The organism is Paractinoplanes polyasparticus (assembly GCF_019710575.1).
GTDB lineage: Bacteria > Actinomycetota > Actinomycetes > Mycobacteriales > Micromonosporaceae > Actinoplanes > Actinoplanes polyasparticus.
The window spans coordinates 57,298-169,529 of sequence record NZ_JAHWFK010000031.1; the positions used below are offsets into that span (position 1 = coordinate 57,298).

Annotated in this window: 105 protein-coding genes and 4 pseudogenes (1 of these 109 running past the window's edge); 55 read left to right on the forward strand and 54 right to left on the reverse strand. The window is 70.1% G+C overall.

Annotated features, from left to right (window positions below; translation table 11 throughout):
* Positions 1 to 6 precede the first annotated feature (6 nt).
* The gene (locus KXC43_RS27255) at positions 7 to 2,835 is read right to left on the reverse strand and encodes a PQQ-dependent sugar dehydrogenase (RefSeq protein WP_221379006.1); all 2,829 of its coding nucleotides are present in this window, start codon (positions 2,833 to 2,835) and stop codon (positions 7 to 9) included.
* A gap of 312 nt (positions 2,836 to 3,147) precedes the next feature.
* Between KXC43_RS27255 and KXC43_RS27260 the strand changes: the two genes are divergently transcribed.
* Positions 3,148 to 4,665 carry a ricin-type beta-trefoil lectin domain protein gene (locus KXC43_RS27260; RefSeq protein WP_221379007.1) on the forward strand — a complete coding sequence of 506 codons (1,518 nt, stop codon included), beginning with the start codon at positions 3,148 to 3,150 and terminating at the stop codon, positions 4,663 to 4,665.
* A gap of 224 nt (positions 4,666 to 4,889) precedes the next feature.
* Here the strand turns inward: KXC43_RS27260 and KXC43_RS27265 are convergent, their stop codons facing one another.
* Positions 4,890 to 5,753, reverse strand: coding sequence for a helix-turn-helix transcriptional regulator (locus tag KXC43_RS27265; RefSeq protein WP_221379008.1), 864 nt, complete (start codon positions 5,751 to 5,753; stop codon positions 4,890 to 4,892).
* A 134-nt stretch (positions 5,754 to 5,887) separates the two neighbouring features.
* Between KXC43_RS27265 and KXC43_RS27270 the strand changes: the two genes are divergently transcribed.
* On the forward strand, positions 5,888 to 6,727 hold the full coding sequence (locus KXC43_RS27270; RefSeq protein ID WP_221379009.1) for an SDR family oxidoreductase: 840 nt from the start codon (positions 5,888 to 5,890) through the stop codon (positions 6,725 to 6,727).
* A gap of 120 nt (positions 6,728 to 6,847) precedes the next feature.
* Positions 6,848 to 7,183 carry an aromatic-ring hydroxylase C-terminal domain-containing protein gene (locus KXC43_RS27275; protein WP_369076960.1) on the forward strand — a complete coding sequence of 112 codons (336 nt, stop codon included), beginning with the start codon at positions 6,848 to 6,850 and terminating at the stop codon, positions 7,181 to 7,183.
* Between the two features lie 33 nt (positions 7,184 to 7,216).
* Here KXC43_RS27275 and KXC43_RS27280 read toward each other — a convergent pair whose 3' ends face one another.
* Positions 7,217 to 8,695, reverse strand: a complete 1,479-nt coding sequence (locus KXC43_RS27280) for an ABC transporter permease (protein WP_221379011.1) — start codon at positions 8,693 to 8,695, stop codon at positions 7,217 to 7,219.
* The gene (locus KXC43_RS27285; protein WP_221379012.1) at positions 8,692 to 9,039 is read right to left on the reverse strand and encodes a PadR family transcriptional regulator; all 348 of its coding nucleotides are present in this window, start codon (positions 9,037 to 9,039) and stop codon (positions 8,692 to 8,694) included. The genes KXC43_RS27280 and KXC43_RS27285 overlap by 4 nt, the downstream gene beginning before the upstream one ends.
* A 339-nt stretch (positions 9,040 to 9,378) precedes the next feature.
* Between KXC43_RS27285 and KXC43_RS27290 the strand changes: the two genes are divergently transcribed.
* Entirely contained in the window at positions 9,379 to 10,104 is a 726-nt protein-coding gene (locus KXC43_RS27290; RefSeq protein WP_221379013.1) for an SDR family oxidoreductase, read from the forward strand.
* Positions 10,105 to 10,161: 57 nt separating this feature from the next.
* Positions 10,162 to 11,226, forward strand: coding sequence for an aldo/keto reductase (locus KXC43_RS27295; protein WP_221379014.1), 1,065 nt, complete (start codon positions 10,162 to 10,164; stop codon positions 11,224 to 11,226).
* 45 nt (positions 11,227 to 11,271) lie between these two features.
* Here the strand turns inward: KXC43_RS27295 and KXC43_RS27300 are convergent, their stop codons facing one another.
* A complete protein-coding gene (locus KXC43_RS27300) occupies positions 11,272 to 12,129 on the reverse strand; it encodes a helix-turn-helix transcriptional regulator (RefSeq protein WP_221379015.1) in 858 nt (285 codons plus the stop codon).
* A 120-nt stretch (positions 12,130 to 12,249) separates the two neighbouring features.
* On the opposite strand from KXC43_RS27300, the gene KXC43_RS27305 reads away from it, so the two are divergent.
* From KXC43_RS27305 to KXC43_RS27315, 3 genes are all read left to right on the forward strand, one after another.
* Entirely contained in the window at positions 12,250 to 13,155 is a 906-nt protein-coding gene (locus KXC43_RS27305) for an oxidoreductase (protein ID WP_221379016.1), read from the forward strand.
* 87 nt (positions 13,156 to 13,242) lie between these two features.
* Positions 13,243 to 13,782: a cupin domain-containing protein gene (locus KXC43_RS27310; RefSeq protein WP_221379017.1), complete on the forward strand. Its 540-nt coding sequence runs from the start codon at positions 13,243 to 13,245 to the stop codon at positions 13,780 to 13,782.
* Between the two features lie 62 nt (positions 13,783 to 13,844).
* Positions 13,845 to 14,435 (forward strand): TetR/AcrR family transcriptional regulator, encoded by a 591-nt coding sequence (locus KXC43_RS27315; RefSeq protein ID WP_221379018.1) that lies wholly within the window; start codon positions 13,845 to 13,847, stop codon positions 14,433 to 14,435.
* Here KXC43_RS27315 and KXC43_RS27320 read toward each other — a convergent pair.
* The 5 genes from KXC43_RS27320 to KXC43_RS27340 form a co-directional block, all read right to left on the reverse strand.
* Positions 14,373 to 14,810, reverse strand: coding sequence for an acyl-CoA dehydrogenase family protein (locus KXC43_RS27320; protein ID WP_221379019.1), 438 nt, complete (start codon positions 14,808 to 14,810; stop codon positions 14,373 to 14,375). The genes KXC43_RS27315 and KXC43_RS27320 overlap by 63 nt on opposite strands.
* A gap of 248 nt (positions 14,811 to 15,058) precedes the next feature.
* Positions 15,059 to 15,847 carry an alpha/beta fold hydrolase gene (locus KXC43_RS27325; protein ID WP_221379020.1) on the reverse strand — a complete coding sequence of 263 codons (789 nt, stop codon included), beginning with the start codon at positions 15,845 to 15,847 and terminating at the stop codon, positions 15,059 to 15,061.
* Positions 15,848 to 16,064: 217 nt separating this feature from the next.
* Positions 16,065 to 16,271, reverse strand: coding sequence for a 4-oxalocrotonate tautomerase family protein (locus KXC43_RS27330; protein ID WP_221379021.1), 207 nt, complete (start codon positions 16,269 to 16,271; stop codon positions 16,065 to 16,067).
* Between the two features lie 40 nt (positions 16,272 to 16,311).
* Positions 16,312 to 17,226 carry an SDR family oxidoreductase gene (locus KXC43_RS27335; RefSeq protein WP_221379022.1) on the reverse strand — a complete coding sequence of 305 codons (915 nt, stop codon included), beginning with the start codon at positions 17,224 to 17,226 and terminating at the stop codon, positions 16,312 to 16,314.
* The gene (locus tag KXC43_RS27340) at positions 17,226 to 17,960 is read right to left on the reverse strand and encodes an SDR family oxidoreductase (RefSeq protein WP_221379023.1); all 735 of its coding nucleotides are present in this window, start codon (positions 17,958 to 17,960) and stop codon (positions 17,226 to 17,228) included. Before KXC43_RS27340 ends, KXC43_RS27335 begins: the two co-directional genes overlap by 1 nt.
* 108 nt (positions 17,961 to 18,068) lie before the next feature.
* Between KXC43_RS27340 and KXC43_RS27345 the strand changes: the two genes are divergently transcribed.
* Positions 18,069 to 18,833, forward strand: a complete 765-nt coding sequence (locus tag KXC43_RS27345; protein WP_255644915.1) for a TetR/AcrR family transcriptional regulator — start codon at positions 18,069 to 18,071, stop codon at positions 18,831 to 18,833.
* Positions 18,834 to 18,913: 80 nt separating this feature from the next.
* Here the strand turns inward: KXC43_RS27345 and KXC43_RS27350 are convergent, their stop codons facing one another.
* On the reverse strand, positions 18,914 to 19,507 hold the full coding sequence (locus tag KXC43_RS27350; RefSeq protein WP_221379024.1) for a TetR/AcrR family transcriptional regulator: 594 nt from the start codon (positions 19,505 to 19,507) through the stop codon (positions 18,914 to 18,916).
* A gap of 81 nt (positions 19,508 to 19,588) precedes the next feature.
* Between KXC43_RS27350 and KXC43_RS27355 the strand changes: the two are divergent.
* Positions 19,589 to 20,077 (forward strand): annotated as a pseudogene (locus KXC43_RS27355) (MmyB family transcriptional regulator); the annotation flags it as partial.
* Positions 20,078 to 20,083: 6 nt separating this feature from the next.
* On the opposite strand, the gene KXC43_RS27360 reads toward KXC43_RS27355, so the two are convergent.
* From KXC43_RS27360 to KXC43_RS27380, 5 genes are all read right to left on the reverse strand, one after another.
* Positions 20,084 to 20,605 (reverse strand): 2'-5' RNA ligase family protein, encoded by a 522-nt coding sequence (locus tag KXC43_RS27360; protein WP_221379026.1) that lies wholly within the window; start codon positions 20,603 to 20,605, stop codon positions 20,084 to 20,086.
* Positions 20,606 to 20,644: 39 nt separating this feature from the next.
* Positions 20,645 to 21,253 carry a TetR/AcrR family transcriptional regulator gene (locus tag KXC43_RS27365; RefSeq protein WP_221379027.1) on the reverse strand — a complete coding sequence of 203 codons (609 nt, stop codon included), beginning with the start codon at positions 21,251 to 21,253 and terminating at the stop codon, positions 20,645 to 20,647.
* 42 nt (positions 21,254 to 21,295) lie between these two features.
* Positions 21,296 to 21,865 carry a TetR/AcrR family transcriptional regulator gene (locus KXC43_RS27370; protein ID WP_221379028.1) on the reverse strand — a complete coding sequence of 190 codons (570 nt, stop codon included), beginning with the start codon at positions 21,863 to 21,865 and terminating at the stop codon, positions 21,296 to 21,298.
* Between the two features lie 187 nt (positions 21,866 to 22,052).
* Entirely contained in the window at positions 22,053 to 23,507 is a 1,455-nt protein-coding gene (locus KXC43_RS27375) for an alkaline phosphatase PhoX (RefSeq protein ID WP_221379029.1), read from the reverse strand.
* Between the two features lie 176 nt (positions 23,508 to 23,683).
* Positions 23,684 to 24,109, reverse strand: coding sequence for a MarR family winged helix-turn-helix transcriptional regulator (locus tag KXC43_RS27380; RefSeq protein ID WP_221379030.1), 426 nt, complete (start codon positions 24,107 to 24,109; stop codon positions 23,684 to 23,686).
* 79 nt (positions 24,110 to 24,188) lie between these two features.
* Here KXC43_RS27380 and KXC43_RS27385 point away from each other — a divergent pair, with 79 nt between their 5' ends.
* From KXC43_RS27385 to KXC43_RS27395, 3 genes are all read left to right on the forward strand, one after another.
* Positions 24,189 to 25,031, forward strand: coding sequence for an SDR family NAD(P)-dependent oxidoreductase (locus tag KXC43_RS27385; RefSeq protein WP_221379031.1), 843 nt, complete (start codon positions 24,189 to 24,191; stop codon positions 25,029 to 25,031).
* Between the two features lie 412 nt (positions 25,032 to 25,443).
* The gene (locus tag KXC43_RS27390) at positions 25,444 to 26,007 is read left to right on the forward strand and encodes a hypothetical protein (RefSeq protein ID WP_221379032.1); all 564 of its coding nucleotides are present in this window, start codon (positions 25,444 to 25,446) and stop codon (positions 26,005 to 26,007) included.
* Between the two features lies 1 nt (position 26,008).
* The gene (locus tag KXC43_RS27395) at positions 26,009 to 27,448 is read left to right on the forward strand and encodes a dihydrolipoyl dehydrogenase family protein (RefSeq protein ID WP_221379033.1); all 1,440 of its coding nucleotides are present in this window, start codon (positions 26,009 to 26,011) and stop codon (positions 27,446 to 27,448) included.
* Between the two features lie 168 nt (positions 27,449 to 27,616).
* Here the strand turns inward: KXC43_RS27395 and KXC43_RS27400 are convergent, their stop codons facing one another.
* Positions 27,617 to 29,995 carry a glycoside hydrolase family 65 protein gene (locus KXC43_RS27400; RefSeq protein WP_221379034.1) on the reverse strand — a complete coding sequence of 793 codons (2,379 nt, stop codon included), beginning with the start codon at positions 29,993 to 29,995 and terminating at the stop codon, positions 27,617 to 27,619.
* Between the two features lie 208 nt (positions 29,996 to 30,203).
* Here KXC43_RS27400 and KXC43_RS27405 point away from each other — a divergent pair, with 208 nt between their 5' ends.
* Positions 30,204 to 30,503, forward strand: coding sequence for an EthD domain-containing protein (locus tag KXC43_RS27405; RefSeq protein WP_221379035.1), 300 nt, complete (start codon positions 30,204 to 30,206; stop codon positions 30,501 to 30,503).
* 81 nt (positions 30,504 to 30,584) lie between these two features.
* Here the strand turns inward: KXC43_RS27405 and KXC43_RS27410 are convergent, their stop codons facing one another.
* From KXC43_RS27410 to KXC43_RS27425, 4 genes and pseudogenes are all read right to left on the reverse strand, one after another.
* A complete protein-coding gene (locus KXC43_RS27410; RefSeq protein ID WP_221379036.1) occupies positions 30,585 to 31,187 on the reverse strand; it encodes a TetR/AcrR family transcriptional regulator in 603 nt (200 codons plus the stop codon).
* Positions 31,188 to 31,265: 78 nt separating this feature from the next.
* Positions 31,266 to 32,153 (reverse strand): helix-turn-helix transcriptional regulator, encoded by an 888-nt coding sequence (locus KXC43_RS27415; protein WP_221379037.1) that lies wholly within the window; start codon positions 32,151 to 32,153, stop codon positions 31,266 to 31,268.
* A gap of 32 nt (positions 32,154 to 32,185) precedes the next feature.
* Positions 32,186 to 32,527, reverse strand: a pseudogene (locus tag KXC43_RS51325) (alpha/beta hydrolase family protein); the annotation flags it as partial.
* Between the two features lie 129 nt (positions 32,528 to 32,656).
* Positions 32,657 to 35,011 carry an RICIN domain-containing protein gene (locus KXC43_RS27425; protein WP_255644916.1) on the reverse strand — a complete coding sequence of 785 codons (2,355 nt, stop codon included), beginning with the start codon at positions 35,009 to 35,011 and terminating at the stop codon, positions 32,657 to 32,659.
* Between the two features lie 399 nt (positions 35,012 to 35,410).
* Here KXC43_RS27425 and KXC43_RS27430 point away from each other — a divergent pair, with 399 nt between their 5' ends.
* Both KXC43_RS27430 and KXC43_RS27435 read left to right on the forward strand, forming a co-directional pair.
* Complete coding sequence (locus KXC43_RS27430) at positions 35,411 to 36,229, forward strand: MBL fold metallo-hydrolase (RefSeq protein ID WP_308129279.1); 819 nt, start codon at positions 35,411 to 35,413, stop codon at positions 36,227 to 36,229.
* A 36-nt stretch (positions 36,230 to 36,265) separates the two neighbouring features.
* The gene (locus tag KXC43_RS27435; RefSeq protein ID WP_221379041.1) at positions 36,266 to 36,655 is read left to right on the forward strand and encodes a carboxymuconolactone decarboxylase family protein; all 390 of its coding nucleotides are present in this window, start codon (positions 36,266 to 36,268) and stop codon (positions 36,653 to 36,655) included.
* A gap of 131 nt (positions 36,656 to 36,786) precedes the next feature.
* Here the strand turns inward: KXC43_RS27435 and KXC43_RS27440 are convergent.
* The 3 genes and pseudogenes from KXC43_RS27440 to KXC43_RS27450 all read right to left on the reverse strand — a co-directional run.
* A pseudogene (locus KXC43_RS27440) lies at positions 36,787 to 37,252 on the reverse strand (prolipoprotein diacylglyceryl transferase family protein); the annotation flags it as partial.
* A gap of 34 nt (positions 37,253 to 37,286) precedes the next feature.
* A complete protein-coding gene (locus tag KXC43_RS27445; protein ID WP_221379042.1) occupies positions 37,287 to 37,673 on the reverse strand; it encodes a MarR family winged helix-turn-helix transcriptional regulator in 387 nt (128 codons plus the stop codon).
* A gap of 165 nt (positions 37,674 to 37,838) precedes the next feature.
* Positions 37,839 to 38,120 (reverse strand): helix-turn-helix domain-containing protein, encoded by a 282-nt coding sequence (locus KXC43_RS27450; protein WP_221379281.1) that lies wholly within the window; start codon positions 38,118 to 38,120, stop codon positions 37,839 to 37,841.
* A 517-nt stretch (positions 38,121 to 38,637) separates the two neighbouring features.
* On the opposite strand from KXC43_RS27450, the gene KXC43_RS27455 reads away from it, so the two are divergent.
* The 3 genes and pseudogenes from KXC43_RS27455 to KXC43_RS27470 all read left to right on the forward strand — a co-directional run.
* Positions 38,638 to 39,750, forward strand: a complete 1,113-nt coding sequence (locus KXC43_RS27455) for an FAD-dependent monooxygenase (RefSeq protein WP_221379043.1) — start codon at positions 38,638 to 38,640, stop codon at positions 39,748 to 39,750.
* A gap of 122 nt (positions 39,751 to 39,872) precedes the next feature.
* On the forward strand, positions 39,873 to 41,480 hold the full coding sequence (locus tag KXC43_RS27460; protein WP_221379044.1) for a methyl-accepting chemotaxis protein: 1,608 nt from the start codon (positions 39,873 to 39,875) through the stop codon (positions 41,478 to 41,480).
* 37 nt (positions 41,481 to 41,517) lie between these two features.
* Positions 41,518 to 42,148 (forward strand): annotated as a pseudogene (locus KXC43_RS27470) (methyl-accepting chemotaxis protein); the annotation flags it as partial.
* A 71-nt stretch (positions 42,149 to 42,219) separates the two neighbouring features.
* Here KXC43_RS27470 and KXC43_RS27475 read toward each other — a convergent pair.
* The 5 genes from KXC43_RS27475 to KXC43_RS27495 form a co-directional block, all read right to left on the reverse strand.
* Complete coding sequence (locus KXC43_RS27475) at positions 42,220 to 42,531, reverse strand: hypothetical protein (RefSeq protein ID WP_221379046.1); 312 nt, start codon at positions 42,529 to 42,531, stop codon at positions 42,220 to 42,222.
* A 36-nt stretch (positions 42,532 to 42,567) separates the two neighbouring features.
* Positions 42,568 to 42,840 (reverse strand): DUF4235 domain-containing protein, encoded by a 273-nt coding sequence (locus KXC43_RS27480; RefSeq protein WP_221379047.1) that lies wholly within the window; start codon positions 42,838 to 42,840, stop codon positions 42,568 to 42,570.
* Positions 42,837 to 43,196 (reverse strand): DUF3618 domain-containing protein, encoded by a 360-nt coding sequence (locus KXC43_RS27485; protein WP_221379048.1) that lies wholly within the window; start codon positions 43,194 to 43,196, stop codon positions 42,837 to 42,839. Before KXC43_RS27485 ends, KXC43_RS27480 begins: the two co-directional genes overlap by 4 nt.
* The gene (locus KXC43_RS27490; RefSeq protein WP_221379049.1) at positions 43,193 to 43,621 is read right to left on the reverse strand and encodes a phage holin family protein; all 429 of its coding nucleotides are present in this window, start codon (positions 43,619 to 43,621) and stop codon (positions 43,193 to 43,195) included. Before KXC43_RS27490 ends, KXC43_RS27485 begins: the two co-directional genes overlap by 4 nt.
* A gap of 198 nt (positions 43,622 to 43,819) precedes the next feature.
* Positions 43,820 to 44,884, reverse strand: coding sequence for a YihY/virulence factor BrkB family protein (locus tag KXC43_RS27495; protein WP_221379050.1), 1,065 nt, complete (start codon positions 44,882 to 44,884; stop codon positions 43,820 to 43,822).
* Between the two features lie 360 nt (positions 44,885 to 45,244).
* Here KXC43_RS27495 and KXC43_RS27500 point away from each other — a divergent pair, with 360 nt between their 5' ends.
* The 4 genes from KXC43_RS27500 to KXC43_RS27515 all read left to right on the forward strand — a co-directional run bounded on the left by KXC43_RS27500 (position 45,245) and on the right by KXC43_RS27515 (position 50,760).
* On the forward strand, positions 45,245 to 45,994 hold the full coding sequence (locus KXC43_RS27500) for a TetR/AcrR family transcriptional regulator C-terminal domain-containing protein (protein ID WP_308129280.1): 750 nt from the start codon (positions 45,245 to 45,247) through the stop codon (positions 45,992 to 45,994).
* 176 nt (positions 45,995 to 46,170) lie between these two features.
* Positions 46,171 to 46,986, forward strand: coding sequence for a PRC and DUF2382 domain-containing protein (locus KXC43_RS27505; protein ID WP_221379051.1), 816 nt, complete (start codon positions 46,171 to 46,173; stop codon positions 46,984 to 46,986).
* Between the two features lie 185 nt (positions 46,987 to 47,171).
* Positions 47,172 to 47,912, forward strand: coding sequence for a PP2C family protein-serine/threonine phosphatase (locus tag KXC43_RS27510; protein ID WP_221379052.1), 741 nt, complete (start codon positions 47,172 to 47,174; stop codon positions 47,910 to 47,912).
* 91 nt (positions 47,913 to 48,003) lie between these two features.
* Complete coding sequence (locus KXC43_RS27515) at positions 48,004 to 50,760, forward strand: helix-turn-helix transcriptional regulator (protein WP_221379053.1); 2,757 nt, start codon at positions 48,004 to 48,006, stop codon at positions 50,758 to 50,760.
* A 15-nt stretch (positions 50,761 to 50,775) separates the two neighbouring features.
* Here the strand turns inward: KXC43_RS27515 and KXC43_RS27520 are convergent, their stop codons facing one another.
* The gene (locus tag KXC43_RS27520) at positions 50,776 to 51,222 is read right to left on the reverse strand and encodes an isocitrate lyase/phosphoenolpyruvate mutase family protein (protein WP_221379054.1); all 447 of its coding nucleotides are present in this window, start codon (positions 51,220 to 51,222) and stop codon (positions 50,776 to 50,778) included.
* A gap of 170 nt (positions 51,223 to 51,392) precedes the next feature.
* Between KXC43_RS27520 and KXC43_RS27525 the strand changes: the two genes are divergently transcribed.
* Together KXC43_RS27525 and KXC43_RS27530 are read left to right on the forward strand one after the other, a co-directional pair.
* Positions 51,393 to 52,052: a sigma-70 family RNA polymerase sigma factor gene (locus KXC43_RS27525; RefSeq protein ID WP_221379055.1), complete on the forward strand. Its 660-nt coding sequence runs from the start codon at positions 51,393 to 51,395 to the stop codon at positions 52,050 to 52,052.
* 33 nt (positions 52,053 to 52,085) lie between these two features.
* Entirely contained in the window at positions 52,086 to 52,610 is a 525-nt protein-coding gene (locus KXC43_RS27530; RefSeq protein WP_221379056.1) for a CGNR zinc finger domain-containing protein, read from the forward strand.
* 3 nt (positions 52,611 to 52,613) lie between these two features.
* On the opposite strand, the gene KXC43_RS27535 is transcribed toward KXC43_RS27530, so the two are convergent.
* Positions 52,614 to 53,933 (reverse strand): MFS transporter, encoded by a 1,320-nt coding sequence (locus KXC43_RS27535; RefSeq protein WP_221379057.1) that lies wholly within the window; start codon positions 53,931 to 53,933, stop codon positions 52,614 to 52,616.
* Positions 53,930 to 54,877, reverse strand: coding sequence for an SDR family oxidoreductase (locus KXC43_RS27540; protein WP_221379058.1), 948 nt, complete (start codon positions 54,875 to 54,877; stop codon positions 53,930 to 53,932). Before KXC43_RS27540 ends, KXC43_RS27535 begins: the two co-directional genes overlap by 4 nt.
* A gap of 159 nt (positions 54,878 to 55,036) precedes the next feature.
* Between KXC43_RS27540 and KXC43_RS27545 the strand changes: the two genes are divergently transcribed.
* Together KXC43_RS27545 and KXC43_RS27550 are read left to right on the forward strand one after the other, a co-directional pair.
* On the forward strand, positions 55,037 to 55,888 hold the full coding sequence (locus tag KXC43_RS27545; protein ID WP_221379059.1) for a helix-turn-helix transcriptional regulator: 852 nt from the start codon (positions 55,037 to 55,039) through the stop codon (positions 55,886 to 55,888).
* Between the two features lie 44 nt (positions 55,889 to 55,932).
* Entirely contained in the window at positions 55,933 to 57,105 is a 1,173-nt protein-coding gene (locus tag KXC43_RS27550) for a monooxygenase (protein ID WP_308129281.1), read from the forward strand.
* Between the two features lie 126 nt (positions 57,106 to 57,231).
* Here KXC43_RS27550 and KXC43_RS27555 read toward each other — a convergent pair whose 3' ends face one another.
* Positions 57,232 to 57,591, reverse strand: coding sequence for a hypothetical protein (locus KXC43_RS27555; protein ID WP_221379060.1), 360 nt, complete (start codon positions 57,589 to 57,591; stop codon positions 57,232 to 57,234).
* 332 nt (positions 57,592 to 57,923) lie between these two features.
* The gene (locus tag KXC43_RS27560) at positions 57,924 to 58,502 is read right to left on the reverse strand and encodes a TetR/AcrR family transcriptional regulator (RefSeq protein ID WP_221379061.1); all 579 of its coding nucleotides are present in this window, start codon (positions 58,500 to 58,502) and stop codon (positions 57,924 to 57,926) included.
* A gap of 85 nt (positions 58,503 to 58,587) precedes the next feature.
* On the opposite strand from KXC43_RS27560, the gene KXC43_RS27565 reads away from it, so the two are divergent.
* Positions 58,588 to 59,469 carry an SDR family oxidoreductase gene (locus tag KXC43_RS27565; protein ID WP_221379062.1) on the forward strand — a complete coding sequence of 294 codons (882 nt, stop codon included), beginning with the start codon at positions 58,588 to 58,590 and terminating at the stop codon, positions 59,467 to 59,469.
* A gap of 118 nt (positions 59,470 to 59,587) precedes the next feature.
* Here the strand turns inward: KXC43_RS27565 and KXC43_RS27570 are convergent, their stop codons facing one another.
* Positions 59,588 to 61,168, reverse strand: a complete 1,581-nt coding sequence (locus KXC43_RS27570; RefSeq protein ID WP_221379063.1) for a tannase/feruloyl esterase family alpha/beta hydrolase — start codon at positions 61,166 to 61,168, stop codon at positions 59,588 to 59,590.
* Between the two features lie 257 nt (positions 61,169 to 61,425).
* Here KXC43_RS27570 and KXC43_RS27575 point away from each other — a divergent pair, with 257 nt between their 5' ends.
* Positions 61,426 to 64,245, forward strand: coding sequence for an AAA family ATPase (locus tag KXC43_RS27575; protein WP_221379064.1), 2,820 nt, complete (start codon positions 61,426 to 61,428; stop codon positions 64,243 to 64,245).
* A 61-nt stretch (positions 64,246 to 64,306) separates the two neighbouring features.
* On the forward strand, positions 64,307 to 65,917 hold the full coding sequence (locus KXC43_RS27580) for an alpha/beta hydrolase (protein ID WP_221379065.1): 1,611 nt from the start codon (positions 64,307 to 64,309) through the stop codon (positions 65,915 to 65,917).
* A 95-nt stretch (positions 65,918 to 66,012) separates the two neighbouring features.
* Here KXC43_RS27580 and KXC43_RS27585 read toward each other — a convergent pair whose 3' ends face one another.
* The gene (locus tag KXC43_RS27585; protein ID WP_221379066.1) at positions 66,013 to 66,606 is read right to left on the reverse strand and encodes a class I SAM-dependent methyltransferase; all 594 of its coding nucleotides are present in this window, start codon (positions 66,604 to 66,606) and stop codon (positions 66,013 to 66,015) included.
* Between the two features lie 81 nt (positions 66,607 to 66,687).
* Entirely contained in the window at positions 66,688 to 67,323 is a 636-nt protein-coding gene (locus KXC43_RS27590) for a TetR/AcrR family transcriptional regulator (protein ID WP_221379067.1), read from the reverse strand.
* Between KXC43_RS27590 and KXC43_RS27595 the strand changes: the two genes are divergently transcribed.
* A complete protein-coding gene (locus KXC43_RS27595) occupies positions 67,298 to 67,894 on the forward strand; it encodes a DUF998 domain-containing protein (RefSeq protein WP_221379068.1) in 597 nt (198 codons plus the stop codon). The two genes, KXC43_RS27590 and KXC43_RS27595, sit on opposite strands and share 26 nt — an antisense overlap.
* On the opposite strand, the gene KXC43_RS27600 is transcribed toward KXC43_RS27595, so the two are convergent.
* Positions 67,885 to 69,858, reverse strand: a complete 1,974-nt coding sequence (locus tag KXC43_RS27600) for an ABC1 kinase family protein (RefSeq protein WP_308129282.1) — start codon at positions 69,856 to 69,858, stop codon at positions 67,885 to 67,887. The genes KXC43_RS27595 and KXC43_RS27600 overlap by 10 nt on opposite strands.
* Positions 69,859 to 69,955: 97 nt before the next feature.
* Between KXC43_RS27600 and KXC43_RS27605 the strand changes: the two genes are divergently transcribed.
* A complete protein-coding gene (locus KXC43_RS27605; protein ID WP_221379069.1) occupies positions 69,956 to 70,336 on the forward strand; it encodes a hypothetical protein in 381 nt (126 codons plus the stop codon).
* A gap of 96 nt (positions 70,337 to 70,432) precedes the next feature.
* Positions 70,433 to 71,251: an SAM-dependent methyltransferase gene (locus tag KXC43_RS27610; RefSeq protein WP_308129283.1), complete on the forward strand. Its 819-nt coding sequence runs from the start codon at positions 70,433 to 70,435 to the stop codon at positions 71,249 to 71,251.
* On the opposite strand, the gene KXC43_RS52830 is transcribed toward KXC43_RS27610, so the two are convergent.
* From KXC43_RS52830 to KXC43_RS27625, 3 genes are read right to left on the reverse strand one after another with little or no spacing between them, the layout of a single operon-like run.
* On the reverse strand, positions 71,217 to 72,953 hold the full coding sequence (locus KXC43_RS52830; protein WP_221379071.1) for an amylo-alpha-1,6-glucosidase: 1,737 nt from the start codon (positions 72,951 to 72,953) through the stop codon (positions 71,217 to 71,219). The genes KXC43_RS27610 and KXC43_RS52830 overlap by 35 nt on opposite strands.
* 14 nt (positions 72,954 to 72,967) lie before the next feature.
* Positions 72,968 to 73,288, reverse strand: coding sequence for an STAS domain-containing protein (locus KXC43_RS27620; protein ID WP_221379072.1), 321 nt, complete (start codon positions 73,286 to 73,288; stop codon positions 72,968 to 72,970).
* A gap of 36 nt (positions 73,289 to 73,324) precedes the next feature.
* Positions 73,325 to 73,756, reverse strand: coding sequence for an ATP-binding protein (locus KXC43_RS27625; protein WP_221379073.1), 432 nt, complete (start codon positions 73,754 to 73,756; stop codon positions 73,325 to 73,327).
* Between the two features lie 147 nt (positions 73,757 to 73,903).
* Here KXC43_RS27625 and KXC43_RS27630 point away from each other — a divergent pair, with 147 nt between their 5' ends.
* The 3 genes from KXC43_RS27630 to KXC43_RS27640 are packed head-to-tail and all read left to right on the forward strand — an operon-like array spanning position 73,904 to position 75,749.
* On the forward strand, positions 73,904 to 74,623 hold the full coding sequence (locus KXC43_RS27630; RefSeq protein ID WP_221379074.1) for a class I SAM-dependent methyltransferase: 720 nt from the start codon (positions 73,904 to 73,906) through the stop codon (positions 74,621 to 74,623).
* Positions 74,620 to 74,946: a hypothetical protein gene (locus KXC43_RS27635; RefSeq protein WP_221379075.1), complete on the forward strand. Its 327-nt coding sequence runs from the start codon at positions 74,620 to 74,622 to the stop codon at positions 74,944 to 74,946. The genes KXC43_RS27630 and KXC43_RS27635 overlap by 4 nt, the downstream gene beginning before the upstream one ends.
* Positions 74,946 to 75,749 carry a nitroreductase family protein gene (locus KXC43_RS27640; protein WP_221379076.1) on the forward strand — a complete coding sequence of 268 codons (804 nt, stop codon included), beginning with the start codon at positions 74,946 to 74,948 and terminating at the stop codon, positions 75,747 to 75,749. Before KXC43_RS27635 ends, KXC43_RS27640 begins: the two co-directional genes overlap by 1 nt.
* A gap of 16 nt (positions 75,750 to 75,765) precedes the next feature.
* On the opposite strand, the gene KXC43_RS27645 is transcribed toward KXC43_RS27640, so the two are convergent.
* The 4 genes from KXC43_RS27645 to KXC43_RS27660 form a co-directional block, all read right to left on the reverse strand.
* Positions 75,766 to 76,788: a PaaX family transcriptional regulator gene (locus tag KXC43_RS27645; RefSeq protein WP_255644920.1), complete on the reverse strand. Its 1,023-nt coding sequence runs from the start codon at positions 76,786 to 76,788 to the stop codon at positions 75,766 to 75,768.
* 74 nt (positions 76,789 to 76,862) lie between these two features.
* Positions 76,863 to 78,191, reverse strand: a complete 1,329-nt coding sequence (locus tag KXC43_RS27650; RefSeq protein ID WP_221379077.1) for an extracellular catalytic domain type 1 short-chain-length polyhydroxyalkanoate depolymerase — start codon at positions 78,189 to 78,191, stop codon at positions 76,863 to 76,865.
* Between the two features lie 271 nt (positions 78,192 to 78,462).
* Positions 78,463 to 79,218: an SDR family oxidoreductase gene (locus tag KXC43_RS27655; RefSeq protein ID WP_221379078.1), complete on the reverse strand. Its 756-nt coding sequence runs from the start codon at positions 79,216 to 79,218 to the stop codon at positions 78,463 to 78,465.
* Entirely contained in the window at positions 79,215 to 80,243 is a 1,029-nt protein-coding gene (locus tag KXC43_RS27660; protein WP_255644921.1) for a zinc-dependent alcohol dehydrogenase, read from the reverse strand. Before KXC43_RS27660 ends, KXC43_RS27655 begins: the two co-directional genes overlap by 4 nt.
* 139 nt (positions 80,244 to 80,382) lie before the next feature.
* On the opposite strand from KXC43_RS27660, the gene KXC43_RS27665 reads away from it, so the two are divergent.
* From KXC43_RS27665 to KXC43_RS27690, 6 genes are read left to right on the forward strand one after another with little or no spacing between them, the layout of a single operon-like run.
* Positions 80,383 to 81,708 (forward strand): ABC transporter substrate-binding protein, encoded by a 1,326-nt coding sequence (locus KXC43_RS27665; RefSeq protein WP_255644922.1) that lies wholly within the window; start codon positions 80,383 to 80,385, stop codon positions 81,706 to 81,708.
* The gene (locus KXC43_RS27670) at positions 81,705 to 82,634 is read left to right on the forward strand and encodes a carbohydrate ABC transporter permease (protein ID WP_221379080.1); all 930 of its coding nucleotides are present in this window, start codon (positions 81,705 to 81,707) and stop codon (positions 82,632 to 82,634) included. Before KXC43_RS27665 ends, KXC43_RS27670 begins: the two co-directional genes overlap by 4 nt.
* Positions 82,635 to 82,638: 4 nt before the next feature.
* Entirely contained in the window at positions 82,639 to 83,532 is an 894-nt protein-coding gene (locus tag KXC43_RS27675) for a carbohydrate ABC transporter permease (RefSeq protein WP_221379081.1), read from the forward strand.
* A 28-nt stretch (positions 83,533 to 83,560) separates the two neighbouring features.
* Positions 83,561 to 84,715: a mandelate racemase/muconate lactonizing enzyme family protein gene (locus KXC43_RS27680; protein WP_221379082.1), complete on the forward strand. Its 1,155-nt coding sequence runs from the start codon at positions 83,561 to 83,563 to the stop codon at positions 84,713 to 84,715.
* On the forward strand, positions 84,712 to 85,536 hold the full coding sequence (locus KXC43_RS27685; RefSeq protein ID WP_221379083.1) for an amidohydrolase family protein: 825 nt from the start codon (positions 84,712 to 84,714) through the stop codon (positions 85,534 to 85,536). The genes KXC43_RS27680 and KXC43_RS27685 overlap by 4 nt, the downstream gene beginning before the upstream one ends.
* Positions 85,533 to 86,525 (forward strand): aldo/keto reductase, encoded by a 993-nt coding sequence (locus tag KXC43_RS27690; RefSeq protein WP_221379084.1) that lies wholly within the window; start codon positions 85,533 to 85,535, stop codon positions 86,523 to 86,525. The genes KXC43_RS27685 and KXC43_RS27690 overlap by 4 nt, the downstream gene beginning before the upstream one ends.
* Here KXC43_RS27690 and KXC43_RS27695 read toward each other — a convergent pair.
* On the reverse strand, positions 86,522 to 87,271 hold the full coding sequence (locus tag KXC43_RS27695) for a FadR/GntR family transcriptional regulator (protein ID WP_221379085.1): 750 nt from the start codon (positions 87,269 to 87,271) through the stop codon (positions 86,522 to 86,524). The two genes, KXC43_RS27690 and KXC43_RS27695, sit on opposite strands and share 4 nt — an antisense overlap.
* 35 nt (positions 87,272 to 87,306) lie before the next feature.
* Complete coding sequence (locus tag KXC43_RS27700; RefSeq protein WP_308129284.1) at positions 87,307 to 88,074, reverse strand: FadR/GntR family transcriptional regulator; 768 nt, start codon at positions 88,072 to 88,074, stop codon at positions 87,307 to 87,309.
* Positions 88,075 to 88,263: 189 nt separating this feature from the next.
* On the opposite strand from KXC43_RS27700, the gene KXC43_RS27705 reads away from it, so the two are divergent.
* The 5 genes from KXC43_RS27705 to KXC43_RS27725 all read left to right on the forward strand — a co-directional run bounded on the left by KXC43_RS27705 (position 88,264) and on the right by KXC43_RS27725 (position 93,446).
* On the forward strand, positions 88,264 to 89,256 hold the full coding sequence (locus tag KXC43_RS27705; protein WP_221379087.1) for a LacI family DNA-binding transcriptional regulator: 993 nt from the start codon (positions 88,264 to 88,266) through the stop codon (positions 89,254 to 89,256).
* Between the two features lie 180 nt (positions 89,257 to 89,436).
* A complete protein-coding gene (locus KXC43_RS27710) occupies positions 89,437 to 90,795 on the forward strand; it encodes an ABC transporter substrate-binding protein (protein ID WP_221379088.1) in 1,359 nt (452 codons plus the stop codon).
* Between the two features lie 26 nt (positions 90,796 to 90,821).
* A complete protein-coding gene (locus KXC43_RS27715; protein ID WP_308129285.1) occupies positions 90,822 to 91,703 on the forward strand; it encodes a carbohydrate ABC transporter permease in 882 nt (293 codons plus the stop codon).
* Positions 91,700 to 92,524 carry a carbohydrate ABC transporter permease gene (locus tag KXC43_RS27720; protein ID WP_221379090.1) on the forward strand — a complete coding sequence of 275 codons (825 nt, stop codon included), beginning with the start codon at positions 91,700 to 91,702 and terminating at the stop codon, positions 92,522 to 92,524. Before KXC43_RS27715 ends, KXC43_RS27720 begins: the two co-directional genes overlap by 4 nt.
* Before the next feature lie 67 nt (positions 92,525 to 92,591).
* Positions 92,592 to 93,446, forward strand: coding sequence for an SGNH/GDSL hydrolase family protein (locus KXC43_RS27725; RefSeq protein WP_221379091.1), 855 nt, complete (start codon positions 92,592 to 92,594; stop codon positions 93,444 to 93,446).
* A gap of 237 nt (positions 93,447 to 93,683) precedes the next feature.
* On the opposite strand, the gene KXC43_RS27730 is transcribed toward KXC43_RS27725, so the two are convergent.
* A complete protein-coding gene (locus KXC43_RS27730) occupies positions 93,684 to 94,877 on the reverse strand; it encodes a cellulose binding domain-containing protein (RefSeq protein WP_221379092.1) in 1,194 nt (397 codons plus the stop codon).
* 163 nt (positions 94,878 to 95,040) lie between these two features.
* Here KXC43_RS27730 and KXC43_RS27735 point away from each other — a divergent pair, with 163 nt between their 5' ends.
* The 3 genes from KXC43_RS27735 to KXC43_RS27745 are packed head-to-tail and all read left to right on the forward strand — an operon-like array spanning position 95,041 to position 98,566.
* A complete protein-coding gene (locus tag KXC43_RS27735) occupies positions 95,041 to 96,069 on the forward strand; it encodes an SMP-30/gluconolactonase/LRE family protein (protein WP_221379093.1) in 1,029 nt (342 codons plus the stop codon).
* A gap of 38 nt (positions 96,070 to 96,107) precedes the next feature.
* Entirely contained in the window at positions 96,108 to 97,733 is a 1,626-nt protein-coding gene (locus tag KXC43_RS27740; protein WP_221379094.1) for a PQQ-dependent sugar dehydrogenase, read from the forward strand.
* Between the two features lie 47 nt (positions 97,734 to 97,780).
* Positions 97,781 to 98,566 carry an SAM-dependent methyltransferase gene (locus KXC43_RS27745; protein WP_221379095.1) on the forward strand — a complete coding sequence of 262 codons (786 nt, stop codon included), beginning with the start codon at positions 97,781 to 97,783 and terminating at the stop codon, positions 98,564 to 98,566.
* A gap of 63 nt (positions 98,567 to 98,629) precedes the next feature.
* Here KXC43_RS27745 and KXC43_RS27750 read toward each other — a convergent pair whose 3' ends face one another.
* The 5 genes from KXC43_RS27750 to KXC43_RS27770 all read right to left on the reverse strand — a co-directional run bounded on the left by KXC43_RS27750 (position 98,630) and on the right by KXC43_RS27770 (position 106,430).
* On the reverse strand, positions 98,630 to 100,453 hold the full coding sequence (locus KXC43_RS27750; protein WP_221379096.1) for a family 43 glycosylhydrolase: 1,824 nt from the start codon (positions 100,451 to 100,453) through the stop codon (positions 98,630 to 98,632).
* Positions 100,450 to 102,063, reverse strand: coding sequence for a glycoside hydrolase family 27 protein (locus KXC43_RS27755; RefSeq protein ID WP_221379287.1), 1,614 nt, complete (start codon positions 102,061 to 102,063; stop codon positions 100,450 to 100,452). Before KXC43_RS27755 ends, KXC43_RS27750 begins: the two co-directional genes overlap by 4 nt.
* A gap of 21 nt (positions 102,064 to 102,084) precedes the next feature.
* Complete coding sequence (locus tag KXC43_RS27760; protein WP_221379097.1) at positions 102,085 to 103,191, reverse strand: ricin-type beta-trefoil lectin domain protein; 1,107 nt, start codon at positions 103,189 to 103,191, stop codon at positions 102,085 to 102,087.
* A gap of 29 nt (positions 103,192 to 103,220) precedes the next feature.
* On the reverse strand, positions 103,221 to 105,548 hold the full coding sequence (locus tag KXC43_RS27765) for a beta-L-arabinofuranosidase domain-containing protein (RefSeq protein ID WP_221379098.1): 2,328 nt from the start codon (positions 105,546 to 105,548) through the stop codon (positions 103,221 to 103,223).
* Between the two features lie 267 nt (positions 105,549 to 105,815).
* Complete coding sequence (locus tag KXC43_RS27770) at positions 105,816 to 106,430, reverse strand: TetR/AcrR family transcriptional regulator (protein ID WP_221379099.1); 615 nt, start codon at positions 106,428 to 106,430, stop codon at positions 105,816 to 105,818.
* Positions 106,431 to 106,492: 62 nt separating this feature from the next.
* Here KXC43_RS27770 and KXC43_RS27775 point away from each other — a divergent pair, with 62 nt between their 5' ends.
* Positions 106,493 to 107,650 (forward strand): FAD-dependent monooxygenase, encoded by a 1,158-nt coding sequence (locus KXC43_RS27775; protein WP_308129286.1) that lies wholly within the window; start codon positions 106,493 to 106,495, stop codon positions 107,648 to 107,650.
* On the forward strand, positions 107,640 to 108,221 hold the full coding sequence (locus KXC43_RS27780; RefSeq protein WP_221379100.1) for a histidine phosphatase family protein: 582 nt from the start codon (positions 107,640 to 107,642) through the stop codon (positions 108,219 to 108,221). The genes KXC43_RS27775 and KXC43_RS27780 overlap by 11 nt, the downstream gene beginning before the upstream one ends.
* A gap of 243 nt (positions 108,222 to 108,464) precedes the next feature.
* On the opposite strand, the gene KXC43_RS27785 is transcribed toward KXC43_RS27780, so the two are convergent.
* Positions 108,465 to 109,646 (reverse strand): ROK family transcriptional regulator, encoded by a 1,182-nt coding sequence (locus tag KXC43_RS27785; RefSeq protein ID WP_221379101.1) that lies wholly within the window; start codon positions 109,644 to 109,646, stop codon positions 108,465 to 108,467.
* A 132-nt stretch (positions 109,647 to 109,778) separates the two neighbouring features.
* Between KXC43_RS27785 and KXC43_RS27790 the strand changes: the two genes are divergently transcribed.
* The 3 genes in view from KXC43_RS27790 to KXC43_RS27800 are tightly spaced (each overlapping or abutting the next) and all read left to right on the forward strand, a layout consistent with a single transcriptional unit that may run on beyond the window.
* Positions 109,779 to 111,014, forward strand: a complete 1,236-nt coding sequence (locus KXC43_RS27790; protein WP_221379102.1) for an ABC transporter substrate-binding protein — start codon at positions 109,779 to 109,781, stop codon at positions 111,012 to 111,014.
* A complete protein-coding gene (locus tag KXC43_RS27795) occupies positions 111,011 to 111,940 on the forward strand; it encodes a carbohydrate ABC transporter permease (protein WP_221379103.1) in 930 nt (309 codons plus the stop codon). Before KXC43_RS27790 ends, KXC43_RS27795 begins: the two co-directional genes overlap by 4 nt.
* A protein-coding gene (locus KXC43_RS27800; protein WP_221379104.1) for a carbohydrate ABC transporter permease crosses the window boundary here: on the forward strand, positions 111,940 to 112,232 show its beginning. The gene runs 601 nt beyond the window's last position; 293 of the gene's 894 nt are visible here — the first part of the coding sequence; its start codon is at positions 111,940 to 111,942; its stop codon lies beyond the right edge, outside the window. Before KXC43_RS27795 ends, KXC43_RS27800 begins: the two co-directional genes overlap by 1 nt.

Consider the following 112,232-nt stretch of genomic DNA (forward strand, 5'->3'; position numbering starts at 1 on the left):
GGCCTCTCATGGCAGGGTCCAGCGCTGGTTGGTGCCGCCGTGGCAGGTCCAGATGATCAGCTGGGTGCCGTTGGCGGAGCTGGCGCCGTTGGCGTCCAGACATTTGCCGGAGCCGGTGTTGACCACCGATCCGTTGGCCCCCGCCGTCCAGTTCTGTGCGGCGGAACCGTTGCAGGTCGACAGTTGCACCAGGCTGCCGTCGGCGGTCGCGCCGCCGGCCACGCCCATGCACTTGCCCAGTGACCGCCAGGTGCTGCCGTTGCGGGTCCACTGCTGGTTGGCGCCGGCGCCGCAGGTCCAGAGCTGAATCTTGGTGCCGTCGGTGGAGCTGGCGCCGTTGACGTCGACGCACGAGCCGTTCGCGCCGACGATCCGGCCGGTGCCACCGCTGCTCGGTGCCGTGCCGATCGTGAACGCGTCCACGTCGAACAGCGTCCCGGAGCCGCCGCTGAACGTCAGGTACAGGGTGGTGGTGCCGGACGGCGCTGCGGACAGCGTCGTCGACACGTCGGTGAAGGTCTCCCAGCTGCCGGTGGTCGGCACCGTGACGGATCCGAGGACCGTACCGGTGGCCGATCCGGCGCGCACCGAGAGCGTGCCCCCGCTGCCGCCCGACGAGACCCGGGCCGTGAAACGGTTCTCGCCCGCGAGCGCGTACCGCTGGAACGCGATCCAGTCGCCGTTCTGGATGTCGCCGACCGTCTGCCCGCCCTCGGCGGTCGTCTTGCTGAACAGGGAGGTGCCCGACTGGGTGTTCCGGTGCTCGGCCTGCCGGTGGCGGGGCTGGAGGATCTTCTGCGCCCGGGTGGTCAGCGCGGGCTGGCCGTTGGCGCCCTGGTCGGTGTATTCCGCGTCGAGCACCGCGAACAGGTTGGCCGCCGTGTCGTGCTCGCCGTCCACCGGGATCTGCAGCGTTCCCGAGCATCCGGTGCTCGAGCTGATCGGATGCGCGTGGTCGTCGTGGCCGAGCAGGTAGCTCAGCTTCACCCGGCTGCAGTCGACGGAGCCGTCCTCGGGATCCGACACCGTGATCGTGTACGGCACGCTGTCGCCGAAGGAGAAGAGCGCCCCGTCGGTCGGTGTGTTCAGCACGACCGTGGGGGCGGTGTTGCCGACCGAGATCGTGGTCGAGGCGCTGGCGGTGAGACCGGCGGAATCCGTCACGGTGAGCGTCACGGTGCGCTGGCCGGTAGTGGCGTAGGTGTGGCTGGGATTGGCCGCCGACGAGGTGCTGCCGTCACCGAAGTTCCAGGAGTAGGTCAGCGCCCCGCCTTCGGGATCGGACGAGCCGCTCGAGGAGAAGGCGACGGTGAGCGGTGCGGCGCCGGACGACGGGTTGGCCGCGACGCGGGCAATCGGCGACTGGTTGTTGCCGGCGCCGTTGTACTCGATGCGGTACAGGGCGGAACTCGCGTCGCCGTTGCCCCAGCCGGTGCCGTAGTCCAGCACGTACAGGGCTCCGTCGGGGCCGAAGGCGCTGTCCATGATCTGCGTGCCGCGCCACGGGAAGTCGCTGATCAGCCCGGCCGACCCGTCGGCGTTGACGTCGACGCTCTTGATCCAGCGCCGGCCGAACTCCATCGCGAAGTAGTGCCCGTTCAGGGCCGACGGGAACTTCACCGTGGACGGGTTGGCGGCGTCGTAGCGGTACACCGCGCCACCCATCGGCGACTCCGAGCCGCAGCCGAACGCGGCCAGCGAACAGTTGTCGTACTTGATCCACGCCGGGCGCGCGGCCGGCAGGTTGGTCAGCCCCGTGTTGCGCGGGGAGTTGTTGACCGGCGCGGCGCAGTTGAACCGGCTCCCCGACGGCCCGGACGGAAACGTGTAGTCCACATAGGTCTCGTTCGTCGTGTTCGAGCCGGTGCAGTAGGGCCAGCCGTAGTTGCCGGCGGAGGTGATCCGGTTGAACTCCACCTGACCCGCCGGTCCGCGTGTCGAGCTGGTCGTGCCGGCGTCGGGTCCGTAGTCGGCGACGTACACCGCGCCGGTCGGCTTGTCGACGCTGAGCCGGAACGGGTTGCGCAAGCCCATCGCGTAGATCTCCGGACGGGTCCGCGCGGTGCCGGGCGCGAACAGGTTGCCCGAGGGGATCGAGTACGTCGCGTCCGCGTTCACCTTGATCCGCAGCACCTTGCCGCGGAGGTCGTTGGTGTTGCCCGCGCTGCGCTGGGCGTCGTAGACCGGGTTGCGGTTGGTGCGCTCGTCGATCGGGGTGTAGCCACCCGAGTCGAACGGGTTCGAGTCGTCCCCCGTGGACAGGTAGAGGTTGCCGGCCGCGTCGAAATCGATGTCGCCGCCGACGTGGCAGCACATGCCGCGATTCGTCGGCACCTCCAGGACGGTCACCTGGCTGCCGGTGTTGAGGGTGTAATCGGCGTTGAGCGTGAACCTGGACAGCCGGTTCACCCCGTTCCAAGCGGAGAAGTCCGTGCCGGTTGCCGGCGCGTCACCTCCGGGCGTGGACAACGGCGGCGCGTAGAAGAGGTAGATGAACCGGTTGCCGGCGAAGCCCGGGTCCACGCCCACGCCCTGCAGGCCCTCCTCGTCGTGCGTGTAGACCGGCAGGGTGCCGATTACGGTGGTGACCCCGGCGGCGGTGGTTCGGCGCAGCACGCCGTTGCGGGCCGTGTGCAACACCGAGCGGTCGGGCAGCACCGCCATCGACATCGGCTCGCCCAGTTCTCCCACCCCTCGGGCGAGCTCGACCTGCTGGAAGTCAGCCGCGTTGACCGGGTGGGCGGCGGCCGGCGAATCGGGGCCGATGACTGTCGCCACCAGCCCGGCGGCCGTCAGAACGGCGGTCGCTGCCGCCGCCATCGCGCGTCTTCTCATGGATGGTCACACCTTCGCGCCGGAGGATAGTTAACGTTAACAAGGTGTTGGCGTACCGCTGCTCAGAGATTCATATGACGTCACACGTTAGACATGTGATAGAAACAAGTCAATGAATTGTGGTCGCTGGAGCATCCAAAGCGGAGAGTCCCGTAAGGCCTGCGCCGACGGCTACCTGATCCTCACGGTTCTGCGGATCGTGCGATTTGGTGCAGCCAGCCGTAGTTATTCGTATGACGTGTGTTGTATAGATGGACCGCAATGTCTACGTTCACACCGTCCCAGAGGGGGATCGCCATGATCCGACGGCGGATGACGCGTGCCCGCGCAGCCATCGTGTCGGCCGCAGTCCGGCTCGCGGCGCATCCTCCGTCGTGGCGCCACAGGGCCGGATGGCCCGCGGCAGGCCGCGTCGTCGCGGCCCTGGCCACCGCCGTGACAGCGCTGGCGGCGATCCCGCTGGCAGTGGTAGCCACCGCACCGAGCGCATCGGCCGCGACGAGCCAGTTCCGGGGCGTCAACTGGGCCCGTGCCGGCGACAACTTCACCGGCGAGCCGCTGGTTCTGTACGGGTTGAGCAGCAGCGACAGCTACACCACCGTCCGCGCCAAGGCGGACGCCGTCCTCGCCGGTTTCGAGCGCAACCTCGGCGCGAACACCGTCCGGCTGCCGATCAACACCGTTTCCGTCGGAACGGCGTGGTGGAACTCCTACGCCGGCGTCATGGACTCGGCGACCGGCCGCGGCATGAAGGTCATCCTGTCCTTCTGGGACGACGGCCGGGCGTCGTCCGGTGGCCGGGTCACCGACACCGCCGCCTTCAACGCGATGTGGAACACCGTCGTGGCCAAGTACGGCGCCAACCCGCTGGTCTACTTCGAGCCGATGAACGAGCCGGGCGGCTACAGCGCGGCCGACTGGAAGAATGTGGCCGCCGCGTGGCTCGCCGCGCGACCGTCGGTGCCCCGCAACCGCGTGTTCATCAGCGGTTCCGGCCTGAACCAGGACATCAAGACGATGTGCGCCGACAGCCGCTTCGACGGGACGTACCTGTCGCTGCATCACTACACGTTCTTCAGCGGCGCGAAGACGTACGACGGGTGGGTGAACTTCCTGCGTGATGCGGTGGGCAGCTGCGCCGACCGGACCGTCATCGACGAGTTCGGCGCCCCCATGGACACGGGCCTCAACTACGACGACGCCAACAGCGCCGACAACTTCGTCCGCTACTTCCGCGCCACCACCCAGGTGCTCCGCGAGCTCGGCATGGGCTCCGTCTACTGGCCCGGCATCGGCGGCAAGATCACCGCGGGGCAGAACGACGACTGGTACGCCATGCAGAAGCTGCAGGGCAGTGGCACCAACCTGACCCTGACCACTCCGAACGCCACGGGAGCCGGGCGGCTGCAGTACAGCTGGGGCCTCACCGGCACCGACCCGGTGCCCGGCAACCGGCTACGCAACGGCGGATCGGGCCGGTGTCTCGACGTTCCCGGCGCCGTCACCGCCAACAACACCCAGGTCGCCATCTACGACTGCGGAACGGGTACGAACCAGCAGTGGACCGGCACTTCCGCCCGGGAACTGCGGGTGTACGGCACCAAGTGCCTCGACGCCCGAGGCAGAGGAACCGCCAACGGCACACCGGTCGTCATCTACGACTGCAACGGCGGCGCCAATCAGCAGTGGAACGTCAACAGCAACGGCACCATCACCGGAGTGGCCTCCGGACGCTGCCTCGACGTGACCCGGAACGGCACAGCGAACGGCGCCCGCATCCAGTTGTGGGACTGTACGGGCGGATCCAACCAGTCGTGGTCCCGCGCGTGACACCGCAACCTGCCTGTCGGCGCGCGGCTTCAGATCGCGTGTTGCTGGATGTGGTCGATGATCGTGTCGAGACCGGCTTCCAGCGCTGCCGTGTTGTTCTGTGCCTGCGCGAGCAGCTGGCCGCCTTGCAGCGCGGCGAGCAGGGCGAGTGAGAGCCGCTCGGGGTCGGTGTCCGAGGGCAGGACGCCGCTGTCGAGAAGCCGGCCACCCTCGATACCGCGAACTCAGTCAGCGGTCGAGGCTTCCTCGGCAGCTGCGAGGTCCTGGCTGCCGATGACCCGGAGCAGTTCGAGTTGCCCGACGGCGTCGGTGCCGGGCCGCGCGGTGAACACGAGCAGGCGCTGGTCCTGCCGGGCGGTGGTGAGCACCTCGCAGTCGACGTCGATGACGCCGAGGGCGGGGTGCACGACGCGTTTGCGGTCGCTGCGGCGTACGGCGACGTCGTGGCGGTCCCACAGCGCGGTGAACTCGGTGCCGGTGGCGTGCAGGGCCTGGACGAGTTTGCCGGCCAGCGGGTCGTGCGGGCGCAGGGCGACAGCAGCCCGCAGATCGGCCACCAGGACCCGGCTCTGGTGCTCGTGGTCCTCCGGCGGGTAGAGGTTCCGGGCGCCGGGGTCGGTGAACCAGCGGTAGGTGAAGCTGCGCGCGAGTCCCGTGAAGACGGTCTGCTCGCCGAGCAGCGCGACGGCCATCTGATTCTGTACCAGGACGGCGCCCAGGTCGGAGATGATCTGGGCCGGCAGCGTGGTGAACGCGTCGAGCAGGCGGAGCAGGCCGGGGCTGACGTGGTCGTCGGCGCCGAAAGCGGGTGGGGCCGGGTGCCCGGCGAGATGGAACAGGTGGTCGCGTTCGTCGCGGTTGAGCCGCAGCGCCCGGGCCAGCGCGGTGAGCATCTGCGGTGACGGCTGCGGGCTGCGGGCCTGTTCGAGCCGGATGTAGTAGTCCGGCGACATTCCGGCGAGCTGGGCGACCTCGTGCCGGCGCAGGCCCGGCGTGCGCCGGCGGGCGCCGGGCGGGAGGCCGACGTCGGTCGGCTGCAGCAGTTCCCGGCGGCGTCGCAGGAAGTCGGCGAGCTCCTTCTGGTCCATGCTCCCCATCATGGGCGGGAGCAGCTGCGGGAGGGAGGGACCGGCGATACCAGTGTCAGGAAGTCTCTCCCGGCCGTGCGATCAGGCGGGCACCTTGGTGAGGCAACCCCATCCCATCGAGCTAGGGAACCCGCATGAAGATCCTCGTCACCGGCGCCACCGGCACCGTCGGCGGTCACGTGGCCCGCCGGCTGTCCGGCCGCGGCCACGACCTCGTCGCACTGGTACGCGATCCCGCCCGGGCCGATCTGCCGGCCGACGTCACCCTCGTCCAGGGCGACCTCACCGATCCGGACGCCGTGCGCCGGGCACTGGACGGTGTGGACCGTGTCTTCCTCAACATGGCCGACGACAACGGCGCTGTCTTCGCGAAGGCCGCCGCGGATGCCGGCCCGGGACACGTGGTGTTGCTGTCGTCGTTCACCGCGGTCATCGACCTGCCGTCGGGGGCCGGCAACATCATCACTGCCCGGCACCGGGCCGGTGAACAGGCCCTGACCGACGCCGGGGTGCCGGCGACGTTCCTGCGGGCAGCCGGTTTCGACTACAATATTCTGATGTGGGCCGCCGGTGCGGCCGACGGCGTCGTCCGGGCGCCCAACGTCGACGTGAAACTGCCGGTGGTCGACCCGGCCGACATTGCCGCCGCAGCCGTGGCGGTGCTGACCGCGGCCGACCCGCGACCCGGTGCCTACTCGATCACCGGTCCGCACAGCCTGTCGGTGCGCGACCAGGTCGCTGTCATCAACGAGACGCTCGGCCGGGCGTACACCGTGCAGGAGATCAGCGAGGCCGACGCGGCCGCTGCCGCGTTCCGCCCGGGGACGCCGGACTTCGTCACCACCTCGGTGCTGGAGACCATGGGCTCAGGTGCTGCGGTCCTCACCCCGGCGGACGGGGTGAAGACCCTCACCGGCAACCCGCCGCGCCCGTTCTCGGCGTGGGTGGCCGACAACGCGCAGGCGTTCGCGTAACTCGCAGTCGAGCTCCTCACCGGCGCCATCCCGACCCTCCGCGACTCCAGCACGACGCAGCTCGGCCCCGGCTACCGCGGCTCCGCGCCGGCCTGCGACGACCGCGACGACACGGCCTCACTGCGCGCCGGTGACCGCGCCCCCGACGCGACCGGATTGACGACTGCGCACGGCGAACTCGGGCTCTTCGACCTGACTCGCGGCACGCACTTCACCTTGCTCAGCTTCGGAACCGCCCCGGCGGTCGACGTCGCACCGTACGACGTACGGATACTGCATGTCGGCGCGCGACCGACCGGACCCGACGACATCGCCGACACCGGCGACCGCCTGGCCGACGCCTATGGCGCGACCGGAACCACCCTGGTGCTCATCCGCCCCGACGGCTACATCGCGATGATCTCCGACGCCGGTGACGTCCCGGCGGTGAGGCGTTATCTCAGCGCGATCGGCTGAGCCACTCGTCCCGCTCCAGCGGAGGCGGGCGTGCTACGCGGACTTCACCGCGACCACGCCGGGCAGGCTGCCGACCTCGGCGGCGAGGCCCGGCAGCACTCCCGGGCTGCTCAGTTCCACATCCCAGAAGTACGGCAGGTCCTTCCCGGCTCCGGGCGGGAGCGGCGCACCGTCGCAATAGGCGTCCCGGTAGGCCACGGACGTCGGGTCGAAGGAGAAGTTGAAGCCTCGCATCCCGGGATTGCGGGCGATTGCCGCGTCGACGAGATTGCGTTGTTCCGCCGTCGTCCTCGGAAGGACGAAGATCCGGGCGTGGTAGCTGAGCGGGCCGCCGTTCGTCGCGTCCCAGACCGGTGTGGCGAGCACACAGGTCCGATCGGCGGCTGCGGCGGAACGTGCGCTCTCGACGAGCCGCGGCGCCCGGCCGGCGAATCCCACCGAGACCAGGGCCAGTACGGCTGCGCCGAACGCCACGATGCGGGCCGGCCGCGACCGCTCGCTCCGACTCGGCGTCGCTGCCAGGAGCAGCATCACACACGCGAACAACAGAGCAGGCTGCCACAGCCCGATCAGCACCCCTCGCAGGCCGAGGAAGAACTTCTCATCGATGAGCCGAGGGGCGTCGTCGGGAATCGAGTAGAGCATCACGAATGCCAACAGCGGCAGCAGAATCACCAAGCCGGCCACTGTGGACAGGACGGCGCTTGCTCGTAGCAGCCGGCGCCCCTGGACCCTGCGCGCGACCCATCCCGTCACCAGCCAGCCGATGAGCGCGCCGGCCAGCCCGCCGATCAGCGCGATCACCCACAGCACCACCGGCGCCGAGTGCGAAACGGTGAATCCGGCGTAGCGTCCGGAGTCGCGCAAGGCCGCACTGTCCTCGAAGCGCAGGACCAGACCGTCCCGGGTCGCCCAGAACGACGCGGACGCCGAGGTGGGCGGCTCCTCGTCCGGCAGGGGCCGGGCCAGTTCGACGTCGCCGCGGATCCTCCAGCCCTGCGCCACGAGCCGGTCGCGAACCTGCTCGGTGTAGGCGGCCACATCCTGCGGCTCGTCGGTGTGCTGCGCCCAGTACTCCGCGAAGCCGTACTGCCAGCCCTCCCCGTCGCCGGTCCGCACCCACCGGGCCGCGTCACCGCCGCCCCAGACGGTCAGGCCGGGAAGGACTTCCCGCTTGAGCTCGTCCGACGCGGCGCCCTCGGGCAGCGAAGGCGCCACTGCCCAGCCCAGTGGTGCTGCGGCTGCTGCGCCGAAGACTCCGGCCAGCAATGTCACCAGCGTCGCGAGCACCACGACGGCGCGACTCCGGGGATGCCCGAGACGGGCCCGCATGCCATGGCGCAGCAGGTTCAGCGCCTGTCGCGCCGACGGACGAAGTCGCCCGCCCTCCTGCTCACCCTCGATGATCGTTTCCAGCAGCTCCTCCCGCCTGGGGCCGGGCGGGTAGGCCATCAGCAGCCATCGAAGCTGCCGTTCCAGGCGACTCGGCCCCGCCGACTCGGTTGTCGTCACGCGATCACCAGACCCGCGGTGGCCTGACCCAGCCCGAACCGCCGAGCGGACAGCTGGGCGTTCGCCGTGTTCACGCCGGCCTGCAGTCGTGCCACCTCGGCGTCCAGGGCGGTCGCGCCGTCGTCGGTGAGGCGGTAGTACCGCCGGGCGCGCCCGCGGACGATCTCCTCGCGGTCCGGCTGGACCAGGCCCTCGTCGACCAGCCGGTCGAGCGCGGCATAGAGGGTGCCGGCCTGGAGCTTGACCCGGCCGTCGGACAGGCGGTCGGCCTCCTGGATCAACGCGTAGCCGTGGCGGGGTTCCGTGGCCAGGGCAGTGAGGATCCAGAACGTAGGTTCCCGCATAAGGTTCGCACCTCCATATAAAGAAGATCTGAATATAGACGGCGTACGTCAGCTTTTGAAGTCTCCAGCCGACGCCTGCTGACCGGGATACGAGTCATGCCCGGCTGACCCCGACGGCGCGTCCGGCTGGCACGCCATCGGGTGAACGTCGGTTGAGCCGACATCACACGCGCCCCTTCTTCGCATAGCTCCACGCCCGTCGGCGCCCGTCGATGGAGCCCTCGAGAGGTCGATCACAGGGAAACGGGGACTTCCCCGTTTGGTGTACGGTGGCTCAAGCGGGGATGTCCCCGCTTCGGGCGTGACGCCTCGCGCCATCCGATCGACAAAGGAGCCGCCGTGCCCACAGCACTCATCACCGGGGGTACATCCGGGATCGGCCGAGCTACCGCCGAGCTGTTGCACGCTCGCGGATACCAGGTCGTCGTCACCGGCCAGAACCCTGACTCGATCGCGAAGGCCAAGGCCGAGCTCCCCGGCGACGTCCTTGTGGCCCGGGCCGATGCACGCCGGCCGGCCGACACCGATTCCCTCCTGCGGACGGTGTCCGAACGGTTCGGCTCACTGGATCTGCTGTTCCTCAACGCGGGCGTCTTCCGTCCGGCGCCGGTCGCCGACGTGACGGAGGAAGCGTTCGACGAGCAGGTCGACATCAACTTCAAGGGCCAGTACTTCACCCTTCAGAAGGTGCTGCCGCTGATCGCTGACGGCGGCGCGGTGGTCATGACCGTGGGGATCGGCGTCCGGCGAGGCAGCCCGGGCGCCACGCTGGGAGCGGCCACGCGCGGGGCGTTGCTCGCGATGCTGCCCTCACTCGCGCTCGAACTGGCCCCGCGCCGGATCCGGGTCAACGCTGTGAGCCCCGGAGCTGTCGAGACCCCGCTGTTCGACAAGCTCGGCGTACCCGAGGCCGGACGGAACGCCATGCGCGCGAACATCCCGTTCGAGCGCTTCGGCTCCAGCCAGGAGGTCGCGGAAGTCGTCGCCTTCCTCGCCTCGGACGCCGCCGGCTACGTCACCGGGCAGGACGTGGTCGTGGCCGGCGGCTACGGGCTCGGCGCCTGAAACGCCGGCCGCCCCCAACTCTCGAACGTCATGCGACAACAACCACAGGAGAACACGATGTCACTCACCCTCGACACCTACCGCCAACTGGGGCGCTCCGGCCTGCGGGTCTCGCCGCTCGCGCTGGGGGCGGCCACCTTCGGCAACGAATGGGGTTGGGGCGCGGAGCAGGACGAAGCGCGGAAGTTGTTCAACCTCTACGTCGAGCGCGGCGGGAACTTCATCGACACGGCGGTCACCTACACCAACGGCACGTCGGAGCGCATGCTCGGTGAGTTCGCCCGTGACCGGCGCGACAGCCTGGTCCTGGCCACGAAGTACACGACGTTGCGCCGGCCGGACGACCCCAACTCCGGCGGCGCGAGCCGCAAGAGCCTGTTCGGTGCGGTGGAGACCAGTCTGCGCCGGCTGAACACCGACTACATCGACCTGCTCTACCTGCACGTGTGGGACCCGACCACCGGTGTCGAGGAGATCCTCCGCGGTCTGGACGACCTCGTCCGGCAGGGCAAGGTCCTGTACGTGGCCATCTCCAACACCCCGGCCTGGCAGATCTCCCGCATGCAGGCGATCGCCGACCTGCGGGGCTGGTCGCCGCTGGTGGCCCTGCAACTGGAGTACAACCTGGTGGAGCGCACCGGCGAGCGTGACCTCATCCCGATGGCGCAGGAGCTGGGTCTGGGCACCGTCTTGTGGTCGCCGCTGGCGGGCGGAGTGCTCACCGGCAAGTACAGCCGGGAGGATGTGACGACCCCGCAGAGCGACGGCAGCGGAAGCGTCCGCAAGAGTTTCAACGTGGCCCTCGGGGGAGTGACCGAGCGGAATCTCGCCATCGTGGCCGTGGTCAAGGAGATCGCCGATGAGCTGGGCCGCACGCCGGCTCAGGTCGGGCTCGCCTGGACCCTGCGGAACCCGGCGGTGACAGCGCCGATCATCGGGGCCCGGACCACCGGGCAACTGCAGGAGAACCTGGGTGCCCTGGAAGTCGATCTGAGCCCGTCGCATCTGGCCCGGTTGGACGAGATCAGCGCCATCGACCTGGGCTTCCCGCACGCCATGCTCGCCAGCGACCACATCCGCGTCCAGACCCGCGGCGCCCTGAAGATCGAGGCCCGTCGCTGACCGACGAGCCGCGCTCGTCATCGGCGCGTCCCGTGAGCCGGGCGGCTACCGCTGCCGGCGGCTCGCGTGGAGCGTCCCCAGCAGCCGCAGGCGGTCCGCGTCGGCGCTGCCGGGCTCGGCGGTGAAGACCAGCATGACGGGCCCGGGGCTGCCCGGCAGCGGATAGGTGTCCCAATGCAGGTCGATGTCGCCGACCTCGGCCGCCCGGAAGGTCTTGGTGCCGCTGACCGACTCGCGGACGTCGTGGCGCGCCCACAGCCGGCGGAACTCGGCGCTGCGGATGCTGAGCTCGCCGACGATCGCGGTGGCGCGCGGATGGGTGGGATCGGTGGCGACCGCGGTGCGCATCATGCCGATGTATTCGAGGGCCTGCCGTTCCCAGTCCGGACAGCTGCGCTCGGCGGTGCGCGTGTCGTCGAACATCAGCAGCAGCATGTTGAGCCGGTCGGGCGGATAGTCGCCGGGGTCGCCGAGCAGCGCCTCCGCCATCGGGTTCCAGTCGAGCAGGTCGAGGTGGCGGCCGAGGACGACCGCCGGGGTGTCCATCACCCGCAGCAACCGCCGCGTGCTCTCGGGCACCAGCTCGGGGCCGCGGTGGACCTCGGCCCGCGCCGGCCGGCGAGCGGCGCGAGCCAGGGCGAACAGGTGCCGGCGTTCCTCGTCGTCCAGGGCGAGCGCGCCGGCCAGCGCGTCGAGCACGTCGTCGGACGGGCGGACCTCACGGCCCTGTTCCATGCGCTGGTAATAGTCGGTGCTGAGCCCGGCCAGCAGGGCCAGCTCCTCCCGTCGCAGGCCGGTGACCTTGCGCCGGCCGCCCGGCTCGAGGCCCACGTCGTGCGGGCTCAGCCGGTTGCGCCGGGCGCGCAGGAAGCTGCCGAGCTCACGAGCGTGCGGATGGGTCATGCCGCCAGTGTGCCCCAGCCCGGACCACCGAGGGTAGGTCTCGCAGACCTAGGCAACCGAGTACGACGGAGCCGGTCCGGACCGCTCGTAGCGTCGCTGGTCTACCCGAAGGAGAATCCGATGACCGGATGGACCGCCGACCGCATGCCCGATCAGCACGGGCGGGTCGCCGTCGTGACCGGCGCGAACTCGGGCCTCGGCCTGGTCACCGCGACCGAGTTGGCGCGCCGCGGCGCCCATGTGGTGCTGGCGGTGCGCGACACTGCCGCCGGGGCCTCGGCCGCCCGCCGGATCGGCGGTGACGTCGAGGTGCGCGAGCTCGACCTGGCTTCGCTCGAGTCCGTACGGGCCTTCGCGGCCGGGCTGTCGGCCGCCCATCCCGCTGTCGACCTGCTGATCAACAACGCCGGCGTGGTCCTGCTCGGCCCGCGCCGCACCACCGCCGACGGCTTCGAGTTGCACATCGGGACCAACATGCTCGGCCACTTCGCGCTGACCGGGCTGCTGCTCGGCAACCTGGCCGCCGGGCGCGAGCCCCGGGTGGTCAACCTGAGCTCGATCACCCACAAGCGGGCCCACCTCGACTTCGACGACCTGATGTCCGAGCACGGCTACAGCGCCTCCCCGGCGTACGGCCGCTCCAAGCTCGCCACCACGGTGTTCGGCCTGGAGCTGGACCGCCGGCTGCGCGCCGCCGGGTCCCCGATCCGCAGCGTGCTGGCTCACCCGGGACTCACCCGGACCAACCTGACGCCCCGGGCCTGGGAGCACCGAGGCCGGCTCGGGCGCGTGCTCGCGACGATCGGGCTGCTCGCCACGCAGCCGGTGGAACAGGGCACCCTCCCGCAGCTGCGCGCGGCCACCGACCCCGGGGTGCGGGGCGGCCAGTTCTTCGGACCGGCCGGGCTGGCTGAGACGCGGGGCCGGGTCACCGAGGCGCGCCTGAGCCGTGAGGCCGCCGACCCGGCCGTCGGCGCGCGGCTCTGGACCGCGGCGGAGAAGCTGACTGGTGTCAGCTACCTGTGAGGGATAGCGCCGACTTCTGTCGCCGGGCTTGCGGGGGCGCATTTGTAAGTGTGTACTCACTTACATAATCACCGTAGAGGAGGACGGATGAGCTTCGGATACGTTGCCCCGCACGGCGGAACTCCGATCCCGGGCGCCAACCCGAAGGGCTACATGCTCGGCCCCGACGACGGCACGCACACGTGGTTCGAGCAGGCGCTGATCACGTTCAAGGCCAAGGCCGCCGACACCGGGGGCGTGCTGTCGTTCTTCCGGTGCGACGTCCCGCAGGGCTGGCAGGCGCCCGTGCATCGCCACGCCGGCGAGAGCGAGCTGTTCTTCATCACCGAGGGCCGGTGGGAGATCTTCGTCAACGACACCGTGCACGAGGCGCGGGCGGGCAGCACCGTCTGGATTCCGGCGAACACCAAGCATTCGATCTACGTCACGTCCCGGACTGGGCAGGGGCACTGCGTCATCACCCCGGGCGGCTTCGAGAAGTTCTTCGAGGACACCGGGGAACCGGCAACCGTGCCGAGCATGCCGACCCACCAGACCCGGCAGCCCACGGTCGACGAACTGCTCGAGGTGGGCCGGCAGATGGGCTGGATCCTGGAGGAGCCGGAACCACGCCGCCTGGGCCGGTAGGGTTCGCCGCCGCCGCGTTGCCTGATTGGGTGCCCGCTGACCGGGCATGGTCGAATGCAGCCATGCCAGCGAAATCGGTGCGCCGCCCGGCACGGGTCCGGTCGACCGCGGAGGAACGGCGCGAAGCCGTGCTCTCCGCGGCCGTCCGGGTCTTCTCCCGAGCCGGATATCACGCCACATCCGTGGGATCGGTCGCGTCGGCCGCGGGAATCTCCGAGGGCTACGTGTTCCGCTTGTTCGGCGACAAGAACAAGCTGTTCGTCGCGGCCCTGGCTCGCTGTCACGACCGTATCCACGAGGCGTTGACGGCGGGTGCGGACGCCGCGCCGTCGCGCCGCTCGCGGGCGGTGCTCGACGCGATGGCGGTGTCCTACGCCAAGCTGATCGCCGAACGAGAGCTTCTGATGTTGCAGGTGCAGGCCCTCGCGGCCGCCGACGACCCGGCCGTCCGCGCGGAGATGCTCCGGGGACAGCAGCGCCTCGTCGAGTTGGTGCGTGACCGGTCCCGCGCCGCTGAGCCGGCCGTACAGGAATTCTTCGCTCGCGGGCAGCTGTGTCACCTCGTGACGGCGCTCGATCTGGTCAACCCGTCACCCGCGCAGGCGACCGCATCGTGGGTGCGGATCCTGACCGACGGCATCCGCCACTACTGAGGTGACCGAACCGTCGCCGGTCCGGCTCACTCGATGCGCCGCCCGCCGGTGAGCGCGTAGCCGTACGTTCTCGGTGGCGAGGTAGCCGTTGAGAAGCGGGTGACGGCTGCCCACCGCCACGTCGCGCCACAGCCGCTGCAACGGATTGTCCACGCTGAAGCCGCTCGCTCCGTGCAGGTCGAGCATCAGCTCGAGCGCCGCGCGGCAGTCGCGCGCCGACTCGAACAGGTTCAGACGCAGGCGGCTGAGGTCCGTGGCGCTCATCTCGGCGCGGGCGTCGGCCTCCGCGGCCACCGCCAGCATGGTCCGTTCCGCCCGGCCGGTGCGGGCGGTCGCGTCGGCGAGCCAGTGCCGCGCGCCCGGTGAGTCGGCCATCCGGGCCTACTCGGTCATGAACGGCTTGCGGTCCGAGGCGAACATCGCGTCGATCACGTCGAGCGCGCCCAGTGTCGCCCCGACCACCGGGGCCAGCACGGCGAGGCTGAACATCAGCATGGCGGCGGGTCCGGGCGGGCCGGAGAACGTGCCGACCTGATCGGCCGGAACGAGGGGCCCGGCGTCGGCCGGTGAAAACCGTGCTGCCGTCCGCTCGCCGCCGCGTCGGCGAGCGGACGACGGTGGGGTCACCGTGCGGCTTGCTCGATGATTTTGGTGACGGCGTCGGGGCGGCTGAGCATGACGGCGTGGGAGGCGTCGACCTCGGTGACGCGGGCGCCGGCGCGGGTGTCCATGAACCGCTGGAGGTCGGGGTTGATGGCCTTGTCCTGGCGGGTCAGCAGGGCGTACGAGGGGATCGTGCGGAAGCTCTCGACGGCGCTCGGGTCGGTGACGGCCTTGGTGTTGGCCGGGCGCTGAGCGGTCGCGAGGTTGGTGGCCGTGGTCTTGTCCAGGTCGCCGGCGAAGGCTGTGCGGAACTGGGCCGGGTCGATGATGACCTCGGCGCCGTCGGGAACCTGGGTCGTGACCAGCGGCAGCGGCGGGGTGGACCGGGCGGCGAGTTCGCCGATGGTCTCGCCCTTGGCCGGGATGAAACCGGCGATGTAGACCAGTGACTTCACGTCCGGGACCGAGGCGGCGGCGTTGGTGATGACGGCCCCGCCGTACGAGTGCCCGACCAGGACCTTGGGCCCGGCGATGGTGGCGAGGTAGCTCTTGGCGTACGCGGTGTCGCTGGTCAGGCCCTGCAGCGGGTTGGCGATGGCTTTCACCGGGTAGCCGTCGCGGCGCAGTCGCTCCATGACCGGGCTCCAGCTGGTGGAGTCGGCCCAGGCGCCGTGGATCAGCACGATGGTCGGCTTGGCCGGCTTGGCCTTGCCGCTGGTCGTGGCCAGGGCGGGCACGGCGGCCGCACCGAGCAGAGCCAGGGTGGTGGCGCCGACGATTGCGGCGCGGCGGGTGAGACGGAGACGCATGATGTTCGATCCTTTCGAGAGGTGACCGTGGTTCGGTGGGTTCGTTCATCGGTCCACGGCCGGTCTAGGTAGAGCGAACGTTCTATCTACTCGCCAACCATCACAACCACGCGTGTGAGTGTCAAGATCGAGAAGCCGCATAGTGAGCGAGCTCATGCCCGCCGGTCCCGGTGCTCCGCGGGTCGGCCGACGTGGCCGGCCCGCGGAGCCGGTGGGATCAGCTACGGCCCAGCATCTCCGCGGTCAGGACGGTGCCGCCCAGACCCCAGCCGCCCTCGGCCACCTCGTCGACCAGCACTAGCGTGGTGGCGCGGGCGCGCTCCCCGTAGATGTCGGCGTAGGCGTCGGTGACGGCGTCGATGAGCTTCTTCTTCGACTCCGGGGTCAGCGTGTCCGCGGGCACTTTCAGGTTGGCGAACGGCATGGTGGTTCCTCTTCCTTGGTTTTCGTGCGGGACTTGCGGGTTACAGCGCGGCCTTCGGGGCCAGGAGGTCGGCGAGGCCGACGCGGTGGTAGAACTCGGCCCGGACCCGGTCGGCGACGGCGGAGACCACCTCGCTGCCGTCCCGGCTCGGGTCCACGTGGGTGCGGAACGGACGTTCGTGCGCGGGCAGGGCGACGACGCGGCTGATCTCGTCGGCGACCGACTGCACGTCGGCGTCGGGCGGAATGAGCGCGGCCAGCCGCCGTCCGAGGTCTGCGCGCAGCCGGCCGTAGTGTTCGTCGTAGGCGGCCGCCCGGGCGGTGTCGTCGGGCCGGCCGGCGTGGGCGAAGTGGTTGGTCCCGGAGGTGAAGGCGCCCGGCACCACGATGGTGGTGCCGATGCCGAAGCGGATCAGCTCGGCCGCGTAGCTCTCGGCGAGGGCGTCCATGCCGGCCTTGGCGGCGAAGTACGGCGCCAGGAACGGTGGGTGACCGCCGCGGGTGGAGGAGCTGCCGACCCACACCAGCAGGCCGGCGCCCTGCTCGCGCAGCACAGGCAGGGCGGCTCGGTTGACCCGCTGGGTGCCGACGACGTTGACGTCGTAGAGGGCCGCCAGCTGTTCCGGGGTGAACGCCTCGGCGGGACCTTCCACCATGTGCCCGGCGTTGTGCACGACGACGTCGAGGCGGGTGTGGCGGCGAAGGACTTCGGCGATCGCCGCGTCTGCCGACTTCTGCGACTGCACGTCCAGTTCCACGGCGGACAGCCGCATGTCCTCGGCCCGGGCGAGCCGGGTGAGCTCCCCGGCGGCGGTGGCGTTGCGCCGGTCGACGGCACGCATACCGCCGACGACCGTGTGCCCGGCCCGGGCCAGCGTGATCGCGGTGAGCCGGCCGAAGCCGCTGGAGGCGCCGGTGACCAGGACGACCTGGCGGGTGGTGCTGAGGGCGGGCATCAGATGATGCCTCCGTTGGCCCGTACGACCTGCCCGTTGACCCAGCGGCCGGCCGGTCCGGCGAGAAACGCGATCACCTGGGCGATGTCGGCCGGGGTGCCCAGCCGTTCCAGCGGGGGCTGTTTGGCCAGGCGCTCGATGGTCGCCTCGTCCTTGCCGTCCAGGAAGAGGTCGGTCGCGGTCGGCCCGGGCGCGACCGAGTTCACCGTGATGTCGCGTCCGCGCAGTTCCCGGGCCAGGATCAGGGTCATCGCCTCGACGGCGCCCTTCCCGGCCACGTAAGCGCCGTAGCCGGGAAACTGGAGGCCGACGACCGACGTCGACACGGTGACGATCGCCCCGCCGTCGCGCATGCGCCGGGCGGCTTCACGTGCGACCACGAATGTGCCGCGGATATTGGTGCGATGCAGCGCGTCGAGGTCGTCGAGATCAAGCTCGGCGATCGGCGAGAGCGACAGCCGGCCCGCGCAGTTGATCACGACGTCGACGCCCCCGAAGGAGTCGGCCGCGACGTCGAACATCGAGGCGACCTGGTGTTCGTCGGCCACGTCGGCTTGCGCGGCGACGGCTCGACCGCCCGCGGCGATGATCTGCTCGACGACCTCGTGCGCGGAGTCGGCCGAGCCGGCATAGCCGACCACGACGGCCTGTCCGGCTTGGGCGAGGGTGACGGCGGTGGCGCGGCCGATTCCCCGGGATGCGCCGGTCACCACGGCGACACGTTGATGCGGCATGGGTTCCACCTCATTACCTAGTGGCGATACGATGAAACGATATCGCCGATACGACGACCGTAGCAGGCGATCTGAATCATCGCTAGCGCTATGGCGTAGCATTGATTCATGGACGCTATGAGCGACACCACGGTGGACGAGGCGGCTCCCCGCCGTCGCCGCCCGGCGGCCGGAGGCGGCGTCGACGCCGCGGTGCGGGCCGCGCTCGTCGAGGCCGCCGATCGCCAGCTGACGGCGTCGCCCGACGGGGACATCGCGACTCGTGCGGTGTGCGACGAAGTCGGCGTGACGCAGCCCGTTCTCTACCGGCTCTTCGGCGACAAGCGAGGCCTGCTCGACGCGGTCGCCGACGCCGGTTTCGACCGGTACGCCCGGCGCAAGCAGGGTCTCGAGGCCTCCGGCGACCCGGTGGCCGACCTGCACGCCGGCTGGGACGACCACATGGCCTTCGCCGCGGAGAACCCCGCGCTGTACCAACTGATGTTCGCGCCCCGGCCGCACTCGGCCGCCACTGCTCAGCGCCGCATCATGGAACTGCTCGAGGCCACGCTCGAGCGCTGCGCTGCCGCCGGCGCACTGCGCACGACGCCGCGGCTCGCGGCCCAGCTCATCCTGCCGGCCAACGTCGGTGTCGCGCTCAGCCGCATCGCCCAGCCCGCGCTCTACGACGACCCGACCCTGGCCGACCGCGCCCGGGACGCGGTCTTCGCCGCCGTTCTGCACCACGTCGGCACGCCGGCCGAGCCGGCCCCGGTGCCGGCGGCGGCCCGGCAGTTGCGGGCCCAGCTTCGCCTGACCGGAACCGACCGGCTGGAGCCGGTCGAGACGGCGCTGCTCGATCGCTGGCTGGAACGCCTCGACGGACCGGGCTGATCGACACGCGGGCGGCCATCCTCGGCTAGCAGAACGCGGATCACGGCGTCCGTCCTGTCTGGACGCCGGACACGTCCGGATCACGCCTCCGGGGCGACGGTTGCCCGCGCCTGCAGGAGTCCTTCCACGCCGCGGAGGAAGGTGTCGCTGACCAGGCTGGGGTCGAACAGGCAGCCGGCTGCCATGGCGCCGTCGCGGAGCATGACGAAATGCCGCGCGGCGGTCTCGGCGGGAGCTTCGCGGCTTCGTGCCAGCAGGTGTGTGATGGTGTTCAGGAACCACTGGCGGTGGGCGAGCACGGCCTGGTGCACCGGGTGCCCGGGGTCCGGATACTCGGCGACGGCGTTGAGGAAAGCGCATCCCCGGAAGCCGGGCGATTGAATGCTGTGGGCAATCGATCGGCCGAGAGTCCGAATGGTGTCGGCCGGAAGCTCCTTCGCCGCGGCGTCGTGCACCTGACCGCGCATCGCCTGGTGCACCTCGTCCAGGTAGGCGAGAACGAGGTCGTCCTTGCCCGCGAAGTGCCGATACAGGGTGGCCCGGGTCACCTGAGCCTCGGCAACGATGCGGTCGATCCCCACAGATCGGATGCCGTCCTGGTAAAAGGCCTTCTTCGCCGTGCTGAGCAGCCGGGATCGGGCCGGGGAGGGGCGCTCATTGTCGCTGAGTTCCATCTGGTGATGATAGCGATAGAACGTTCCGTCTAGCTAGTCGGCCGGTATCCAGGTGGTCGAACGGGGAAATCGGTCGAGCGGCTCCCCGACTTGGTGCTCAAACCCGCGAAGGACTTCATAGCGGTCAACGACCTGACCGAGGCGCTGTTCGCCCCGTTCGCGCGGGTGGACAACCTCGCCCGCATGACGTTCCTCGACTCGGCGGCCCGGCGGTTCTTCCCTCGCTGGGACAGAGTCGCCGAGTCGATCGTGGCCGGTCTGCGCCACGCCCAAGGTCTCGACCCGAACGATCCTCGCCTGCTCGAGGTGGTGCGTTCGCTCAACCACGAGAGCGGAGCCTTCGCCGCGCTCTGGTCGTCTCAGACCGTGCACGGCAAGACCCGGGACGCCACGGAACTCGAGCACCCCGATGTGGGACGCCTCTGGCTGACCTCCCAGGCCTTCGACGTGTGGGGAGCCCATGGCCAGCTTCTCGTCGTCTATCAACCCGAGCCCGGAAGCGCCAGCGCCGAGGCCCTCACCCTGCTCGGCGCCCTCCACGCGACCAGCCGCCAGTCATCCGGACGCTGATGGCGGTTACTCCGAGAGATCGGGGAAGGTCCCGAACGGTCCCACCCGGCCGGTGGACATCGTCAGCTCGAGGACGCCCGCGGGGATTCTCGTGAACGGGGGTTCCGACGGCGGCCGGGCGGTGACGCCCAGGGTGATGTGGGGTCGGTAGTCCTGGTTCACCTGACCCAACGGCGGGTGCCCGAGGCGCAGGAACTCCTGGTGGAGGGAATCCAGCTCGGGGCTTCGGACGACCTCCAGGCCGAAGTAGTAGCCGCCGGTCGGAACGTAGTAGTCGCCGGGTGGGACCACCGAGTACAGCAGGCCGATGATTCTTGCCGCGAAGACGCGGCCGCGGTGGCGACCGGCCGCCGCGACGATGTTCGCCGCCTGATCCTGGGGGCAGTCGACGTGCAGCACCGATACGTGCGGTGGCGCTTTCTCGCCCAGCAGCATGAGCGGCTCGTGACCGTCGCCGATCACGTGGGACAACTCGATGAGCGATCGTGACGTCTGCACGCCGGGTCGCAGCACCACTCCGTACGCCATGTGACTCTTGCCCCTTCCCGCCGCGCCGAGGGCGGTCGTCTATGGCCTGCGGCTCAGCGCGAGCGGCAGGAACAGGTCGTCGACGATCGACTCGATGCGCGCGGGCGGCACCGGCCCCAGGTCCATGAGCATGTCGTGCCGCACCAGATCGAACGGCAGGGCGAGCACCGCGGCGGGAATGCGCCCGAGGTCGATCTCGCCACGGTCGTGGGCGCGCTGGTAGACGGCCCGGACCGGCGGGTGGCGCTGGGCGTCCATGACCTTCTCGCGGACCTGCGCCGGGGTCAGGCCGGTGTCGGACAGCAGGCCCGAAAGGGCAGCGGCCACGGCGATGGCGTAGAAGCAGGCGAGGGTCTCGCTCACTGCCGTCAGGTGGGCGAGGAGGTCGGTGCGCAGGGCGCCGGTGTCGGGATCGGGGACCGGGTTGGCCTCGCGGTGGTGCTCCATCGCGGCGAACACGAGTTGGTCCTTGTTGGTCCACCGGCGGTAGAGCACGGGTTCGCTCGTACCGGCCCGTGCGGCGACCGATCCCATGGTGAGCCGGGCGTATCCCACCTCCACCAGCTCGGCCCAGGCGGCGGTGAGCAGTGCCGCCTCGAGCTGCTCGCCGTGCCGGCGACGACGGGCGGGGGAGGCGTCGGTGACCACCCGGACACGGTAGAAAGGTTTTACTTTCTCGGCAAGCTGTCGCTACCCGCGGGGGCGAAGCCCGTCGATGAGGATCGCGAGCATGCGGTCGAGCTCCGGACGATGTTCGGGCGCGCCGGCGACGGAGAGCATCCCGGTGAGCATGCGTCCCACGTCGATCGGGTCGACGTCGCCGCGGAGCTCCCCGGCCCGCGCTCCCGCCGCCAGCAATTCACCCAGGATCTGCTGAACCTCGTCGCAGACCGGGCCCGTGCCGAAGCGTCCCGTGGCGCTCATCGCGACCAGGGCCTCGCAGATGCCGCGGCGCTCGGCGGCCCACTCGGCGAATCGTCCCATCCAGGTCAGCAGGGCCTGCGCCGCTGGCTCGGTTGCCTGAAGAGTTCGGGCTTCCTCACGCAAGGGCCGTATCTGGTCGCGATAGACCTCCTCGACCAGGTCCTCCCGCGTCGGGAAGTGACGGTAGAGGGTGGCGTTGCCGACGCCGGCACGTTTGGCGATCGAGTCGAGGGAGGCCGGTTGCTTGCCGGAGGCGAAGACCTCGGCGGCGGTGGCGATCAGGAGCTCACGGTTGCGGCGCGCGTCGGCCCGCAGCTCGGCCGGTCGAGAGGTCATGATCATCGCAATCGCTGGTTCGGGCGGAACGGGGAGCTCCCCGTTTAATATACGCCGACGTCGCGAGCACCTGACCGCCGGAGGCCGCGTCGGCGCCGATCAGGGAGACGACGCAGCGCCGGGACGTCGGGCGCCGCGCCTGAGGTGATCAGCGCGGCGCCCGACGAAGTTTGCCGGGAGCGGCCGGTCAGCCCAGGTACTTCTCCCACGGCCCGGTGATGGCCAGGGTCAGGCCCGGGTCCTGCATGTTGACGAAGAGCACCTTGCCGTCGCCGGTGAACGTCGGACCGCAGAACTCCGAGTCGTTGAGCTGGTTGCGAGCGATCGCGTACGTCGGGCCGCCCGGGAACGAGCTGAGCACGTGCGACGCGCCGGCGCCGTCCTCGGCCAGCACGAGGCTGCCCCACGGCGTCACCGTGACGTTGTCCGGACCGTCGAAGGTCAGGTCGGTGTACTTCGCCGGCGCGCCCTCTTCGGCCGTGGTCTGGTGCGGGAAGTACGTGACCAGCTGGATGGTCTGGGCGCGGAAGTCGTAGAACCAGACCATGCCGTCGTGCGGCGCCGCGTCGGCCGGCAGGTCGCCGTCCTCCCACGCGTACGAGTTGACGACGTACACGCCCTCGTCGGTGGCCCACACACCCTCGAACTTGCGGCCGCGGGTGACCTGGCCGTCGGTGAACTGTTCCCGCACGGGCTTCGTGCGGGCGTCCCGCTCCGGCACCTCGATCCACCGTACGGGGAAGGGCCGTCCCAGCTGGGCCGAGGTCAGGTAGGCGACGTCGGGCAGCACCGAGCCGTCGTCCATGATGATCTGCATCGCGGCCAGGACGCCGGCGTCCTGGGCGAGCCTGGTCAACACGCCCGGGCCGGCCTTGACGCCGCGCGGCGCGGTCCAGCGGTAGAACAGTCCGTTGGGCCCGTCGGCGTCCTCGGACAGGTAGATGTGCGTGCGGTCCTTGTCGATGGCCAGGGCCTCATGGGCGTAGCGGCCCAGGCACTTGATCGGCCGCGGGTCCGTGGCGCCGTCGGCCCAGACCTCGAAGACGTAGCCGTGGTCCTTCTGGAAGGTGCCGCTGCGGTCGCCCTCGGTCCACTTGTCCCCGGCCCGGTCCTCGGTCTCCTCGCACGTCAGCCACGTTCCCCACGGGGTCGGGCCGCCGGCGCAGTTGGACACGGTTCCGGAGATGGCCACGAATTCGCCCAGGTTGCGCCCGGCGCGGTCGGTGGTGATGACCGTGCAGCCGCCCGCGTCGACCGCTCCCGGGTCGTAGACGGTGCCCTTGACGTGCGGCACGCCGAACTCGGCGCCCGGGTCGATCTCGTGGTTCTGGATCAGGACGTAGCGGCCGCGACCGGCGTCGTAGGCAGCCATGCCGTCGTGGTCGGCCGGGGTCAGCCCCTGGCCGCGGTCGAGCTTGGTCACACCGGTGCGGGTGACGATCGCGTAGCTGAAGCCTTCGGGCAGGGCGAGGATGCCCTTCGGGTCGTCGACGAGCGGCGGGAAGGGCGTGCGGCCGCGGCCCGCGGGCCCGGACGGGCGTCCAGGGTGGGCCTGGGCTAGCGACGGGACGGCGCCGGCAACGGCGAGGCCGACGCCGGCCGCGGCGCCGCCGGCGAGAAAGGTACGGCGTGAGGCAGGCACGTGGGTTGGCTCCTGTGACAGTCGAGGTGAACCCGGCCAGCCAACCCGCCCGAGCCGACGCCGATACGCCGTCCACGTGAGGGGACGGGGGTTTCGACATGAAATTCCGGCACAGCCCGGCCGCGAAGGAGTGCCCCGGCCGGCGTCCCCGCGCAGCCGGCGTACCCGTGCAATCTCTAGGAGGCCGGGGACTGCAAGGCGCGGTTGAGGAGGGTGGCGACCTGTCGCAGTTCGGTGTCGGTCAGCCGGTTGAGCGGACTCTGTTCCAGCGTCGCCCGGATCACCTCGTCGCGCACCTGGCGGCCCTTGGCGGTCAGGACGAGAACGCGGGAGCGGCGGTCCGAGGGATCCACGGCCCGCTCGACCATGCCGCGGTCGACGAGCTGGTCGGCCATGAAGCTCAGGTTGGGCGCGTTGCAGTGCAGGCGCTCGGCCACCACCTTCATCGGGGGCGGCGGCTCGTCCGGGTCGATCACCCACAGCGCCTGGAACGTCGCCTCGGTCAGGCGGTGCCGGGCCAGGGCCGGGCCGGCCAGGTCGACCGTGCGCATCCAGATCTCGTAGGACGCCACGACCGCCGCCGTCAGCTCGGACCCACTCATACCCCCATTCTAGAGATGCTTCGAGCCTCGAAGTATGCTGCCGTCATAAAGCTTCGAGTCTCGAACTATTGGAGTTGCCGTGAAAGATGCTTATCGAGGCGCCACGGCGCTGGTCACCGGCGCGTCGAAGGGAATCGGACGGGCCTACGCGCTGGAGCTGGCTCGCCGGGGCGCGCGGGTGATCCTGCTGGCCCGCTCGGAGAGCGACCTGCACCGGGTGGCCGAGCGGATCCGCGAGCAGCGCAACGGGCCGGACGCCGAGGTCATCGCGGCCGACCTCGCCGATCCCGACGGGCCCGGCCAGGTCCTGCGGCAGCTGCGCGAGCGCGGGCTGACCGTCGACCTGCTGCTCAACAACGCCGCGATGGGTCCCGTGGGCCCGGTCCTCAGCCGTCCGCTCGAGCCGCAGTTGCTTTCCGTCGACCTCAATGTCCGCGGTCTGCTCGCGCTGACTCATGGGCTCGGGAACCAGATGGCCGAGCGCGGATCCGGGGGAATCATCAACGTCTCCTCCACGGCGGCGTTCCAGCCGATGCCTTATCAGGCCACCTACGCCGCGACCAAGGCTTTCGTGCTGTCCTTCACCGAGGCGCTGGCCGAGGAACTGCGCGGCACCGGAGTCCGGGTGATGGCCGCGCATCCCGGCGCGGTCGCGACCGGCTTCTTCGACGGCACCTCGGCCACCATCGACCCGAGCGCCGCCGACACTCCCGCGACCGTCGCCGCCGGCACCCTCGACGACTTCGCCCGGGGACGCGACGTGTCCTACCCGGGCCGTGCGGTGAACCGGGCCATGACCTGGATCGGCCGGTTGTTGCCCCGGGTCGCCGTCGTTCGCGTCGCCGGCGCCGTCAACCGCCGGCTGCGGTTGCACGAAGTCGTGGACGTCGCCCGGCCGGACGGCGCCACCCGCGGCAGTTGAGCCCGGCGATGAACGACGCCGCGCCCCCGGACGTCGAGCGGATGTGATCGGGAGAGCTCGGGGTTCGCGGACCCGCCGCTGCGACGCCGCCGGCCCGGACCAGACGCCGGCGGAGCGGATGCACACCCTGTACTCCGCGAACGCCGATGCGCTGCGCCGCTACCTGGTACGCCGGACATTTGGTCAGCCCGAGACGGCCGAGTACCTGCTGCAGGCAGCCGTCCTCTCTATGACTGAGCGGCGCGGCCCGGCGGCTTGGCTTCGCGGACCGCTGTGAGTGAGAAGGTAGAACGTTCCGTCTTGACAACAGCGCCGATTCTTGTCATGGTTTGTTTCGACAGAACGTTCGTTCTCGCAGGCCGCTCTCGACGCCTCGACGGACGTTCGCTCATCGACTTGAGAGGTCAGGATCATGGCGGTTGATGTTTCGTCCGGCACGTCGCCGGCGACGGCGGCGGCGGCATTGCGGCGGCTGTACTTCGCTCGTGCGGCGTTCGCGTTGGTGTGGGCCGGTGTGACGTTCGCGGTCGCGGATGAGCTCAGCCCGCTGACGGTGGCGTTGCTGGTGCTGTATCCGCTGGTGGACGTGGCGGCGGCGATCATCGACGCGCGGACGTCACGGGGCGCCGGCTCGCCGCGCCTGCTGTACGTCAACGTGGTGGTGAGCCTGCTGGCCGCGGTGGGTCTGGCCATTGCCGGGTCCTCAGGTGTTCCGGCGGCTCTGCGGGTGTGGGGCGCGTGGGCGGTCGTGGCCGGCCTGGTGCAGTTGTTCGTGGGTGTGACCCGTCGGCGACTGGGCGGGCAATGGCCGATGATCATCAGCGGTGGTCTGTCGGTGCTGGCGGGTGGCTCCTTCTTCGCGGCGGCGTCGGCGGCCGACCCGGCTATGACCAACGCGATCGGCTACGCGATTCCGGGCGCGATCTTCTTCCTGATCGCCGCGATCCGGCTCGGCCGCACCGCGAAGGGCAACTGACATGCAGAACAACACGTACGACGTGGTCATCATCGGCGCCGGACCGGTCGGCGAGAACGTCGCCGATCACATTGTGCAGGGCGGATTGAGCGCTGCGATCGTGGAACGCGAACTGGTCGGCGGGGAGTGCTCCTACTGGGCCTGCATGCCGACCAAAGCCCTGCTGCGCAGCGGAAGCGCCCTGCGGGCGGCCCGGCAGGTGGCCGGCGCCCGTGAGGCGGTGACCGGCAGCCTGGACGCGGCGGCGGTGCTGGCCCGGCGGGACTCGTTCGCCTCGCACTGGAAGGACGACGGCCAGGTGTCCTGGCTGGACTCGGCCGGCATCACGCTGGTGCGCGGCCAGGGGCGGATCAGCGGCGAGCGAACCGTGGAGGTGACCGGCGCCGACGGTGCGGTCGTCTCGTTGACCGCCCGGCACGCGGTCGTCGTGGCGACCGGCAGCGGCGCGCTGCTGCCCGACATCGCCGGTCTGCGGGAGTCCAAGCCGTGGACCAGCCGTGAGGCCGCCGCCGCGGAATCGGTCCCGGCCCGACTGGTGATCATCGGCGGCGGAGTCGTGGCCACCGAGATGGCCACCGCCTATTCCAGCCTCGGATCGGCCGTGACGATGCTGGCCCTGCACGGTGTGCTGCACCTGGCGGAGCCGTTCGCCGGCGAGCACGTGGTGAAGTCGCTGGAGGAGGCGGGGGCGTCGGTGCGTGTCGGCGCCGAGGCCGCTTCGGTGGAGCGGAACGCCGATGGCACGGTGCGCATCACGCTCACCGACGGCGAGCAGCTGGACGCCGATGAGCTTCTGGTCGCCATCGGCCGGACGCCGAACACTCAGGACATCGGGCTGGACGCGGTCGGTTTGAAGGCAGGTGGCTGGCTGACCGTCGACGACACACTGCGCGTGATCGACGAGAGCGGGGCACCGGTCGGCGGCGGATGGCTGTATGCCGCCGGTGATGTCAACCGTCGCGCGTTGGTGACTCATCAGGGCAAGTACCAGGCCCGCGCGGTCGGTGACGTCATCGTGGCCCGGGCCAAGGGCGAACCGGTCGAGGACGCGCCGTGGGGCCGGCACGTCGCGACGGCGGACGAGCGGGCTGTGCCCCAGGTCGTGTTCACCGACCCCGAGGTCGCCTCGGTCGGTCTGACGGCCGCGGCGGCCGGGGCGGCCGGGCTGCGTACCCGGGTCATCGACTACAACCTGGCCGCGATCTCCGGATCCGCCCTGCACGCCGAGGGCTACCGGGGACACGCCCGGATGGTCGTCGACGAGGACCGCCGGGTGATCGTCGGCTTCACCCTGGTCGGCCCCGACGTGGCCGAGCTGATCCATGCCGCCACCATCGCGATCGTCGGTGAGGTCCCGATCGATCGGCTGTGGCACGCCGTGCCGGCCTTCCCCACCGTCAGCGAGATCTGGTTGCGCCTGCTCGAAGCGTACGGCCGCTGATTCCCCGTACCTGCGCCTTCGCGGTGGGACGCCCGCATCAGGCCAGGGCTCGAGCCGCACGGTAGCCCCTTCGCGCCCGAACACCGCCTGCGGCGCGGCGAAGGGAGGCGGCGGTCCGCTCACACCCCTGCGAGCGGACCGCCGCTACCCGTCGGCCAAGGGATGGTGTCAGACGAGTCCGGCCCCGGGCTGTCCACTTCGGATGCGGCGGGCCAATGGCTCGCGGCCGGCGGGCTGGTGGACCGGCTCGACTGCCTCGGGTGCGGGGATCGGGCGGGTGGCCGAGCCGTCGCGGGGCACGGTGACCGGCTCGCCGTGGTGCCGCAGCTCGAGGTCGTCGCCGTACAGCAGACGGTAGACCGCCTGTTCGTGGGTGATCTCCACCAGCAGGCAGCGGCCCCGCCAGCGCAACCGGAAAGCGATCCGGGTCAGCGCCTGCGGCAACCGGGGAGACAGGGCCAGGCCGGTCGACAGGGGACGCAGGCCGCCGAAGCCGGCGACCACCCCGCTCCAGGCGCCGGCCAGCGCGGCGATGTGCAGGCCGTGTTCCGTGTTCCCGGCCAGGTTGCCCAGGTCGAGCAGGGCGGTCTCGGACAGGTAGTCGTACGCCAGATCGAGGTGGCCGGTCTCGGCTGCGATGACCGCCTGCGTGGCTGCGGAAAGCGAGGAGTCCCGTACGGTGATCTGCTCGTAGTAGGCGAAGTTCCGTGCCTTCTGCTCGGGCGTGAACGCCTCGGGGCACAGCTGCATGGCCAGCACCAGGTCGGCCTGCTTGACGACCTGCTTGCGGTAGATGTCGAAGTACGGGAAGTGCAGCATCAACGGATACCGGTCGGCGGGGGTGCCGGCGAAGTCCCACGGCGCGTGGCTGGTGAAGCCCTCGGACTGGGCGTGCACCCCGAGCTTGTCGTCGAACGGGATCACCATCGCCTCGGCCGCGTCGCGCCACGCGGCCAGCTCGTCGGCGTCGACGCCGAGCTCGCCGGCGCCGCCGGGATGCCGCTCGCAGGCGGCGACCGCACCGCTGAGGTTCCGCTGGGCCATCAGGTTGGTGTAGAGGTTGTTGTCGGCCACGGCGCTGTACTCGTCGGGGCCGGTGACACCGTCGATGCGGAAACCGCCGGCGGGCGCGTGCTGGCCGATCGACATCCACAGCCGTGCCGTCTCGACCAGCAACTCCAACCCGGTCGTCCGTTCGAAATCGGCGTCACCCGTGGTCTGCACGTGCCGGATCACCGCGTCGGCGATGTCCGCGTTGATGTGGAAGGCAGCGGTGCCGGCCGGCCAGTAACCGGAGCACTCCGTGCCGCGGACGGTTCGCCAGGGGAACGCGGCGCCGGACAGCCCGAGCTGCGTGGCTCGCGCGCGTGCTTCGGGCAGGATCGCCTGCCGCCAGCGCAGGGCGTCGGCGGCGGCGTCCGGCGCGGTGTGGCTGAGCATCGGCAGCACGAACGTCTCGGTGTCCCAGAAGGTGTGCCCGTCGTACCCCGGGCCGGTGAGACCCTTGGCCCCGATCGCGCGCCGCTCCGCCCGCGCCCCGGCCTGCAGCACGTGGAACAGCGCGAACCGGACCGCCTGCTGCAACTGCGGGTCGCCCTCGATCTCGACGTCCGCGCTGGACCAGTAGTCGGTGAGGTAGCGGCGCTGCTCGTCCAGCAGTCCCTCGAAGCCGTAGTAGCGCGCGACCGAGCGGGCGGCGCGGACCTGGTCGTTGAGGGCGGGCAGCGAACGTTGCGACGACCAGCCGTACGCGAGGTGCTTGACGATGCGCAGGTGCCGGCCGGGCAGCAGCCGGCAGGTGACCGTGGTCCGGCCGAGGTTCTCGTGCGCCGACGAGTGCACCTGGAAGCCGTCCGGGGCGTCGATGTCGTGGGCCATGGTCGCGGCCATCCGCAGCCCGGACCGCTCCACGCGGTGCAGCAGAGTCACCCCCGAGTCGTCCAGGAAATGCCCGGCGGGCCTCAGCGGCTCGTGCAGCGCGGCCTCCACGCGCGGATCGTTGACCGCGGAAGGCTGTTCCTCGTTCGCCACGAGTTCGGACTGCACGACCACCAGGACCGGCTGGTCGACGGCGCTGACGGTGTAGCGGATCGCCGCGACGGCTCGCTGGGCCAGGGAGACGAGACGTTCCGACCGGACGCGTACGGCCTTGCCGGCCGGTGAGACCCACTCGAACTCCCGGGTCAGGGTGCCGCTGCGGAAGTCCAGCACCCGTTCGTGCGAGCGGAGATCGCCGTACCGGATGTCGAGCGGCTCGTCGTCGACCATGAGCCGCAACACCTTGCCGTTGGTGACGTTGACGACGGCCTGGCCGGTTTCGGGATAGCCGTAGCCACCCTCGGCGTACGGCAAGGGGCGGTATTCGAAGAACGAGTTGAGGTACGTGCCCGGCAGCCCGAAGGGCTCGCCCTCGTCGAGGTTTCCGCGCAGCCCGATGTGGCCGTTGGCCAGCGCAAAAACCGATTCGGCAGGGCCCAGGTCGTCGAGGTTCAGCCCGGTCTCCCGGATCGCCCACGGCTCGACGCCGAACTTCTGTTGTCTCAACACCGGAAAGTCCCATCGCTCGGCGGTCAGCGGGGCGCGTGACGTCCCGCTCGGCTCATACGACGGGGCTCGTGGGGATCTCGTCCGGTGGAGGCAGGGTCGGCTGAGCCGATAGCAAGCATAGAACGTTCGGTCTTGACGCGATAGGTGCCGGCCTCTACTGTTGAGGAGGAAGAACGAACGTTCTACCAACAGGAGAGAGGAGTGCGTCATGCCCACCAAGATCACTTTGGTTATCGGCAACCCCGCGAATTCCGACGAGTTCGAGAAGGTCTACTCCGAAGTGCTGGCGGCCGCCAAGACGTTTCCCAAGTTGCAGCGGGCCGAGTCGGCCAAGGTGTGGCCCAAGGAGGACGGCACGGCGACGCCCGCTTACCGGACGCTCGACCTGTACTTCGACAGCTACGAGGACGCCTCCGCCGCGGTCGCCACGCCCGTGGCCGGCGCCGTCTTCGGCGGCCTGCAGGGTGCGCAGGTCACCATCACCGGGCTGTTCTCGGACATCGAATAGTGGGTGTCGTGGGCACTCGGGTCGGGGGGCCCGAGCGCCGACGTCCGTTCCTCTTCATCTTCGCCGCCGGGGGAGAACCCGTCACGAGCCGGCCTGGCGGCGCTGGCCGTGGATGCGGACCAGCCCTTCGATGCCGCGCAGGAAGGTCTCGGTCACCAGCGCCGGGTCGAAGAGGCAGCCGGCCGCCATGGCGCCGTCGCGCAGCATGATGAAGTGGCGTGCGGCGGCGTCCGATGTGTCCTCCGCGACCTGGGCCATCAGGGTGGTCAGGGTGTTCGCGAACCACTGCCGGTGAGCCGCGATCTCCTTACGCACGGGGTGCTCGGCGTCCGGGAACTCCGCGGCGGCGTTGAGGAAGGCGCACCCGCGGAACCCGGGAGACTGGATCTGCTCGGCGATGGAGCCGGCGATGGCGAGCAGCGCGTCGGCCGCCGAGGGGTTGGCGGCCAGGATCGCCTCGACCCCGCTGCGGTCCATCTCGTGCACGCTGTGCAGATAGGAGACAACCAGGGTTTCCTTGCCGGGGAAGTGGCGGTAGAACGTGGCCCGGGTCACCTTGGCCTCGGCGATGATCCGGTCGACGCCCACCGCGTGGATGCCCTCGGCATAGAAGATCCTGGTCGCCGTGTTGAGCAGCCGGGTCCGCGCTTCGGAGGGCCGGGCCTGAACTTCGCTGGACGTCATACGACCATTCTAGCGACTAGAACGTTCGGTGTTGCATCAGCGCGATCCACTGGGCCGGGGCGATGGATCGTTGCGAGATCACCGGGGGATGAGCCGCTCATCGGCGGGATCGAGCTGGTGCGTGACGGCCCAGGAGGCGAGCAGGCGCAGGGCGTCCTCGGTGGGGGAGTTGGGCTGCGCGGCGTACAGGGTCATGGTGAGATCGGGGTCGGCGCGCAGGTCCATGCTTTCGTACGCGAGCTCGAGGTCGCCGACGGCGTGGTGGTGGAAGGTCTTGACGCCGGTGCCGTGAATGCGCACGTTGTGAGCGCCCCAACGGCGGCGGAAGTCGTCGCTGCGGGTGGAGAGCTCACCGACCAGGTCGTGCAGGCCCTTGTCGTGGGGGTCCTTGCCGGCCGCGGTGCGCAGGTTCGCGACGGTCATGTCGGCGGCGAGGTCGAAGTTCGGGTAGAAGCGGCGGGCCGCGCTGTCGAGGAACGTGAAACGGGCGAAGTTGGGCGGCCGGGTCGGGTCGGCGTAGGCGTCGCTGTACATGGCGCGGCCGAGGTGGTTGGCGGCGAGCAGGTCCTGGCGGTTGTTGGCGACGATGGCCGGGCCGGTGGTGATGGTGTCCAGCGACCATTGCAGGCTGGGCCGGATCTGCCCCTGCTTGGGCCGGCGGTGCGGGCGCAGGACGGCGTTGCTGCCGTCGGCCTCGTGAGCCAGGCGCATCAGGTGGGCGCGTTCGGCGTCGTCGAGCCGCAGCGTACGGGCGATCGCGTCGAGGACACCGGGGGAGACCCCGGCCAGAGTGCCGCGTTCGAGCTTGGCGTAGTACTCCACGCTCATCCCGGCCAGGGCCGCGACCTCGCTGCGGCGCAAGCCGGGTACGCGACGCTGCCCGGAGGAGGGCAGACCGGCCTGCTCGGGGCTGATCTTCGCGCGGCGCGTGGTGAGGAACTCGCGTACCTCGGCTCGGTTGTCCATGTCATCGACGGTACGACGAGCCTGGTTGCCGTGGGATGCCCTGCCAGTACACCCATGTAGGTGACGACGTGGGTGAGGCTGCCCGGTGCGGGCTCGGGCGGGTTCTGGGCCGTGCAGCCGTTGTTCCTGACGAACCGGTCCCGCAGCGACCGTCCCGCCGCGATGTTCAGCACCGGGTCGCGCAGCCCGTGCAGCCCGATGTACGCGATCGGCTGGGTGCCACCGCTGCACCCGCTGAGCTGGCCGCCGGAACAGACCGCGACCGCGCGGAAGACGGTCGCCCGCGCACAGGCGATCGCGTAACTCATACCCCCGCCGTAGCTGAAGCCGAGCGAGAACAGCTGGGTCGTGTCGACGCAGAGGGCGCCCTCGATGAGGTTCACCACGGCGCTGTGCGGTCGCCGACGCGACGTGGGTGACGCTCACCCCGAGCCCGGCGATCAGGAGGGCGGCCGCGGCGAGGAGCCCGGTCCGGCGGTACGAATGTGCCGTCATGCCGGTTGTCACCGGAGCCCGCTACGGGAGGTCCACTGCTGGTTGGCGCCGCCGTTGCAGGCCCAGAGGTTGAGCTTGGTGCCGGCCGCGGTCGCGTTGCCGGGAGCGTCGAGGCACAGCCCGGACTGGACGCCGGTGATGGTGCCGTTGGCGTTGACGTTCCACTGCTGGTTGGCCTGGCCGCTGCAGTCCCAGATGATGACCGCGGTGCCGTTCGCGGTGCCCTGGCCGGACGCGTCGAGGCACTTGTTGCCGTACACCCTCAGCTGTTTGCCGGAGGTGGACGTCCAGCGCTGGCCGGTGCCGGATCCGCAGTCGGAGAGCTGCGTCTGGACTCCGTTCGTGGCGCCGGCGGCCTCGACGCACCGGCCGGACTGGGTGCCGACGATCTGCACCGTCTGCTCGGTGCCGCCGGACTGCGGTCCGGCGGCTGACATCACGGCCTGTGCGCCCGCGGGCCAGTTGCCGTTCGTCACCGTCACGTTCCCGGACACGACGTTGCCTCGATCGCCGTTCGTGACGTTCGTGCTGTTGTTGGTCGACCAGTTGTTCGTCACCGTGAAGTTGCCCATGTTCTCGGCGAACCAGTAGTTGGCGGTGGCCCACGTGCCGGTGGACGAGAAGACGTTGTTGCGGGCGGTGTAGTACCGCGAGCCCTCGTCGAAATAGATCCCGAAATAGCCGTTGGTCCGCAGGCAGTAGTTGTCGCTGATCACCGCGCCCGGGTTGGCCGACAGCGTGTAGATGCACCCGCCGTCGTTCATCTGCTGCATGACGTCGTGCACGTAGTTGCCGACGAGCTGGTTGCCGGACGCGGTGGTCGCCGTGCTGTAGCGCGGCTGGTAGTTGTACAGCCCGCGGTCGGCGTAGTGGTTGCTGCCACCGGCGTCGTTCGAGCCCCAGCCGTAACCGATGGACATGCCGGTGTACGGCAGGTTGTAGGCCTCGTTGTGTGAGATGACGGCGTTCGTGACGTAGGTCGCGAGCACCGACACGATGCCGCGATGATCCGTCCCGAGGTCGTGCAGGCGGTTGTTGCTGATCGTGATGTCCCGGTTCCTCATGCGCGCGTCGCTCGGGTGGTGCGCGTCGGCCCGGACACCGCCGACCACGATGCCGCCCGCGACGTTCCGGGCGATCTCCGACCGGGTGACCGTGATGTTGCTCGTGCCCAGCCCGACCCCGCTGCCGTGCGCGCTGACGTCGTTGCCGATGCCGATCGCGGTCTGCCCGAGGTTCACGAACTGCGAGTCGGTGAACGTGACGTTGTTGGCCGCCGAGACCTGTACGGCGGCGGGGGACTGGAGCCAGTTCGGGCGGGTGGCCTCGAACTGCGGGCACCCGTTGTGGCAGGAGCTGAAGGCCGGCCAGCTCCAGTTGCCGTAGATGTAGGCGCCGGTCTGCTGATCCGCGTAGCCCTGACTGCTGCTCGGTCCGAGCCAGCTGGTGCCGGTGAAGGTGATTCCGCTGAACGTGAGGTGGTGCGCGGGCGCGTCGTAGGTGCCGCCGACCTGGACCAGCGACTGCAGCGCCGGCAGTTCCACGCTGACGTTGGCCATGTTCTGCCCGGCGAGCGGGATGTACGACAACGCGCCGGTTCCGGGATCGAGGTACCACTCGCCCGGGCTGTCCAGGAACTCGTAGGCGTTGCTCAGATAGAGCGGCCCGGCCCGGTGCGGCTGGGTGAACGTGTCGTACCCGAAGTTGTTGTTGCTCCATCCGGGCTGTTGCATCGTGATCTGGTTGCCGCTGATGCGCTGCACCGACACGTACCGGTCGGTGAAGGAATTGACGCTCTCCATCTGTACGCGGCTCTGGTTGGTCAGATTGTTCAGGTAGCTGAGCGCGCCGTTGGTGAACCTCAGGCCGGTGCTGTCCGCGGTGAAGTCGGCCCGATTGACCTGCGTGCGGGCCCTGGTCGCGACGGCGCCGTTGACGTAGAGCTGCCGGCTGTCGATGCCGGCGCCCACGTTGGCGCGCCAGATGTTGCGGCCGGCGTCGACCTGCGACCATCCGGTGACCGGACGGGCGCCGGTGATCACGGGACGGGCCGACGGCGCCGCCTGCCACACCACACGGTAGCCGTTGAAACCGGAGTCGGCGGCGGTCATCCGCAACGGCGACGACTGCCGGTAGACCCCGTCGGCCAGCTGGACGACGACGTCGCCGGACATCGAGCTGTTCAGCGACCGCACTGCGCTCTGCGCCGCAGCCAGCGAACAGGGCGCGGCGGCGGTGCAACTCGTGCCGGTTCCGGACGGGGCGGCGTAGAGCACGGCTGCGGCGGCGAAAGCAGGGCCGGCCACGACGACGGCGGATGCCGTGGCGACGCCGGTCAGAGCGGCCGCCACGATCGCGGTCAACCTCCGTACGGGCGCTGATAGGGATGACGGTACGGACACCGGGGCTCCTCTGTGAACGCAACTCTCGGTGGTTTCGTGGTCGTGAAGTTAGCGTTAACTATCGCGCGTGGTCAATGACGGCTGTCGATGCCGGGCGTCGCCGTCGAACGGCCCGGATCTCGGCCGTGAGGCACGGGGTGGCTCCATAACAATTTTTCAGCGACCACTCGGCGGACCTATTTGCCCGTGATGCAAAGTCGGGTCGATCAAGGCCGTACCGGAAGTGGCAAATTGTGAAGGTTCACAAGACTGGGAGAGTTCATCTCAGACGAGAACTTCTTGACCGAGAAGATCTCTGGTCGTACGGTTTGCTGTATGCCACCTCTCCTTGATCCCGCCCCGTGGCCACAGCCGCTCCCCGTGGCCTCTCCGCCGGCGGAGCTGGCCATCTACCACCTGCCGACCGGTACGTACGTGACTCGTGCGGCCCTGGCCTTCAAGGGCGGGTCGTTCGGCGACAAGCGGCACTTCGCGTCGTCGGCGGTGCTGGTGCGGCACCCGAAGGGCGATCTGCTGATCGACGCCGGATTCGGCGCCGACGTCGCCGCGCACATCGCGATGCTGCCCCGGTTCGTGCGTGCCCCTTACGAAGCGGGTCCGACGGTCAGCAGTCAGCTCGACGCCGTCGGCTACGACCGCCGCCGGTTGCTCGGTGTGCTGCCGACCCACTCGCACTGGGACCATGTCAGCGGCCTCGACGGGCTGCGCGGCACTCCGATCTGGATGAACGCCGGCGAACGCGAGTACGCGGCCAGGGATCCCGACGGCAAGGTCTACCGCAGCGTGTCGCAGGGTCACGAGATCCACGAGTACGGGTTCGACGACCGGCCCTACCTGGGCTTCGCGTCGAGCCATGACGTGTACGGCGACGGCTCCGTGGTCATCGCCCTGGCCGGTGGCCACACCACCGGCTCGGTCGTCGTCTTCGTCGCCCTGCCCGCCGGTCCGAGGTATGCCTTCATCGGCGACCTCACCTGGCAGATCGACGGTCTCCGCCGTCGCGCCGAACGCCCCTGGCTGTTGCGCAGATTGGCCGACAGCGATCCCGAACAACTCCGGCAAGGTCTGCTGCGCATGATCGCCCTCGACGGTTTGATGCAGATCGTGCCCGCCCACGACCTCGACTCGTACCGGGGGATCCCTCTGCTGTCGGCACGGCCGGCGGGCCAGCCGGTCTGAGTCGTCATCCACCACTCGCGCGACAGGAAAGAGATCATGCCAACCCTTCCCGTGTACGAGATGAGCGCCCGGGCCGCTGCCGGCCGTGAGGTCTACGCCCGCAATTTCGGAGTGGTTCCCGCCGAGGCCGAACGCATCATGAACGAGCATGCCGGCGCCGTGTACACCCGGGAGGCGTTCGAGGCCGCCGGGGGTCCCGGCTGGCAGGGTCAGAACTTGACCGACCGCGACCGCAGCATCGCCGTCATCACCGCGCTCGTCGCCCAGAACGTGACCGACGTGCGCCTGTCCACCTACCTGACGCTGGTCCGCCGCGCCGGTCTGGACGAGCAGGCCCTCACCGAGCTGATGGTTCTGCTCACCGCCTATCTCGGGCAGCCCTGCACCTCGCTGGCGATGGAAGCCGTCCGCCGCTCGGCCGGCTAGACCGCGCGGCGCACGCTTCACTCATCGAGCGCTTCCGCCTTCGGCTCGTCCGCAGTCATCCGGGTTGCCGATGGGGCCCTCACGTTCCCGACGACCTCGTATCGGAGGGTTGCCTGCTCGCCGTCCGTCCGGACGGCGACCACCGATGCGCGGGGACCTCGTACCGCCAGGAAGTATGTTGCGGCGAGCAGTAACGCCAGGGCCGCCGTGAAGACGTTGACGCGAACCCCGAAGATGGTGTTCGCCTCGTCGATACGGAGCGTCTCTATCCAGAGCCGACCGGCGGCGTAGCCCATCACGAAGAGCGCGAAAGCGCGTCCGCGGCCGAAGGTGTGTCGGCGGTCGAGCCGCCACACCAGTAAGGCGACACCCAGGTTCCACAGCGCCTCGCAGGCAAAGGCCGGGGGCGAGGGCGTCCGCGACGAAGCTCAGCGGCAGCCCGATGCCCCTCGCGACGCCGCGTGCGCGCAGCCGCCCTTCCATGATCAGCGCCGCCACGACGATGCCGGCGAGGATGCACAGGGGGTACGCCCGGATCGGTACGGGGCCCAGGTGCCATACGGACGTGGTGGGACTGGGGATGGCGGCTGAGATCACCGCGGTGGCACCCGATCGGGGCTTCTGCGGGCTGTCACAGGCAGGAACCCCGGTCTTCGCTGTCACCGATGATGGCGAACAGCATGTGGCGGAGAGACGCGATGTGGTCCTGACTGAACCCGTCGAGTACGGACGCCTCGGCAGCGGCGCTGGTCTCGGCGACCTTGGCCCGGACGGCTTCGCCGCTTTCGGTGATGACCGGGATGCGGATGCGACGATCGTGCGGGGCGTTGTGGCGGACCACCAGGCCTCTGTGCTCGAGCCGGTCGAGCTGGCTCATCAGCGTGGACTTGTCCAGGCTCAGGGACTTGCCGAGTTCCCCCTGCGTGAGGCCGGGGGTCTTGTCGAGGGCGCTCAGCACGATGTATTCGCGCAGGGTGAGTCCGTGCTTCTCGGCCTGCTCGCCGGTTACGTTGTGCATGTGCTGAGCTGCTCGGTGCAGTAGCCAGGTCAGCTCGGAATCGAGCGACGGCCTCGGGCCTCGATCGTCTGTGTCGTGCGCCGTCATGGAGATCTCCCGAACTTGAACCGGCTGTCGGCCCTGGCGCCGAAAGTATCAGCTAAGAAATTCTCAAACAAGAAGTTCTCACCGGTAGGCGCCGGGTGTCCGGCCGGTGACGCGCCGGAAGGCCGCGATGAAGGCGCTCGTCTTCTGGTACCCGACGCGCCGGGCCACCGATTCGACGGTCGCTCCCGCGCTCAGCATCGGGATGGCGGCGTGTATCCGGACCTGGGCGCGCCAGCGGGTGAAGCTGAGACCGGTCTCGTTCCGGAAGAGGCGGGTCAGGGTCCGCAGGCCCGTATGTGTGTAGTCGGCCCAGGCGGTGAGTTCGCGGGCGTCCGCGGGGTCCGTCGCTCCGGTGGAGATGCGCGATCAGCTCTCGCAGCAGCGGTCCGCCGGAGACGCCGGTCGGCCGCGACCAGACGATCGGGCAGGTGGCCGGATCGAAGGTGATCGCGAATCCCTCGCCGGCCCGCAGAACCGCTCCGCCGTGCTCGACGCCGCCGGGTACCCAGACACCGTATCCGGGCGGTACGAGCCAGTCGCGGTCCGCGGCTGTCACGAGGACCGTTGCCGTCCACGTCCAGAACAGTTTCGGTTCGGGGTGCGAATGGGGCCTGAGGCCGTCATGCGCCGCGGACTCACCGCGGTCGATGCTCAGGATGGGCGACGGCGCCGGGATGCTCATCTCAGGCCCTCCGACACGACCTTGGCCGTTCCGGGGCATGGGTTGGCCTCCAAGCGCGCAGCGGCCGCTCTAGCGTCGATGGCGTCAAAAGATCTCCGATCGAACCGTAGCACCGGATCGGGCCAGTCCGACGTCGTGGTGGAGAGCAGCGACCGGTGACGCCGGCCGCTCCGTCCAGTGGAAGAAGCAAGAGGCATGGCGAACAGGAAGAGCCGGATCCTGGTGTCCGGCGCGAGCGTGGCCGGACTGACCGCGGCCTATTGGCTCGATCGTTACGGTTCCGCGGTCACTGTGATCGAGCGATCCGCCGGCTTGCGCCCGGGCGGGCAGGCGTTGGATGTCCGCGGCCCGGCGCTCGAAGTGGCGCGACGAATGGGCGTCCTGGACGAGTTCCGCACCCGGACCACCCGGCTGCGCGGCATGTCTATGGTGGACGATTCCGGGGCGGAGATCTACCGCACCACGGAGCGCACGCTGACCGGTGGCCGTCTGGACTCCGAAGACTTGGAGGTCCTGCGCGACGACCTGGTCGACGTCCTCCACCAGGCATACGGGGCGGGCGTGCGGTTCCTCTTCGGGGACTGGATCACGGACCTGCGGCAGGACGAGCACGGGATCGACGTGGAGCTCGAGGACGCCGCACCGGCGCGATTCGACGTCGTGATCGGCGCCGACGGCGCACACTCGGGCACCCGCCGACCGTTGTTCGGGCCCGAGAAAGCCACGAGCTCCGTGAGTATGTGCTGGCCCAGCAGTCGGCCGCACGAGAGCTCAACGACCGGAACCGGAGCGACGACGGTGGGTCCGGCCCGGGAACTTCACCGGGGCGTGACGGAGCTCCTCGCTTACACGCACGGGACCGGTCCGGCGGCGCACTGGTTCGACGGCGCGACGGAGGGCCAGACGTGTCAGGTCTTCGGGCCGCGCCGCTCGATCGACCTGAGCGGGGTCACCGGTTCGGTGCTCTTCATCGGGGACGAGTCCAGCGTCGCGCTCGCCTGCGCCTTGCGCACCGTCGCCGGCAACGTCTCGTATGTCTTCGAGGCGCGCGATCCCGGTGGACTCACCGACGTGCTGGCCCAGGTGGGAATCGCGGGCCGGATCGCGGTGACCGCGAAGTCGGCTGACCGTACCGATCTGCTCACCCAGGCTCGCCAGGGTGCGGTGCGGACGCCGTACACCCTCATCGTGACCGGCGATGCGGCGACGGTGCACGCGGTTCGGCGAGACAGCCGGGGGTGGGAGCGAAAGCCCCGCGTGGTCAAGGGCAAGGCCTATTGGGCCCAGGGCCGCACCGGCCTCGACTGAGTGGCGGGCTCGGCGGCGCCGTGGCCGTCGGCGCCGTGCCGAGCGGAATCGTTTAGCGGCTCAGTTCTGGTCATTACCGACCGACCGGGAAGAAGGGAGACCTTTTCGGCAAGGAGTGCCACATGGGTGACGGCGGGAGCACGGCGGCCGGGGGCGGCTGGTTCGCCAACCTGCGGGTCAACACGAAGATTCAGATCGGCATCGCGACCGCCGCACTCGCCGCGGTCCTGGTGGGCATCGTCGGACTCGTCGCGATCTCCGATCTGAGCAGCAAGAATGAGGCGCTCTACAGCGACAACGTCGCACCGCTGACCTCGCTGGCCGCCATGTCGCGGCACCTGCAGGCGATCCGGGCCCGCTATCTCGAGTACGGCGTGGCCTCGCCGGCGACCAGCAAGAAGCTCGGCGACCAGATCGCCGAACGTGACGAGCTGGTCCAGACCGCGCTGAAGGAGTACCGGCCCGGCGCCGTCGACCCGGCGACCGTGGACAGTTTCGAGCAGGCGTACGAGGACCTGACCGCCACAGCCCGCAACACCCTCATCCCGCTGGCCGCCAAGCGCAACATCGCCGCGTTCGCCACGGCCTACCGCGAGACGTTCCTCCCGCAGATGACCGTGGCCGCCGAGGCAGTCGAGGCCGAGAACGAAGCCCAGCTCGCCCAGGCGGCGCAGCGGGCCGCGGACAGCCGGGATTCGGCGGCGGCCGCGCGGCGGACACAGATCATCGTGCTGATCGCCGGGGTGCTGGCCGCGATGCTGCTCGGCATGTACGTCTCCCGCGTCATCGTCCGGCGGCTCGACAAGGTGAAAGCCTCGCTGACCGCGATGGCCGACGGCGACCTGACCGCGAAGGTGGACGTGCGCGGCCGCGACGAGGTCGGCCAGATGGCCGAGATGCTCGCGATCGCGCAGCAGCAGACCCGCGATGTCGTCGCCTCGGTCGGCGCCGCGGCGACCAGCCTGTCCGCGGCCGCCGAGCAGACGTCGGTCATCGCCAACCAGATCAGCGAGGGCGCGGCGACGGCCTCGCAGCAGGCGCGGGTCGTCTCGCAGGCGTCGCAGGAGGTCTCGCAGAGCGTCACCACCGTGGCCGCCGGCTCGGAGGAGATGGGCTCGGCGATCGCGGAGATCGCGCGCAGCGCCAACAACGCGGCCGAGGTGGTCGGCAAGGCGGTCGGGATCACCGCGTCGGCCAATCAGACCATCGCCACGCTCGGCGAGTCCAGCCGCGAGATCGGCGACGTCATCCGGGTCATCACGGCGATCGCGGAGCAGACCAACCTGCTGGCCCTCAACGCCACGATCGAGGCGGCCCGGGCAGGCGAGACGGGGAAGGGTTTCGCCGTCGTCGCCGGCGAGGTCAAGGACCTCGCGCAGGAGACCGCCCAGGCGACCGAGAACATCGCCCGCCGGGTCGAGGCGATCCAGGGCGACAGCAATCAGGCCGTAGCGGCCATCGGCGAGATCAGCGAGATCATCGGCCACATCAGCGACTACACGACCACGATCGCGTCGGCGGTCGAGGAGCAGAGCGCCACCACCGCCGAGATGAACCGCAACGTGGGCGAGGCGGCGAGCGCGACCGGCCAGATCAACCAGGGCATCACCAGCGTGGCTGAGAACGCCCGCACCACGGCCGAGTCCGTGGGGGACGCGCAGCGGTCCGCGGCGGAGCTGTCCCGCATGTCCAGCGAGCTGCAGGCGGCGGTGTCGCGCTTCGTGTACTGATCGGAATCCGGCAATCACCAACGCATCTGCCACCTACGTGTGCGACGGGCTCGCCGATGGCGACCTCACCCGCAACACCGGCCCCGACACCCGCGACGAACCCGGCCGGATGGCACGCTCGCTGGACGCCGCGATGACCCGGCTGCGTGCCACCGTCGCCACCATCGAAGGGTCCGCCGCCTCGCTCGCGGGAGCTACGGAGCAGATGACGGGAACCTCGGCGCTGATCGGCCGCGCGGGTCGCCTCGGAGGCGGTAGCGGTCACCGCGGCGACGTCGTCCACGATGAACAAACTCGGTGAGTCCTCAGCCGAGATCGGCAACGTCATCAAGGTGATCACGTCGATCGCCGAGCAGACCAACCTGCTGGCGTTGAACGCGACGATCGAGGCGGCGCGGGCCGGTGAGATGGGCAAGGGCTTCGCGGTGGTCGCCAGTGAGGTCAAGGATCTGGCTCAGGAGACCGCCCGGGCCACCGAGGACATCTCGCGGCGGGTGGAGGCGATCCAGGCCGACACCAGCGGAGCCGTCGCCGCGATCGAGGAGATCTCGATCGTCATCGAACGGATCAGCGAGTTCCAGACCACCATCGCGTCGGCGGTGGAGGAACAGACCGCCACCACGGCGGAGATGAACCGCAGCGTCGACGAGGCCAACACGGCTTCGATCGACCGCTGAGGGCAAAGGACGTTGAGGCCGAAGCGACAACGTCGCCTCGGCCTCAACGCGGAGCAAGCGTGCTACGCCAGCGGATCCACGGTCACGGCCGGTGTCGCGGGTGCGGTTCGGGGCTGGCGGCGCGGCGGCCGGGGAACCGGGGTCGTGGACTCCTCAGCCGCGTTGGCGTCGATGGGCGCCGGTTCGCTGGGGGCGGGAAGCGTCTCGGTCCTGGTGCCGAGCGCCGCCTTGGCCTTCTGCTGCACCTGCGTCACGGCGGGATGGTCCTGAGCCTTGCGGGCCGTCGCGACGATCTGCTCGTATTTCTCTCGGCCGGCGCGGCTGCCCAGCACGTACCCGACTGCCAGCCCGGCGGCCAGCTTGATGACCCTCATGGTGTTCTCCTCACATTGCGGCGTTGCTGAGATGACTCAGGCCGGCCATTGGCCGGTGGCTTTGCGAATACCGGCCGCGCCGGCCCGGTCGACCGTCGCCTTCACGGCCGCGAAGATCGCGCCCTGGATCGCGGCCGCGAGCAGGATCTCCGTCCAGCCGCGGTCCTCGTCGGTGGCGTTCGGCGCGTCGTCGTCGTGACCGGCGACCTTCCAGACCTGCTTGAAGATCAGACCGGAGATGAGACCGGCGCCCGCGCCGAGCAGCAACCCGACGGGCTTGTACGCGATCTTGGCTGCTTTGCCGCTCATGCTTTCCTCCGGCGGGCCACGACGAAGATGACGACGAACACGGCGGCGACTGCGGCGCCGATGGCGGCCAGCGGCAGTGGCCGGCGTATGGGGGCGGGAAGGTCCGATTCGGCCAGCTGGTGCCTGGCGGTCGAAGCGCGCTCGGCCACCGCGCCGGTCGCCTGCCCGGCCTGCTTCCTGACGTCGCTCAGCTTCTGCCGGACCCGTGCCGCGGTGTCGTCGGCGGCGTGCTTGGCGCGTGCCTTGACGTCGGTCTTGGCCGCGAGTTCCTGCACCGTCTCGCCGAGCTCGGCCCGGGTCTGTTCGATCTCGGCGCGCAGCTGCTGCGCGTCGGCGGGGGTGTCGGAGTCGGTCATGACGAGCGTCCTTCCCGTACGGCGTGCTTGACGGTTCGCACATCGGCCTGGGTGCTGGCGATGGCGTCACTGGGCATCGGTGGTGTCGCCGCCTTGAGCTTCTTCTTCCCCAGCAGCGCGGCGACACCGGCGGCGGCGAACACGACGACCATCACGACCAGGACAGCCAGCCACAGCGGCCAGACGAGGTCGAGCAGGACGACGGCGAGGACCAGAAGCAGGCCCAGCCCGTACAGCGCGAGGACCGCGGCGCCGCCGAACAGGCCACCGCCCAGACCGGCCCGTTTGCCCTTCTCGGCCAGCTCCAGCTTCGCCAGCGCCAACTCGTCGCGAACCAGTGTCGACACCTGGGCGGCGGCCTGACTCACCAGATCGGAGGTGGATGTCGCCGACGGTGGCGACTCACGGAAAGACTCTTGCGACATGGTGCTCACTCCTTCTCGGAGGTGACGGGTCGTGCGCTCGGAACGGACGCGATGGCCGCCGGCGCCGGGTTCGGGACGCGTTGGTGGCGATGACCTGGCCATTGGGGGCGAGCAGGAGGAACTGGAGCTGCCCGTTGCTGAACTTCTTCACCATCAACTTCATGGCATGTCTCCCGGGATGGCGTCGTACCTGTGCGCTCAGGCGGAGCCGCCGAGGCCCTGCTCGCTGCCCTTCTTGACCTTGCGGTCGTCGCGGAGCTGGAGGAAGGGCTCATCGGTCGGGTCCTGGCCGGCGGCGATGGCACGGCCGCGTTCGAGTTCCGCGTCGAGCTCGGCGCCGAGCAGGACGGCGATGTTGGTGATCCACATCCAGACGAGGAAGGCGATGACACCGCCGAGGGTGCCGTACGTCTTGTTGTAGTTGGCGAAGTTGGCCAGGTAGATCGCGAACGCGACCGAGGCCAGCACCCAGAGCAGCACGGCGAAGATGCCGCCGGGGCTGACCCATCGGAACCCGCCGGTCCGGGCGTTCGGCGACGCCCAGTAGAGGATCGCGAACATGAGGCTGACCAGGAGGATCAGGACCGGCCACTTGGCGATGTTCCAGGCGGTGACGGCGGCCGAGCCGAGTCCGATCTGGTCGCCGACCACCTTGGCGAGGTCACCGGTGAAGATGACGATGGCCACCGAGACGACCAGCATCAGGCCGACGACCGCGGTGACGCCGACCCGGATGGGCAGGGTCTTCCAGATCGGACGGCCTTCGGGCACGTCGTAGATGGCGTTCGACGCACGCATGAACGCCGCGATGTAGCCGGACGCGGACCAGAACGCGACGACGATACCGATGATGGCGGCGAACCCGGCGGTCCCCGGATCCTTGACCTGTCCGAGCACCGTTTCGACCAGGTTCTGCAACTGTTCGTTGGGGGCGACCTGCTCGACCGCGTCCTGAACCGTCTGCTGGCCGTTGCTGCTCAGCATGCCCAGCACGGAGACGAGCACGAGCACACCGGGGAAGATGGAGAGGACGCCGTAGTAGGTCAGCGCGGCCGCCCAGTCCGACACGTTGTCCTGCGAGAATTGCTTGAAGGTGCGCTTGAGCGCGGCGAACAGCCCTTTGCCGCCGAGCTTGCCCGGACTGCTGGGGCCGGCGTCGGGCGGTACGGCGGACAGGTCGTTCGGTTTGTCGTCTCCGGTCTTCGTGGTGGCGACGGCGTCGAGGTCGACGTCGTCGCGGGCGGAGCTGCGGTCAGGGCTCATGGCGGATGTCCTCCGGGCGCGGCGCTCGTGCTCAGTGGCAAGCCGAGCGCTCGCCGGTTGATAGTCACTCACAGTCGTCTCGGGCCGGGGCCGTCGACGCTGGCATGAGTCCCCACCCAGTCGATTCGCTAATCCCCGTCCGACGACATTTCTCGCGGCGCCGGCAAGACCACATTGCCGGACGATTTGTTTATGTCCTAAACAGCGATCTGAGAATGATTCATGTCGCCCGGTTCGGGAGGTGTCAGGCCGGCCGGATCGTGCGCTGATGGCAGGCCTGCAGCGCCACCCCGCGCCGGCTGGGCAAGCTCTGGCAGACTGGGACGGTATGCCGCAGCCGACGGGGTGGAGAGGCGCATCGTGACCGAGCCCGAGCCGTCTGCGGCCGTGCCGTTCACCGGCGGCAGCTCAGGATCCGGGCGCAGCGCCCTGGACCAGCGGCGCATCATCGATGCCGCCGTGCGGTTCATCGACGAGCACGGTTTGCGGATGCTGACGATGCAGCGCCTCGGCGCCTACCTCGGCGTCGAGGGAATGGCGCTCTACCGGCACGTGCCCGGGCGCGAAGCGTTGCTCGACGGGGTCGTGGAGTCGGTCGTCGACGAGTTGTTCGGCGATCCGGACGTGCATCTGGAGGCCCACGCCGGCTGGGTGGACTACCTGCAACGGCTGGCGCACGGTCTGCGCCGCATCGCGCTCGCCCACCCCGAGGTGTTTCCGCTGGTGGCGACCCGTCCGCCCGCGGCGCCGTGGGTGCGGCCGCCGTTGCGCAGTCTGCGCTGGATCGAGTCACTGCTCGAAGTCATGACCGAGGCCGGTTTCTCCGACGAGAACGCCGCCGCGGTGTACCGGGCGTTCAGCAGCTTCCTGCTCGGCTACCTGCTGCTGGAGGTCTCCGGGCGGGGTGTGGAGACCGGCCCGGTCGAGGAGCCCGACGTCATGCCGATGGAGGACCTCGCCGGCTACCCGATCCTGCAACGCCTCGAGCCGCACCTGTCGGTCGACGCCGCCGCGCAGGATTTCGAGGAAGCCCTCGAGGCTCTGCTCGACCGGGTCGCCCTCCTGCTGCCGCGCCGCCGTCGGCCGCCCCGGTTGACCGAAGGAAAATGAAGCCAGGCGGGCCGGGAGGGAAAATCTTCGGCCCGCTGTTTATCGCGTAAACAGCCGGGCACCTCTCCGAGAGTCAAGGCGCCGCGACACTGTCGATCGCGATGATTTCCATCGCCCCCGCACTGTCGGATTCTCAGTTTTTCGCGCCTGTGTCAATCCCTCGGAAAGGACATGTTGTGATCACGCAGAACGATCTCACCCGGCTCGACGACGCCGACGTGTACGACCCCGACGGCGACAAGATCGGCTCGGTCGGTCAGATCTATCTGGACACCGACACCGGTGACCCGGAATGGGTGGCGGTGCGCACCGGCCTGTTCGGCACCAAGGAGACCTTCATCCCTCTGCAGCGGGCCACGCTGTCCGACGACCGGATCACCGTCGCCTACGACAAGGCGACGGTCAAGGGCGCCCCGCGGATCGAACCGGACGGTGCTCTGAGCTACTCCGAGGAGAACGAGCTCTACACCTACTACGGGGTGCAGTCCACCGGTACGCAGTCCGGCAGCGACAGCTACCAGCCCGGCGCCACGCAAGGCACCGACCGGACCGACCGGACCGACCGGACCGACCGGACCGAGCGGAGCGACGCCGGAGACCAGAGCCGCTCGAGGGCGGATGACGGCGCCATGACGCGGTCGGAGGAGCGCCTGGTCGCTGACACCCGTACCGAGCAGGCCGGCAAGGCGCGGCTGCGCAAATACGTCGTCACCGAGCAGCAGCAGGTCCGGGTGCCGGTGGCGCACGAGGAGGTCCGGCTGGAGCGCGAGCCGATCACCGACGCCAACCGGGGCGACGCGTACGCGGGCGCGGACATCACCGAATCCGAGCACGAGGTGACCCTGCGCGCGGAGCGGCCGGTGGTCGACACCGAGACGGTTCCGGTCGAGCGGGTGCGGCTCGGTAAGGAGACTGTCCGCGACGAGGAGACCGTGAGCGGCGAGGTCCGCAAGGAGCAGATCGAGTTCGACGGTCCCGAGAGCCGGCGCTGACGTCTCCGCTTCTCGCCGGCGCCTCACCGCTGCAGTGGCGCTGCGCCGGCGAGCCCCGGGCCTGGCTTGCCCACACCGCGGGGCAAAATTGTCTGGGCACAGCTGACCGCCAAGTTTGTTGGGCGGCTATCGGCTCGTCCAGCACTACGATGACGGCATGAGCCTCGAGGGAGAGGTCCGCCGCGGTGTCCGGATGCACGCGTGATGTCGAGCAGGCCGCCGCACTGGCGCTGCAACGCAGCCTGCTGCCGGCCCGATTGCCGTCCCCGGCCGGGTTGAGTTTCGCCGCCCGCTACATCCCCGGCCACGAGCTCGGCGTCGGCGGCGACTGGTACGACGTGTTCACCCTGCCGTCGGGCTGGCTCGGCCTGGTCATCGGCGACGTGTCCGGGCACGGACTGGCCTCCGCCGTCGTGATGGGCCGGGTCCGTAGCGCGTTGCGCGCGTACGCCTTGATCACCGACGATCCGGCCGAGGTCCTGGCTCTGCTCGACCGTAAGGTCCAGCACTTCGAGGCCGGCAGTCTCACCACCGCCCTGTACGCCATGATCGCCCCCGACCGCCGCGCGATCCGGCTCTGCTCGGCCGGGCATCTGCCGCCCGTTCTGGCCGTTCCCGGCCGGCCCACCACATTGGTCGACATGCCGGTCGACGCGCCGCTGGGCGTCGGGCACCGGCACAATGACCGCCGCGCCACCGACGTCGATCTGCCGCCCGGCGCGCTGCTGCTGGTTTACACCGACGGCCTGGTCGAACGCCGTACGGAAATCATCGACGTCGGCCTCAAGGCTTTGATCGACGTCGTCGAAGCGGCGGCGCCGGACACGGTTTGCAACGCCGTCATGGCCCGGCTCGCTCCCGCCCGGCCCGACGATGACATCGCCGTGCTCGCGCTACGCCGGGAAACCGGCGCCGCCGGAGCCTGACAGCCGGCAGCACTCGTCGCCGGGTGACCGTGATCATGTCACCGATCAAGACGATTGACGCTGGTCGGCGGCGGATATAGCGTCCGGGACGATGTCCATGAGTCCGCCGTTCCGCGATCGTCACACCGAACGCGACGCCCTGGACCAGGTGCTGGCGAGCGTGCGGGCGAGTCAGAGCCGGGTGCTGGTCGTGCGGGGCGAGGCCGGGGTGGGCAAGTCGGCGTTGCTCGATCACCTCGTACGCAGCGCCTCGGACTTTCGCATCGCCCAGGCGGCCGGTCACGAGTACGAGATGGAGCTCACCTACGCGGGGCTGCATCAGCTCTGTGCCCCGTTGCTCGAGATGCGTGATCGACTGCCCGGACCGCAGCGGGACGCGCTCGCGGCGGCATTCGGCCTGAGCGCGGCGCCGGCGCCGGATCGTTTCGTCGTCGGTCTGGGTGTGCTCGGTCTGCTCTCGGCGGTGACCGAGGAGCAACCCCTGCTCTGGGTGGTCGACGACGCCCAATGGCTGGACCGGACCTCGGCGCTGACGCTCGCGTTCGTGGCACACCGCCTCCTCGCGGAGTCCGTCGGTCTGGTCTTCGCGGTCCGTGATCCGGGCAATGTTCCGGAACTGGCCGGGCTGCCCGAGCTCAGGGTCGAGGGGCTCGGCGACAGTGACTCCCGCGCGTTGCTCGATGCGGCGCTGCCGGGCCGCTTGGACGAGCTTGTCCGGGACCGCATCGTCGCCGAGTCGCGCGGCAATCCGCTCGCCCTGCTCGAACTGCCGCAAAGTCTGACACCGCCCGAACTGGCGGGCGGTTTCGGCGTACGCGACGCGTCGCCGCTGGCCGGCCGGATCGAGCAGAGCTTCCTGCGGAGGCTCGACTCGCTTCCGGTTGAGACCCGGCAGCTGCTCCTGACGGCGGCCGCGGATCCGGTAGGTGACGCGGCTCTGCTCTGGCGCGCGGCCGGCCGGCTCGGACTGGGAGCGGACGCCCTGGCACCCGCGCAATCGGCGGGCTTGATCGACGTACGCGGTCGCGTGCGGTTCCGGCATCCCCTGGTGCGGTCCGCGATCTACGGCAGCGCGCCCCTGCCCGCACGGGAGCGGGCACATCAGGCTCTGGCGGAGGCGACCGATCCGGATGTCGACCCCGACCGCCGGGCATGGCATCGTGCGCACGCGACGACCACACCGGACGAGGACATCGCCGAGGAGCTGGAGCGCTCGGCGGGACGGGCGGCACAGCGCGGTGGTATGGCGGCGACTGCCGCGTTCCTCGAACGTGCGGCCGAGCTGACACCCGACCCGGTTCGTCGCGGCCGGCGCGCCCTCACCGCTGCCCGGGCCACCTACGAGTCGGGTGCGCTCGACGGCGCCGACAAGCTGCTGGCAGTCGCCGGGTTGTCTCCGCTGACCGACCTGCAACGGGCCGGCCTGGCCCGCCTGCGCGCCCAGATCGCCTTCGCTCAGCGGCGCGGCGCGGACGCTCCACCGTTGCTGCTCGACGCGGCCGACCGGCTCGCGCCGCTCGATCGCGGATCGGCGCGCGAGGCGTATCTGGAAGCGCTCGGAGCGGCCATCTTCGCCGGCCGCCTCAACGGGCACGTCGGCCCGGGCGAGGTGGCCGCGGCCGTCCGGAGCGCTCCGGCCGCCGAGCAGCCGCCACGTCCGATCGATCTGCTGCTCGACGGTCTGGCGACACGGTTCACGGACGGGTATGTCGCCGGTGTGGCGCCGCTGCGCCGCGCGCTGCACGCCTTCGGGCCCGGCGCGGGGGTCGATCCGGGCGAGATGATGCAGTGGTTCTGGCTGCCGTGGCTCATCGCCGGTGATCTGTGGGACGACACGAGGTGGCACGAAGTGGCCACCCGGGCGACGCAGCTCTGTCGCGACGCCGGCGCGCTCATCAGGCTGCCCTTGGCGCTGGGGAACCGGGCCGCTGTGCACCTGCACGCGGGGGAGTTCGCGGACGCCGAGTCGCTCGCGGAGGAGGCGGCCGCGATCACCGACGCCACCGGAAACGCCCCGGTGAGGTTCTCCTCGCTGCTGCTCGCCGCGTGGCGGGGATCCGAGTCCGAGGCCCTGAAGTATGCGAGCTGGGGCCTCGAGAACGTGCTCGCGCGAGGTGAAGGACGAGGAATCGGCGGACACGGCTACACGACCGCGGTGCTGTTCAACGGTCTCGGCCGCTACGAGGACGCGTTGGTCAGCGCCCGGACAGCCTGCGAGTACGACGACCTCGGCATCCGCGGGTTCGCCCTCGTCGAGTTGGTCGAAGCAGGCGTCCGGTGCGGCGCCATCGACGAGGCCGCCGCGGCATCGCGCCAGCTGGAAGAGCGAACGAGCGCGGCCGGTACGGACTGGGCACTCGGCGTCCAGGCCTGGTGCGCCGGCCTGGTGACCGAAGGCGGGGCGGCCGAGTCCTGCTATCTGGAAGCGATCGAACGGCTCGGCCGTACCCGTGTCGCCGTCCACCTCGCCCGTGCGCACCTGGTGTACGGCGAGTGGCTGCGCCGTGAGAACCGCCGCGCCGACGCCCGCGAGCACCTTCGGACCGCGCACGACATGTTCAGCCGTACCGGGGCCGAGGCGTTCGCCGCGCGCGCCCACCGCGAGCTTCTGGCCACCGGCGGCGCCGCGCGCCGGCGCACGGTGGACACCCACGATCTGCTCACCCCGCAGGAGGGACAGATCGCGCGGCTGGCCCGGGAGGGCCTGTCCAACCCCGAGATCGGCGCCCAGCTGTTCATCAGCCCGCGAACGGTGCAGTACCACCTGGGCAAGGTCTTCACCAAGCTGGAGATCACCTCGCGCAGCCAGCTCGGCCGGCTGCCGGAGACGCGCCTCCGCGCCGTCTAGAACCGGTACACGGTGCTACGCCTGGATGGCGGCGAGCTGGTCGGTGAAGCCGGCCATCGCGGCACCGTGCAGGAGATGTCCCCAGCTCACCCGGGCCACGCCGAGAGCAGCCAGCTCGGGCAGTGACGGCGCCTGCGGCAGACGGAGCACATTCACCGGGCCGTCGACCTGCGAAGTGAAGCGGCGCAGCGCCTCGGTCTCCCACAGCAGGATCGGAAAGACGCAGTCGGCCCCGGCCTCGAGATAGGCATTCGCCCGGCGCACCGCCTCGGGAACGAGGTCGTGCTGGGCCTCGGGGCCGGCCCCGGCCAGGAACGGATCGACGAAGATGTCGATCCGCGCGTTGACGACAAGCCGGTAGCCGTCTTCGGACGCGGCCCGGCGTACCGCTGCGAGCCAGTCCGCTTGCCGGCCGGAGTCGCGCAGGCGGCCGGCGGTGTGATCGGTGTGCAAGGCGTTCATGCCACACCCAACGCTCCGGTCGATGACGACGTCGGTCCACAGATAGCGGTGCGCCGGCCAGTCGTGCTGCCGGTGACTGGCCACTCCGGCTGGCGACTCAGCAGATTCGACGGTGACCCCGCCCGGGCGACGCTGCCTGCATCGACAGATCGTGAGGAGAGGAGATCGTCATGCGGACGTCCGGCGTCGATTCGCGCCTCCCGTCGACGGATTCGGTGGAGCCCGAGGCGACAGCGGATTTCGAGAGTGCCCGTGCTCGGCTGTTCGGGATCGCCTACCAGAGGCTGGGACGCGCAGCCGACGCCGAGGACGTCGTCCAGAACGTCTGGGTCCGCTGGCAAGGCGTGGACCGGGCGCAGGTCCGCAATCGGGCCGCGTTCCTCAGCACCATCACGACGCGGGTCGCGCTCAACGTGGCCACCTCGGCCTACTCTCGCCGTGAGATCAGTACGGGCGAGTGGCTACCGGATCTTCCGCTGGATTCGGCGGATCCGGCGCTCGAGGCGGAACGCGCCCAGGCGCTGCAGGCCGCGGTCCAGGTGCTGATGGAACGGCTGTCTCCGGCGGAACGTGCTGTCTGCGTGCTTCGCGAGGCGTTCGGCTATCCGTTCGGCGAGATCGGAAAGCTGCTCGGTCTCAACGACAGCAGCGCGCGGCAGCTGGCTGTCCGGGCGCGGAGGCATCTGACAGAACGACGCCACAACGCGGTTGATCCGGCGGAGCGTGCCGAACTGCTCGAGGCGTTCCGCAGTGCGGCCGTCGGTGACGGCATGGCTTGCCTGATCGATCTGCTGGCCGGGGCCTGTCGTCCCCGGGCCCAGGGCTGCTAGTTGACGACACCGGCATTGCACTATTGTGGTGTCGTGGCCGACCTGCACCTGATCGAGGAGTTTCTGAACACCGTCGACGAGCGAACGTTCAGCCGGCACGGGGAGAGCCACGTCGCCGGCGAACATCTGACCTCCCCGGGCGCCCTGTCGGAGTGGCTGGTCGCCCGTGATCTGCCGACCGCCGGGGCCGACCCCCAGCCCGCCGACCTGGCCGCCACCGTCGCGCTGCGCACGGCGCTGCGGCAGGTGCTCCTCGGCGAGCTCGATGCCACGGCAGCGCTGAACGACTACCAGCTGCGACTCGTACCCGATCCGGCGCGCGGCCTGCGGATCGCCGCCCGGTCCGGGCGGCCGTGGCTGGACGCGATCGTCGAGACGGTGGCGCAGAGCGCGGCCCGGGGCGAGTGGCAACGGGTCAAGCTGTGCGCGGCGCCGGACTGCCACTGGGCGTTCTACGACACATCCCGCAGCGGCCGGGGCCGCTGGTGCTCCATGGACATCTGTGGCAACCGCCACAAGACCCGCACCTATCGCGAACGCCACCGGCAAGCCGGGTGAACCTCAGGCCGGGTGCATCCGGGCCGTGGGCCGGCTCTCGGCCACGTCGGTCAGGATCTCGGAGGCGGCGAGCTCATCGCGGGCGGCGAGCCGGTCGAAGCCTTCGACGGCCGGGTACGCGTACGGGCCCAGGGTGGCGATGAGGACCGCGCCGATCGCGAGGAGGACCATGAGGACCGGCAGGACCGGGTCGTAGGCGCCGAACGAGTCGTAGCCCAGCCCGAGCACCAGCGGCCCGATCGCGGAGCCGAGGATGAAGGCGGCCTGCACCGAGCCGACGAGCCGGCCGAAGCTGCGCATGCCGAGATAGCGCGTGATGAGCACGGCGAGCAGGTCGCCCTCGATGCCGAACGCGACGCCGATGAAGCCCACCGCGGCGGCGGCGCCGGCGAACGGCAGGTCCAGGAAGAACAGGCCGATGATGGGGGCGAGCATCACGATCGGCCCCACGACGGCGCCGTGGACGCGGTCGATGATGAAACCGCCGGCCACCCGTCCGACGAGCGAGGTCAGGCCGAACACCACGAGCAGGGCGGCGGCCTGGTCGTCGCTCAGGCCGCGGTCGGTCATCATCGGCACGAGGTGCACCTGCAGGCCGGTGACGACCACGCCGACCAGGCCCAGTCCGACCGCGATGCCCCAGAACTGCCGGGTGCGGATCGCCTCGCCGAACGTCAGGCCCGGCAGGTCGAGGCTGACGTCCCGGCCGTCCACCTGTGCCTGCCGGACCAGGCGGCCCCGCACGTGTCGTTCGGCGCGGGCCCGCACGAACAGCGTGACCATCGTGACCGGCACCACGACGGAGAGCAGAGCCATGACACCGTACGCGGCCCGCCAGCCGACGCTGTCGATGAGCGCGCCGGCCAGCACCGGTGCCAGAGCCGCGCCCAGCCCGATGAAGCCGGTCACCACCCCGACGGCCAGAGCGCGGTTGTTGTCGAACCAGCTCACCACGGCCCGGGAGGCGGGCACCATGGTCGCCGCGCCGAAGAGTCCCACGAAGAAGCAGGGCAGCAGGTAGACCAGGGCGACCGGCGGCACCAGACCGATCAGCGCCATCGACGCCGCGAACAGCACGAACCCGGGCACGAGGAGGTACCGCGCCGCGAAACGGTCGACGAACCGGGCCACCGTCAGCAGGCCGATCGTCATCCCGACCGCGGCCACCGAGGCGGCGGCGGTGACGGTCGTCCGGCTGAACCCGGTCTCGGCGGAGATCGGATCCACGAACAGGCCGAGGGAGGCCAGGTACATCTGCGGGCCGAAGGCGGCGGCGATCCCGCCGCCGACAACCACCCACCACGGGCTGCGCGGCCGGCTCATGCGGAGGCTGCGAACGGGGCCTTGGCGAGCCGCTCGGAGACATCCCACACGCGCGCCGCGTCCTCGGGGCTGCGCAGCGGCGGGTACAACCGCTGTTCGGCCGGTCGGCCGCCCAGATTGCCCGGGCCGCTGGGCCCGTAGAACGCCCCCGGTCGGGCGTCGGGGCCGGTCGCGGCCATCAGCGCCGGCAGCCCGGCGGTCTCGACGGTGCCCAGCAGGATGCCGCGGGACGACAGACCCTGGATCAGCCGGTATTGCGGCACGGTCTGGCTGCGGCCGATCTCGGGGCGGGCGCCCAGCAGGTTCGTGGGGGCCACTCCCGGGTGGGACAGGTTGCTGGTGATGCCCCAGCCCTGGGCCTCGCTGCGCCGCTGCAGCTCGAGGCCGAACAGCCCGAAGGCGATCTTCGACTGGCTGTAGGCCCGCATGACGTTGTACGAGCGGTCCCCGTTCAGATCGTCCCAGTTGATCGTGCCCCGGCGGGCGGCGACGCTGATCTGCGACGTGACCCGTGCGCGGCCGGCGCGCAGCAGCGGCAGCAGGTGCCCGACCAGCGCGAAGTGGCCCAGGTGGTTGGTGCCGAACTGCACCTCGAACCCGTCGGCCGTGAGCTGCCGGTTCGGCGGCCGCATGACACCGGCGTTGTTGATCAATACGTGAATCGGGTCGCCCTCTCCGCGCAACGTGTCGCCGAGGGCGGCGACCGAGGCGAGGGACGAAAGGTCGAGGGTACGCAAGGAGACCGTGGCGTCCGGGTGGCTGCGCCGGATCTGCGTGATCGCCCTGTCGCCCTTGGCCGCGTTGCGGACCGGCAGGACCAGTTCGGCCCCGGCGCCGGCCAGCCGGGTGGCCATGATCAGGCCCATCCCGTCGCTCGCGCCCGTGATCACGACGCGCCTGCCGGTCAGGTCGGGGACGGAAAAATCGATCTTCGTACGTGCCATCGTGCTGCTCCTCGTTAGCTCGGCTGTGACTGAGATTCGTGCACAGCCGGAACCACATCCAGGGCCTGCCGATCCCTGTCACACCGATCCGCCCCGACCCGGTGAAGGGGGGATCGGCAGGCCCTGGATGCTCTGACGAGCGGTCGGTAGAACAGACAGATGATCGATCGCTCCGGACTTGCCGAGTTCCTGCGCCGCCGGCGGGAGTCGTTGCAGCCGGAGGACGTCGGTCTGCCCCGCGGGCCGCGCCGCCGCACCACCGGCCTGCGCCGGGAGGAGGTGGCGGAGCTCTGTCACCTCTCCGCCGACTACTACAGCCGGATCGAGCAGGAGCGCGGCCCGTTGCCGTCCGAAGGCCTGATCGCCGCCATCGCCCAGGGCCTGCACCTGTCCCTCGACGAGCGCGATCACCTGTTCCGGCTGGCCGGCCACCACCCGCCGGTCCGCGGAGCGACCAGCGAGCACATCGGCCCGGGTCTGCTGCGCATCTTCGACCGGCTCACCGACAGCGCCGCCGAGATCGTCACCGAGCTCGGCGAGACGCTGCGGCAGACCCCGCTCGCGGTGGTGCTCACCGGCAACCTCACCCGCTTCACCGGACCCGCCCGGAGCCTGCCTTTCCGGTGGTTCACCGATCCGGCCACCCGTCAGCTGTACCACCCTGACGATCACGACCACATGTCCCGCGTCTTCGCCTCCGGGGCGCGCCGGCTGACCACCGTCCGCGGGCCCGGTTCGAAGGCCGCCCTTCTCGCCGAACGACTGCTCGCCGAGAGCCCGGAATTCGCCGAACTGTGGAACCGGCATGACGTCAGCGTCGGCCCGCACGAGGTCAAGCGATACGTGCATCCCGAGGCCGGCCTGGTGGAGCTCGACTGCCAGACGCTGCACGACCCGGAGCAGTCCCATCGGCTCCTCGTCTACACCGCCGTCCCGGGCAGCGAGAGCTACCGCAAGCTCGATCGCCTGTCGACGCTCGCCGCACGGCCCGTCTCCGCCGATCTTCACTGAGCTCGGCACTACCTGGACAAACTGCTGCAGGCAGAGGAGTTCTCGTGACCCTGTTCGAGAGGCTGTCGCGGCTTGCCGTACCGACGATCGTGCTCGTCGCAGCAGCAGCCTGCGGCAGCCCGCCGCAGGCGCCGGGCCACGTGCATTCCACGGGCGGTGCCTCGACGCAGCCGCTACGCACCGGTGAACAGTTCGTGCATCTGCGCATGGCGGAGCCGTACACGCCCGGCGCGCCCGGGGCCGGCCGCGACGACTACCGCTGCATGGTCATCGACCCGCGGGTGACCGAGCGGGTGTTCCTGACCGGCGTTCAGTTCCAGCCCGGCCAAGCCTCGATCGCCCACCACGCCATCACCTTCGCCGTCCCGCCGCAGGGGGCACCCGCAGTGCGCGAGCGGGACGCGGAGGCCGCGGGAGAGGGCTACACCTGCTTCGGCATGGACGGCGGCGACGGCACCGCGTCGTGGGTGGACACGTGGACACCGGGCGGCCGCGAGACCCTGCTCGACGGCGACATGGGCTATCCGCTCGAGCCGGGCAGCCTGCTGGTGCTGCAGATCCACTACAACCTGCTCGGGGTCCGCGACGACGCCACGGTCACCGACCGGTCCGGCGTCCGGCTGCGCCAGACCCGCGGCACCGACCGCACCGTGTCGCTGGACACCGTGCCACTGGCGGCGCCGGTCGAGTTGCCGTGCGCACCGGACGAATCCGGGCCGTTGTGCGACCGGGCCGCCGCGATGGCCGACGTGATCGACCGCTTCGGCCCCGAGGCCGGCCGGCGGGCCGACTGGCTGTTACGAAGCTGCGGTGACGGCACGCCGAGGCCGGGTGAAAGTCAGACGTGTGACACCCCGGCGCCGGCCGGAATGACGGTGCACGCGGTGCGAGGCCACATGCACCTGCTGGGCCGCTCCATCAAGGTCGAGCTGAACCCGGGCACGCCGGGCGCCCGGACCCTGCTGGACGTGCCGGAGTTCAACTTCGACGACCAGGGGCTGCACGTCCTGTCCGAACCGGTGGCGCTCCGGCCCGGCGACACGTTGCGCACCACATGCGCCTTCGACGTCGGGCTGCGCAAGATGCTGCCCCAGCTGAGTGATCTGCCCCCGCGCTATGTCGTGTGGGGCGAGGGCACCACCGATGAGATGTGCGCGCCACTGCTCACTGTCTCCGGCCCCGTTTCGAATGCTGGGGTTGGTTCTGCGGGAAGGTGACACGGCTGGGTCGTACCGGACTGAAGGTGAGCTACTCACCGTCGTGAAGGCCTTCGACCGCGACTCCACGAGGATTCTCGGAACTCGCGGGGCAGGGCCGGGACACTCAGGGCTCGGCCCGGCGGTTCACCGGCCGGTTCGTCGGGAGTCCGGTCGTCGTCCGCCCCGCGCCGGCCCGGATCGGCGGGCCCGAGCCGGCTGATCGGCGGGACTGTCGAAGGCGCCGGGACTGGAGAACACCGCCGGAGGCGCTGCGGGGCGGGACGACGTCGGCGGCGGCCATTCCGACGCGGTGATCTGTGCTCCGGTGACCGGCACCGCCGGCGAGACGTGGTCCAGCAGGCGCTGCGCCACAGTGGCGTCTATCTCGAGGTCGGAGCTGATCCGAACGTCAGCGGCGGTGGCCAGGTCCACAACGTCGTCGCTGGTGAACGCCTCGGCTCGAAGAGTGCTGAGCCGCCGGGCGAATTCCTGTGCATTGATCATCTGTAACCACATCACTCGATCTGCTAATGACCCAGCGTAACCGCTGCGATCAGACCGCCCCGACGCCCCACCGCAGAAGCGGGCGACGGCTGTGAATTACCTGCCGCCCGCATCAGCGGGTCTCCCGGCAGATGCCTCGACGCCAGAGCCCGGTGTACGGCCACACTACGGACCCAAGACGGCGGGCGTACGAGTAGGCCCTTAACAATACGGCCATTCCCCGGGCCGACCCGGACCAACCATGCGCCGAGGTGCTCGACCGACGCGTGACCGCCGGCGTAGGCCATGGCCACATTACCGGGGAACGAGCGTCGCCACCGGCCGAGCAACGGTCAGCCCAGGGCGACGCTCGCGGCCCGCAATTCGTCCAGGGCCGTGAGCGCGTGCGCGGCGAGGCCGTCCTCGGCGTCGCGGTCGCCCTCGGACCATTCGGCATATCCACGCTTGAACGCGAGCACCCCCAGCTCGCTCGCGAGGGCCGCGACCGAGTCGGGCAGGCCCCGGGCGATCAGGGCGGCCGTCATCGCGGCGGCGAGGCTTACCGTCTTGAGGGCGTCGCGCTCCTGCAACTCGGCGCTCGCGGCGACCGCCGCCTTCAGGCGCGGGCCGAGCTCACGGTTGAACGGGCCCATCTCGCTCGACGCGCGGACGAGGCCCGCGGCGACAGCCTGCAGCGGGGTGGCATCGGCGGGCGCGTCGGCGATCCCTTCGGCCAGCAGCCGGCTCAGCGTCTCCTGCCCCGCCACCAGCAGCTCCCGCTTGTCCGGGAAGTGGCGGAAGAACGTGCTTTTCGTGACCCGGGCGCGTTCGGCGATCTGTGCGACGGTCGTGGCGTCGTAACCCTGCTCGATGAACAGGTCGACGGCCGCCACGACGAGGCGCTCACGCGCACCCGGTTCCCATCGGACCATGGAGCCATCATAGGTGATGGGACTTGTGTCCCATCACCTGCTACGGTGACGGGACACAAGTCCCATCACTCACGGGAGAGATGCCATGCGCGTCTTCATTACCGGCGGCACCGGCTTGATCGGCTCTGCCGTCGTCGCCGAACTCATCGGCAACGGCCACACCGTCCTTGCCCTGGCTCGCTCCGACGCTTCCGCTCTGGCCGCCGAGCGGGCCGGGGCGGAGCCGCTGCACGGCAGCCTGGCCGACCTCGACGTTCTGCGGTCCGGGGCCGGACAGGCGGACGGGGTGATCCACCTCGCCTTCGGCAACGACTTCAGCAGCGCTCGGGCCATCGCCGAGTCGGTCGCCGAGGAAACCGCCGCCCTCACGGCCCTTGGCGAAAGCCTCGCCGGCAGCGACCGCCCGCTCGTGACCGTGTCGGGCACGCCGTGGGTGCCGGGTCGCGTGTCCACCGAGGACGACCCGCTGCCGACAGACGGGCCGGTCGGTGGCCGTGGCCGCACGGTCACCGCGATCCTGGGCCTGGCCGCACGCGGGGTGCGGACCGCGGCCGTACGCATGCCGCGCACGGTGCACAATCACGGCACGGGTGGCTTCGCCGGCCTGCTCACCGACATCGCCCGCCAAGCCGGAGTCTCGGGCTACCCGGGCGACGGCAGCTACCGCTGGCCGGCCGTCCACGCCCTCGACGCGGCGGTTCTCCTGCGGCTCGCGCTCGAGCGGGCACCGGCCGGCACCGCCTGGCACGCGGTGGCTGACGAGGGGGACCAGGTACGCGACATCGCCGCGGTCATCGGCCGCCGGCTGGGCCTGCCGGTGGAGCCGAGGCCGACGGAGGTCTTCGGACCGCTCGGGCCGATCTTCGCGACCGATCAGCCTTCGTCGAGCGCCTACACGAGGAAGGCGCTCGGATGGGAGCCGAAGCAGCCGAGCCTGCTCGAGGATCTGGAGAACATCCACGCATGAGCCACCCGTACGCCGACGGCAACGGCCGCAAGCACATCAGGGAACGCGAGGCGGCCCCCGCCTCCCTGTGTGGGAGACGGGGGCCGCTCTCCTGCAAAGGACCAGGTTCGCGGAAGGATCAGGCGCGGACGCAGCGGTAGTTCGCGGCTGCCGTGACCGAGCCCTTGCCGGTCCAGCGTGCGACGTCCGGGTAGCTGCAGACCGGGTGGCTGACGCTCACGCCGGTGGGCGACGTGCCCGCGGCCGGCAGAGTCTTCGGCTCCGTGCCGTGCTCGACCCACTTGGTCAGCGCGGCGAGGGCGTCGGTGTCGCTGATCGTCGGACCGCTCGCGCCGCAGTGGTCGACGCCGGGCACCAGGAACAGCCGGTAGAAGTGGTCGACCGTGCGGTTGCCACCGAAGATCCTGTTGACCCGCTCGCGGTACCGGACCGTCGCGTCGGTCGGGATCAGCTGGTCGGACTGGCCGTGCCAGGTCAGCAGCTTGCCGCCGGACGCGGCGAACTTCCCCAGGTTGGCGTGGTCGGTGCCGATCACGCTGTCGTACTGCTCGACCGAGGCGGCGTACAGCTTGTCGAAGGTCTTGAAGTCGATCTTCGACAGGTCGTAGCCGGGGTTCCTGGTCACGAAGAACTTCACCCAGGCGTCCGAGACGAAGAACGGGGTGCCCGGCGTGGCCAGGAACGCGAGGCTCGCGCCCTTGTTCGGTCCCGGGTAGCCCTTCGGGCCGGCCCAGATCCTGGTCACGGCGTCGGCGACGGCCTTGGTGACGGTGATCGTCCTGCCGTCGCAAACCACCTCGGCGCCGACCAGTTCGCGGGCGTCCCACTCACAGTTCTGCGGGACGTCGACGATGCCGTCCGGAACGCCGTCGAGGGTGTCGCACGCCTTGACCGCGGCCGTGTTGAAGGCCTCCAGCTCGCAGGGGCTGGGCTTGACCTCGTACTCGTTGAAGACCGCCTGCGACCAGGCCGTGCCGACCGCGAAGCGGGCCCAGTCGATCGCGGGCGCCTTGGCCAGGATGCCGTTGAAGTCGGCCGGGTAGTTCTGCGCCTCCGAGTAACCCTGGCGGCCACCGGTCGAGCAGCCGTTCCAATAGGACCAGAACTGCGCCTTGCCGTAGAAGTTCTTCGTCACCGACTTGCCGACGACCGCGAGGTCGTGCATCGAGCGCGAGGCGAAGTTCTTCACCAGCTGGGGGTTGCCGGCCCACGCACTGGGATCGAGCGGGTCGGCGCCCACCCCGGCGTCGGTGGCCGCGGTGGCGTAACCCCCCTTGACCCCCGCGACCAGCGGGTAGAGCAGCTCACCGGCGAGGTAGGCGCTGCCGCCGGTGGCTTGGAAGCGGCCGTTCCAGGCCTTATTGTCCTGCGGTAGCGACACCTTGATGGTCACCTTGTCCGCGGCGCCCGGGTGGGTCACGGTGACGGTGATGTCACACCACGCCGGAACGCCCGCCAGCGGCGGGTGGTCCGGTAGCGGCGGGGCCGGGGGGAACGAGATCGCGCCGCCGGCGTTGGCGACGGCCCTGACCTCCTCCACCTCGGTGCCCTGAGGCGCGGAGACCGGAACGGGAGCACAGGTCGAGGCGGCCTTCGGGCCGCCGCCGGCGGGCGAGACGGCGTTGGCCGCCATCGGCGCCAGCAGCGCGGCGACCGGCAGGGCGGCCACCACGGTCAGGACGAACAGGCGTCGTTTCATGACCGACACCTTCGCCCGGAGTGCGCTGTCCTCGCCCCAGGGAACACACTGGGCACCCCACGGGCGATCGCTCACGAGCGCGAGGGCGGCAGCTGACCCGGCGTCGGTGCCCGGCCCGATGCAGTGCTTGACCGTGTTCCAGGAACACGGTGTTACCTGATCCGCGTGGATCTCGTTGCCGGAATGTGGGGGAGAACGGTGCTCGGCGAAGCGGTGGTCACCGGCGTCGAGCGCCCGAGAGTTCGAGCTGATTCACGATGACCGGCAGCGGGGAGGCCGACCGGACGGGTTTGGTAGGGCGCGCCACCGAGCTGGCTGTCGCGGCAACGCTCGTCGACGCCGCCGCCGGCAACGGCGCTGCCCTGCTGCTCACCGGGGACCCGGGCGTGGGCAAGACGGCGTTGCTGAACGAGACCGCCGAGCTGGCGATCGGCAAGGGCCTGCGGGTGATTCGCGGAGCCGGGGCCGAGTACGAGGCCGAGATCAGCTTTGCCGGCCTGCACCAGCTCGTCAGCCCGCTCGCGGCTGAGTTGGCGCTCCTGCCGGAACCGTCACGGGCCGCGCTCGAGGTCGCGCTCGGCTGGGGGACCGGACCAGCGCCGGCGGAGATGGCTGTGCTGCACGCCGCCCTCTCACTGTTCGCTGAGGCCGCCCGTACGACGCCGCTGCTGGTGATCGTCGATGACCTCCACGCGTTGGACCGGGCGAGCCGGTCGGTGGTGAGCTTCGTCGCCCGGCGTGCCGGCGGTCACCGGATCGCCCTGCTGGCAGCCGTTCGCACCGGGATCACCGAGCCGCCGGACCTGCTCCGCATGCCCGAACTTCCGGTGGCGCCGCTGGCCGACGCGGACGCGATCCGATTGTTGTCCCGTCGATTCTCCGGCCTGCCGGGCCGGGTGATCGACGACGTGGCCCGGCAGGCACAGGGAAACCCGCTGGCCCTGTTGGAGTTCGGGGCCCTTGCCGGTGCGCCGGGGCTGTTACCGGGCGACAGTGCTGCAGCAGGCTCGGGCCCGGCCCGGGAGGTGCTCGCTCTCTACGCCGCCCGCGTCGCCCAGCTGCCGGCGGACACGCGTGAGCTTCTGCTGCTGGCCGCGCTGGAAGGCTCCGGCGATCTCTGCGCCCTGGAAGCGGCCGCCGGGACAGCGGGCCTCGACGCGCTCGCGGCCGCGGAGCGGGACCGTCTGATCTGTGCCACCGCGGACGGGCGTACGGTGCGCTTCCGGCATCCACTCGTGAAGTCCGCAGTGGTCGGGCAGTCGACGCTGGAGCAGCGCCGGGCAGCGCATCGCCGCCTGGCTGTCGTGCTGGCCGACGAGCCCGAGCGTCGCGCGGATCACCTGTCGATGGCCACCGCGGTCCCCGACGAGTCGGTCGCCGCGATCATCGAGGCCGGCGCCCGCCGGAGCCTCCGCCGCGGCGACGTGCTGGGAGCCGTGGCGCGGCTGCGCCGGGCGGCCGCCCTGAGCCCCGATCGCGAGGTCGGCGGCCGTCGTCTCGCCCACGCCGCCTACATCGGAGCCTCCGTGGCGGGAAATCTCGAGCTGTCCGACCAACTCATGAGGGAGCTGGACGACTGCCCGACTGCTAGCCCGTCCCCTTCGGCCGCGGCCGCGGCCGGATATATGTGCCTGATGACCGACGGCAATGCCGAGACAGCCCAGCGGCTGCTGGTCGAGGTCATCGATCCACGAGCCGTCGGCGCCGGCAGCGACGTGGAGGAACTGTCGCCGGTGATCTTCACTCTCATGCTCAGCTGTCACTACGCCGGGCGGGCCGCGGACTGGGCGCCGTTGCGCGATCTGGTCGCCCGGCTTCCGAGCGCGTCCGCCAGTTCGCCCGTCTCCCTGGTACGCGTCCTGGCCGACGTCGGAGCAGTCCCGGACGAGCTGCTGCGGGACCTCGACGAGCAGCTGGCCAGGCTCGACGAGGTGACCGACGCCGACGTGATCATCCGGACCGCGCTGGCCGCCTCGTACCTGGACCGCCTGGAGAGATGCCAACGGCTGCTGACCCGGACCGTGCGGGACGCGCGCGACAGTGGCACGGTCGGCGGAGCGATCCCCTCGCTGGTCATGTGCGCGCTGGGTGACCTGTACGCCGGTCGCTGGGACCGGGCGCAGGCCGCGGCCGGGGAAATTCGCCGCGTCTCCCGGGCGACGGGCTATCACCTGCTGAGCCAGGTGGGTCATTACATCTCCGCCCTGGTCGCTGCCCATCGCGGTGACCTGCCGGAGTGCGCCGACCACAGTCGGACGCTGCTCGAATGGGCGGCCGGCCGCAACCTCGGCCGGCTCGAGAGCTGGGCTCACCAGGCGCAGGCCCGGGCGGCGCTCGGCTCGTCGGACTTCGAGACGGCCTTCGGTCACGCCTCCGCCATCACAGCGCCCGGCGAACTGCCGTCCTTCGATCTCGAGGCACTGTGGACCGCCCTCGATCTGGTGGAGGCGGCGCTCTACTCGGGGCGGCCCGACGAGGCGCGACGGCATGCGGCAGCGGTGCGGAACGCCGGTGTGGCCCGCATCTCGCCGCGCCTGGCGCTGATGACCGCCACGATGACCGCGATGACGTCGGCGCCGGCGGAGATGGTCCGGCAGTTCGACGCGGCCCTGACGTTGCCCGGCATCGAGCAATGGCCGTTCGATGTCGCGCGTACGCACCTCGCCTACGGGCAATGCCTGCGCCGGCTGGCGCTCAAGGCCGAGGCCCGGTCGCACCTCTCCGCCGCCCGCGACAGCTTCGAGCAGCTCGGCGCTGCCCGGTGGAAGGCCCGGGCTGCGGCCGAGTTGCGGGCAACCGGAGTGACCCGGCTCCGAGGCGGGCGCCACGGCTCAGCCCTGACATCCCAGGAACTCGAGGTCGCGCAGCTCGCCGCGGCCGGTCTCTCCACCAAGGAGATCGCGGCGCGGATGGTGCTTTCGCCGCGTACGGTCTCCGCGCACCTCTATCGGACGTTTCCCAAGCTCGGCATCAACTCCCGGGCGGCCCTGCGCGACGCGCTCACCGGACTGGCGTCCGGAAGCCCGTCTCTTTCCGGTTCTGCTGTTCGAGGCGGCGACAACGCCCGCCGTTGGTGACCGGCTTGACCCGGTGGCGGGAACATGGTTTTGGCTGCCGGAAAGGAGAGGATTCCGCACTGTGCCCAGAACGATCAACGACAAGCTTTTCGCGCATCGGGGAAACCGGGGATCGCGCCGCTTCGGTCTCGCCGGCCTCGCCCTGCTGATGTGTGGGATCTCGGCCATGGGTTGCACGCCGGCAGACAACGAGCAACCGGATCCGGCAGGGAGCTCGGCAATTGCCGATCTGGGAAAGTACTACTCGCAGAAGCTGGAGTGGAAGGGCTGCGCCGAATTCGCCACCAGCAAGCGCGAGGCCGAGATCCTGGCCGATCCCGCGGCTGAGTGCGCGCGATTGACCGTGCCGCTTGATTACGACGATCCACACGGAACCACCGCTTCCGTGGCGGTTCTGCGCATCAAGGCGCGAGGCGACTCGCAGGGCTCGGTGGTGTTCAACCCGGGCGGTCCGGGCGGTTCCGGCGTCCTCGGTGGCCTGGCCGCCGGCCGCGGGCTGGCCAAGAGCCGCATCACGGAGACGTTCGACTTCGTCGGGTTCGACCCGCGCGGCGTCGGCGCCACCGAGCCCGCCGCGGACTGCTATGCCGAGAAGGGCACGAGCCGGGGCGACAAGGTGTTCCCCTCGTTGACGCTGACCGTCGATCTGACGGAGGAGGACACCCGTGCGGTGTTCGAGCGTTGCGCCGAGGGATCCGGGGGAGCGAAGGCGCTCGCGCAGATGGGTTCCCGGACGACGGCCCGCGACTTGGACGTTCTGCGGGCGGCACTGGGCGACGAGAAGCTGACCTTCCTCGGCCAGAGTTACGGCACCCGCCTGGGCAGCGTCTATGCCGAACAGTTCCCGCAGCGGGTACGGGCGATGATCCTCGACGGCGCGTTCGATCCGGGGCTGGGCACGATCGAACGGCGGCTGGGCGCGTACGGAGGTTTCCAGCGCGCTTTCACCGTGATGGCGGCCGCGTGCGCCAAGGACGCCAAGTGCCCGTTGGGGACCGACCCGAAGGCATGGACGTCGACGTTCCAGGACATCCTGCAACCGCTACGGGACAAGCCCGTGCCCGCCGGCGACCAGGAGCTGGACTTCGACGGGGCGCTCGGCGGAGTGATGGCGGGGCTCTACAGCCCGAGGCTGTGGCCCACCATCGTGAGCGGCCTGGCCGAGGTGCGGCAGGGCCGCGGTGACGCACTGCTGCGGTTGGCGACCGACATCGGTGGCGGCGAGGGCGACACGGCGCTCAACGGCAATGTCACCGAGGCCATGTTCGCGATCAACTGCATGGACGAGCAACGCCTGACGCCACAGGATGTCGCCCAGCTGCGAACGCGGACGTTCGAGATCGCGCCCTTCATGAACCCCGGCGGCGACGTCACGAAGGGCGCCCGGGACGGCTGCGAGTTCTGGCCGGCTCAGCCCACTCTCGGCATTCCGTACGCTCAGAACATCCCAGGCGTGCCGAAGACACTGGTCGTCTCGATCACCGGTGATCCCACCACTCCGCACGCCGGCGGCATCAAGCTCGCCGCGACCCTCGGAAGCGACCTGCTGACGGTGAAGGGCGAGGGACACACGGTCGTCTCCTCCGGGGCGAACACGTGTGTCGACAAGATCGCTGCCGACTACCTGGTCGACCTCAAGCTGCCGCAGACGATGCCCGCTTGTTCGGTGTGAGCCGTTCGTTCGCGGGTCCTGCGGTGGAGAACGCCGCGAGCCGGTCGACAACGGCGTCGATCGGCTCGCGGCGCGTCGTGCACAAGTTCCTGAACCTAGGGGCGCTTGGGCCGGCGGCAGTGGTAGACCAGCGCGGGCGGCACGTTGGCCCAGACCGTACGGCCGAGCACGACCTCCTCGAAGCGGTCGTTCAACGCCGAGCGGAAGCGGCGGGCCGGCCCGGACCAGCGCGCGTGTACGTACGCGAAGGTGGTGAAGCCGCCGTCCGGGTGCAGGACGGTGGTGAGCGCGTCGAGGATGTCGCGTTGCGTTCCCCCGTCGAACGCGGCCCAGGGCAGCCCGCTGACGATGACGTCGGCGTGGGGCAGCCTCCGTTCGCGTAGCAGGCGGGGCAGCTCGCGCGCGTCGGCGGTGACCGCGTCGAGGCCGGGGAAGCGTTCGCCGAGCAGCGCGGTGAAGCGGGCGTTCACGTCGACCGCGAGGTGGTGCCCGCGCCCGCCCAGCGTGGTCTGGATCTGCCGGGTGAACGCGCCCGTGCCCGGCCCCAGCTCGATCACGGTGGGCTGCCCGGACGCCGGGATGGGCAGCGAGACCTGCCGCGACAGGGCCTGGCTGCTGGGCGTCACCGACGCCACCGATCGGGGCTCGCGCAGGAATTCGCAGGCGAAGGAAAGTGTGGACGACGACATGCTCACCATGATCGTCGAAGCGGCGGCGATCATCCTGGGCCTGTCGGTCCCACCCAACGCCTCTGCCGGGTCCGGCGACGGTCAGAGCCCTGACACGTACTGATCCCAGCCCTGGTCGAGGAGGCGGAACCCCGCGTCGAGCATCGGATCGGTGTCACTCTTCACGAGCAGCTGGATCTGGAGCGCGAAGCGGGCGTACATGCGGATCTCGTCGCTCGGCTGGGGCCGGCCGAACTCGTCCGCGATGGCCGTGGCCAGTGCGTCCTCGTGGCGAAGCCACATCCGGGAGGCGTAGTCCTGCAGGGCGGGTGTCGCCTCTATCAGCGCCATGAAGCGGCTGCGGAGCGCCCCGTCCTCGCCGGTCCACATGTCGATGAACTCGGCGCGGTAGTAGGCCTTCAGAGCTTCGGAGATCGAGCCGCCCGGCCGGTCGCGTACGGCGGCGACGAGTCTCTCGCGCTGCGCTTCCTCCTCGAAGAAGAGAAGTGCCTCCTTCTGGGGGAAGTGGGCGAACACAGTCGTGGGGGAGACGTCCGCCTCGTCGGCGATCTCGCGCACGCTCACCGCGTCGAAGCCGCGCTCGAGGAACAACCGCTGCGCCGCCTGCAGGATCGAGCCGGGAACGGCCGCCTCCGGGCCGCCTCGAACGACGCAGCGGCGCGCGGCCGGAGTGACACTCGCCGCCGCGGCCGTGATCTTCTTCCTCGCCGAGTTCATCGCGGCCGCGGCGTGGACAGATCCGCCCTACAGCTACACGTACCACTACATCAGCGACCTCGGGGTCCACGGTCCGCTGGAAGTGCTCGACCAGTACATGTACTCGCCGTTGGCCTGGGTCATGAACACCGGCTTCTTCCTGTACGGCGTCGTGGTGTTCGCCGGTGCCGCCATGCTCGCCGGCCTGCGCGGCGGGCGTCGCGGGGCGGTGCTCGTGCTGGCCGCCCTGGTGGGCGCCGGCAGCGTCCTGCTGGCCTTCTTCCCCGGCGACGGCCAGGCCGGCACGTATCACGGACTGGGCGCCATGGCGACCATCGTCGGTGGCAACGTGCTGATCATCCTCATCGGACGCTGGTACCGGCGCCACGGCGTCGCTCGCCGGCCCGGTCGGGCCATGGTCGTACTCGGCGCGTTCGGGCTGGTCTCGACGGTGGCCTTCCTGGCCGTCGCCGGATCGGGGGCGAACGTCCTGGTCGGGCTCGTCGAGCGCTGTGCCGTCTATCCGGTCCTCGTCGGCCTGCTCTGCGCGGGTGTGTCGATCGGCAGAGCCCGGCGCCCGGGTCATTCGTGACGGAAGACCGTGACCAGCACGCGCAGGACGAGGACCACCGAGACGACCAGCAGGCCGTAGCCCAGCAGCGGGAACAGGGCGACGCCGGTGCTGACCCGCGGGCCGCCGCCGGTGCCGAGCAGGAGCGTGGCCATCAGGCCCGCGGTCGCGCCGATCACCGTGAGAAGCACCTGGTGGAGCAGGCCGGTCACCAGCCGCCGGTCCTGGTCGTCGGCGAACAGTCGCACGTTGAACCGCAGCCGTCCGTGTTCCACTGCGTCGCCGATCCGGTCGATGCGGCGGGGGAGCCCGCGCAGCATCGGCAGGATCGTGCTGAGCTCCTGTTCGAGGGCGTCGCGCAGGTTGCCGGGCGTGAGGGTGTCGGCGATGCGGCGACCGGCCGACGCCCGGGCCTGGCCGACGAGGTCGATTTCGGGGTGGACGAGGGCGAGCGTGCCCTCGAGCGTGGTGACGGCCCGGAACACGGCGGCGACCGACGGGGGCACACCGAGGCCGTGGGCCGTGAACGTGTTCAGCAGCGCGGCGACCGCCGCGACGCCGACGGTGCTGCCCGGGGCCGCATAGCGCACGATGAGCGCCCCGACCACCCGCTGGAGCTCTCGCTCGTCCACGTCGCCGGGACGGTCGAGCAGTTGCAACAGCGCGTCGGTGACAGCGACCGAGTCGCCACGCCCGACCGCCAGCAGCAGTCGGCCGATGGCGGTCCGGGTCACCGCGTCGATCCGGCCGACCGAGCCGAGGTCGAGCATGCCCAGCGAACCGTCGTCGGTGAGCAGCAGGTTGCCCGGGTGCAGGTCGACGTGGAACAGGCCGTGCACCAGGATCTGGTCGAGCATGTTGTCGAGCAGGCCGGACGCGATCTCGGCCCGCCGCTGGTCGTCGAGTCGCGCGAGGATCGGGGCGGCCGTGCCGAGCGGCGTGCCGGGCAGGCGGTCCATCACCAGCACCCGTTCGGAGCTGATCGCCGGGTACGGGGCCGGCACCCGCACCCCACGCTCGGGTGAGCCGGCCAGCGCCGCGGCCATGGCCTGCAGGTTGTCGCGCTCGATCGTGAAGTCGAGCTCCTCGCGCAGGGCCGCGGCGAACCCGGTGGCGAGGCCGCGTACGCCGAAGGCCCGGCCCCAGGCCGTACGTTCCTCGAGCATCCCGCCCAGCCGGAGCAGGATGTCCAGATCGCGCTCGACGATCCGGGTGATGCCCGGCCGCTGCACCTTCACGACGACCTCGGTGCCGTCGAGCAGCCGGGCCGCGTGCACCTGGGCCACCGACGCCGCGGCCAGCGGTTCCCGCTCGATCTCGCGGAAGACCTCGTCGACCGGGCGGCCCAGCTCGGCAGTCAGCACTGCGTCGATCTCGGACCAGGGCACCGGGGTCGCCTTGTCCTGCAGCGCGGTCAGTTCGTCGGCGAACTCGGCGGGCAGCAGATCATGCCGGGTGGACAGCAGCTGACCGATCTTGACGAAGGTCACGCCGCCCTCGTCGAGGGCGGCCCGCAGGGAGCGGGCCAGCCGCCGCCGCGCTGCCGCCGACGTCGGTCCCGGCTGCGCCCGGCCCCGCAGGAACCGCCCGAGGCCGTGCCGCAGCACGATCCGGACGATCGTCGAGTAGCGCCGGGTGCGTTCGACCCGGCGGCGGGCCCCCTTCCAGGCCTCGACCGGTCCAGGCAGCGAACCCGTCGGCAGCAGCACCTCGAGGACGACCAGCGCGGCCATGGCGAGCAGGGCGGCGACCAGGAGCGACGCCGCGCCCAGCAGGAAGGCCTCACCGCCGCCGACCGTCGCCGGATCGGCCGGCGCGAACGCCGACAGGATCGGCGCCGTCACGAGCATGGCCAGCACGGCGGCCAGCAGGGCGCGCACGAGCCCGACCCGGACGCCGAGCAGCCGCCGGATGACCGCGGCGAACGCCAGCACCGTCACGACGACGACGGGGACGAACAGCACTATCGACAGGGCTCGTTCCACGAAGAGTGACGATATCGTCGCTTGTCACGTCCGGTGTTCCCGGTTGCGCGGCGGCCACGTGACCGGCCCTTCGCGAGGCATCGATACGCTTCGCAGCATGTCTCCCGATGCGGCCGGTCTGTTCGCGCAGGTGCAGGCCGCGCTGCTCATCGCAATCGTGGTGGAGATGAGAGGCGTGCCCGGCGATCGGGTTCCCCGGCGGATGGCTTTCTGGAACCCGTTGGCTGTCTTCGCGGTGTTCTTCGGGCTGGCAGTCAATCTGACCGGCGTGGCCGCCGACAAGCCGTTGCCGGGCGTAATGGTCTTCGTAGTTTCCGGCGCGACTGCGTTCGCCGCTTACATCCTGTTGACCAATGCTTTCCACCGCGCCATGGTGCTGCTGGGAGCGGAAGGCTCGTCACAAGGTGCTCTGCTGGTCGCCGCCTTCGCTGCGGGCATGGCCGCCTTCGCCGTATGGGGATACGTGTTCCTCTTCTAGTGTGGACCGCGCCACCTCGGCCCGTGCGGGTCCACTTTGTATCGGCGGAATCGGTACAGTTCCTGGATCCGTCCTCCGACATCGATGGGAGACACTGTGACCGAGCCGGATCCCGCGACGGCAGTGATCGACTCATCGGTGCCGCACCCGGCCCGTCGCTACGACTACTGGCTGGGCGGCAAGGACAACTTCGCGGCCGATCGGGAGTCCGCGGACGCCATCGAGGCCAAGTTTCCCGGGATGCGCGCCGGAATCCGGGCCAACCGCGCTGTGCTGCGCCGGATGACCGAATACCTGGCCGCCGAGGCCGGTATACGGCAGTTCCTGGACATCGGCACCGGGCTGCCGACCGCGGACAACACGCACGAGGTGGCGCAGCGCTCAGCCCCGCAGGCTCGGGTGCTGTACGTCGACAACGACCCTCTCGTCATGTCCCATGCCCGGGCGCTGCTGACCAGCAGTCCCGAGGGCGCCACCGACTACATCGAGGCGGACCTGCGCGAGCCGCAAGCCATTCTGGACGCCGCCCGCGAACGGCAGGTGCTGGATCTGTCCCAGCCGGTGGCGCTGATGCTGATCGCCGTCCTGCACTTCATCCCGCCCGGCGACGGGCAGGCCCAGGCCATCGTGCGCACGCTGATCGACGCACTGCCCCCCGGCAGCTATCTGGCGGCAACCCATTTCACGCTCGATTTCATGCCACCCGAGGAACAGGCCCGTTATCAGCAGCTGCTCGATGCGGGGATCAGCGACATCTGGCCGCGGGACCGGGCCGCGTTCGCGACCCTGTTCGACGGCCTGGAACTGGTCGACCCCGGCGTCGAACTGATCAGCCGGTGGCGGCCCGAGGCGCAGGCCGACACCACTGACCCCAGCCGGATCAGCATCTGGGGCGCTGTCGCCCGGAAGCCGTGACCGCGCCGAGGCGCCGGCGCTGATGGGCCGCGGCCAGGGTGAGGTACGCGGCGGCCGTCCAGGTGTAGGCGCGGTCGCGCAGGCCGGCCCCGGTCTCGGCGTCGAAGTTCTCGGCGAAGCCGGACTGCTCGCACAGGGCGCGGAACCGGTCGCTGACGGTGTCGGCCAGGCCGGTGTGCCCGGCGCGGCGGAGGCCGTCCTCGACGAGGACCGTGGACGGGGCCCAGATCGGTCCTCGCCAGTAGCCGTCCGCGGCGTAGTGCGGTGAGCCGGGTGGTTCCGTCGCCAGCCCGTACTTCGTGAGGTGAGCTTCGAGCCGCTCGGCGAGCGCCGTGTGGATCTCGGTGGGCAGGTCGTCGCCGAGGACGATGGGCATGAGCGCGAGCAGGCTGCTGCTGTCGTGCGCCTGTCCGGTGCGGGGGTCGCGGGCGACGAATCGCCCGTCGTGCCACAGGTCCGACAGCAGCGCGGCCCGCATCCGGCCGGCCGTGGCCTGCCAGTCCGCGGCGGCGTCGGCTTCGCCGAGCTCGGTGGCGAGCGCGGCGAGTTCCCTCAGTTGCAGGATCAGGAAGGCGGCGAGGTCGGCCGTCTCGAGCGTCCGGCCGGCGTCGAAGGTGGTGGCGTTGTCCCAGCCGCTGTCGTTGCCGTGCTGATAGTGCGGGAGGACGTGGCCGGGCACGCGGCGCTGGGTGAGCCAGAACGTGGTCCAGCTGCTCAATCGCCGATAGGCGCTGGACATTTCGGAGCGGGTGAGCTGCCGGCCCAGGTCGCAGCGCAGACGAGCGAGGGCCCAGCCGTGAACGGGAGGTTTGACGAAGTTGTAGAGCACCTCGGAATGGGTCACCGAGTCGGGCAGGGCGCCGGTCGGTTCCTGATGGTCGAAGGGAAGGTGGAACTGGTGCCAGGCCAGTTCGGGGTCGCCCGCGGCGAGGGCCAGGGCGTTGAAGCAGTGGTCCCAGCTCCACACCTTGTCCATCCAGTGCTTGGACATCAGCACGGCGGGCCGGGTGAGGAACCCGGCCGGGGCCACGGTCGCCGACCACAGCACGTACGCGGCCAGTTCCGCGGCCGGCGTGCGGGCGTCGCGCCAGGGGGCCACCGCTTCGACGTACGCCCGGAAAGCCTCACCCGCACGGCGGGCCACCTCGTCGAAGGGCGCCTCGGGCCGGTACGGATCGCGGCTGGTCGCGTATTCCTCGATGGCGACCTCCCAGTCGGGGCCGTCCGGCAGATCGAGATGCCGTTCCCCGATGCCGAGCAGCTCCACGCCGGCCGCGCCGCCGCCCGTGGGAGCGCTCAGCACGGTTACCCGGTAACGCCGCCCGGTCTCGTACGACGTGAAGACGTAGGCGCCGTCGCGCGGGTCACGGTAGAGGTAGGTGCCGGAGAACGGGGTCAGCGTCTCAGCGGCGGCCGCGATGCGCATGCCCAGGCCGGCGCCGCGTAGCCGGACCGTGCCGGCGTTCTCGTGCACCAACTCGACCTGCCCGCTGCCGTGCCGCCACCGCAGCCGGGTGGGTGTGGCCTCCACGTCCGCGCCCGCCGGCGTGGCGGTGAACCGCAGAACCGGGTGCATGCCGGTCTGGTGTGACACCAGGTGCAGGTCGTCGGCGTAGACGTTCTCCGCGATGACGGGCGAGATGTCGAACCAGGATCCCGGGAAGCTGAACGGGATGTCCCGTACGGAAAAGGTGGTGATCACGGGGTGGACACCCTTCAGCGGCAGAGGACTTCGGACAACCCCGTTATGTCCAGAACCTCCTGAACTGTGCCGTGGCCGTTGACGACGGTGAACTGACGCTGGGCCGCGGTGGCGGCTTCATAGCCCGCCACCAGGCCGGCCACGGCGTGCGAGTCGATGAAGCGGGTCTGTTCGAGATCGACCACCACATGCGTGACACCGGGCCGGCGCGCCGCGTCGGCCAACGCGCGCGAGAGGGCGGGCCCGACGCTCACGTCGAAGTCGCCGGCCAAGGTCACCCGCAGGATGCCGGTGGGCGCCTCCTGCTGGGAGATCGTGAAGGGTGAGGTACTCACAACCGGAGTGTCTACCACGCGGGTATGACACGGGGCTCATGGCCGCGGCCGGGGGAAGGAGGCCCAGACGTGCTTGGTCGTCGCCGTGACGTACCAGCAGACCTGCTCGGCCATCGCCAGGCAGATCGGCAGTCCGCGGCCGCCGGCGCGGATGCCGGGACCGGCGTCGGCCGGGCTCGGAAGGTCGCGAACAGCGTGGTCGCTGACCTCGAGGAAGTAGCAGGCGTCATCACTCAGCACGCGCACCACCACCGGCGGCAGCCCGTGGCGCAGGGCGTTGGCGGTCAGCTCGGTCGCCACGAGTCCCATCTGCTCCGCCGTCGTGTCGTCGGTGGGACCGGCCGTCTGCTCGGCCAAGAATCGCAGGATTCCCGCGCGGATCCTTCTCAGGTCCGTGACGCTGTCGGCGTTCCAGGTGAGCAGTACGGACGCCGATGCCGGTGGTCTGAGCATCCGCAGGGCCGCCATGGGTGCTGTGATGCCCGGTCGCCGAGATCGGAAACTCCGCCACGCCCGAACGTGACAGATATTCGTATCGATGCCGGCCCCATCGACGCGTTTTCTGACTCCCGAGGGGGTAAGCAAGCCGTCGCGGAGAGATCGGAGAACTGAACCATGAGCAGCAGCCGTACGGCGAGTGTGCGCGGGCTTGCCCGGCGGGACACCGCATCGCGGGAGCTGATGGACGATCCCGGCTGCGACCCTGATCGGCTCGAGCGCACCTACCGTCAGTTCACCGCGGTCAATCGGCTCGTCTCGGGCTGGCGGCGGCTCTACCGGCAACGGATCCGGCCGCATCTGGACACCCGTCGGCCGACGACGCTGCTGGACATCGGCTTCGGCGGTGGCGACATCTCCCGCGCTCTGGCGAGATGGGCGGCCCGCGACGGGCTGCTGCTGCGGACGACAGCCATCGATCCGGACGCGCGTGCCCTGAGCCATGTGCGCCGGCTTCCCGATGCCGGAGTCCGCTTCGAACAGGCGTCGAGTGCGGAGCTGGTCGCCCGCGGTGACCGGTACGACCTGGTGGTGTCCAATCACCTTCTGCACCACCTCGACGCCGGGGAGCTCTCCGCCCTGCTGGCCGACAGCCTGGCGCTGTCCCACCGCTTGGTCATCCACAACGACCTCGCCCGGGGGCGCGTCGGCTACGGCCTGTACGCCGCCGCCACACTGCCGTTCGCCCGCCGCTCCTTCGTCCATCAGGACGGGCTGCTCTCCATCCGCCGCAGCTACCGGCGAGCCGAGCTGCAAGCCGTCGTCCCGCCGGGGTGGCGAGTCGCGCCGATGTTCCCGCAACGCCTGCTGCTCATCTGCGAGAGAGGCCATTCATGACCCGGACCCTGGTCACCGCGGCCGCGGCGAGCTACGCGGTCAACGCCGCCTTCGGTACGGCAGTCGCCGCCGGGGTGATCGACAACCGGCGCATCCGCTGGGTCCACCACGCGCTGTTCAGCGCGACGGCCTCGCTCACCGTGCTCGCGGTCGCCGCCGGCGCGCTCGAGCGCCGGCCCGCCGGTCTCGCGTTGCTGCCGGCGCTCGGCCCGTTGACCGCACTGCCGTACGCCGGTGGACGAATCCGCCGGCACGCCGCCCTGGCCGGGTCGGCGGCGCCGGCGTACGCGGCCGCTCTCGTTTCCGCCTGGAGGAGTCACTGATGGAGTTTCTCGATGTGGTGCGTCGCCGCCGGACGACCAACGGCCCGTTCCTGCCCGACCCGGTCTCCGAGGAGCATCAGCGGCTGCTGATGGAGGTCGCCGGGCGGGCCCCGTCCCAGCTGAACAGCCAGCCGTGGCGATTCGTGATCGTGGAGGAACGCCCGGCGATCGAGGCCATCGCCCGGATCAGCGGCGAGAGCATGACCGAGGCGATGTCCAACGGCACGTTCTTCGAGCGGTACAAGCCCTATTTCCGGTTCAGCAAGCAGGAGATGGAACGCCGGCGCGACGGGATGCTGTTCGACCGTCTGCCCGCGCCGCTGCGCCCGTTCACCAGCCAGGTGTTCACCGGCCGCGGGCAGAAGCTCATGAACGCCATGCGCGTGCCGCAGACCCTGGGCGAGGAGAACCGCAAACTCGTCGCCGGGTCCCCGCTGCTGCTCGGCGTGATGCTCGACCGGTCCGAGTACCGGCCCGGCGAACTGTCGTCGTTCTATTCGGTGTTCAGCATGGGCGCGGCGATGGAGAACCTGTGGCTGACCACGGTCGAGCTCGGCCTGGGCATCCAGTTCATCTCCTTCCCGATGGAGGTGCCCGGCCGCTGGGACGAGATCGTGCGCCTGCTCGAGGTGCCGGACGACCTGGAGCTGATGGCCGTGTACCGGCTCGGCTACCTGCCCGCCGAGCAGCGGCGGCCGCCTATCGACTGGACCAGCGAGCAACGCAAGCTGCCGTCGCAGTACGTCTTCCGCGGCACCTGCGCGACCCCGCAGGAAGGCTGGGACAACAGTAACGGCGGCTGAGGGGGCCGTGACAGTGTCAGACCGAGTGGCTCGCCGGGCGCAGGCCGGCGGCCAGGTCGGCGACGCTGTGCGCCTGAATGCCGGCGACCGGGCCGTCGGCGGAGCGGGCCGCGATGGAACGGACGTGATCCTGGGCGGTGGCGGCCAGACCGTCGTAGACGGCGACGAACAACGCCCGGGCCGGTTCCCGCAGCCATCCCGGTGGTAGCAGCTGGAGGGGCAGGCGCGGGTCGAGGACGGGCAGGCGGCGGTAGGTGTCCATGACCTCGGTGCGGGCCCGGACCGCCTCGGCCCCGGTCAGCCGCCCGGTCGAGATCCGGGCCGGCACGAGGCGCCAGTGCTGGATGAAGGCCTCGTACTCGCGGGCGATGGCCGCGGTGTCCCAGGCCTCCAGGGGCGTCCGGTGCAGGCCGGCGGCGAGTTCGACGTGCCGGGCGCGGAACACGGTCATGGTGCCAGGGCCCATGAGGGCCAGCTGTGCCCGCGCCTTGTCCGGAAGGTCGTGCGGTGAGATCCACAGGCCGTCGTACAGCGGGGCGTATCCCATCCAGCGCAATTTGTTGCGGAGCTCCTGCCGTTGGGCGCGTTCCCCTGGTGGCAGCGAGAAAGCGATCAGGGTCCAGTGCTCGTCCCACGGTTCGGCGCCTCCGGCGGGCGAGACGATCGAGCTGCCGCCGACGGACAGGAAGGCGGCCGCGTCCGGGGTGAGCCGGTAGGCGCTCCGCCGTCCCTGCCGCTGGACCTGCAGCACCCCGCGCCGGGCGAGGCGGCTGATGGCGGTCCGCGCCCCGGCGTAGCTCACACCGGCCTCGGCGAGCAGGGCCACGATGGCGGCCGACGGCAGTTCGGCCCCGGTGCTCAGGGTGTAGTCGGCGAGCAGAGTCACCGTCAGGTCCTGCGGTGAGTTGCCGGCCTGCCGCCGGGGTAGGCGAACGGTTCCCGCAGCGTCGTCCGGGAAGATCTCGTCGATGTCGTACGGGCTGGTCACGCGACGGGCTCCGGCCGGATCGGGGGCTGACGGCTCCGAGGATCTTCCCATGCCCGCATGCGATACCGAGACCCCGAGGACCGGGCGGACGGCGTGCCGTCCACCCGGTCCTGCCGATGCCTGTGTCAGCCTGTGCAGGCGGAGCCGTTGAGCGCGTACGCGGTGGGCGCCCCGTTGTTGCCGGTGTGGGTGGCCTGGAATCCGACACTGATCGAAGCGCCGGGCGCCAGGCTCGCGTTGTAGCCGGCGTTGGTCGCCGTGACCCGTCCGGAGGTGGGCGCGTAGGAGGCGCTCCAGCCGCCGGTGATGGTCTGACCCGGGGGCAGGTCGAAGGCGAGAGCCCAGCCGTTGATCGTGGCGTTGCCGCTGTTCGTGATGGTGATGTTCGTGGTCAGGCCGGTGTTCCAGGCGTTGACCGTGGCGGTGGCCCGGCACGCCGAGGTCGCCGGCGGGGTCGTCGGAGGAGTAGTGGGCGGAGTAGTCGGCGGGGTCGTCGGGGGAGTGGTGGGCGGGGTGGTCGGAGGTGTGGTGAGGCCGAAGAAGGCGATGGCGGAAGCAGCCATGCCGCTGCTGGGCAGGCTGTGCCCGGCGCCCTGGATGCTGTAGGCCTCGACCTGGACGGTGCCCGTGGCGTCGGCCCAGCGGCGGCGGTTCCAGCCCGCCTGCGGAGTGTCGCTGGACGTGGGCGTCGTGCTGAGCCCGAAGACGTTGGTCCACTGCTCGATCGACTCCTGCAGCAGGGAGTAGGGCACGAGGGTGTCGTTGGTGCCGTGCCACAGCTGCACGCGGGGACGGGCGCCGGTGTAGCCGGGTGACGCCTGGCGGACGGCGTCACCCCATTGCTGGGGTGTGCGGTTCATGCTGCCACCGGTGCACTGACCGCCGGGCGGGTAGTCGGCCGCGTTGGCGAAGCAGTTGAACGGCACGCCCATGAAGGACGCGCCGGCCTTGAACAGGTCGGGATAGAGGGCGAGCATGTGCTGGGTCATCATGCCGCCGGACGAGCTGCCGGTGGCGTACACCCGGTTCTGGTCGCCGCCGTACCGCTGGCCGGCGTAGGCCACCATCGAGGCGATCGAAATCGGATCGCTGCCGCCGTTGCGCTGCTTGGCCGCCGCGGACCAGGTGTCGAAGCATTTACCGAAACCTGCCTCCTGCATCGCGGACGGGTAGATCACGATGAACCCGTACCGGTCGGCCAGGGAGGCGAACTCGCTGCCGGAGTAGAAGCCGGGGCCCGAACCGCCGCAGCCGTGCATGGCGACCACGATCGCCGGGTTGGCCGGGCGGGTGTCCGGCACGTAGATGTGCATACGCATGCCGCCCGGATTGGCGCCGAAGCCGGTCACCTCGGTCAGCGCGGCCGCGAAGGCCGGACGGGCCGCCGGGACGGCGAGACCGGCCAGGGTCAGCAAGGTGGTCAGGGCGAACAGCAGGTTGCGTCTGATCTTCATACTCGTCACTCCTGAAGGAGGCCGAGCCGTACGCACGGACATGCCACGGGTGCGCACAGCCCACGGGGAAGACGGGGGATGCCGGCCCTGCCCGGAGGACATGCGGGTGCTCTGCCCTGTCTTCACCCGCACCGGCACCGGAAGTACCCGGTGCCGGCCGCCGTGCCGAGGCCGTGTCGCGCGTACCCGGCGAACACGCGTCGTATGGCACTTAGAGTGCACCCAGAAGAAAAAACTGTCAATCGACGTTCGCCGATCAAAGAAGCCGAGGTCACCGCCCCAGCCAGCCTCCGTCCACCGGCAGGATCGCGCCCGAGACGTAGTCGGACGCCGCTGAGCACAGGAAGACGGTCGCGCCGGCCAGGTCGTCGCCGCGCCCCCATCGTCCGGCGGGGATGCGCTCCAGAATGGAGCGGGACCGGTCCGGATCGTCGCGCAGCGCCGCGGTGTTGTCGGTGGCGATGTAGCCCGGTGCGATGGCATTGACGTTCACACCCCGGCCGGCCCATTCGTTGGCCAGCGCGCGGGTGAGCCCGGCTATCCCCGACTTCGCCGCGGTGTAGCCGGGCACGTTGATGCCGCCCTGGAAGCTCAGCAGGCTCGCGGTGAACACGATCTTGCCGTGACCGCGTTCCAGCATCGGCCCGGCGATCAGCTGGGTCAGGACGAACTGGCTCGACAGGTCGACTTCGAGCACCCTGTCCCACCAGTGCAGCGGATGCTGTGCGGCCGGCGCGCGCTCGATGGTGCCGGCGTTGTTGACGAGGATGTCCGGGGCTCGCCCGGTGAGGTTGGTGCCCAGGGCGACCACGGCCGCCCGGTCGGCGAAGTCGACCGAGTGCGCCTCGAACGACCGCCCGAGCCCACGGATCGTGTCCGCTACCTCGTCGTCGGGCCGCAGCCGGGCGCTGACGCCGATGATGTCGGCGCCGGCGGCGGCGAGGGCCTCGGCCATCGCGCGTCCGATGCCCCGGCGGGCGCCGGTGACGACCGCGAGCTTCCCGGTGAGGTCGAACAACGTGTTCACGCCCGGTCCTCGCCGGCCACGTCGACCAGGATCTTCATGCCCCGGCCCGCCGAGAGGTCCTTGACGGCGGTCGCGGTCTCCTCGAGCGCGACGACGCCGGAGATCAGCTCGGCGCCGGGGACGACCCCCTGGTGCAGCAGCTGGATCGCCCGTTCGAAATCGGATCGCTGGTAGACGCGCGCGCCGAGAAGGCGCAGTTCCCGCCAGAACACGCGCTGCAGGTCGATCTCCCGGGCCGCGGAGTGGATGGCGACGACGACGATCGTGCCCCGGACCTTCGCCAGCGAGGTGGCCGAGCGGGCCGCGGCGGCCGCGCCGGAGACCTCGAAGACGACGTCGGCGCCGGTCCCGTTGGTCCGGCGCTCGACCTCGGCAACAAGGTCGGCGGCCGCCGGGTCCAGGACGTCGATCCCGAGGGCCGCAATGAGCTCACGGCGGCTCTCGTCGATCTCGGCCACCAGGACGTCCGCTCCCGCGTGCCGGGCCACGCAGGCGATGAGGACGCCGATCGGGCCGCCGCCGAGGACGACGACACGGTCGCCGATCTGCAGCTCCGAGCGCCGCACGTCGTGCACGGCGACCGCAACGGGTTCGACGAGGGCCGCGGTCCGCAGGTCGAGGCCGGCCGGCAGCGGCACGGCGATCTCGGCCGGAACGTTCCAGAGCTGCTGCAGGGCGCCGGGGGCGTCGATACCCACGAAGGTCAGGTTCTGGCAGATGTGCTGGTGACCGGCGAGGCAGGCGGCACACGTGCCGTCCCAGAGCAGCGGCATGACGGTCAACGGGTCACCGGGTGCCCAGCCCTCCACCCCGGATCCGACGGCGGCCACGGTGCCCGAGGCCTCGTGGCCGAAGACGAGGGGAGTGCGGACCCGGGCATCCATGTTGCCGTGCGCGATGTGCAGATCCGTGCCGCACAGCCCGCAGTAGGCCACAGCGATCTGCAACTCACCGGGCCCTGGTGGCGCCGCGTCCACGGACATCGTCCGCAGTCGTCCCGTGCCCTCGTACGCGATGGCTTTCAAGCTGAGACCCCCTTGCAAACATCATACGTATGCTCTTATATTTCGGGTCGATGAACGAGGCGTCAATAAGCAACATCAAAAAAAGGACGACGACATGGTCCGTTTCAGACGTGCTCACCACTTTCGTTCCCTGCTGACGATGACCGGCACGGCAGGGATGCTGATCCTGGCCCTCGCCGGCTGCGGAGGCAACGACAGCGACAGCGGTCCGACCACCGGGTCGTACGGATTTCCCCAGGCCACCCAGGACGAGAAGTCCACGATCACGGTGTGGGTGGACGCGGACCGCACCAAGGCCGCGGACGCTTTCAAGAAGGCCCACCCCGAGGTGCCGATCACCGTGGTGACCTACGACGGCTCGGCCAACGGCTCCAACTCGTTCCGGACGAAGATGCAGCTCTTCGACCGGGCCGGGAGCGGCTGGCCCGACGTCGTGTTCTCGACCCAGAACAACGACGCGGCGTGGGCCAGCCAGAAGAGCAACGGCAAGCAGGCGTTCGCCGCCGTGCTCAGCGACGGGCTGGTCGCCAAGGACACCCTCGACAAGTTCACCCCGGGCGCGCTGAACCCGTGCACCGTCGAGGGCAAGGTCTACTGCCTGCGCAACGACCTCGCGCAGGCGGTGCTCTGGTACAACAAGACGCTGCTCGACCGGTTCGGCTACAAGGTGCCGACCACCTGGCAGGAATACCAGGCGCTCGGCGAGAAGGTCGCCCAGGAGCACCCCGGCCACATCGTCGGCACGGTGGGCGACGCCTGGACGCCGGAGGTCTTCTTCTGGGGCAGCAAGTGCCAGGCGAACGACATCACCGGCCCGAAGACCGTCACGGTGAACACCGGCACCCCGGAGTGCCAGCGGGCCGCGGCGATGCTCGACACTCTGATCAAGAACGGCACCACCCCGAACATCAGCGTCTTCACGCCCGAGTTCGTCCAGAAGTACTCCGGCAAGGTGCTGATGATGCCCGGGCCGGCCTGGTACGCGGGCGCCATCTTCAACAACCCGGAGTCGCTCAAGGTCCCGGCCGGGCAGCTCGGGGTGGCGGCACCCCTGGCCTGGCAGGGCGAGGAGGCGGTGACCGGCAACGTCGGCGGCGGCACCTGGTTCGTCAGCAGCCACTCCAAGAATCTCAAGGCGGCCGAGTCCTTCGTCCGATTCGCCACGACCGCCGATGAGTACCAGGTCGAAGTCGCTCCGGGGTATCCCGCGTACGCGCCGGCCGCCCAGAAGTGGGTGACCAAGCAGGAGGCGAGCAAGTACTACGCCACCGATCTGCAGGCCGTGGTCAAGGCCGGCACGTCGATCTGGAGCGGCTGGGGCTCGGGGATCTTCAGCCAGGAGGCCATCTGGGCCAAGACGATGACACCGGGCATCGCCGGCGGCAAGAGCCTGGTTTCGCTGTTGCCCGAATGGCAGACGGCGATCAAGAACCAGGCGCAGGTCGACGGATACACGGTCAAATGACGATGGTCGACACCGCCCGTACGGCGGCTGCGGCGACCGGGCGGGCGGCCAAGCGGCCGCCCGCCCGGCGGGGCGCCGCGATGAGCTACGGCTTCGTCTCGCTCTACGCGGTGCTCACGCTGGCGTTCGGGATCCTGCCCGCGCTCTACGCCCTGTATCTCGCCTTCACCGACGGCGAGGGCGGCTTCGCCGGGCTGGCCAACTTCAGCAAGGTCGTCGGCGACTTCCGGTTCTGGCCGGCGGTCACGCACGTGGCGCTGTACCTGGTCATCTGGCTGGTCGCGCTGGTGGTCCTGGTGACCCTGCTGGCCGTCGTCGTCCACGCGATCCGGGTCCGGTGGCTCAGCCGTACGCTGCGGTTCGTCTTCTACCTGCCCGGGGCGCTGGCGGGCGCGTCGAGCGTGATGCTGTGGTTGTTCGTGCTCGACCCGACGGCCAGCCCGGTCGGCGGCCTGCTGCGGCTGCTCGGCTTCGACAGCTTCGTGCAGGTCATCGTTCCGGGCAACCTGCCGGTCGTCTTCGCGATCATCGCGTTCTGGACCGGCGCCGGCGGGTGGATCGTCATCATGTACGGGGCGCTCAACAACATCAGCGCCGAAGTGATCGAGGCGGCCCGGGTGGACGGCGCCAACGCCGTCCAGATCGCCTGGCGCATCCAGATTCCGATGCTGCGCAAGTGGATCTCGTACATGGGCATCATGTCGCTCGCCGCCGGCACCCAGCTCTTCGTCGAGCCGCAGTTGCTCTCCCAGGCCAGCAACGCGGTCGTGCCCAACGACTACTCCCTCAACCAGCTCGCCTACCAGTACGCGTTCCAGCAGAACGACTTCAACGGCGCGGCGGCGATCTCGCTGCTGCTGCTCGTCATCGCCCTCGCGCTGTCGGCCGTCTTCGTGACGCGCGGCGGCCTGTTCGAGCGGGACTGAACCCATGACCTCTGCGCCCATCAGAACCTCACCCACCGGCTGGAGCGGCCGGACGATCGTCACGGTCGTGGTGACGGTCTTCGTGCTGTTCTTCGCCATCCCTCTCGTCTGGCTGCTGCTGGCCACGACAAAATCCGCGCGCGGCCTGATCGTCGACAACCCGTTCGCGCCGGGGAGCCTGAGCGGCCTGTCGACCAACTGGAGTCAGCTGTTCGCGTTCCAGGACGGCGCGGTCACCACGTGGATGGGCAACTCGGCCCTGTACGCCGTGGGTGCGCTGATCATCACCCTGGTCGCCAGCATCCCGGCCGGGTACGCGCTGGCCCTGAACGAGTTCCGGTTCCGGCGGCTGCTGCTGGTGCTGACCCTGGTCGTCATGCTCATCCCGAACACCGCGCTCGTGCTGCCGATCTTCCTCGAGCTCAACGCCGTGGGCCTGATCGGCAGCTCGCTGTCGGTGATCCTGCCGATGTCCTTCTTCCCGTTCGGGGTCTACCTGACGTACATCTACTTCTCCACCGCCATCCCGCGGGATCTGCTGGCCGCGGCCCGGATCGACGGCTGCCGGGAGTTCCAGGTGTTCACCAGGATCGCTCTGCCGCTGGCGGCGCCGATCGTGGCCCTGGTGGCGTTCTTCAGCTTCGTGCAGAACTGGAACAACTTCTTCCTGCCCTTCGTGATGCTGCCCTCCAGCGACGGCTATCCGGTCCAGGTGGGACTGACCTCGCTGCTCGCGTCCACCCCGGCGTTCAACCCCAGTTCCGCCGGCGCCCAGTCGGTGCAGCTGCCGACGCTCGCCCTGGCGACCGTGGTCTCGGTGCTGCCGGTGCTCATCGTCTTCCTCGTGTCCCAGCGCTTCCTGGTCGCCGGCATGACAGCCGGCGGGACCAAGGAGTGACCACCATGCCGTCCGACCAGGAGTCACCATGAAAGTCACCGGTTACCGCAGCCTGTTGACCCGGCACGACTGGGGCCGGCTGACCGGCGACGCCAACGGCGTGATGCCCGAGCCGCTCACCGACGTGCACGTCCTGATCCTCGAGACGGACGAGGGGCTCGAAGGTGTCGGGGTCGGCGCCCACGGCGACATCGACCGGGTCTTCGGCGCTGTCGAGGGTGAGGATCCGCGCGCGGTCACGGCGCTCTACGACCGCATGCTGAGGTGGGTGTTCAAGACCGGGCACGCGGGGGCGGCGTTCGGGGCGATCGGCGCGATCGACATGGCGCTGTGGGACCTCAAGGCGAAGGCGGCCGGTGAGCCGCTGTGGCGCACCCTCGGCGCCCTGGACCGGTACGTGCCGGGCTACGCCTCCGGTCTCGACATCGCCCTCGACGACGAGGCGCTCGTCCGGCTCTACGAGCGCTACGCCGACCGCGGCTTCACCTCGGCCAAGCTCAAGGGTGGTCACGACGTCACCCACGACCGGCGCCGGCTGCTGGCGGTTCGCGACGTGCTGGCCCGCAACTCGGAGCATCCGGCGCTCATGCTCGATGCCAACGAGGCCTGGAACCGTACTCAGGCGGTCCGCTTCGTGAGCGAGCTCGAGCGGGACATCGACCTGGCCTGGATCGAGGAGCCGGTGCGCCGGTGGGACGCGGCGGGTCTGGCCTCCGTCGGCCGGCACCTCCGCGCGGGCGTCGCGACGGGTGAGAATCTGACCGGCCTGGAGCAGTACCGGCCCCTGTTCGACGCCGGCGCCGTCGACATCGTGCAGGTCGGCAACGTCTGGGGCATCACCCACTTCCTCCGGGTGGCCGCCGTCGCGCACTGCCATGATCTTCCGGTGAGCCCGGTGACGTACCACGCCAATCCGGTGGCCCACGCGGCCGCCGCGGTCCCCAACCACCTCGCCTTCGAGGTCCAGCACCTCACCTCGCCGATCGGCGTGGAGATCGACCAGGAGATCCTGGACGGCGGCATCGTCCTGGGCGACCAGCCCGGCATCGGTATCCGGGTCGACGAGGAGCGCATCAACGCCGTCCGGGCCGCCACCCCGGTCGCCGGTGCGGCCGGGCCGCACGTCCGCCCCCGCCGGGCCGGCCTGCGTCTGGTCCCCGACACCTCGGCTGCGCTGTCATGAGCGGCGTCGTCGACGCGCACGTGCATCTGTGGAACCTCGCCACCGACCCGCAGCCGTGGATCGATCCGCAGTCGATGGCAGCCATCGATCGTGACTTCAGCTCCGGCGACCTCGAGCAGATGCTCGACGCGACGGGCGCCGACGCCGCGATAGTCGTGCAGGCCTGGAACAGCGTCGCCGAGACCGGACGGCTGCTGGACGATCCCGGGCGCCGGATCGCCGGCGTGGTGGGCTGGATCGACCTCACCGCCGACGTGGAAGCGCAGCTCGACGCGCTGGGCGCCGGCACCCGCCGGCGCCTGGTCGGCCTCCGGCATCTGGTTCATGTCGACCCCGATCCCGGCTGGCTGGGCCGCCCCGACGTCGGGGTGGCCCTCGACGCGCTCGCCACCCGTGACCTCTGTTTCGACCTGGTCCTCAGGCCCTGGCAGTTGCCGTTGGCGGCGACAGTGGCCGCGGGCCGTCCCGGCCTGCGCTTCGTTCTCGACCACCTCGGCGGCATCGCCGAGAGCACCGACGACGCCGACTGGGAGGCGGGTCTGCGTGCTCTCGCGGCCCACTCGCACGTCCGCGCCAAGATCTCGGGGCTGGCCGGCCTGGTGGGCGACCCGGTCCGGCTGCGCCGGGTGGTCGGCGTCGCGCTCGACGCCTTCGGGCCGGACCGGCTCATGTACGGCTCCGACTGGCCCCTGACCCGCCTGAGCACCGGGCCGGTGGTCTGGCGGGCAACGGTGGATGAGCTGATCAGCGACCTGAGCGAGGGGGAACGCCGGGCGATCCTGTCGGGCACCGCGACGGCCTGCTACGGTCTCGGCACATGAACCCGGCCGTCGCGAAGCTGTTCGATCGGGCTCGGTCACCGCACGGAGTCATCGGTCTCGGCGGCGCCCCCTTCGGCAACTTCGCCGCCGCCATGGACGACGAACGGGCCGGCGCCACCCTGCGGCGCGCCTGGGACCGGGGAGTCCGCTACTTCGACACCGCTCCGCACTACGGCCTCGGGCTCTCCGAGCGCCGGATCGGCGCGGAGCTGAGCCACCGGCCGCGCGACGAGTTCGTCATCTCCACCAAGGTGGGCCGGTTGATCGTTCCCCGGGTGCCTCCGCTCGACCAGGACGACGACGGCTTCCTGGTGCCCGGAAACCTGGGACGACAGTGGGACTTCTCGGCCGCCGGGGTCGAGCGTTCGCTGTACGAGAGCCTCGAGCGGCTCAGCCTCGACCGGGTCGACATCCTCTTCGCGCACGACCCCGATCAGGCCTGGGACGGCGCGGCGCGGGAGGCCTTGGCCTCGCTGACGCGGCTCAAGGCGGCGGGCCTCGTCTCGGCCGTCGGGATCGGGACCAACTCGACCGCCGGGCTCGCCCCGCTCGTCCGCGAGGGCCTGGTCGATGTGATCATGCTGGCCAACCGGTACTCGCTGCTCGACCAGGAAGCGCTCGAAACGGTCCTGGACCCGGCCGCGGAGAACGGAGTGGCCGTCGTCGCCGTCGGGGTCTTCGCGACGGGTCTGCTCTCGACCGTTCAGCCCGATGCCCGAGCGACCTACGACTATCGCCCGGCCGGCGCCGCCGTTGTGGACCGGGCGCGGCGGATAGCATCGATCTGTGCCGACCACGGCGTCGCCCTGCCGGCCGCCGCTCTCGCCTTTCCGCTCCTGCACCCCGCGGTCGCCGCGGTGGCGGTCGGGATGCGTTCACCGCGCGAGGTCGACGAGGATCTCGAGCAGTTCACCGCCGGCATCCCGGGCCGGCTCTGGCCGGATCTGGTCGCCGCCGGGCTCCTCCCGGCGGGCGCCGTCCCGTCCTAAGGAGTGTCGCGCGCCGGCGACTCGAACCGGCGCCGCTGCCACGAGCCGAGGATGTGGTCGCGCATCGTGGTCTCGGCGGCGGCGACATCCTGGCGGGTGATCGCGTCGAGGACCAGAGCGTGCTCGTCGACCGTCGATTCGAACGCCTTCTCGTAGCCCATGCCGTGGAACCGGTTGCTCTCCAGCGCCCGCAGATAGAGGCGCTTGGCGATGTTCTCGGCCAGGCGGTTGCCGGACAACTCCATGACCGTGAGATGGAAGACGACGTCGGCCTGCCGGGACGCATCGCTTTCCTGGCGCTGCTCCCGCATCACCTCCAGCGCGTGCGCGATGCGGGTCAGGCCCTCCTCGGTGCGTTGTGCGGCCACGGTTCCCGCCATGGCGGACTCGAGATTCGCGCGGACGACCGTGAGCTCGTCGAGAACGCCGAGTGACTCGTCGTTGTCGATCAGCGTGGCGAGCACGACCGGGTCGAGCATGTTCCACGAGCCGGACCGGGCCACCTGCGTCCCGCGGCCCTGCGTGACGATCAGCAGGCCCTTCTCCTCCAGCCGCTTGACCGATTCGCGGATGACGGTGCGGCTGACGCCGAAGTGCTCGCTCAGCGGTCCCTCGGGCGGCAGCAGCTCGCCCTCGGGAATCTGGCCGGTGACGATCAGCTCGACCAGCTCGAGCACGACGGCCACGCTCAACCGGTCGGGGCGCCGGCGAAGGGGAGTGGCGAACGCGTCCGGTGGAGCCGTCATGGTCGTACCTTACCCATGGACGCCGGCGGCGCGGCTCAGCGCCGCAGGCGTGAGGGAGCTTCGGGCCCACCCCGCCGGACCAGCCAGGCCTCGGTGATGTGGGTGAACATCGCCGTGGCGGCGCCCTCGGGGTCGTGCGCCGCTATGCGCTCGTAGATGTGCCGGTGCCCCTGGTTCGACGCCACACACAGCGCCCGCTCGGCCCGGCCCATGTAGCGCGCGGTGTTGACCACCTGGCTCTCCAGCGCCCGGACGACGCCGCGGGCGAGGCGGTTGCCGGCGGTCCGCATGATCGTGTCGTGGAAGGCGCGGTCGTGCTCGGCGTACGTGAGCGGGTCGTCCACGAGTTCGTCCATGCGATCCACCAGGTCGCGCAACCGGTCCAGGGTCTCGTCGCCGGCCACCCGGGCCGCCACGTGGGCCATGTCCGACTCCAGCAGCCGACGGGTGACGACGAGGTCGTCGAGAATGGCCAGGCTGTCGTCGGTGGCGATGGTGGCGCGCAGCACCACCTCGTCCAGCATGTCCCACCGGGACGGCGCGGTGACGATGGTGCCCGCACCCTGCCGGACCTGCACCAGTCCCTTTTCCTGAAGGATCTTCACCGCCTCCCGGATGACGGTCCGGCTCACGCCGAAGGCCTCACCCAGCGCGGGTTCCGGAGGCAGGGGACTGCCGGGCGGATACGTGCCGAGCACGATGCGCTCCACGAGCTCCGCCGTGATGGCTCTCGCGAGGTTGGCCGGGCGCCGGGCCCGGGCCGGCCGGGGCAGGCCCTTCGCCACCTCGCGCGATGCCGTCACGAGTCCACAGCCTACAGCATATAAGTCATACGTCATACGAATACGTGTTCGGTGCTCCCGCGTTGACGGCCGGGACCGCCGGGGCTGATCATGCGGTACGGGTCGAGGTCGCCCTCTCGATCGTCGCACGTTCGGTACAGTGCTTCGAATAAAGCACTTCAAGGACGGTATCGAAGCGAGGCGGCTGGGTTGGCGGCGGGTGATCGGGTCACCATCTACGAGGTCGCTGAGCGCGCGCGGGTCAGCATTTCGACGGTCTCGAACGTGCTCAACAAGCCCGACCGGGTCAGCCCGGCGACCCGCGCCCGGGTGCTGGCGGCGGCCGACGAGCTCGGGTTCGTGCCCAAGATGCAGGCAGTCTCCTTCGCCCGGCGTGCTGCCGGCCGGATCGGCGTCATGGCGCCCTTCACGTCCTACAGCTCCTACCTTCGCCGGCTGTCCGGGCTGCTGGCCACGGCGGCCCAGCTGGAGATCGACGTCGTGGTCTTCGATCACGAGTCCGCCGCTCTGGCCTCGTCGCCGGTGCTGGCCAGCATGCCCATTCACGGGCGCCTCGACGGGTTGATCGTGATGGGGCTGCCGATCGAGGATGCCATCGCGGAACGGCTCCGGGAGCGGAATTTGCCGACAGTGGCCGTCGACGCGGACAGCGCGCTCTTCAGCCGGGTCGTGATCGACGACAGCAACGGTGGCAGCCTCGCTGCCGCGCACCTGCGCGACCGCGGTCATCGCCGGGTCGGTTATCTGCTCGAGCGCCAGGTCTCCGACTACGAGTCCCAGGCGATCCGGCGGTTGTCCGGCTTCGAGCAGGTCATCGGCGCGGCGGGCGGCGACGTGCGGGTGGCGACGAGCGACAACTCCGTCGGCGCGGCCCGCCAGGCCGCCGCCGCCCTGCTGGACGTCGCCGACCGTCCGAGCGCGGTGATGGCTCACCACGACGCGCTCGCCGTCGGCGTGCTGCTGGCCGCCCGCGACCGGGGGCTCCGGGTGCCCGATGACGTGGCCGTCATGGGCTTCGACGACGGCGAGGCCGCGACCGCTGCCGACCTGACGACCGTGCGACAGCCCTTCGAGGAGTCGGGCAACACCGCGCTCGGTGTGCTGCTGGGGCACATCGACGGCTCCGACCTGCGGTCCACGACCGTGCTCGACGTGCGGCTGGTCGAACGTTCCACCACCTGACGGTCCCGGCCGAGCACACCGGCCGGGTCGGGACGCCACGAATAAAAGTGCTTTTATGGAAACGCTTGACACGCCGGAGACGGTGAGGTTTCGTGCTTGTAACACGGTGCTGGAGGCCGTCCGACAAGTTTCGAATCCCGCGTCCACCACTGCCTTTTCTTGCGATCCTGGAGGCCTGCCATGGCTCACGGACCCCTCAGCCGACCACTACGTGCCGCCCTTGCCCTCTCCGCCGTCCTCACCGTCACGGCGGCCTGCAGCGCGCCCGGCGGCAGCTCGGACACGACCGACGCCGGCGCCAGCGCGGCCCCGGTCACGTCGGCCACCTGCGGCACCGATCCGGTCACCCTCTCCGGCTACTTCGAGACGGGTTTCCCGCTGCCCAAGGACCTGTCCGCGGAATTCTCGAAGCAGTTCCCGAACGTCAAGTTCGACATCCGCGAGGACCAGTTCGCGGTGATCACCCAGAACGCGCCGCGGGTGCTGGCCGACGACCCGCCGGACCTGATGCGCCTGCCGCAGGTCTCCGAACTGGTCAAGGACAGCCTGCTGAAGAACCTGGACGGCTACGCCCAGGCCTTCGGGTGGGACAAGTGGCCGGCCTCGCAGCTGCAGCAGATGCGCGTGTCGCCGACCGGCGAGCGCGGTGACGGCCCGCTGTACGCGATGGGCCTCAACTTCAGCATGACCGGCATCTTCTACAACAAGAAGCTGGCCGCTCAGATCGGCATGACCAAGCCGCCGGAGACACTGGCCGAGTTCGACGCCGTCCTCCAGAAGGCCAAGGACGCCGGGATCACGCCGATCAACCAGTTCAACGGCGGCGCCACCGGCGGCCTGGCCTTCCCGCTGCAGAACCTGATGGCCGCGTACGGCGAACCGGGCGCCATCAACGACTGGATCTTCCAGAAGCCCGGGGCCACCATCGACACCCCGACCAACCTGCAGGCGACCCAGCACCTGGAGAAGTGGATCAAGGCGGGCTACTTCGCGCCGGACATAAACTCGCAGGACTACGCGGCGATGATGAGCCGCTTCATCGGCGGCAAGAACCTGTTCATCTTCGACGGCGACTGGGAGTCGGGCAACCTCGACAAGCAGATGGCCGGCAACGCGGGCTTCTTCCTGATGCCGTCCGCGCAGGCCGGTGGCAAGCAGGCAGCGATGTCGGCCCCGCTGACGTACGGCATCAGCAGCAAGGCCAAGAACGCCGACTGTGCCGCCTTCTTCCTCAACTGGGTCGCGACCAACGAGAAGGCCCGCGACATCGCGGTCAAGGTCGGCGGTTCGCACCCGATGGGCCCGGCGGACGCCTACATGCCGGCCGTACAGCAGGGAACCGTCACGGCCAGCACGCTCGAGGCCGGCGCGACCATCGGTGAGGACAACGGCGCCATGGACTTCATCGCCAACGCGACCGGGGCGATCTACGCCAAGGGGTGGACGCCGCAGCTGCAGAAGCTGGTGGCCGGGCAGCAGACCCCGGACGGCCTGCTGAAGTCCGTGCAGAAGGACTACGAGAGCCAGGTCAAGAAGTAATGTCGGCTCCCGCGACGGGGCGGCGCGTGCGACGTGCGCGCCGCCCCCGTGGCGCCTGGCTCGGCTGGCTGTTCGCGCTCCCGGCCGTCGTCATGTACGCCACCTTCGTGCTGCGCCCCCTGCTGCTCACGGTGCAGTACTCGCTGTACGACTGGAACGGCATCGGGGCGTCCACCTGGGTCGGGCTGGACAACTATCGCCGGCTGTTCACCGACTCCGAGCTGTTCGCCTCGATCCTGCACGCGTTCGAGCTGATCCTGTTCTTCAGCCTGATCCCGGTGCTGCTGGGCCTGTTCGTCGCGGCCACCATCCGGGGCATCGCCCAGAGCCGGCTGGCCACGGTCGCGCGCACGGTGCTGTTCCTGCCCCAGGTCATCCCGCTGGTGGCGGCCGGCATCATGTGGAGCTGGCTGCTGTCGACCACCGGCCTGGCCAACGAGTTGCTGTCCGCGGTCGGCCTCGACAGCGTCACCCGGGCCTGGCTGGGCGACTTCGACACGGCCCTCGCCGCGGTCGGCATCATCGGCGCCTGGGTCCTCGTGGGTCTCTGCACGCTGCTTCTGCTCGCCGGCATGAGCAAGATCGATCCGGCGCTGTACGAGGCGGCTCGCCTGGACGGCGCCGGACCGGTCCGTGAATTCTTCTCGATCACCCTGCCCAGCCTGCGCCAGGAGATCGGTGTCTGCGTCACCGTCACCGTGATCGCCGCGCTGGCCAGCTTCGACATCGTCTACATCGCCACCCAGGGCGGACCGGGCAACAGCACCATGGTGCCCGGCCTGGAGATCTACTATCTCGCCTTCTCGGAGCGCGAGGTCGGCATGGCTTCGGCCCTCGCCGTGGCCCTGGTGTTTCTCGTGCTTGCCGTCGTCCTTCCGTTGCAGCGACTCACCAGGGACGCCCGATGATCGTCAACCGTCGCGAGACCTGGCTCGGGCGGGTGTTGCTCGTCCTGCTGATGGTCGTCACCGTCGTCCCGTTCCTCAGTCTGTTCGTCACGGCCCTGCACCCCGCCGGCACCTACCCCTCGGGACTGTCGTGGCCGGAGAGCCCGCAGTGGGGCAACTTCGCCGACGCGTTCCGCGCGGCCGACATGGGCACGCTGTTGCTGTCCAGCGGCCTGATCGTGCTCGGCGTCGTCCCGATCTCGCTGCTGCTGGGCACCATGGCCGGGTTCGCCTTCGGTCACCTGCGGGTGCCGGGGCACCGGATCGGCTTCGTCATCTTCCTGCTGGGCCTCACGTTGCCCTTCGAGGGCATCATCACGCCGCTGTACTACCAGATTCGCGACATGGGACTGCTCAACACCCGCTGGGCCATCATCCTGCCGCTGATCGGCCTGTTCATGCCGTTCTCGGTGGTGTGGATGCGGGCGCACTTCGTCACCATGCCCGACGACCTGTCCGAGGCCGCGCGCATCGACGGCGCCGGCACCTGGCAGCTGTTCTGGCGGGTGCACGTGCCGCTGGCCATGCCGGCGCTCTCGTCGCTGGCCATCCTTCTGTTCCTCTGGACGTGGAATCAGTTCCTGCTGGCCATCGTGCTCGTCGACGATCCCGCCAAACGCACCATGGCCGGGGCGCTGGGCGCGTTCCAGGGCCAGTGGGGCACCGACATCCCACTGCTGTGCGCCGGGGCGCTGCTGATCCTGGTGCCCACGCTGGCCGTCTTCCTCATCTTCCAGCGCCGCTTCGTCGCCGCGCTCCTGCAGGGCTCGATCAAGGGTTGACCATGGACCTGACACACCTGACCCCGAACGCTCCGCGGTTGCCGGAGACTGCCGTGGAGAGGGCCGCATGAGCGGCGCTCAAAACTTCACCGACGACGACCGCCGGCACTTCGTTCGCTACACCCGGACCCGGTCGTGGCCGCTGCTGCAGCGTTTCCCGGTCAGCGACGAGCTGCACACCGAGCTCCTCGCCCAGATGCTGGACAGCTCGCCCGCGACGATCAGCTCCCTGGAGCTCTCGCTCGCCGAGGAGGCCCGCTCCGCCGCGGCCCGGCTGCTGGCCGGCGAGCCGTTCCGCGTCGCCCTGTCCCAGCTGCCGTTCCGGCCCGATGACGTGATCGTCGCGGTCGGTGACTCGATTACCGCGGATCGCCTCGGCTGGTTCGACCTCCTGGGCCACTCGCTCGCCCTGGCCGGCACGCCCGCGGCCACGCTGGTCAACCTCGGCGTCAGCGGCAACACCACCGCGGACGTGCTCGAACGCTTCGACCTGCTGGCGGCGGCCGGGCCCACCCACGTACTGCTGATGCTCGGCACCAACGACGCCCGGGCGCACGGCCGGGACAGCGGATACCGCATGAGCACTGTGGACGAGACGGAACGGAACCTGCGCGCGCTGATCGATCTCGTCACCCGCGAGCTGGGCGCGGCGGTCACCGTCATGACGCCGCCGGCCGTCGACCAGCACCGCATCGACGAGTTCTTCCGCGATTCGCCCGTACGCTGGCAGGCCGCCGCGGTGGCCGAGGTCGCCGACGTCGTGCGCAAGGTCGATCCTCGCGCCGTCGATCTGCACGCGGCCATCACCGACCCCGGCCACAGCGACCTGCTCGAGTCCGACGGCGTTCACCTCAGCCGGGCCGGCCAGCGGTTCGTCCTGGGCCGGATCGTCGAGCAGCTCGCCGGTGGCCGGCCGTCCTGACCTCAGCTCGGTGGGTGTGTCCTCGGCACCTCGTTCGGGACGACGGCGCGGGCGCCCTCACGACCCGCGGTGCCGAGCCAGTTCGAGCTCGGTGAACGCGGTGATCATCGCGCGCCGGACCGACTCGGCCACGGCGGCGTCGAGTCCGGCCGCTGTGGCCCGGTCACGGACGGCGGCGACGACCCGTTCGACCGCCGGCGTCTCGGCGCCGGCCCACCGCGAAGGCTCAGGTGGTAGTCAGGCTCCGGCGCAGGTGACCGTGGCGCCGCTGCCGTTCCCGGTGCCCTGGAAGCCGAACGTGGTGCTCTGGCCGGCGTTCAGGCGTCCGTTGTAGCTCTGGTTCGTGACGGTGACGACGCCGCTGGTACCGGCGGCGACGGCGTTCCACAGCGAGCTGATCGATGCTCCGCCCGGCAGGGCGAGAGAGGCCCGCCAGCCGCTGAGCGCGGTGGAACCGGCGGTGACGGTGACGGTGGCTACGAAGCCGCCGCTCCACTGGTCCTGTACCGCGTAGGCCGCGGAGCAGGTCGAACTCGGATCTCCGGGTGGGGGTGTGGTCGGTGGGGTGGTCGGGGGCGTCGTGCCGCCGTCGAGCGTCAGGTTCTTCTGCTGGACCTGCCATGGGCCGCGGCACAGACCGCAGTCGGCGCCGACGAAGTTGCCGCCGGCGGTGGTGTCGCCCTTGAGTCGCCACTTGAGGTACAGCACCGCCACTCGGCCGAACTCGCCCCCGTTGGCCTGGTCGTAGGTGCCGCCGTGGCCGACGTTCAGATTGCCCATGAAGGCGGGCAACGCGGCCGGCAGCTTGCCCCAGTCGTCGACGGCATTGGGGTAGGCGATGTCGCTGGGCCCGCCGACGAAGTAGGCGATCGGCTTGGTCAGCCTGCGCAGCTGATAGTCGTCGGCGTCGTTGAGCAGGCCGCTGCTGAAGATGGTGGTCGTGGTGACGCGTGAGTCGTTCGAGACGGCATAGGCTTCCAGGCCGCCGCAGGAGAAGCCGCCGACGGCGATCCGGGTGGTATCGAGCCTGCCGTAGTACTTGCTGCCTGCTCGTGAGTTCTCCGCGACGGCCCAGTCGATCGACTGGGTGAGCATCGCGGAGGTGGTGGAGCCGGATCCGTTCGGGGCTCCGTTGGCGATGGCGAGGAAGCCGTGGGAGGCGATCTCGCGAAGGAAGTTGTTCTGGGACAGGCCGTTGGCCGAGCAGCCGCCGTTGCCCCACACGTAGATCGGCAGGCGTTCGGACGGGAGCGTCTGCGGCCGGTAGATGGTGTGGTTGGGCAGGCCGGAGGAGGTCTCGTAATCGGCCGGGTGGGGGCCGGAACCGCCGACGGCGGCGTCGGCCGGGGTCGCGCCGAGCATCATGATGCCGGCGGTGACCGATGCCAGGCCGGCCGTCAGTACGGCGCTGACCCTCGATCGTGTTCTCATCCCGGATCACTCCTAACGGGGGAGGGAGGCTCCGGACTGCTCGTCGACGCAGTCCTGTTACCGTTAACAGCTGTTTCCGACAGGTTACGGGAGCGCTCCCAAACGCTCAATGGACTGGCCCGGAAATCTTGCGATTCGGGCGTCAAGTGCTATTTTCGCAATCATGCCCGTCAATGTGAGGCAATTCCTGGGCCGACGCGCGACGGCTCTGGCCGGCGCCGCGTTCCTGCTCCTGACCTCGATGTCGGCCGCCCGGGCGGCCGACCCGGACACCCCGCCGGGCGCACCGCCCGGCGTGTGCGAGGCCGGCGCTCCCGCCGGGTCGCCTCTCCCCGGGACGACGTTGTCCGCCCCGCGGTTGCAGGGTGGCTTCTCGTTCCTCGAGGGTCCCGTCTGGATCGCCGAGCAGGGCCGGCTGCTGGTGTCCGATCTCGGCCCGGCCACCGGCGCCCAGCAGGTCCAGCCGTCGACGATCCACCGGTTGGCCCCGGGTGCGCCGGCCGAGCCGTTCGTCGTCGCCGCCGGCAGCAACGGCCTCGCGTTGAGCCCCGACGGGGAGCGAATCGTCGCGGCCACGCACGATGATCGCGCCGTCTCCGCGTTCCGGCTGTCCGACGCTGCCCGTACGGTGGTCGCGGCCGACTATCAGGGCCGGGCGTTCAACTCGCCGAACGACGTCACGGTGCGCGCCGACGGCGTCGTCTACTTCACCGACCCCAATTTCCAGCGGGGCCGCCGGAGCGACGAGATGGGTGGCCGGACCGGGGTCTTCCGGGTCGTGGACGGGCAGGTCGCGTTGGTCGACGACACCGTGCGCCAGCCCAACGGCATTGCGCTGTCACCCGACGGCCGCACGTTGTACGTCGGCGCGTACGGGGAGAATCTGATCTACGCGTACGCCGTCCGACCGGACGGCAGCACCGGCACCCGGACCGTTTTCGCCACCGTCGGCAGCCCTGACGGGGCCACTGTGGACTGCGCGGGCAACGTCTACTGGGTCTCGCACAACGAGGGCCGGGTACACGTGTTCTCGCCGGCCGGCGCCGAGCTCGGCACGATCTCGGCCGGCGCCGGGGCCACCAACGCGGCGTTCGGTGGCCCCGATCGGCGCACCCTGTACATCACGGCCGGCCGGACCGGCGACTACGGGATCTCCGCCATCTCGCTCGGTGTGCCCGGTTACCCGTACTGACCTCGTGCCCCCGTACGCGGGACGGAAAGGTGTTCGTCATGCGCGCTGCTGCGATTGCCCTGCTCGTGCCGGCGCTGATCGCGCCCGACACCACGCCGCCGACCGTCCCGGCCGAGCTGGAGGTCCGTGCGCTGACGTGCGAATCGGTCAGCCTGAGCTGGTCGGCCGCCACGGACGACGTCGGCGTCGCCGCCTACGACCTCTACCACGACGGTCAGCTCGTGACGTCGGTGCCGGGGACCGCGACGGCGGCGACGCTGCCGGTGGTCGGCGGCGTCACCTGGGGCTGGTACGTGAACGCCCGTGACGAGGCCGGGAACGTCTCGCAAGCCGGTCCCACGGTGCCGGTCACGCCGCCCTTCTGCGAGGCGGACGACCAGGCGCCGACCTCTCCCACCGGGCTGACCGGCGCCGCGACCGGGACCACGGCCACCCTCTCCTGGGAGGCCGCCACCGACAACGTGGCGGTGACCGCCTACCTGGTTCACCGCGACGGGGCCGTGATCGGCACCGTCACCGGCTCGGCGGCGAACCCGCCCGCGACCTCGTTCACCGACAGCGGACTGCGCCCCGAGACCCTTTACCGGTACGCCGTGGCGGCCCGGGACGCCCAGGGCAACACTTCGGCCCTGAGCGCCGCCGTATCGGTCACCACCGAGGAAAGCTGCACCAATCCGGTGTGCGGGGCCACCCAGGTGACCACCGAGCGTGACCTCCCGTGGGGTCTGGTCCAGACATCGGACGGCACTGTCCTCTACGGCCGGCGGGACGTCTTCGACATCATCGCGATGGATCCCGACGGCGGTGGCAAGCGCAGCATCGGCACCGTGCCCGGCGTGCAGGGCACCAACGGCGAGGGCGGCTTGCTCGGGCTGGCGGTCGGACCGGATTTCGCGACCGACCGGTGGTTGTACGTCTATCACACCAGCGCCACGGACAACCGGATCGTCCGGATCCGCTACGACGAGACTCTGCGCACCGACACTCTCGAGGTGCTGGTCACCGGAATCCCTCGCAACAAGTATCACAACGGCGGGCGGCTCCGGTTCGGCCCGGACGGCATGCTCTACGCCGCGGCCGGCGACGGCCAGGACCCGGACCAGGCTCAGGATCTCGCCAGCCTGGGCGGCAAGGTGCTGCGGCTGCGGCCGGACGGTGGCGTACCCGCCGACAACCCGTTCCCCGGCAGCTATGTGTGGAGTTACGGGCACCGCAACCCGCAGGGGCTCGCGTTCGACTCGCAGGGCCGGCTCTGGCAGCAGGAGTTCGGCAATAACGTCATGGACGAGACGAACATCGTGGTGCGGGGCGGCAACTACGGGTGGCCGGCCTGCGAGGGCACGACCGGGGATTGTGACGCTCCGGGACTGGTGGCGCCGGTGCGGACCTACCCGGTCGCCGCCGGCTCCTGCAGCGGCATCGCGATCGTCCGGGACGTGCTCTACATCGCCTGCCTGCGCGGCGCCCGTCTCTACCGCGCGGTGATCAGCGGGGACACCCTCACCGACGTCCAGCAACACTTCGTCGGCACCTACGGCCGGCTCCGGACCGTCGAGCCGTCGATCGACGGCAACCTGTGGCTGACCACCAGCAGCGGCGGCGACAAGGACAGCGTTCCCAGCAACAGCAATGAGCGAATCCTGAAGGTGACCGTGGCCGACTGACCGCCCATAGTGGAAGGATCTGGGCTCGACTCTTCTCGGGGGACCACATGTCGAACGAACAACAGCAACCGGTGGTAGACACGTCCGTTCCGCAGACGGCGCGGATCTGGAACTACCTGCTCGGTGGTAAGGACAATTTCGCCGTGGATCGCGCGGTCGGCGATCAGATCCTGGCCGGCCAGCCCGAACTCGCCGAGAACGCCCGCCTCAGCCGCGACTTCCATGTGCGCGCCGTGCGCTATCTGGCCGGTGCGGCCGGTGTGCGCCAGTTCCTCGACATCGGAAGCGGCCTGCCCACAGCGAACAATACCCACGAGGTCGCCCAGTCGGTGGCGCCCGAGAGCCGCATCGTCTACGTCGACAACGACCCGCTGGTCCTCACGCAAGCCCGAGCGCTGCTCACCAGCCGGCCCGAAGGCGCCACCCGCTACATCGAGGCCGACATGCACGACATGGACACGGTGCTGGACGCGGCGCGTGGCACGCTCGACTTCGCGCAGCCGATCGCGATCCTGTTCATGGGCGTTCTCGGTCACGTGGAGAACGACTCCGTCGCGCAAACCCTGGTGCGCCGGGCGATCGACGCCGTGCCGTCCGGCAGTCATCTCGCCCTCTGCGACGGCACCGATCTCACCCCGGAGGTTGTGGAAGCTGCCCGCATCTGGAACGAGTCGGCGGCTCAGCCGTACCACCTGCGCAGCCCGGCCCGGCTGACGCAGCTCTTCCCGGGTCTCGAGCTCGTCGATCCCGGCCTGGTATCGGTCACCCGATGGCGACCGGACACCGAGGTGCGCGAGATCGACCAGTACGGCGGCGTCGGCCGGAAGCCCTAATGCCGGCACCCGGCCCGGCCGACCCCAGGGGTCGGCCGGGCCGGGTCATCCGGCAACCGTCGGTCATTGGAAAGAGGCGTCGTCGATCACCAGGTTGTCGGTTCCCGCGGTGGTCTCGACGTAGAGGACTGCCCTGGACAGCGTCCCGCTCCACGACGGGGTGGCTGTGCCGGACAGCAACGTCCAGCCGTTCGCGTTCACCGTCGCGGCCGGGGTCAGCTGGAGGTAGCTGGTGGTGCCCCCGGCTGTCAGGGCCAGGGTGGCCTTGGCGCTCGGTGTGCCGCTCTGCGTGCGGACCCACACGCTGGTGGTGTAAGCCCGGCCGTTGGTGATCCGGGACGTCACGTCCTGGGCCGGACCGTTCCATGCGCCGGTGCGACCGGCGATGGCGAGGGCCCGCGTGCCGCTGCGCACGGTGCCGGTGCCGGCGGTGAGTGTGCCGCTGCCGTTCACCTGCCAGCCGGTGGTGCCGTCCTCCATCCCGGGGTTGGCGAGCAGGTTCCCGCCGGGGGTGGCGCCGGTGAACTGCCACCAGTTCACGTTGAACAGGAAGCCGCTGCCGCCGGTGAACCTCAGGTAGAGGTCCTGGGTGCCGGCGAGTCCGGTCAGCCCGCACGCGACCGTCGTCCAGGCCTGCCAGCCGCCGGTGCCGGGCACGGTGCACGTCCCGGCCAGGGCGCCGGTGGGACTACCGGTGCGTACCTCGAGCCGCCCGCCGCTGGTGGCCGACGCGACCCGGGCCGTGAACGAGGTGGCCCCGCTGCCGAAGGCGACGCCCTTCACCTTCACGTAGTCGCCGTTCTCGATGTTGGCGACGTTCATCCCGCCCTCGGACGACGGTTCGGTCTCGACCCCGGAACTCCAGGCGATCGTCTCGGCCTCCTGCCGGGCGTACGGGTTGAGCGTGCCGTTCTGCGGGGCGCCGCCCGTGGTCATGGTCATCGTGGGGATGGTGCCGTCGGCGTTGTAGGTGAACTTCTCCACGGCTACCGAGCGGGTGTAGCCGCTCCCGCCGGGCAGCGCTCCATTGTGGTAGAAGAAGTACGACCCGCCGTTGAAGTCGATGATCCCGGCGTGGTTGGTGAAACTGCTGCCCTGGGTGGGCATGACCGTGCCCCGATAGGTCCACGGGCCGGTCGGTCCCGGCGCCGTGGAGTAGCCGATGAACTCGGAGCAGCACTTCGCGGCGAAGACGTTGTAGTACACGCCGTTGCGCTTGTAGACCCAGGGCCCTTCCTCGTACAGCGTCGGGCGGCTGGTGTTGCCGGTGCGGGTGCCGAAACCCGCTGTGGTGAGCGGGATCTGGGTCACCCCGCCGCTGTAGCTGATCATGTCGCTGTTCAGCCGGACGTACCACAGGTTCGGGTTGCCCCAGTAGAGATAGGCCTGGCCGTCGTCGTCGATGAACACGCTCGGGTCGATCTCGCCGTTCTCGGCCAGGGGGCGCCCGATGGCGTCGGTGAAGGGGCCGGTCGGGCTGGTCGAGACGCCGACGCCGATGGCCATCCGCCCGGTCGAGCGGTTCTTGACCGGTACGTACCAATAGAACTTGCCGTTGCGGCTGACGACCTGGCCGGCCCACGCGTCGGCGCTGGCCCAGCTGAACGTGGCGACGCTCATCGGGGAGCCGTGGTCGGTCCAGTTCACCATGTCGGCCGAGGAGTAGACCCGCCATTCCTTCATGGTGAAGTACGTCGAGTTGTCCTCGTCGTGGCCGGTGTAGAGATACACCCGGCCGTTGTGGACCAGCGGCGCCGGGTCCGCGGTGTAGATCGTCTGGACGATCGGGTTGTCGGCCCGGGCCGGCTGAGCGAGGGCGGGGATCAGCGCGATCGCGCAGAGCGCGGCGGTGATCGAGGCGAGAGCACGACGAAGCCGGGCCGTCATCGCCGGCTCCACTGCTGGTTGGCCGCGCCCGTACAGGTCCACAGCAGGGTCAGGGTGCCGTTGGCGGTCTGGTTGTTGTTCACGTCCAGGCACAGGCCCGACTGGTTGTTGCGGATGGTGCCGTTGCTCTGGAAGGTCCACTGCTGATTGGCGCCACCGTTGCAGTCCCACACCTGCGCCTTGGCGCCGGCGGTGGCGCCGGCCGGTGAGTCGAGGCACTTGCCCAGCGCCTGCAGGGTCTGTCCGGAGGTGGTCCACCTCTGGTTGCCGGCGTTGTTGCAGTCCCAGATGACCGGCTGGGTACCGTTGGCGGTGTTGCTGTTCGGCACGTCCAGGCACCGTCCGGACGACGTGCTGACCAGACTGGTCGCGGCCGGTGTCTGCGGGTCGCCGGTGATGCCGCCGCTGACCCGGTAGACGGCCGTGCCGTGCGCGGGCACGCTCGCGCTGATCGTGCCGCTGGTGGTGCTCGTGCTGCCGGTCCAGGCGTCGATCAGGGAGTACGACGACGCTCCGCTCTTCCCGATCGCCGCGGCCGTGGTGGAGATCGTGCGGGTGGCGTTGCTCTGGTTGAACAGGGCCACCGCCACGTCGCCGTTGGACAGGCGCTTGGCGAGTACGCGCTGATTGCTGTCGCCCGCGACCTGGGCGCCCTGCCGGCCGAGCGTGTCCTGGTTGATGGCGATGAGCCGGGGATTCTTCAGAATCGTCTGGGTGGCCGCGGACATGGAGCGGATGTCGTTGCCGGCGATCAGCGGCGCCGCCATGACCGCCCACATGGCGAAGTGGGAACGCTGCTCGGTGTCGGTCAGCGTGCCCCGGCCGACCTCCATCATGTCGGGGTCGTTGAAGCCGCCCGGCTTCGCGTACCCGGCCAGGGGCACGTTGACGTCGATGATGTTCTGCACGCCCATCGGGTAGTCGTTGACCTGGTTGGTCTTCCAGACGAGCTGGATGTCCTCGGTGGTGCGCCAGATGTTGGCCACATCGCCCCAGTCGCGCTGCGGGCCGGTCTTCGAGTGGATGCTGTTCGAGTTGATGCTGTAGAGGATCGGGCGGCCGGTGGCGGCCAGCGCGTCGCGCATCTTGGCGAACGTGGCCACCTGCTCGTTGATGGTGCCGGCGGGGGAGCACCAGTCGTATTTGAGGTAGTCGACGCCCCAGGCCGCGAACTGCCGGGCGTCCTGGGCCTCGTGGCCCTGGCTGCCGGTGGCGCCCGGATAGTTGCCGAAGTACTGCGCGCAGGTCTTGTCCAGCGGGGCCTGATAGATCCCGAACTTCAGGCCCTTGCTGTGGATGTAGTCGCCGAGGGCCTTCATGCCACTGGGGAAGCGGGTCGGATCGGCCTGCAGGTTGCCGCTCGAGTCACGGTTGGGGTTCATCCAGCAGTCGTCGACAACCACGTACTGGTAGCCCGCGTCCCGCATGCCGGAGCTGACCATGCTGTCGGCCATGCCCCGGATCAGCGACTCGTTGATGTTGCAGAAGAAGGTGTTCCAGCTGTTCCACCCCATCGGCGGCGTGCGTCCCACCCCGTTGTCCAGGGCCTGAGCCGGCGAGGCGGTGGCGACAGTCATGGTGCCCAGCAGCAGGAGTCCCGCCGCGAGCATGGTCTTCAGACGTCTCATGGGTTATCGGCCCGTCCAGATCTGATTGGCGGCAGCGGTGCAGGTCCACAGCTGGACGAGGCTGCCGGCGGTGGTGGCATTGCCCTTGACGTCCAGGCACAGCCCGGACGCGACGTTGCTGATCGTGCCGTTCGCGTTCAGGTTCCAGCGCTGGTTCGCCGCACCGGAGCAGTCCCACAGCTGCGCCTTGACCCCGGCGGTGGCGTTCGTCGGCGAGTCGAGGCACTTGCCCAGCGACTGCAGCGCCTGACCGGAGACGGTCCACCTCTGGTTGGCGGCGCCGTTGCAGTCCCAGATGACCGGCTGGGTGCCGTTGGCGGTGTTGCTGCCCGGCACGTCCAGGCAACGCCCGGATCCGGCGCCGGCCAGGGCGCCGCCCGTCGGGGTGCCGCCGGGCGTGCCGATGGTGCCCGGCACCGACCGCAGCGCGGCGTACCAGACTGCGGCCATCTTGTCGTAGCCGCCGGCGGTGGGATGGACGCCGTCGATCAGGTCGGCGGTCGTCAACGCGGCGTGCATGTCGACCAGGTGGACCCGCTTGCCGCTGCTCACCTTGTTCTGCACGATGCCCGGAAGGGTGGAGTTGAAGGTGCGGGCGGCCGCTTCCTGCCCGGCCGAGGCCAGGGGGATGAGCGTGGCCACGAACACGTCGGCGGTGGGTGCGGCCGCGGTGATGTGGTCGATCAGGGCCGAGAGCCGGCTCGGCGCGGACGCCACGTTGTAGTTCTGCAGGATGTCGTTGGTGCCGATGTGCAGCAGAACAGTGCGAGGGTTGGCACTGGCCAGCCACCGGGTGATGTTCGCGTCGATCTGGTCGATCCGCCAGCCCGGATGGCCCTGATGGTCATGGTCGCCGAGGGCCGCCGGACCGTTGAACTGCGTGCCGACGAAGTCGACCCGGTAGCCGGCTCCGGACAACCGCTGCCACAGGCCGATGCGATAGCCGCCGGGAACCTGGGTTCCCTCGGTGATCGAGTCGCCGAGCGGCATGACGCGGACCCCGCCGTTGGACTCCGCCGCCGCGGCGACGCCGGGACGGGTGATGGTGCCGGTGAGTGCGAGCGCGGCCGCGAGGACGGCGGCGAGGATCGGTCTTCTGGACCGGGCCATCGGTGCTCCTTTCTCCGGTTCTCCGGGGCTCAGCTGACCTGGACCAGGCGCCAGTTGTTGGCGGGGCTGCCGTTGTCGGCGTACTGCACCACCTGGGCGCCCCAGGTGCCGGAACCGTTGAGGACGGCGAGGACCTTGCCGCTGTTGACGTTGCGGATCCGGTGGGAGCCGTCGCTGTTGGCGACCAGGGTCCATCGGTGGTCGGCGGTGCCGGTGTCGCCCCACTGCAGGACGCGCGCGTTGTCACCGGTTCCCATGTTCTCGACGCCGAGCACCTTGTTGCTGTTGACGTTGCGGAACCGGAACGCCGAGCCGTCGGTCACCCGGACCCACCGCTGGTCCGCGGTGCCGGTGTCACCCCAGGCCACGGCCAGGCCACCGTCGGCGGTGGACATGTTCTGCACCCCGACGACCAGGCCGGTGCTGACGTTGACCAGCTTGAAGGTCGTGCCGGTGCCGCCGGACGTGCCGGTGTTCCAGTAGACGGCGTAGTTGAAGCCCTGCGCGTCGTGGAACGGGCCGACGTTCACCGTGGCGCCGTTCGCCGTCGCGGTGAACGCGAGACTGCTGGTGCTGGTGCGAGCGATCGACGACACGTTCAGCGACGGCGCCGCGGACAGGGCGGTGTTGCCGTAGTTGCCGCAGAGCACCGCGGGGCCGTACGTGATGGCCTGGATGTTGGGGTTGTCGTTGGCCGCCTTCATGATCACCCGCATCGGCAGTCGCACCGTGACGACGTCACCGGCCGCCCAGGTCCGGGTGATGGTCGCGTAGCTGCCCGGAGTGGCGGTGACGTTCTGCACGGCGCCGTTGACGCTGATCACGGCGCCTGTGGTCCAGGCCGGAATGCGTACCCGGATGCTCCACGAACCGCTCATGGCGCCCGACAGCGTCAGCGTCGAGGTGTCGCTGACCGGGTAGGTCGTGGACTGGGTGACGGTGATCCCGCGCTGGCTCCAGGTGAGCACGGACGGCACGTACAGGTTCACCGTCAGCGTGGTGCCGTTGTAGAAGTAGATCGAGTCCATCAGCTTGGTGTTGGTCTCGATGCCGGTGCCCTGGCAGCACCAGAAGCTGTTGTAGTCCGTCGACCAGGTGCCCCCGCCCCACGCCGGGCCGACGCCGCGCCGTCCGCCGGGCTTGAGCGGGGTGAAGTACGTGATGTGGCCGTGGTTGTCGGCCGGGTTCTGCGCGCCGATCAGATGGTTGAGCAGCGCGCGCTCGTAGTAGTCGAAGTAGTCGGCCCGGTTCGGGTCGAGCAGCCACAGCTCGCGGGTCAACTTCAGCATGTTGTACGTGTTGCAGTGCTCGCACGTGTCGTTGCTGAGGTATCCGGCGATCGCGTTCGGCGGCCGGAAGTGCTCGGCCTGGCTGTTGCCCCCGATGGCGTACGTATGAGCGTTCGTGACCATCGCCCAGACGTTCGACGCGATGTCGCGGTAACGGGTCGTGCCGGTCGCCTTGTACTCGCGCGCGGCGCCGACCCATTTCGGGATGTTGGTGTTCGCGTGCTTGCCGTTGAGCTGGTCCTGGTTGGCGGCCAGCGGGTCGAAGATCGCGGCGTGGTCGAACCGTTTCGCGGTGGTGAGCCAGCGGGCGTCGCCGGTCTGCTGGTAGAGATCGGTCAGCACCTCGTTCATGCCGCCGAACTCGGTGTTCAGCACCGTCTGCATCTGGCTGTAGCTGAGCCGGCCGGTGCGCCAGTCGACCCAGCCGGCCAGCCTCAGCAGGACGTCGCGGGCCTGGGTGCTGCCCATGTACCGCCAGACGTCGAGCAGGCCGGCCAGGGTCTTGTGGATGCAGTAGTACGAAACCGCGACGGGCGTGCCCGCTTCGATCGCGGTGATGTCGGACTCCGGGAAGCCGGACAGATAGCCGGTGTTGAATCCGGCGGCGCCGTTGTTCGTCTGACACTTGGCCAGCTCGGCGACCATGTAATTGGCTTTGTCGCGGCAGGTGGTGTCGCCGAGCACCGCGTACGCCTGGGCCCAGGCGGTCAGGAAATGGCCCTGCATGTGACTGCGGAACGGGAAGTTCGGGGCGTCCCATCCGCCGTTGGCGGCGGCCCCGTTCGTGGACAGCCGGTGGTTGGCGCGGAACACGTACAGCAGCCGGTCGACATCGACGAACCGGAGGTAGTTCAGGGTGCGTGTCTCGTTGTCCCGGAAGCGACCGGCAGTGAGCCTGACCTGCCCCAGATCGAAGGGATAGGCCGACACACCGATGTCGGGCCGGGCCGGTGGCAGCACCGCCGCGCCGGCGGGTCCGGCCAGCAAGGCGCCGCCACCGGCGGAGGCCAGTGCGCCTACGCCGGCGGCCTGCAGCAGATGACGACGGCTCAGGGGTAACGAGGACATGGCAACTCCAAGGCACGGTTCAGCCGGATTCGGGGGGCGGATCGATTGTTAGGTGAACGTTAACAACCGCGTCGGGAATGTTACGGCACCGTCCGCTGAGTACTCAAGTAAGTGCCATGAAGTCGCGCATACCCCGATGTACGGGCGTCAATGCGAGTGGGCATGCTGACGCGTTCTTGCTGGTGACGGAGGGGTGCCGCGTCTCGTATCAGTTTTTTAGTGATGAATTTTAGATAATGGCGAGAACACTTTTCCGCCGCGAACTCGTCAGGTCTGGTTGGTGAACGCTCGCAGAAGCGTCGCGACCGCCGTGGTGAGCTCGTCCCGGTTCGCTGCTGTGCCCGGGGGTGGTGCGCTGCGGGAGCCCGCGCCGGCCACGCGGTCGAACAGCAGTCCGTCGATGCAGGCGACGAGCTGTCCGCCGGCGCGCTCCGGGTCGGCGACGCCGGCTGCCGCCAGCATCGTCGCGGCCTGGCGGCGGGAGGCGTCGCCGTACGCGAGGATCGAGCGCAGTTCCGGATGGTGAGTCGCCTCCAGCAGGCAGGCGTACCGGGCCAGTGCGCGCGAGCGTCCGGCGCTCATCCATCGGTCGAGCACCAGGGCGATGCCGGCGGCCGCGGCATCGACGTCGTCCAGGTCGACCGCGGGATCACCGGGCTCGACCGGGAGCTGGTCCGCCGCCAGATCGGCCCGGTCCAGGTCGGCGAGGCGGCGGACGACCGCCTCGATCAGCGCCTTGCGGGTGCGGAAGTAGGCCGAGGTGGTACCGAGCGGCAGTTCGGCCCGGGCGTCGACCGCCCGATGGGTCAGGCCCCGCATGCCGAAGTCGGCCAGGACCTCGATCGCCGCGTCGGTCAGCACGGCGAACCGGTCGTTGGGCATGGTGGCGCCTCCTCTTCTACAGATGTAGTATGGCGCTTCTACACTTGTAGAAAGAGGCGAGGGTGGTGGCTCGGACAGCGGTGGTGGTCGGTGGCGGCATCGGCGGCCTGAGCGCGGCTGTGGGACTGGGGCGCGCCGGGTGGGACGTGACGGTGCTCGAGCGGGTCGCGGTGTTCCAGCCCGTCGGGGCGGGCCTGGTGCTCCAGGCCAACGGCATGCGCTGTCTCGACGCGCTGGGTCTGGGCGATGCCGTACGGGCACAGGGTCGTCCGGACATGTCCGGCGGCGCCCGCCGGGCTGACGGCCGCTGGCTGGCCCGCATCCCCGCCGACGACCTCGAGCGGGTGCTCGGCACGTCGGCGATCGGCGTGCATCGCGCTGCCCTGCACGACATTCTGCTCAGCGCGCTGCCCGCCGGCACGGTGCGCACCGGGGCGCGTGTCTCCGCTGTCACCGCCGACGGTGCGGTCACGTACGAGAGCTCCGCCGGTCCGGTCCATATTGGAGCCGACCTGGTTGTCGCCGCGGACGGCATCCACAGCTTCGTACGCCGGTCGCTGTGGCCGGAAGCGGCCGGCCCGGTACACGTGGGCGTCCGGGCCTGGCGGGGAGTGACGCCGGTGTGGGACGGCGACCTCGTCGTCGCGATCACCTGGGACCGGGGCGCCGAGTTCGGCATCGTGCCGTTGGTCGACGGCCGCGTCTACTGGTTCGCCGCCGTCAACGCCGCCCCCGGCGGATCGGCGGAGGACACTCGGATACCCGCCCGCTTCCTCCGGTGGCACCACCCGATCCCGGCGCTCATCGCGGCCACCGGCGCCGTGCTCCGTGACGACCTGGCCTGCCTCGACGAGCCGCTCCCGGCCTACGTCCGGGGCCGGGTGGCGCTCCTGGGCGACGCCGCGCACGCCATGACACCGAATCTCGGTCAGGGCGCCAATCAGGCCTTGGAGGACGCCGTCGTCCTCGCCGCCGTCGCCGGGCAACCCGACGGGCTCGCCGCCTACGACAGCCAGCGCCGCCCCCGGACCCAGCAGGTCGCCAAGGCGTCCCGGATGATCGGTCGCTTCGGCCAGCAACTCGAGAACCCCGTCGCCGTCGCCGCCCGCAACACCCTCATGCACCTGATCCCGCCCCGGCTGGCGCTGCGGTCGATGGCCGGCTACGCCGACTGGCATCCGCCGGCGCCGCTCGCCCGGGGAGGATCGTTTGACGCCTGACCCGGCACCTACCGAGATCGTCCTGGTGCGGCACGCCCTGTCCGTCCCGCGCACCGCCAGTGGTCCGGACGAGCTCGCCCGCCCGCTGGCTCCGGCCGGACTGCGGCAGGCACGCGACCTCATCGAAGCGCTCACCGATCCGCGCCCGGCGGCGGTGTGGTCCAGCCCGTACCGGCGCGCGATCCAGACCGTCCGGCCCACCGCGGAGGCGCTGGGCCTGCTCGTGCGCACCCGCTGGGAACTGAGGGAATGGGACGACGGCCTGCCCTACACCGATGACTGGGAACCGCACTACGCCGAAAGCTGGGCGGACACCGCGTACGCCCGGCCCGGGGGCGAAAGCCTCGACCAGCTCAGCGCCCGCGCCGTCGACGCTGTGCGGGCACTCGTCCACGAGAACCCGGGCCAGGTCGTTCTCGTCGCCGGTCACGGCAGCTGGATCTCCCGAGCGCTGTCCGGCTTCGGCCGGCCCATGGACTGGGCGGCGGCCCGGTCCATGTCGATGCCCGCTGTCTACCGCCTGCGCTTCACTGACGCGGGTGCCGATCCCGAGGTGTCCGGCCCGACCTGACCACCACCGGGGCTGTTCCCGGCCCGGGCTCAGCCTCTCGCGTTGCAGGACTTCTACTGACCGGAGCAAGATCCGTGACAACGGCGGAGAATTCGCAAATGTCACTGGATGGGCGCCCGGCCATCTGAGTGGCGAAGTCGGCGGCCAGTCCCTCCGACGTCTCCTGGGCGATCTTCCGGGACATCTGGTCGAGGAGGGGCAGCGACTGTTCTGGAAGAGCCGGGCCTGACCCTGCGTACGTGATCAGACGGCGCCCAGCACGTGCTGGATGCCGGTCACGGCTGCTCCCCGCGCCCAGCCATGGAAGCTGGAGGGCGCGACGGTGATGTCGAGGCGGCAGCGCTGGGTCTCGTCGGACCCCGCGCGCAGTCGGTCGGCGACGGTCTCGGTCATGGCCGGCGAGGCGGCGAACGTGTCGATGTCCTCGCCGGCCAGCACGATGCGGGTGGTCTGCAGAGCGCCGGCGAAGGTGGCGGCCAGGTGCCCGAGGGCCCGGGCGGCATTGTCGATGAGCGTGGTCGCGGTGTCGTCGCCGGCGGCCTTGCGTTCGATGAGGCCGGCGAGGGTCACGGGCGCGCCGGCGAGGGCGGAGGCGTGGCTTTCCAGGTCGTCACGGTTGAGGTAGGCCGCCACGCAGCCGGGGTGCCCGATTCCGCATCGGGGGCCGTGGTTGTCCAGGGGCGCGTGGGCGAGCAGGTGCCCGTTGTCGATGAGCTGTTCGACGACGTGGCCCTCGCGGACGACGCCGAACCCGAGGCCGGCGCCCACGGTGATGACGCCGAAGGTCGCGTGGGTGCGGCCGGCGCCGAACCACAGCTGCTCGCGTGCGAGCGCTGTCACGTCGTTGGTGATCACCACCGGCAGCCCGGTTCGTTCCCGCAGGGGTGTGGCCAGGTCGACGTCACGCCAGCCCAGGAATGTGCCCTCGTGGACGACGGATCGATCACTGACCACGCCGCCGAGCGAGACGCCGATGCCGTCCAGGGAGGGCACCCGGCGGCCCAGCCTGGTCACCAACTGGGTCAGCACACGCACCGTCGCCGCGACGGGGACCGAGCCGTCGGCCCGGCGGGCGGGCAGCGCCGCCTGCGCGGTCGCCTTGACGTCGCCGAGCATGTCGCACACGACGCCGTACGCCCGGTTGCCGGTGATCTTGCAGCCGGCGACGTGACGGGCGCCGGGCACCACGGACAGGATCTGGCGGGGCCGGCCGACGCCGGGAACCGGCTCGGCGTTCTCGGCGACGAGGCCTTCCTCGACGAGGGCGCGAGCCAGACGGGACATCGACGCGGAGGAGACCCGCAGCAGATCGCCCAGGTCGCCCCGGGTGGCCGGGCCGTGGGCCAGAAGATGGCGGGTGACCGCCAGTGCGCCGATGGACAGGGGTGCGTCCGCCGCCGGCTGTGCGGTGCTGCTGGATGTCACGAGCCAAGGTTACGGACCGACTCTTGCCTACGGCTGTCAATGTCATTAGTTTCAATCTGATTGAAACTAATGGATGTTGGAGGTGTCGCCGTGCAGTCACGTCCGCCACCGGCCACCCGGAAACCGAGGTCGATGTTCCTCGTTCTGGTCCTCCTGGCCGGCGCCGCTCTCGCCGGATGCTCCGGGGACAACCGGACCACCATCACGTTCTTCCAGTTCAAGGCCGAGGCTCAGCAGTACTTCCAAGATCTCGCGGCGCAGTTCGAGCGGGCCAATCCGGACATCCGGGTGGTCGTCGACAACCCGGCCGATCCGGAGACCGCCCTGCGGACCCGGCTCGTCAAGAACGATGTCCCGGACGTGATGACGTTGAACGCCAACGGCACGTTCGGCGAGTTCGCCAGCGCCCGGATCTTCCGTGACTTCCGCGCCGACCCGGTGCTGGCCGACGTCAACCCGGCGTACCTGTCGGTGATCGGCAACCTCGGCGCCGGCTCGAAGGGCGAGGTGAACGGCGTCCCGTTCGCGGCCAACGCCAGCGGGCTGCTCTACAACAAGGAGCTGTTCGCCGAGCAGGGCGTGACCGTCCCGGAAACGTTCGACGAGCTCATCGCGGCGGCGGAGAAGTTCAAGGCGGCCGGCGTCACCCCGTTCTACGGCATGCTCGCCGACGCCTGGACCGCACAGTCCCCGCTTGCGCCGCTGTCCGCGCAGCTGCAGCCGCCGGACTTCTTCCAGCAGCGGTTCTCCGGCGAGACGACCTTCGCGGAGGGCTGGCGCAGCACCGCTGAGGAGCTGGCGCAGTTGTACCGGTACACCCAGCCCGACCCGCTGTCGAAGGGCTATGAGGACGGCACTGCCGCGTTCGCCCGGGGCGACTCGGCCATGCTGTTGCTGGGCAGCTACGCGGTGCCGCAGATCCGCGACGGCAAGCCGGAGTTCACCGTGGGCAGCATGGCGCTGCCGGCGACGAACGACCCGGCGAAGACCACCCTGGTCTCCGGGGTCGACGTCGTCATCACCGCCGCCCGCGACGGCGCGCATCCGGCCGAGTCGGCCAAGTTCGTCGATTTCCTGATGGACGCCGAGGTGATGCGGGACTACTGCGCCGCGCAGGTCGCCATCCCGACCCTGAACGGGCTCACCAACGACGATCCGGCGCTGTCCGGTGTGCAGAGCTACATCGAGTCCGGACGCATCATCGGCTTCACCGACCACCAGTTCATCCAGGCCATCCCGCTGGGACCGCTGCTGCAGGAGTTCCTGCTCACCGGCGACGAGGACACCTTCCTGCGCAAGCTCGACGACGACTGGGACAAGGTCGCCCAACGGCGCACCTGGGGACTGGGGGCGGTGATCGCGTCATGACCACTCAGACACCGACCCGCCCGGAGACACGGACCGGACCGGGGGAGTCGCAGCCCAAGACGGGGGTCCGGCTGGCCGGCGCCTTCTACATCATGGTGCTGCCGGCGTTCCTGCTGTTCTTCGTCTTCCACACCATCCCCGTCATCCAGGGCATCTATTACAGCTTCACCGACTCGCCCGGCTACGGACCGGCGAACTTCGTCGGGCTGCGGAACTACATCGCCTTGTTCACCGATCCGCGCGTGCTGCACGCGTACTGGTTCACGTTCCTGATCGCTGCCGTGGCCACGATTCTGGTGAACATCGTGTCGCTGGCCATCGCGATCGGGCTCAACGGCCGGATCAAGTTCAAGAACGGCCTGCGCGGCATCTACTTCATCCCGAACGTGCTGGCCATCCTGGTCGTCGGCTACATCTTCAACTACCTGTTCTCGAACTCGCTGCCCGCGCTGGGCGAGAAGCTCGGCATCGACGCGCTGTCCACGTCGCTGCTGACCAAGGCCAGCACCGCCTGGATCGCCATCGTCATCCTGGCGGTGTGGCAGTCGGCCGCCTTCAACATCATCATCTACCTCGCCGGGCTGCAGACCGTGCCGACCGAGATGTACGAGGCGGCCGACCTCGACGGCGCCTCCGCGTGGCGGAAGTTCCGCAGCATCACGTTCCCGTTGATCGCCGGCTTCTTCACCATCAACATGGTGCTGTCGCTCAAGGGCTTCCTGCAGATCTTCGACCACATCGTCGCGCTGACCGGCGGCGGCCCGGGCACGGACACCGAATCGGTGGCCCTGCTCATCTACAAGGGCGGGTTCCAGGGCGGCGAGTACGGCTACCAGAGCGCCAACTCGGTCGTCTTCTTCATCGTCATCGTCGGGTTCTCCATCGTTCAGCTGCGTGTGCTGCGGCGCCGGGAGGTCGAGGTCTGATGTCCACCTCAGCCAGCGAGACCGGAACACTCGTCGGACGCGGCTCGGAACGCCGGCCCCGGCGGCAGCGCCGCAACGGCCCGGGCGTCAACTGGTGGCTCACCGCGCTGCTCATCGTTCTCGCGCTGACGATCGCGATCCCGCTGTACTTCGCCGTCGTCACCGCTCTGAAAACCACCGACCAGCTCGGCGGTACGGGATTCGGGCTGCCCACCGACGTACGGTGGGCGAACTTCGCCGACGCGTGGCGGCTCACCGACTTCCCCCGCACGGCGCTCAACAGCGCCCTCAT

Coding starts and splice junctions, on each gene's coding strand:
- KXC43_RS27345 (WP_255644915.1), top strand. CDS start 18,069: ATGGACGCTATGAGCGACACCACGGTGGACGAGGCGGCTCCCCGCCGT.
- KXC43_RS27340 (WP_221379023.1), bottom strand. CDS start 17,960: ATGCCGCATCAACGTGTCGCCGTGGTGACCGGCGCATCCCGGGGAATC.
- KXC43_RS27710 (WP_221379088.1), top strand. CDS start 89,437: ATGGCTCACGGACCCCTCAGCCGACCACTACGTGCCGCCCTTGCCCTC.
- KXC43_RS27415 (WP_221379037.1), bottom strand. CDS start 32,153: ATGGACAACCGAGCCGAGGTACGCGAGTTCCTCACCACGCGCCGCGCG.
- KXC43_RS27640 (WP_221379076.1), top strand. CDS start 74,946: ATGGAGTTTCTCGATGTGGTGCGTCGCCGCCGGACGACCAACGGCCCG.
- KXC43_RS27585 (WP_221379066.1), bottom strand. CDS start 66,606: ATGTCGTCGTCCACACTTTCCTTCGCCTGCGAATTCCTGCGCGAGCCC.
- KXC43_RS27390 (WP_221379032.1), top strand. CDS start 25,444: ATGGCGGTTGATGTTTCGTCCGGCACGTCGCCGGCGACGGCGGCGGCG.
- KXC43_RS27350 (WP_221379024.1), bottom strand. CDS start 19,507: ATGGAACTCAGCGACAATGAGCGCCCCTCCCCGGCCCGATCCCGGCTG.
- KXC43_RS27750 (WP_221379096.1), bottom strand. CDS start 100,453: ATGACGGCCCGGCTTCGTCGTGCTCTCGCCTCGATCACCGCCGCGCTC.
- KXC43_RS27285 (WP_221379012.1), bottom strand. CDS start 9,039: ATGCGGGAACCTACGTTCTGGATCCTCACTGCCCTGGCCACGGAACCC.
- KXC43_RS27305 (WP_221379016.1), top strand. CDS start 12,250: ATGACCGGATGGACCGCCGACCGCATGCCCGATCAGCACGGGCGGGTC.
- KXC43_RS27330 (WP_221379021.1), bottom strand. CDS start 16,271: ATGCCGTTCGCCAACCTGAAAGTGCCCGCGGACACGCTGACCCCGGAG.
- KXC43_RS27395 (WP_221379033.1), top strand. CDS start 26,009: ATGCAGAACAACACGTACGACGTGGTCATCATCGGCGCCGGACCGGTC.
- KXC43_RS27565 (WP_221379062.1), top strand. CDS start 58,588: ATGCGCGTCTTCATTACCGGCGGCACCGGCTTGATCGGCTCTGCCGTC.
- KXC43_RS27480 (WP_221379047.1), bottom strand. CDS start 42,840: ATGAGCGGCAAAGCAGCCAAGATCGCGTACAAGCCCGTCGGGTTGCTG.
- KXC43_RS27555 (WP_221379060.1), bottom strand. CDS start 57,591: ATGATCAATGCACAGGAATTCGCCCGGCGGCTCAGCACTCTTCGAGCC.
- KXC43_RS27410 (WP_221379036.1), bottom strand. CDS start 31,187: ATGACGTCCAGCGAAGTTCAGGCCCGGCCCTCCGAAGCGCGGACCCGG.
- KXC43_RS27540 (WP_221379058.1), bottom strand. CDS start 54,877: ATGGCACGTACGAAGATCGATTTTTCCGTCCCCGACCTGACCGGCAGG.
- KXC43_RS27685 (WP_221379083.1), top strand. CDS start 84,712: ATGAGCGGCGTCGTCGACGCGCACGTGCATCTGTGGAACCTCGCCACC.
- KXC43_RS27745 (WP_221379095.1), top strand. CDS start 97,781: ATGTCGAACGAACAACAGCAACCGGTGGTAGACACGTCCGTTCCGCAG.
- KXC43_RS27740 (WP_221379094.1), top strand. CDS start 96,108: ATGCGCGCTGCTGCGATTGCCCTGCTCGTGCCGGCGCTGATCGCGCCC.
- KXC43_RS27755 (WP_221379287.1), bottom strand. CDS start 102,063: ATGCTCGCGGCGGGACTCCTGCTGCTGGGCACCATGACTGTCGCCACC.
- KXC43_RS27670 (WP_221379080.1), top strand. CDS start 81,705: ATGACGATGGTCGACACCGCCCGTACGGCGGCTGCGGCGACCGGGCGG.
- KXC43_RS27260 (WP_221379007.1), top strand. CDS start 3,148: ATGACGCGTGCCCGCGCAGCCATCGTGTCGGCCGCAGTCCGGCTCGCG.
- KXC43_RS27725 (WP_221379091.1), top strand. CDS start 92,592: ATGAGCGGCGCTCAAAACTTCACCGACGACGACCGCCGGCACTTCGTT.
- KXC43_RS27765 (WP_221379098.1), bottom strand. CDS start 105,548: ATGTCCTCGTTACCCCTGAGCCGTCGTCATCTGCTGCAGGCCGCCGGC.
- KXC43_RS27405 (WP_221379035.1), top strand. CDS start 30,204: ATGCCCACCAAGATCACTTTGGTTATCGGCAACCCCGCGAATTCCGAC.
- KXC43_RS27560 (WP_221379061.1), bottom strand. CDS start 58,502: ATGGTCCGATGGGAACCGGGTGCGCGTGAGCGCCTCGTCGTGGCGGCC.
- KXC43_RS27675 (WP_221379081.1), top strand. CDS start 82,639: ATGACCTCTGCGCCCATCAGAACCTCACCCACCGGCTGGAGCGGCCGG.
- KXC43_RS27495 (WP_221379050.1), bottom strand. CDS start 44,884: ATGAGCCCTGACCGCAGCTCCGCCCGCGACGACGTCGACCTCGACGCC.
- KXC43_RS27460 (WP_221379044.1), top strand. CDS start 39,873: ATGGGTGACGGCGGGAGCACGGCGGCCGGGGGCGGCTGGTTCGCCAAC.
- KXC43_RS27455 (WP_221379043.1), top strand. CDS start 38,638: ATGGCGAACAGGAAGAGCCGGATCCTGGTGTCCGGCGCGAGCGTGGCC.
- KXC43_RS27575 (WP_221379064.1), top strand. CDS start 61,426: ATGACCGGCAGCGGGGAGGCCGACCGGACGGGTTTGGTAGGGCGCGCC.
- KXC43_RS27315 (WP_221379018.1), top strand. CDS start 13,845: ATGCCAGCGAAATCGGTGCGCCGCCCGGCACGGGTCCGGTCGACCGCG.
- KXC43_RS27790 (WP_221379102.1), top strand. CDS start 109,779: ATGTTCCTCGTTCTGGTCCTCCTGGCCGGCGCCGCTCTCGCCGGATGC.
- KXC43_RS27515 (WP_221379053.1), top strand. CDS start 48,004: ATGTCCATGAGTCCGCCGTTCCGCGATCGTCACACCGAACGCGACGCC.
- KXC43_RS27760 (WP_221379097.1), bottom strand. CDS start 103,191: ATGGCCCGGTCCAGAAGACCGATCCTCGCCGCCGTCCTCGCGGCCGCG.
- KXC43_RS27630 (WP_221379074.1), top strand. CDS start 73,904: ATGAGCAGCAGCCGTACGGCGAGTGTGCGCGGGCTTGCCCGGCGGGAC.
- KXC43_RS27635 (WP_221379075.1), top strand. CDS start 74,620: ATGACCCGGACCCTGGTCACCGCGGCCGCGGCGAGCTACGCGGTCAAC.
- KXC43_RS27270 (WP_221379009.1), top strand. CDS start 5,888: ATGAAGATCCTCGTCACCGGCGCCACCGGCACCGTCGGCGGTCACGTG.
- KXC43_RS27370 (WP_221379028.1), bottom strand. CDS start 21,865: ATGACCTCTCGACCGGCCGAGCTGCGGGCCGACGCGCGCCGCAACCGT.
- KXC43_RS27665 (WP_255644922.1), top strand. CDS start 80,383: ATGACCGGCACGGCAGGGATGCTGATCCTGGCCCTCGCCGGCTGCGGA.
- KXC43_RS27300 (WP_221379015.1), bottom strand. CDS start 12,129: ATGACCCATCCGCACGCTCGTGAGCTCGGCAGCTTCCTGCGCGCCCGG.
- KXC43_RS27590 (WP_221379067.1), bottom strand. CDS start 67,323: ATGAACTCGGCGAGGAAGAAGATCACGGCCGCGGCGGCGAGTGTCACT.
- KXC43_RS27650 (WP_221379077.1), bottom strand. CDS start 78,191: ATGAAGATCAGACGCAACCTGCTGTTCGCCCTGACCACCTTGCTGACC.
- KXC43_RS27435 (WP_221379041.1), top strand. CDS start 36,266: ATGCCAACCCTTCCCGTGTACGAGATGAGCGCCCGGGCCGCTGCCGGC.
- KXC43_RS27735 (WP_221379093.1), top strand. CDS start 95,041: ATGCCCGTCAATGTGAGGCAATTCCTGGGCCGACGCGCGACGGCTCTG.
- KXC43_RS27720 (WP_221379090.1), top strand. CDS start 91,700: ATGATCGTCAACCGTCGCGAGACCTGGCTCGGGCGGGTGTTGCTCGTC.
- KXC43_RS27730 (WP_221379092.1), bottom strand. CDS start 94,877: ATGAGAACACGATCGAGGGTCAGCGCCGTACTGACGGCCGGCCTGGCA.
- KXC43_RS27605 (WP_221379069.1), top strand. CDS start 69,956: ATGTCTCCCGATGCGGCCGGTCTGTTCGCGCAGGTGCAGGCCGCGCTG.
- KXC43_RS27255 (WP_221379006.1), bottom strand. CDS start 2,835: ATGAGAAGACGCGCGATGGCGGCGGCAGCGACCGCCGTTCTGACGGCC.
- KXC43_RS27445 (WP_221379042.1), bottom strand. CDS start 37,673: ATGCACAACGTAACCGGCGAGCAGGCCGAGAAGCACGGACTCACCCTG.
- KXC43_RS27680 (WP_221379082.1), top strand. CDS start 83,561: ATGAAAGTCACCGGTTACCGCAGCCTGTTGACCCGGCACGACTGGGGC.
- KXC43_RS27770 (WP_221379099.1), bottom strand. CDS start 106,430: ATGCCCAACGACCGGTTCGCCGTGCTGACCGACGCGGCGATCGAGGTC.
- KXC43_RS27545 (WP_221379059.1), top strand. CDS start 55,037: ATGATCGATCGCTCCGGACTTGCCGAGTTCCTGCGCCGCCGGCGGGAG.
- KXC43_RS27625 (WP_221379073.1), bottom strand. CDS start 73,756: ATGGCGGCCCTGCGGATGCTCAGACCACCGGCATCGGCGTCCGTACTG.
- KXC43_RS27295 (WP_221379014.1), top strand. CDS start 10,162: ATGTCACTCACCCTCGACACCTACCGCCAACTGGGGCGCTCCGGCCTG.
- KXC43_RS27695 (WP_221379085.1), bottom strand. CDS start 87,271: ATGACGGCTCCACCGGACGCGTTCGCCACTCCCCTTCGCCGGCGCCCC.
- KXC43_RS27525 (WP_221379055.1), top strand. CDS start 51,393: ATGCGGACGTCCGGCGTCGATTCGCGCCTCCCGTCGACGGATTCGGTG.
- KXC43_RS27380 (WP_221379030.1), bottom strand. CDS start 24,109: ATGAGTGGGTCCGAGCTGACGGCGGCGGTCGTGGCGTCCTACGAGATC.
- KXC43_RS27325 (WP_221379020.1), bottom strand. CDS start 15,847: ATGCGTCTCCGTCTCACCCGCCGCGCCGCAATCGTCGGCGCCACCACC.
- KXC43_RS27535 (WP_221379057.1), bottom strand. CDS start 53,933: ATGAGCCGGCCGCGCAGCCCGTGGTGGGTGGTTGTCGGCGGCGGGATC.
- KXC43_RS27490 (WP_221379049.1), bottom strand. CDS start 43,621: ATGTCGCAAGAGTCTTTCCGTGAGTCGCCACCGTCGGCGACATCCACC.
- KXC43_RS27335 (WP_221379022.1), bottom strand. CDS start 17,226: ATGCCCGCCCTCAGCACCACCCGCCAGGTCGTCCTGGTCACCGGCGCC.
- KXC43_RS27485 (WP_221379048.1), bottom strand. CDS start 43,196: ATGACCGACTCCGACACCCCCGCCGACGCGCAGCAGCTGCGCGCCGAG.
- KXC43_RS27795 (WP_221379103.1), top strand. CDS start 111,011: ATGACCACTCAGACACCGACCCGCCCGGAGACACGGACCGGACCGGGG.
- KXC43_RS27690 (WP_221379084.1), top strand. CDS start 85,533: ATGAACCCGGCCGTCGCGAAGCTGTTCGATCGGGCTCGGTCACCGCAC.
- KXC43_RS27475 (WP_221379046.1), bottom strand. CDS start 42,531: ATGAGGGTCATCAAGCTGGCCGCCGGGCTGGCAGTCGGGTACGTGCTG.
- KXC43_RS27645 (WP_255644920.1), bottom strand. CDS start 76,788: ATGGGAAGATCCTCGGAGCCGTCAGCCCCCGATCCGGCCGGAGCCCGT.
- KXC43_RS27265 (WP_221379008.1), bottom strand. CDS start 5,753: ATGGACCAGAAGGAGCTCGCCGACTTCCTGCGACGCCGCCGGGAACTG.
- KXC43_RS27310 (WP_221379017.1), top strand. CDS start 13,243: ATGAGCTTCGGATACGTTGCCCCGCACGGCGGAACTCCGATCCCGGGC.
- KXC43_RS27520 (WP_221379054.1), bottom strand. CDS start 51,222: ATGAACGCCTTGCACACCGATCACACCGCCGGCCGCCTGCGCGACTCC.
- KXC43_RS27360 (WP_221379026.1), bottom strand. CDS start 20,605: ATGGCGTACGGAGTGGTGCTGCGACCCGGCGTGCAGACGTCACGATCG.
- KXC43_RS27570 (WP_221379063.1), bottom strand. CDS start 61,168: ATGAAACGACGCCTGTTCGTCCTGACCGTGGTGGCCGCCCTGCCGGTC.
- KXC43_RS27320 (WP_221379019.1), bottom strand. CDS start 14,810: ATGGCCGACTCACCGGGCGCGCGGCACTGGCTCGCCGACGCGACCGCC.